Annotated in this window: 94 protein-coding genes (2 of these 94 cut by a window edge); 49 read left to right on the top strand and 45 right to left on the bottom strand. The window is 65.1% G+C overall.

Annotation, left to right across the window (positions count from 1 at the left end):
• The 3 genes from L1F31_RS17265 to L1F31_RS17255 form a co-directional block, all read right to left on the bottom strand.
• On the bottom strand, positions 1-1,714 hold the 5' portion of the coding sequence (locus L1F31_RS17265; RefSeq protein ID WP_265418454.1) for an alpha/beta fold hydrolase. Its footprint begins 1,100 nt before the window's first position; 1,714 of the gene's 2,814 nt are visible here — the first part of the coding sequence; it begins with the start codon at positions 1,712-1,714; its stop codon lies off the left edge, out of view.
• Positions 1,715-1,722: 8 nt separating this feature from the next.
• Entirely contained in the window at positions 1,723-2,751 is a 1,029-nt protein-coding gene (locus L1F31_RS17260) for a 3-oxoacyl-ACP synthase III (protein ID WP_265418453.1), read from the bottom strand.
• Between the two features lie 121 nt (positions 2,752-2,872).
• A complete protein-coding gene (locus tag L1F31_RS17255) occupies positions 2,873-3,898 on the bottom strand; it encodes a hypothetical protein (protein ID WP_265418452.1) in 1,026 nt (341 codons plus the stop codon).
• Positions 3,899-4,077: 179 nt separating this feature from the next.
• On the opposite strand from L1F31_RS17255, the gene L1F31_RS17250 reads away from it, so the two are divergent.
• Positions 4,078-4,881, top strand: coding sequence for a 3-oxoacyl-ACP reductase (locus L1F31_RS17250; RefSeq protein ID WP_265418451.1), 804 nt, complete (start codon positions 4,078-4,080; stop codon positions 4,879-4,881).
• 44 nt (positions 4,882-4,925) lie between these two features.
• On the opposite strand, the gene L1F31_RS17245 is transcribed toward L1F31_RS17250, so the two are convergent.
• From L1F31_RS17245 to L1F31_RS17235, 3 genes are all read right to left on the bottom strand, one after another.
• On the bottom strand, positions 4,926-5,498 hold the full coding sequence (locus L1F31_RS17245; RefSeq protein WP_265418450.1) for a dienelactone hydrolase family protein: 573 nt from the start codon (positions 5,496-5,498) through the stop codon (positions 4,926-4,928).
• A gap of 14 nt (positions 5,499-5,512) precedes the next feature.
• Entirely contained in the window at positions 5,513-7,096 is a 1,584-nt protein-coding gene (locus L1F31_RS17240) for an FMN-binding glutamate synthase family protein (RefSeq protein WP_265418449.1), read from the bottom strand.
• Between the two features lie 78 nt (positions 7,097-7,174).
• On the bottom strand, positions 7,175-7,642 hold the full coding sequence (locus tag L1F31_RS17235) for a TM2 domain-containing protein (RefSeq protein ID WP_265418448.1): 468 nt from the start codon (positions 7,640-7,642) through the stop codon (positions 7,175-7,177).
• A gap of 228 nt (positions 7,643-7,870) precedes the next feature.
• On the opposite strand from L1F31_RS17235, the gene L1F31_RS17230 reads away from it, so the two are divergent.
• Both L1F31_RS17230 and L1F31_RS17225 read left to right on the top strand, forming a co-directional pair.
• Complete coding sequence (locus tag L1F31_RS17230) at positions 7,871-9,103, top strand: MFS transporter (protein WP_265418447.1); 1,233 nt, start codon at positions 7,871-7,873, stop codon at positions 9,101-9,103.
• A 56-nt stretch (positions 9,104-9,159) separates the two neighbouring features.
• Positions 9,160-10,062, top strand: a complete 903-nt coding sequence (locus L1F31_RS17225) for an enoyl-CoA hydratase-related protein (protein ID WP_265418446.1) — start codon at positions 9,160-9,162, stop codon at positions 10,060-10,062.
• 124 nt (positions 10,063-10,186) lie between these two features.
• On the opposite strand, the gene L1F31_RS17220 is transcribed toward L1F31_RS17225, so the two are convergent.
• Complete coding sequence (locus L1F31_RS17220; RefSeq protein WP_265418445.1) at positions 10,187-10,888, bottom strand: NUDIX hydrolase; 702 nt, start codon at positions 10,886-10,888, stop codon at positions 10,187-10,189.
• A 248-nt stretch (positions 10,889-11,136) separates the two neighbouring features.
• Between L1F31_RS17220 and cls the strand changes: the two genes are divergently transcribed.
• A complete protein-coding gene (cls, locus tag L1F31_RS17215; RefSeq protein WP_265418444.1) occupies positions 11,137-12,633 on the top strand; it encodes a cardiolipin synthase in 1,497 nt (498 codons plus the stop codon).
• Positions 12,634-12,809: 176 nt separating this feature from the next.
• On the opposite strand, the gene L1F31_RS17210 is transcribed toward cls, so the two are convergent.
• Together L1F31_RS17210 and L1F31_RS17205 are read right to left on the bottom strand one after the other, a co-directional pair.
• Positions 12,810-13,217 (bottom strand): hypothetical protein, encoded by a 408-nt coding sequence (locus L1F31_RS17210; RefSeq protein ID WP_265418443.1) that lies wholly within the window; start codon positions 13,215-13,217, stop codon positions 12,810-12,812.
• 225 nt (positions 13,218-13,442) lie between these two features.
• Complete coding sequence (locus L1F31_RS17205; protein WP_429860933.1) at positions 13,443-14,480, bottom strand: agmatine deiminase family protein; 1,038 nt, start codon at positions 14,478-14,480, stop codon at positions 13,443-13,445.
• 287 nt (positions 14,481-14,767) lie between these two features.
• Here L1F31_RS17205 and L1F31_RS17200 point away from each other — a divergent pair, with 287 nt between their 5' ends.
• The 3 genes from L1F31_RS17200 to L1F31_RS17190 all read left to right on the top strand — a co-directional run bounded on the left by L1F31_RS17200 (position 14,768) and on the right by L1F31_RS17190 (position 18,361).
• Entirely contained in the window at positions 14,768-15,943 is a 1,176-nt protein-coding gene (locus L1F31_RS17200) for a CaiB/BaiF CoA transferase family protein (protein WP_265418441.1), read from the top strand.
• A gap of 308 nt (positions 15,944-16,251) precedes the next feature.
• A complete protein-coding gene (locus L1F31_RS17195) occupies positions 16,252-17,040 on the top strand; it encodes a DUF5819 family protein (protein WP_265418440.1) in 789 nt (262 codons plus the stop codon).
• Positions 17,030-18,361: an HTTM domain-containing protein gene (locus L1F31_RS17190; protein ID WP_265418439.1), complete on the top strand. Its 1,332-nt coding sequence runs from the start codon at positions 17,030-17,032 to the stop codon at positions 18,359-18,361. Before L1F31_RS17195 ends, L1F31_RS17190 begins: the two co-directional genes overlap by 11 nt.
• Before the next feature lie 252 nt (positions 18,362-18,613).
• On the opposite strand, the gene clpB is transcribed toward L1F31_RS17190, so the two are convergent.
• Both clpB and L1F31_RS17180 read right to left on the bottom strand, forming a co-directional pair.
• The gene (gene clpB, locus L1F31_RS17185; protein WP_265418438.1) at positions 18,614-21,220 is read right to left on the bottom strand and encodes an ATP-dependent chaperone ClpB; all 2,607 of its coding nucleotides are present in this window, start codon (positions 21,218-21,220) and stop codon (positions 18,614-18,616) included.
• Positions 21,221-21,457: 237 nt separating this feature from the next.
• A complete protein-coding gene (locus L1F31_RS17180; RefSeq protein WP_265418437.1) occupies positions 21,458-23,035 on the bottom strand; it encodes a Na+/H+ antiporter in 1,578 nt (525 codons plus the stop codon).
• A 115-nt stretch (positions 23,036-23,150) separates the two neighbouring features.
• On the opposite strand from L1F31_RS17180, the gene L1F31_RS17175 reads away from it, so the two are divergent.
• Together L1F31_RS17175 and L1F31_RS17170 are read left to right on the top strand one after the other, a co-directional pair.
• Entirely contained in the window at positions 23,151-23,930 is a 780-nt protein-coding gene (locus L1F31_RS17175; protein WP_265418436.1) for an enoyl-CoA hydratase, read from the top strand.
• Between the two features lie 55 nt (positions 23,931-23,985).
• Positions 23,986-24,918, top strand: coding sequence for an NAD-dependent epimerase/dehydratase family protein (locus tag L1F31_RS17170; protein WP_265418435.1), 933 nt, complete (start codon positions 23,986-23,988; stop codon positions 24,916-24,918).
• A 105-nt stretch (positions 24,919-25,023) separates the two neighbouring features.
• On the opposite strand, the gene L1F31_RS17165 is transcribed toward L1F31_RS17170, so the two are convergent.
• The 8 genes from L1F31_RS17165 to L1F31_RS17130 all read right to left on the bottom strand — a co-directional run bounded on the left by L1F31_RS17165 (position 25,024) and on the right by L1F31_RS17130 (position 34,378).
• Positions 25,024-25,860 carry an SDR family oxidoreductase gene (locus L1F31_RS17165; RefSeq protein WP_265418434.1) on the bottom strand — a complete coding sequence of 279 codons (837 nt, stop codon included), beginning with the start codon at positions 25,858-25,860 and terminating at the stop codon, positions 25,024-25,026.
• Positions 25,857-27,722: an FAD-binding dehydrogenase gene (locus L1F31_RS17160; RefSeq protein ID WP_265418433.1), complete on the bottom strand. Its 1,866-nt coding sequence runs from the start codon at positions 27,720-27,722 to the stop codon at positions 25,857-25,859. Before L1F31_RS17160 ends, L1F31_RS17165 begins: the two co-directional genes overlap by 4 nt.
• Positions 27,723-28,644: 922 nt before the next feature.
• Positions 28,645-29,250, bottom strand: a complete 606-nt coding sequence (locus L1F31_RS17155) for a hypothetical protein (RefSeq protein WP_265418432.1) — start codon at positions 29,248-29,250, stop codon at positions 28,645-28,647.
• A gap of 441 nt (positions 29,251-29,691) precedes the next feature.
• Positions 29,692-30,630: a prephenate dehydratase gene (gene pheA, locus L1F31_RS17150; RefSeq protein ID WP_265418431.1), complete on the bottom strand. Its 939-nt coding sequence runs from the start codon at positions 30,628-30,630 to the stop codon at positions 29,692-29,694.
• Positions 30,627-31,481, bottom strand: a complete 855-nt coding sequence (locus L1F31_RS17145) for a glycosyltransferase family 2 protein (protein ID WP_265418430.1) — start codon at positions 31,479-31,481, stop codon at positions 30,627-30,629. Before L1F31_RS17145 ends, pheA begins: the two co-directional genes overlap by 4 nt.
• 87 nt (positions 31,482-31,568) lie before the next feature.
• Entirely contained in the window at positions 31,569-32,447 is an 879-nt protein-coding gene (locus tag L1F31_RS17140) for a DUF5926 family protein (protein WP_265418429.1), read from the bottom strand.
• A 79-nt stretch (positions 32,448-32,526) separates the two neighbouring features.
• Positions 32,527-33,441: a GTP pyrophosphokinase gene (locus L1F31_RS17135; protein WP_265418428.1), complete on the bottom strand. Its 915-nt coding sequence runs from the start codon at positions 33,439-33,441 to the stop codon at positions 32,527-32,529.
• 142 nt (positions 33,442-33,583) lie between these two features.
• Entirely contained in the window at positions 33,584-34,378 is a 795-nt protein-coding gene (locus L1F31_RS17130) for an exodeoxyribonuclease III (RefSeq protein ID WP_265418427.1), read from the bottom strand.
• A 94-nt stretch (positions 34,379-34,472) separates the two neighbouring features.
• On the opposite strand from L1F31_RS17130, the gene L1F31_RS17125 reads away from it, so the two are divergent.
• Together L1F31_RS17125 and L1F31_RS17120 are read left to right on the top strand one after the other, a co-directional pair.
• Positions 34,473-35,297 carry a thioesterase family protein gene (locus L1F31_RS17125; protein ID WP_265418426.1) on the top strand — a complete coding sequence of 275 codons (825 nt, stop codon included), beginning with the start codon at positions 34,473-34,475 and terminating at the stop codon, positions 35,295-35,297.
• The gene (locus L1F31_RS17120; RefSeq protein ID WP_265418425.1) at positions 35,294-36,145 is read left to right on the top strand and encodes an SDR family NAD(P)-dependent oxidoreductase; all 852 of its coding nucleotides are present in this window, start codon (positions 35,294-35,296) and stop codon (positions 36,143-36,145) included. The genes L1F31_RS17125 and L1F31_RS17120 overlap by 4 nt, the downstream gene beginning before the upstream one ends.
• A 517-nt stretch (positions 36,146-36,662) precedes the next feature.
• On the opposite strand, the gene L1F31_RS17115 is transcribed toward L1F31_RS17120, so the two are convergent.
• From L1F31_RS17115 to L1F31_RS17095, 5 genes are read right to left on the bottom strand one after another with little or no spacing between them, the layout of a single operon-like run.
• A complete protein-coding gene (locus tag L1F31_RS17115) occupies positions 36,663-37,259 on the bottom strand; it encodes an alkaline shock response membrane anchor protein AmaP (RefSeq protein ID WP_265418424.1) in 597 nt (198 codons plus the stop codon).
• Positions 37,256-37,843 carry a DUF6286 domain-containing protein gene (locus L1F31_RS17110; RefSeq protein WP_265418423.1) on the bottom strand — a complete coding sequence of 196 codons (588 nt, stop codon included), beginning with the start codon at positions 37,841-37,843 and terminating at the stop codon, positions 37,256-37,258. Before L1F31_RS17110 ends, L1F31_RS17115 begins: the two co-directional genes overlap by 4 nt.
• Positions 37,840-38,286 carry an Asp23/Gls24 family envelope stress response protein gene (locus L1F31_RS17105; RefSeq protein ID WP_265418422.1) on the bottom strand — a complete coding sequence of 149 codons (447 nt, stop codon included), beginning with the start codon at positions 38,284-38,286 and terminating at the stop codon, positions 37,840-37,842. Before L1F31_RS17105 ends, L1F31_RS17110 begins: the two co-directional genes overlap by 4 nt.
• Before the next feature lie 4 nt (positions 38,287-38,290).
• The gene (locus tag L1F31_RS17100) at positions 38,291-38,473 is read right to left on the bottom strand and encodes a hypothetical protein (RefSeq protein WP_062862592.1); all 183 of its coding nucleotides are present in this window, start codon (positions 38,471-38,473) and stop codon (positions 38,291-38,293) included.
• A 36-nt stretch (positions 38,474-38,509) separates the two neighbouring features.
• Positions 38,510-38,974 carry an Asp23/Gls24 family envelope stress response protein gene (locus L1F31_RS17095; protein ID WP_265418421.1) on the bottom strand — a complete coding sequence of 155 codons (465 nt, stop codon included), beginning with the start codon at positions 38,972-38,974 and terminating at the stop codon, positions 38,510-38,512.
• A gap of 245 nt (positions 38,975-39,219) precedes the next feature.
• Between L1F31_RS17095 and L1F31_RS17090 the strand changes: the two genes are divergently transcribed.
• Genes L1F31_RS17090 through L1F31_RS17080 form a run of 3 tightly spaced genes read left to right on the top strand, consistent with a single transcriptional unit; the run spans position 39,220 to position 40,701 of the window.
• On the top strand, positions 39,220-39,783 hold the full coding sequence (locus L1F31_RS17090) for an RNA polymerase sigma factor (protein WP_265418420.1): 564 nt from the start codon (positions 39,220-39,222) through the stop codon (positions 39,781-39,783).
• Positions 39,780-40,313 (top strand): Asp23/Gls24 family envelope stress response protein, encoded by a 534-nt coding sequence (locus L1F31_RS17085; RefSeq protein ID WP_265418419.1) that lies wholly within the window; start codon positions 39,780-39,782, stop codon positions 40,311-40,313. The genes L1F31_RS17090 and L1F31_RS17085 overlap by 4 nt, the downstream gene beginning before the upstream one ends.
• The gene (locus tag L1F31_RS17080) at positions 40,306-40,701 is read left to right on the top strand and encodes a hypothetical protein (RefSeq protein ID WP_265418418.1); all 396 of its coding nucleotides are present in this window, start codon (positions 40,306-40,308) and stop codon (positions 40,699-40,701) included. Before L1F31_RS17085 ends, L1F31_RS17080 begins: the two co-directional genes overlap by 8 nt.
• Positions 40,702-40,869: 168 nt before the next feature.
• On the opposite strand, the gene L1F31_RS17075 is transcribed toward L1F31_RS17080, so the two are convergent.
• Positions 40,870-41,142 carry a GlsB/YeaQ/YmgE family stress response membrane protein gene (locus tag L1F31_RS17075; protein ID WP_265418417.1) on the bottom strand — a complete coding sequence of 91 codons (273 nt, stop codon included), beginning with the start codon at positions 41,140-41,142 and terminating at the stop codon, positions 40,870-40,872.
• Between the two features lie 311 nt (positions 41,143-41,453).
• On the opposite strand from L1F31_RS17075, the gene pyrE reads away from it, so the two are divergent.
• From pyrE to L1F31_RS17055, 4 genes are all read left to right on the top strand, one after another.
• On the top strand, positions 41,454-42,020 hold the full coding sequence (gene pyrE / locus L1F31_RS17070) for an orotate phosphoribosyltransferase (protein ID WP_265418416.1): 567 nt from the start codon (positions 41,454-41,456) through the stop codon (positions 42,018-42,020).
• Between the two features lie 182 nt (positions 42,021-42,202).
• A complete protein-coding gene (locus L1F31_RS17065) occupies positions 42,203-43,084 on the top strand; it encodes an ABC transporter ATP-binding protein (protein WP_265418415.1) in 882 nt (293 codons plus the stop codon).
• The gene (locus L1F31_RS17060) at positions 43,084-44,835 is read left to right on the top strand and encodes an ABC transporter permease (RefSeq protein ID WP_265418414.1); all 1,752 of its coding nucleotides are present in this window, start codon (positions 43,084-43,086) and stop codon (positions 44,833-44,835) included. The genes L1F31_RS17065 and L1F31_RS17060 overlap by 1 nt, the downstream gene beginning before the upstream one ends.
• Positions 44,832-45,461, top strand: a complete 630-nt coding sequence (locus L1F31_RS17055; protein ID WP_265418413.1) for a TrmH family RNA methyltransferase — start codon at positions 44,832-44,834, stop codon at positions 45,459-45,461. The genes L1F31_RS17060 and L1F31_RS17055 overlap by 4 nt, the downstream gene beginning before the upstream one ends.
• A 310-nt stretch (positions 45,462-45,771) precedes the next feature.
• Here L1F31_RS17055 and L1F31_RS17050 read toward each other — a convergent pair whose 3' ends face one another.
• Both L1F31_RS17050 and L1F31_RS17045 read right to left on the bottom strand, forming a co-directional pair.
• The gene (locus L1F31_RS17050) at positions 45,772-46,917 is read right to left on the bottom strand and encodes an acyl-CoA dehydrogenase family protein (protein WP_265418412.1); all 1,146 of its coding nucleotides are present in this window, start codon (positions 46,915-46,917) and stop codon (positions 45,772-45,774) included.
• A gap of 38 nt (positions 46,918-46,955) precedes the next feature.
• On the bottom strand, positions 46,956-48,149 hold the full coding sequence (locus L1F31_RS17045) for an acyl-CoA dehydrogenase family protein (protein ID WP_265418411.1): 1,194 nt from the start codon (positions 48,147-48,149) through the stop codon (positions 46,956-46,958).
• A gap of 787 nt (positions 48,150-48,936) precedes the next feature.
• On the opposite strand from L1F31_RS17045, the gene L1F31_RS17040 reads away from it, so the two are divergent.
• The 9 genes from L1F31_RS17040 (at position 48,937) to L1F31_RS17000 (ending at position 64,260) form a co-directional block, all read left to right on the top strand.
• Positions 48,937-51,555, top strand: coding sequence for an AAA family ATPase (locus tag L1F31_RS17040; RefSeq protein ID WP_265418410.1), 2,619 nt, complete (start codon positions 48,937-48,939; stop codon positions 51,553-51,555).
• Positions 51,552-54,233 (top strand): LuxR C-terminal-related transcriptional regulator, encoded by a 2,682-nt coding sequence (locus L1F31_RS18945; RefSeq protein WP_283255779.1) that lies wholly within the window; start codon positions 51,552-51,554, stop codon positions 54,231-54,233. The genes L1F31_RS17040 and L1F31_RS18945 overlap by 4 nt, the downstream gene beginning before the upstream one ends.
• Before the next feature lie 324 nt (positions 54,234-54,557).
• A complete protein-coding gene (locus tag L1F31_RS17030; RefSeq protein ID WP_265418409.1) occupies positions 54,558-55,640 on the top strand; it encodes an ATP-grasp domain-containing protein in 1,083 nt (360 codons plus the stop codon).
• A 64-nt stretch (positions 55,641-55,704) separates the two neighbouring features.
• On the top strand, positions 55,705-56,964 hold the full coding sequence (locus tag L1F31_RS17025; RefSeq protein WP_265418408.1) for a type III PLP-dependent enzyme domain-containing protein: 1,260 nt from the start codon (positions 55,705-55,707) through the stop codon (positions 56,962-56,964).
• 242 nt (positions 56,965-57,206) lie between these two features.
• Positions 57,207-59,891, top strand: coding sequence for a helix-turn-helix transcriptional regulator (locus tag L1F31_RS17020; protein ID WP_265418407.1), 2,685 nt, complete (start codon positions 57,207-57,209; stop codon positions 59,889-59,891).
• 213 nt (positions 59,892-60,104) lie between these two features.
• On the top strand, positions 60,105-61,220 hold the full coding sequence (locus tag L1F31_RS17015) for a sugar transferase (RefSeq protein WP_265418406.1): 1,116 nt from the start codon (positions 60,105-60,107) through the stop codon (positions 61,218-61,220).
• A complete protein-coding gene (locus L1F31_RS17010) occupies positions 61,217-61,840 on the top strand; it encodes an arsenate reductase/protein-tyrosine-phosphatase family protein (RefSeq protein WP_265418405.1) in 624 nt (207 codons plus the stop codon). The genes L1F31_RS17015 and L1F31_RS17010 overlap by 4 nt, the downstream gene beginning before the upstream one ends.
• A 153-nt stretch (positions 61,841-61,993) precedes the next feature.
• The gene (locus L1F31_RS17005; protein WP_265418404.1) at positions 61,994-63,613 is read left to right on the top strand and encodes a tyrosine-protein kinase domain-containing protein; all 1,620 of its coding nucleotides are present in this window, start codon (positions 61,994-61,996) and stop codon (positions 63,611-63,613) included.
• Positions 63,614-63,618: 5 nt separating this feature from the next.
• Positions 63,619-64,260: an arsenate reductase/protein-tyrosine-phosphatase family protein gene (locus L1F31_RS17000; protein WP_265418403.1), complete on the top strand. Its 642-nt coding sequence runs from the start codon at positions 63,619-63,621 to the stop codon at positions 64,258-64,260.
• Positions 64,261-64,370: 110 nt separating this feature from the next.
• Here the strand turns inward: L1F31_RS17000 and L1F31_RS16995 are convergent, their stop codons facing one another.
• Entirely contained in the window at positions 64,371-65,639 is a 1,269-nt protein-coding gene (locus L1F31_RS16995) for a lipopolysaccharide biosynthesis protein (RefSeq protein WP_265418402.1), read from the bottom strand.
• Positions 65,640-65,941: 302 nt separating this feature from the next.
• Here L1F31_RS16995 and L1F31_RS16990 point away from each other — a divergent pair, with 302 nt between their 5' ends.
• Positions 65,942-67,435: a tyrosine-protein kinase domain-containing protein gene (locus L1F31_RS16990; protein ID WP_265418401.1), complete on the top strand. Its 1,494-nt coding sequence runs from the start codon at positions 65,942-65,944 to the stop codon at positions 67,433-67,435.
• Complete coding sequence (locus L1F31_RS16985; protein ID WP_265418400.1) at positions 67,432-68,526, top strand: EpsG family protein; 1,095 nt, start codon at positions 67,432-67,434, stop codon at positions 68,524-68,526. The genes L1F31_RS16990 and L1F31_RS16985 overlap by 4 nt, the downstream gene beginning before the upstream one ends.
• Before the next feature lie 96 nt (positions 68,527-68,622).
• Here L1F31_RS16985 and L1F31_RS16980 read toward each other — a convergent pair whose 3' ends face one another.
• Complete coding sequence (locus L1F31_RS16980; protein WP_265418399.1) at positions 68,623-69,678, bottom strand: glycosyltransferase family 2 protein; 1,056 nt, start codon at positions 69,676-69,678, stop codon at positions 68,623-68,625.
• Complete coding sequence (locus L1F31_RS16975; RefSeq protein ID WP_265418398.1) at positions 69,668-70,738, bottom strand: glycosyltransferase; 1,071 nt, start codon at positions 70,736-70,738, stop codon at positions 69,668-69,670. The genes L1F31_RS16980 and L1F31_RS16975 overlap by 11 nt, the downstream gene beginning before the upstream one ends.
• Positions 70,739-71,070: 332 nt before the next feature.
• Between L1F31_RS16975 and L1F31_RS16970 the strand changes: the two genes are divergently transcribed.
• Genes L1F31_RS16970 through L1F31_RS16955 form a run of 4 tightly spaced genes read left to right on the top strand, consistent with a single transcriptional unit; the run spans position 71,071 to position 77,418 of the window.
• On the top strand, positions 71,071-73,041 hold the full coding sequence (locus tag L1F31_RS16970; RefSeq protein ID WP_265418397.1) for an SDR family NAD(P)-dependent oxidoreductase: 1,971 nt from the start codon (positions 71,071-71,073) through the stop codon (positions 73,039-73,041).
• Positions 73,041-74,171: an aminotransferase class I/II-fold pyridoxal phosphate-dependent enzyme gene (locus L1F31_RS16965; protein WP_265418396.1), complete on the top strand. Its 1,131-nt coding sequence runs from the start codon at positions 73,041-73,043 to the stop codon at positions 74,169-74,171. Before L1F31_RS16970 ends, L1F31_RS16965 begins: the two co-directional genes overlap by 1 nt.
• Positions 74,168-75,172 (top strand): LCP family protein, encoded by a 1,005-nt coding sequence (locus L1F31_RS16960; protein ID WP_265418395.1) that lies wholly within the window; start codon positions 74,168-74,170, stop codon positions 75,170-75,172. The genes L1F31_RS16965 and L1F31_RS16960 overlap by 4 nt, the downstream gene beginning before the upstream one ends.
• On the top strand, positions 75,169-77,418 hold the full coding sequence (locus L1F31_RS16955; RefSeq protein ID WP_265418394.1) for a helix-turn-helix transcriptional regulator: 2,250 nt from the start codon (positions 75,169-75,171) through the stop codon (positions 77,416-77,418). The genes L1F31_RS16960 and L1F31_RS16955 overlap by 4 nt, the downstream gene beginning before the upstream one ends.
• Positions 77,419-77,485: 67 nt before the next feature.
• Here the strand turns inward: L1F31_RS16955 and L1F31_RS16950 are convergent, their stop codons facing one another.
• The 4 genes from L1F31_RS16950 to L1F31_RS16935 form a co-directional block, all read right to left on the bottom strand.
• Positions 77,486-79,183, bottom strand: a complete 1,698-nt coding sequence (locus tag L1F31_RS16950) for an FAD/NAD(P)-binding protein (RefSeq protein WP_265418393.1) — start codon at positions 79,181-79,183, stop codon at positions 77,486-77,488.
• Between the two features lie 201 nt (positions 79,184-79,384).
• Entirely contained in the window at positions 79,385-81,133 is a 1,749-nt protein-coding gene (locus L1F31_RS16945; protein ID WP_265418392.1) for an ABC transporter permease, read from the bottom strand.
• 3 nt (positions 81,134-81,136) lie between these two features.
• Positions 81,137-82,072 carry an ABC transporter ATP-binding protein gene (locus L1F31_RS16940; RefSeq protein ID WP_265418391.1) on the bottom strand — a complete coding sequence of 312 codons (936 nt, stop codon included), beginning with the start codon at positions 82,070-82,072 and terminating at the stop codon, positions 81,137-81,139.
• A complete protein-coding gene (locus L1F31_RS16935; protein ID WP_265418390.1) occupies positions 82,069-82,713 on the bottom strand; it encodes a TetR/AcrR family transcriptional regulator in 645 nt (214 codons plus the stop codon). The genes L1F31_RS16940 and L1F31_RS16935 overlap by 4 nt, the downstream gene beginning before the upstream one ends.
• A 102-nt stretch (positions 82,714-82,815) precedes the next feature.
• Between L1F31_RS16935 and L1F31_RS16930 the strand changes: the two genes are divergently transcribed.
• Positions 82,816-83,163 carry an ArsR/SmtB family transcription factor gene (locus L1F31_RS16930; protein WP_265418389.1) on the top strand — a complete coding sequence of 116 codons (348 nt, stop codon included), beginning with the start codon at positions 82,816-82,818 and terminating at the stop codon, positions 83,161-83,163.
• A 25-nt stretch (positions 83,164-83,188) separates the two neighbouring features.
• The gene (locus tag L1F31_RS16925) at positions 83,189-83,677 is read left to right on the top strand and encodes an SRPBCC family protein (protein WP_265418388.1); all 489 of its coding nucleotides are present in this window, start codon (positions 83,189-83,191) and stop codon (positions 83,675-83,677) included.
• Between the two features lie 36 nt (positions 83,678-83,713).
• Here L1F31_RS16925 and L1F31_RS16920 read toward each other — a convergent pair whose 3' ends face one another.
• The gene (locus tag L1F31_RS16920; RefSeq protein WP_265418387.1) at positions 83,714-85,036 is read right to left on the bottom strand and encodes an MFS transporter; all 1,323 of its coding nucleotides are present in this window, start codon (positions 85,034-85,036) and stop codon (positions 83,714-83,716) included.
• Positions 85,037-85,232: 196 nt separating this feature from the next.
• On the opposite strand from L1F31_RS16920, the gene L1F31_RS16915 reads away from it, so the two are divergent.
• Both L1F31_RS16915 and fbaA read left to right on the top strand, forming a co-directional pair.
• Entirely contained in the window at positions 85,233-87,143 is a 1,911-nt protein-coding gene (locus tag L1F31_RS16915) for a BCCT family transporter (RefSeq protein ID WP_265418386.1), read from the top strand.
• Between the two features lie 268 nt (positions 87,144-87,411).
• The gene (fbaA, locus tag L1F31_RS16910) at positions 87,412-88,437 is read left to right on the top strand and encodes a class II fructose-bisphosphate aldolase (protein ID WP_265418385.1); all 1,026 of its coding nucleotides are present in this window, start codon (positions 87,412-87,414) and stop codon (positions 88,435-88,437) included.
• 294 nt (positions 88,438-88,731) lie between these two features.
• On the opposite strand, the gene L1F31_RS16905 is transcribed toward fbaA, so the two are convergent.
• Entirely contained in the window at positions 88,732-90,270 is a 1,539-nt protein-coding gene (locus L1F31_RS16905; RefSeq protein ID WP_265418384.1) for an alanine/glycine:cation symporter family protein, read from the bottom strand.
• Positions 90,271-90,646: 376 nt separating this feature from the next.
• Here L1F31_RS16905 and L1F31_RS16900 point away from each other — a divergent pair, with 376 nt between their 5' ends.
• From L1F31_RS16900 to L1F31_RS16885, 4 genes are all read left to right on the top strand, one after another.
• On the top strand, positions 90,647-92,281 hold the full coding sequence (locus L1F31_RS16900; RefSeq protein WP_265418383.1) for an ABC transporter substrate-binding protein: 1,635 nt from the start codon (positions 90,647-90,649) through the stop codon (positions 92,279-92,281).
• Between the two features lie 85 nt (positions 92,282-92,366).
• Positions 92,367-93,458, top strand: a complete 1,092-nt coding sequence (locus L1F31_RS16895; protein WP_265418382.1) for an ABC transporter permease — start codon at positions 92,367-92,369, stop codon at positions 93,456-93,458.
• Positions 93,458-94,525: an ABC transporter permease gene (locus tag L1F31_RS16890; protein ID WP_265418381.1), complete on the top strand. Its 1,068-nt coding sequence runs from the start codon at positions 93,458-93,460 to the stop codon at positions 94,523-94,525. The genes L1F31_RS16895 and L1F31_RS16890 overlap by 1 nt, the downstream gene beginning before the upstream one ends.
• A complete protein-coding gene (locus L1F31_RS16885; RefSeq protein WP_265418380.1) occupies positions 94,522-96,324 on the top strand; it encodes a dipeptide ABC transporter ATP-binding protein in 1,803 nt (600 codons plus the stop codon). Before L1F31_RS16890 ends, L1F31_RS16885 begins: the two co-directional genes overlap by 4 nt.
• Positions 96,325-96,393: 69 nt before the next feature.
• Here L1F31_RS16885 and L1F31_RS16880 read toward each other — a convergent pair whose 3' ends face one another.
• Positions 96,394-97,053: a TetR/AcrR family transcriptional regulator gene (locus L1F31_RS16880; protein WP_265418379.1), complete on the bottom strand. Its 660-nt coding sequence runs from the start codon at positions 97,051-97,053 to the stop codon at positions 96,394-96,396.
• A gap of 399 nt (positions 97,054-97,452) precedes the next feature.
• Between L1F31_RS16880 and L1F31_RS16875 the strand changes: the two genes are divergently transcribed.
• On the top strand, positions 97,453-98,031 hold the full coding sequence (locus L1F31_RS16875; RefSeq protein ID WP_265418378.1) for an NADPH-dependent FMN reductase: 579 nt from the start codon (positions 97,453-97,455) through the stop codon (positions 98,029-98,031).
• A gap of 280 nt (positions 98,032-98,311) precedes the next feature.
• Positions 98,312-99,073: an SDR family NAD(P)-dependent oxidoreductase gene (locus L1F31_RS16870; RefSeq protein ID WP_265418377.1), complete on the top strand. Its 762-nt coding sequence runs from the start codon at positions 98,312-98,314 to the stop codon at positions 99,071-99,073.
• A 127-nt stretch (positions 99,074-99,200) separates the two neighbouring features.
• On the opposite strand, the gene L1F31_RS16865 is transcribed toward L1F31_RS16870, so the two are convergent.
• Both L1F31_RS16865 and L1F31_RS16860 read right to left on the bottom strand, forming a co-directional pair.
• Positions 99,201-99,833 carry a response regulator gene (locus L1F31_RS16865; protein ID WP_265418376.1) on the bottom strand — a complete coding sequence of 211 codons (633 nt, stop codon included), beginning with the start codon at positions 99,831-99,833 and terminating at the stop codon, positions 99,201-99,203.
• Entirely contained in the window at positions 99,830-101,275 is a 1,446-nt protein-coding gene (locus L1F31_RS16860) for a sensor histidine kinase (protein ID WP_265418375.1), read from the bottom strand. Before L1F31_RS16860 ends, L1F31_RS16865 begins: the two co-directional genes overlap by 4 nt.
• Positions 101,276-101,516: 241 nt before the next feature.
• Between L1F31_RS16860 and L1F31_RS16855 the strand changes: the two genes are divergently transcribed.
• Positions 101,517-102,572 (top strand): CPBP family intramembrane glutamic endopeptidase, encoded by a 1,056-nt coding sequence (locus L1F31_RS16855; protein ID WP_265418374.1) that lies wholly within the window; start codon positions 101,517-101,519, stop codon positions 102,570-102,572.
• Complete coding sequence (locus L1F31_RS16850) at positions 102,572-102,973, top strand: hypothetical protein (RefSeq protein WP_265418373.1); 402 nt, start codon at positions 102,572-102,574, stop codon at positions 102,971-102,973. The genes L1F31_RS16855 and L1F31_RS16850 overlap by 1 nt, the downstream gene beginning before the upstream one ends.
• Positions 102,974-103,010: 37 nt before the next feature.
• On the opposite strand, the gene L1F31_RS16845 is transcribed toward L1F31_RS16850, so the two are convergent.
• The 3 genes from L1F31_RS16845 to L1F31_RS16835 form a co-directional block, all read right to left on the bottom strand.
• Positions 103,011-103,838 carry a hypothetical protein gene (locus tag L1F31_RS16845; protein WP_265418372.1) on the bottom strand — a complete coding sequence of 276 codons (828 nt, stop codon included), beginning with the start codon at positions 103,836-103,838 and terminating at the stop codon, positions 103,011-103,013.
• Positions 103,839-104,055: 217 nt separating this feature from the next.
• Positions 104,056-106,152: a sensor histidine kinase gene (locus L1F31_RS16840; RefSeq protein ID WP_265418371.1), complete on the bottom strand. Its 2,097-nt coding sequence runs from the start codon at positions 106,150-106,152 to the stop codon at positions 104,056-104,058.
• The gene (locus tag L1F31_RS16835; protein WP_265418370.1) at positions 106,149-107,105 is read right to left on the bottom strand and encodes a DMT family protein; all 957 of its coding nucleotides are present in this window, start codon (positions 107,103-107,105) and stop codon (positions 106,149-106,151) included. The genes L1F31_RS16840 and L1F31_RS16835 overlap by 4 nt, the downstream gene beginning before the upstream one ends.
• Before the next feature lie 168 nt (positions 107,106-107,273).
• Between L1F31_RS16835 and L1F31_RS16830 the strand changes: the two genes are divergently transcribed.
• Positions 107,274-108,005, top strand: coding sequence for a response regulator (locus L1F31_RS16830; protein WP_265418369.1), 732 nt, complete (start codon positions 107,274-107,276; stop codon positions 108,003-108,005).
• 215 nt (positions 108,006-108,220) lie between these two features.
• Positions 108,221-109,450, top strand: coding sequence for a UPF0158 family protein (locus L1F31_RS16825; protein ID WP_265418368.1), 1,230 nt, complete (start codon positions 108,221-108,223; stop codon positions 109,448-109,450).
• 125 nt (positions 109,451-109,575) lie between these two features.
• On the opposite strand, the gene L1F31_RS16820 is transcribed toward L1F31_RS16825, so the two are convergent.
• Positions 109,576-110,607, bottom strand: coding sequence for an NAD(P)H-dependent flavin oxidoreductase (locus tag L1F31_RS16820; protein WP_265418367.1), 1,032 nt, complete (start codon positions 110,605-110,607; stop codon positions 109,576-109,578).
• Between the two features lie 215 nt (positions 110,608-110,822).
• Between L1F31_RS16820 and L1F31_RS16815 the strand changes: the two genes are divergently transcribed.
• The gene (locus L1F31_RS16815; protein WP_265418366.1) at positions 110,823-112,550 is read left to right on the top strand and encodes an acyltransferase family protein; all 1,728 of its coding nucleotides are present in this window, start codon (positions 110,823-110,825) and stop codon (positions 112,548-112,550) included.
• Here L1F31_RS16815 and L1F31_RS16810 read toward each other — a convergent pair.
• A complete protein-coding gene (locus L1F31_RS16810; RefSeq protein ID WP_265418365.1) occupies positions 112,519-113,010 on the bottom strand; it encodes an SRPBCC domain-containing protein in 492 nt (163 codons plus the stop codon). The two genes, L1F31_RS16815 and L1F31_RS16810, sit on opposite strands and share 32 nt — an antisense overlap.
• A complete protein-coding gene (locus L1F31_RS16805) occupies positions 113,007-113,363 on the bottom strand; it encodes an ArsR/SmtB family transcription factor (protein ID WP_265418364.1) in 357 nt (118 codons plus the stop codon). The genes L1F31_RS16810 and L1F31_RS16805 overlap by 4 nt, the downstream gene beginning before the upstream one ends.
• Positions 113,364-113,875: 512 nt before the next feature.
• Between L1F31_RS16805 and L1F31_RS16800 the strand changes: the two genes are divergently transcribed.
• Positions 113,876-115,343, top strand: partial view of an ABC transporter substrate-binding protein gene (locus L1F31_RS16800; RefSeq protein ID WP_265418363.1) — the 5' portion only. The gene runs 233 nt beyond the window's last position; only the first 1,468 of its 1,701 coding nucleotides appear in the window; its start codon is at positions 113,876-113,878; its stop codon lies off the right edge, out of view.

Below are 115,343 nucleotides of genomic sequence, written 5' to 3'. Positions count from 1 at the left end.
GGTGCGTGTACCGCACGCCCTTGGCCGGTCCGGTCGATCCGGAGGTGAAGAGGATCGCGGCGTAGTCGCCGGGCGCCGGGGTCGGCAGCTCGGCGCGGTGCGCGGTCTTCGACAGTGCGGTCAGGCTCGTCTCGGTGTTGAACATGCGCGAGCGCACGGGGCCGAGCGGACTGACGGAGATCCGTCGGCCGGGCCAGCCGAAGGCCCGGGCCAGGGTGAGGCCGGGCAGTTCGCCGATGATCCACTGCGGATCCGCCGAGGTGACCGCCCGGGTCATCCCCTTCGGGCCGAGTCCGGCGTCTGCGACGACGGCGACCGCGCCGATCTTCAGGCACGCGTAGAGCGCGGCGGTGAGGTTGTTGCCGGGCGGAACGAGCATGGACACCCGGTCGCCGGGCTTCACACCGAGGTCGAGCAGCCCGTTCGCGATCGACGTCGTCACATGCCACAGGTGCCGCCACGTGATCTGCTGGGCCGGGTTCTGGGCGAAGTCCACCGAGGCGATCGTTTCGTCATCACGACGCGCATCGAGGATCGCGGTCACCGCGCGGACGGGCGCGGCATCCGCGTCGGAATCGGATGCCGAATCCTTCGCCGAGGCGGCCGTGCCCGAGGGCGCGGGTGTTCCCTTCGGTGTGGTCCCGTCGGCCGAGCCCGTCGTCGTGTCCGCGGACGTGCCGAACTGCGCATCCAGCCAATCGAGGACGAGACCTGCGACGTCGTGGTCTTCGCTGACGAGGTGAGAGGCGGTCTCGAAACGGTGCACATCGGCCTGCGGCAGGCGCTGCCGCAGATCCCGCAGATAGCGTTCGAGGAACACCGGGTCCTTCGGTCCCCAGACGAGCAGCGCGGGTTTGTCGAAGGCAGCGATGTCCGCACCGATGCGCTGCAGCTCGGGATCCGACGGGTGGTTCGCATCGACGGGGATGTCGGCGACGAAGTTGCCGATCGCCCACCGCTCCTGCGCGGACTGGTACGGGGCGTTGAACGCGGCCTTGGTCTCGGCATCGAGGTCGCCGAGGTTCAGCGTCACGCGCAGGAACCAGTCGGTGAGGACGGTGGCCGTCGGCAGCATCGGCCCGGCCAGGGTCGCACGCAGCGGCGCGGGCACCGGGGCGTCCTCGGGCTGGTGGACGGCCGTGTTGAGGCTGATCGCCGCGGACACGATATCGGTGTTGCGGGAAGCCCAGCCGAGTGAGAGCACGCCGCCCCAGTCATGGCCGATCGTCACGATCGGGTGGGACTCGGGGCCCTCGGAGCTCTCGGAACACGCGGAACGGTCAGCGGCAGCGGCACTGCCGGCCACCTCGGCGAACAGGGTCGTGACGACGGCATCGAAATCACTGATGCGGTCGGAGATCCGACGCACCTCGGCGGATTTCGGGGTGGGCATCGCCGCGTGGGCGAGGCGTTCGGAGAAGCCCATCTCCAACTGGTCGGGGGCGATGAGACGCCACACACGACCGCCGGAGCGGGCGGCCTCGACGGTGGCTCGGGCCAGCCGACGCCACAGGTACGACCAGGTCGGGTTGCCGTGAAGGGCGACGATCGTGCCTTCCGGTTCCACCCCGGCCGCGCGCAGGGCCGGCAGGGTGTCGAGCACGTGGAACGCATGCGTCCCATCGGAGGTCGGAGCCTCGACGATACGGGACCAGGCGGGGTCCCACTCGGGCAGCTGCGGGGGAGTCGTGGCCGGCCGTGCAGGATATTTCATGGAATCTTCTACCACTCGATCTCGGTCATTGCGGTGTTGAGGCCGGAGCCGACTCCCATGCAGAGGACGCGGTCGCCGGGTTTGAGCGAATCGGCCTCACGGGCAAGCGTGATGGGCAGAGATGCGGGGCCGACGTTGCCCAGTTCCTGGTAGGTCGTGGGGATCCGGTCGGGGTCGAGGTTCGCTGCCTTCGTGATCGAATTCGTGTGGACATCGGAGACCTGGTGCATGACGTAGCGGTCCATCTCCTTCCACTCCCACCCGGACTCGTGGGCTTCCTCCCACGCGGCGACGACGAGTTCCATCCCGCCGGCGAGCAGCCCCTTGGCGTCGGTGAACATGCCGTTGTGGTCACCGACGCACAGAGCGTGGTGCTGAGTCGCGGCACGGGTGATGCCGCCGAGGATGCGGTGGCCTTCCGGGTGTTTGTCGGCCGGTCCGAGGACGGCGGCCGCGGCACCCGAGCCCAGCGTCAGGGACGCGAATTCGTTGAGGTACTCCTCGCGGGTGATGTTGGGACGGTTGAGGCGGCGCAGCGTCGCCTCCTGCACGCGGGAGGCATCCTCGCCGGCGACGACGAGGGCGTATTCGATCTGGCCGGCGTCGATCATGTTCGCGGCCAGGGTCATGCCGTTGACGAAGCCGAGGCAGGCATTGGCGATGTCGAAGTTCATCGCCTGCGGACCCAGGCCGATGCCGGCATGGACGCCGACGGCCACAGACGGTTCGAGGTGTTCACGGGTGACCGAGGTGTTGACCATGAGTCCGATGGCGTCGGCCGGCACATCCGCCTCGACGAGGGCCTTCTTCCCGGCCTCGACCGCACCGGCGGCGAACTGGTGGGGTTCGTCCCAGTTGCGGCGCGCGTAGACACCGGCGACTCGCTGGAGCAGACCCTGAGGGAGTTTGAGGGAGGACAGGGTATCGGCGAGGCGCTCGTCGAATTCGTCGGAGGTCACTTCGTTCGGGGCCAGAGTCTCGGTCAGGCCGAGCAGGGCCACGTTCGAATGCCGAAATGTTGCGTTGCCGTTCGCCAATTGAGGTACTCATCCCTTTTCGGGTCGTTCGTCAGTATCGATCTGGGCCGCAGGGGCGCGCGTGACGCGTCACGACGGGTGAATTCCGGTCTATCCTACCGCCCGGTTTCTGAGATGATACTCAGCGCGTGAACCACGTGAAGCCGTCATAGAGCATTCCGGTGGCGGCGAGGACGGCGATGATCGCAAGAACGATCGAGGTCACAGTGTGTGAGACCTTCGAAGTCTGGAAGCGCACGGCACGCGAATACGACATGGGCCGATCGGTGACGAAATGGCCGAACTGAGCGAAGATCCGCCAGTCCATGACGTCGATGAGGGACTTCGCGGCCAGGGTGAAGACGATGATGCAGCCGATGCCCATGAACAGCAGGAAGACGAAGCCGAAGAAGCCGAAGTCCTTGAAGAAGGTGACCACGCGATCGCCGATGGCCACAGCGAAGGCGGAGAAGCCTTCGCTGAACGGCAGCGCGTCGAAGGAGTCGGTGATCGTGCCCAGGCTCATATTGTCGCGCTGGGTCTGCACAGATCCGATGTACATGAAGATCGAGGCGATGAGGGCGACGATGAGGTTGATGATCGAGATCGTCGCATTGTCCGGCCAGAAGTCCAGGTTCTTCAGCGTGTAGGTCGCCGACAGCGCCACGCAGATGATGGCGCCGGTGAGCGCACCGATGGTGGCCGGCAGCAGGAGGTTGTTGAAGAAGACGAAAGCGACGACGGCGATGAGCGCGGCACCGAGGATGTAGGTGAACACTGCGAAGGTGTCACCGTTCGAGGCGGTCGCGGCTCGTCGGTTCGCCTCGACCAACTGTCCCGAGTGCTGGATATTGGCTGCCAGCTCGGACTTCGTGGCTCGCGGCAGATCCGCGTCGCGGGAGTCGTCGTAGTCTGCGCCGTAGCCCTGCGCGTCATAGCCGTGTGAGCCGCTGGGCAGCACGCGGGTCGCATCGTCGTTGCCCAACGGGCGGGTCGGCTGGTTGTAGCCGGACTGGCCGTAGGGGTTCTGACCGTAGCCTTGGGCGCCCGGTCTGCCTGACTGGGTCCCGGGCTGCCAGCGTCCGAGCTTCGCACCGATGAGGTAGATGACGAAGACGACGAGGGCCGCGAGGACTCCGATGGAGATTCCGGCGCCGAGCTCGTTCATAAGGGTGACTTCCTGGGGATGGACAACGATGGTCTTCTTGTCAGTCTATGGACTCTTGCCGCTCCTGGCACGTTCTTGCGTCTGCGGATGGGTCGCAGGAGGTTCCTGGGTAGGGTGGGAGGAGGCACAGACCGCGAGGTCTGAGTTCGCCGCCCACCGACGTTCGAAGGAGATACGCGATGAGCAACGCCCAGGCTTTCACTTCCGAGGCACTGCCACTCGATGAGCAGGTAGTGCTCGTCACCGGAGCCGGGCGCGGCCTGGGTTCGGCGATCGCGAAGGCCTTCGCGATCGAGGGGGCGGCGCTGGTCATCAATTATCGGTACTCGGCGGAGGCTGCAGAAGAGCTCGCCGAGGCGGTCCGCGCTCGCGGTGGACGTGCCGTGGCCATCGCGGCCGATGTCACCGACTCCCGTGCCGTCGATGCGATGTTCAGATCCGCAGCCGCCGAGTTCGGGGCACCGGTGTCCACGGTGATCAACAATGCGCTGGCGGACTTCTCATTCAACGGCGACGAACGCCAACCGGCCGACGAGATCGACTATTCGGACTTCGCCGACCAGTTCCGCGGTTCCGTCGAAGGCGCGGTCAACACGGTCCAGGCCGCGATGTCCGGTTTCCGTGAGATCGGGTCCGGACGGGTCGTCAACATCGGGACGAACCTGTTCCAGGACCCTGTCGTGCCGTATCACGACTACACCGCGGGCAAGGCGGCCCTGCTGTCGCTGACCAGGACCTTCGCGAAGGACCTCGGTCCCGTCGGAGTGCGGGTGAACATGGTCTCCGGTGGTCTGCTGCGCACCACCGACGCATCTGCGGCGACACCTGAGGAAGTCTTCGACCAGATCGCGGCGGCCAGTGCGCTGCGGCGGGTGACCACCCCGGAGGAGTTCGCCTCGGCGGTGGTGTTCTTCGCCTCGCCGGCCTCCCGTGCGGTGACCGGTCAGAACCTCATCGTCGACAACGGCCTGGTCATGAACTGAGCGCCCATCCCGACCCCGTATCCGAGGCCGCCGAGCTCAGCCGCTCAGAAGCGGTCGAGGAAGGTCAGTGCCCGTTCGTAGAGCAGCTCGGCGTTGTCCTCCCGGTAGTCCGGGGACGTCGGATCAGCGAACAGGTGCGAATCACCGGGGTAGAGGAAGTACTCGGCCTGTGCGCCGGCTCGAGTCGCTGATTCGAGGAGGGTCTCGATCGTGCCGGGGCTGCGCCATTCGTCGTCGACCGCGAAGTGGGCCTGCACCGGCACTCCCGCCTGCCAGCGGGTCGGCTTCGGGAAGCCGCCGCCGTGGAAGAGCAGGGCACCGCACGCCCGAGGATCGTTCTTTCCCATCTGCTGGGCGAGTGCCGCTCCCAACGAGAATCCGCCGAAGACGATCTGGTCGTCTCCGAGTTCGGCACAGGCCTCTGTCACTCGATCCACGAGCGTGGTGAAGCCGACCTCCTGCGAGTGGGCCACACCCTCCTCGGCGGTGGTGAAGGTTCTGCCTGCGTAGACATCGGGAGTGTGGACGGTGTGCCCGGCGAGGACGAAGCGTTCGGCGATGGCATCCATGCCGGACGTGCGCCCCAGAGCGGAATGGAGTAGGACAAGGGCAGTCATCGGGATCCTCTCTCTCAGCGGCTGTGGCCGCGAGGGATGGTGAAGGTGTCGGCGCGGGCTGTCGCCCAGTCGTCGGCCCAGTCCTGGGGAGCACCATTGAGCAGTTCGCCCGGCTCCAGCCAGTCGTACAGGCGGGCGTAGGACCAGGACTCGGACCCCGAGACATTGCGGCGCAGCATGGTCGGCTCCAGCTCCTCCGGGCTGGCCGCACCCATCGATGCCATGAGACGCACCGCCTCGGCGACGACCCCATCGTGATAATTGCGCACGCGTTCGGCCTTGCTGGGCACATCGATGGCACGCGCTCGCCGCGGATTCTGTGTGGCCACGCCGACCGGGCATTTGCCGGTATGGCAGACCTGGGCCTGGATGCAGCCGACAGCCATCATCATCGCGCGCGCGGAGTTCGTGAAGTCCGCTCCCTGGATGAGGCGTTTGACGATGTCCGTGCCGGTGGCGATCTTGCCCGAGGCCCCGACCTTGATCTTCTTGCGCAGACCCGCACCGACGAGTGCGTTGTGCACGATCATCAGTCCCTGTGTCAGCGGCAGCCCCACATTGTCCTCGAACTCCAACGGTGCTGCACCGGTGCCGCCTTCGGAGCCGTCGACGATGATGAAGTCCGGCAGGATCTCGGTCTCGACCATGGCCTTGACGATCGAGAGGAACTCCGTGCGCGAACCGACGCAGAGCTTGAAGCCGGCAGGCTTCCCACCCGAGAGCGTGCGCATCTGCTGGACGAACTGCAGCAACTCGATCGGGTTCGAGAACACACTGTGCCCGGGCGGGCTGATGCAGGTCTGGCCGACGGGGATGCCGCGGATCTCGGCGATCTCCTCGGTGACCTTCGCACCGGGCAGCACACCGCCGATGCCCGGCTTCGCCCCCTGCGAGAGCTTGAGCGAGACCATCTTCACCTGCGGGTCCTGGGCCTTCTCGGCGAAGGTCTCGGGGTCGAACCTGCCGTCTTCGGTGCGTGCACCGAAGTACGCGGTGCCGAGCTCCCAGATGAGGTCGCCGCCGTGCTCGCGGTGGTACGGCGAGATCGACCCTTCGCCGGTGTCATGGGCGAACCCGCCCAGCGCCGCGCCCTTGTTCAGGGCGCGAATCGCGTTGTTGCTCAGCGAACCGAAGCTCATCGCCGAGACGTTGAGCAGTGAGATGTCATACGGCTGAGTGCATTCGCTGCCGCCGATGCGCACGCGCGGGGGACGCGGCGGGTTGGGGATCGGCATCGCCGAGTGCATGAGCGCTTCGTAGCCGGCCCGGTCGACGTCGTGTTCGGTGCCGAAGGCGTGCTCGGAGTGGGTGCCCTTGGAGCGTTCGTAGATCGTGGTGCGGGTGTCGCGGTTGAACGGGCGACCGTCCCAGTTGCGTTCGATGAAGTACTGCTGGATCTCCGGCCGGATCGACTCGAGCAGGAACCGAGCATGTCCGGCGATCGGATAGTTGCGCAGGATCGAATGCTTCTTCTGGGTGAGATCCCATGCAGCGAGTGCGCCGAGTCCGATCGCCGAGGCGGTCGCCGCCAGACCTGCGATCTGCTTGCCTGCCGATTCGCCGCTGACGATCCGGACAATGGGGAATTGCCGTTTCATTGTGCCTCCTTGAACTGACCTGGCTTCGAGCCTAGCCCCGGGAGACGCAGATTTCAGGAAAGGCAGACCTGAGACGTTTCAGAGCAGTCCGGTCAGCAGCGACCCGATGAGCGCATCCACCTGCAGCGAATAGGCGACGATGAGCGTCAGTCCGGTGCCGATCCACGCGATCTCCTTATCGCGTGCATAACCGCGCAGCGCAGACGAACCGTACCGAAGACCGCCGGCCAGGACCATGCCGAGATCGATGATCCACCAGATCCCCAACCCGCCGAGGCTGAGCGCCTTCATCGCGCCCGTCGAGTACCGGCCGGTGTAGAACCGATCCAGGCCGAGGAAGCCGAAGAGCAGGGACAGCAGCCAGGTGACGACGAACGACCGGTTGCCGGAAGCGTCCGGGGCCTCGTCGCATCCGAGCGGTGGCAGGGGAGACAGAGGAGTGACGGAGGACAGGGGGAGGGCAGATTCGCCAGGGGAGTGGAGTGCGGTGGATTCGTCGGCGCGCGCGGAGGAGGAGATCGCGGGTATCTCGGTGGTCGCGGTCATCGCTCAGGTCTCCCATCAACGGCGAAGGTATGGCTCCAGCCTAGGGAGGAGGGGGCCGCCTCGGCGATGGGGTTATCCTCCGAAGACCGCGCCGGAACAGCCCCGTGCAGCACATCGGACCGGGGCACGCCGGGCATGCCCGAGTGAAACTGGGCGTGTCCGGTCTCACGCGGTCCGTGGGGCGGAATCGTTTGGGGCCGCGGCCCCCGCAGGCATAGCGTTGGCTCCATGACCACTGGTGAGCCGAGCCCGACGAGCACTCGGCGAACCGTCACCGCAGTCTTCTTGGCCGGTGTCTCCGTGTTCCTCGTCCTCTACGAGACGCAGGGTCTGCTGCCGGCCATCCGCGGGGCCTACGGCATCGACGGACCGACCGCGAGCCTGACCGTTTCGGCGACGAACGTGGCCATGGCGGTCTTCCTCATCCCGTTCTCGATGCTCGCCCCGCGCATCGGCCACGCACGCCAGATCGGTGCCGGTGTGATCGTCGCGGCGATCCTCGCCCTCGTCCTGCCCTTCACCCCGACTCCAGAGCTGCTCATCGCCGTCCGCTTCCTCCAGGGGGTGGCGATCGCCTCGGTGCCGGCCACAGCCATGGCCTACCTCTCCCTGCGTCTGCCGCCCAAGGCGCTGCCCGGCGCGATCGGCGTCTACATCGCCGGCAATACGATCGGCGGACTGTGCTCGCGACTGCTGACCGGTCTGGCCTCCGATCTGCTCGGCTGGCACGGCGGACTCGCCTTCACCGCCGTGATCTCTCTGATCTTCGGCCTCATCGTCGTCTGGCTGCTGCGCCACGATCTCTTCAAGACCTCCCGCAGCCGAGCAGTCCATGACGCTGCACCGGACACCCCCGCCGATGCGGACGGAAGCCCGCGGCCGCCTCGGCGAGTGATTCCTCTGCGTGGGGGACTGTGGCGGATCTACCTCACAGGGTTCCTGTGCATGATCGTCTTCGGCGGATCGTTCACGATGCTCGGCACCCGCCTGCAGCAGGATCCGTGGAACCTCAGCGAGGGCGCGGTCGCCCTGTTCTTCCTCATCTACCTCGTCGGCACCGTCGTGACCACCTACTACGGTCGATTGGCCACGAAGTACTCACGCACCAGGCTGACGCTCATCGGGATGGTCGTCGCGCTCGCCGGCGCGGGGCTGACTCTCGTCGATTCGCTCGCGACCATCATCATCGGCATGTCGCTGCTCACCGCCGGCTTCTTCCTCGGCCATACCGGCGCGTCCGCGGCCGCCAGCGCGGCCCGCCCCGGAGTCGACTCGACGCGTTCGGCAGCCATCTACCTCACCGTCTACTACCTCGGCACGAGCCTCGGCGCATGGCTGTCGGCGGTGCTGTTCGTCGACTTCGCCTGGCCCGGCGTCGTGGCGATGTGCGCGACCTCCCTCATCGCGGTCTTGGTCTTGACGCTGACGGGAGCTCCGATAGGGTTCAAGAAACGTAACTGATCGATTGTTCAGGACCGTCGGGAAGCCCGCCGACCCTGCCGCCGAAAGGACCCCACATGCCCCCGACCACGCATTCGACCGTCGTCTGTTCGATCACCGACGGCGTCGCCCACGTCGAGATCGATCGGGCCGAGAAGCTCAATTCCCTCACCCGTGAGGTCTTCGAAGACCTCGTCGAGGCGGGGCTGGAGCTCAAGGACTCACCCGAGGCCAAGGCCGTCATCCTGTCCGGTCGGGGACGTGCGTTCAGCGCGGGCCTCGACTTCACCGAAATGTCACGCATCGCCGAGGCGGGAGCAGCGACCCGCTCGACCGCCGAGGAAGCGGCTGAGAAGTCCGCCGGAGCAGCCGCCGGCATCGAGGATGCCGGACCCGAAGATGCCGGATCCGTGGGCACCGTCGTCAACGTCGGTGAACGTCTCGGTTCCGCCCGGGCACTGGCGCAGAAGGCCGTGCACGTGTGGTCGCTCGTCGACGTCCCCGTCATCGCGGCGGTTCGCGGAGCGGCGCTCGGCGGCGGGCTGCAGATCGCCTTGGGCGCCGACATCCGCATCGCCGGACAGGATGCGAAGCTCTCGCTCATGGAACTCAATTGGGGCATCATCCCCGATATGTGCGGCACCCAGCTGCTGCCCAGGCTCGTCGGACCCGGGCAGGCGAAGAAGCTCATCGCCACCGCGGCGACGATCGGGCCCGAGGAAGCTCTGCGGATCGGTCTTGTCGAGGAGGTCGTCGAGGACCCGATCGCACGGGCCCAGGAACTGGCCGCGCAGATCGCCGGGCAGTCGCGTTCGGCGCTGGTGTGGGCGAAGTGCCTGGTCGACCTCTCCTATGACTCCGAGCTCAGCGTCGGCCTCGACGCCGAGCAGGAAGCGCTGGCACAGCTGTTGGGCACCGAGGAGCAGAAGCAGGTCGTGGCCGCCCGTCTGGCCGCGATGAAGGCCCGCGCGAAGGGCTGAGGTCGGGGCGGGCGGCCTGCGCGGTCGCACCCGGCCTCACCCGCGCGAAGGGCTGAGGTCGGGGCGGGGCCGGCGGGGGACGCACCGCTGCCGACTCCGGCCCCACCAACGCGAAGGGCTGAGCTCAGGAACCGCGGGTGGAGGGGAAGTCCGGGCGCACCGGATCGATGGTGCGTTCGGCCCCGAGCACCCCGGCGACCGAGGAGAAGGACGAGAGGTCACGCAGCAGCACGAACGTCGGACGCATGAGCTTGAGCGTGCCTGCGGCCTCATCGGCGAGGATGCCGTTGATCGAACGCCATTCGCTCGTGTGCGCCTCCGTCGTCTGATGATGGGCGGCGGCGAGCTCCGGGGCGGCGATGACGTAGAAGTAGGTGTCGAACCGTTTGGGTCGACCCAGCGGCGTCACCCAGTTCGCCCAGGGGACGAGCCCGGCCGGATCGAGCACCGCGCCGGTCTCCTCCTCCACCTCACGCACAGCGGTGGCCAGCAGGACGCGCCACCCTTCGGCCGCCTCGGCGATGGTCGAATCCGCCCACGCCGAGGTGTGCACTGTCGGATCGGCGACGGCGATCGTCGGGGCGGTCCTCTCATCGATCGGATCGACGCGGCCGCCGGGGAAGACGACGACGCCGGCGGCGAAGTCCATCGTCGACACCCGGTGCTGGATGAAGACCTCGAGACCGTCGGCACCGTCACGGAGCATGAGCACACTCACGGCGGGCCTGATAGGCACCGCCTCGGGGTCGGTAACGTCGGGTCCGCGACTGGCAGCATCGGCCGTATCCGAACGGTCGGAGCCCTCGGGGTTGATGTCTCGAATCACGGTCAGCACCTTCGCTCTCGCCTGAAGTCGTTCCTTCCCAGTATGCCCGCGCACCCCCGCCGAGGCGGAGCCGGGGTCGCGTACGAACGATAGCCGGGGTCGCATACGGATGATATCCGTGGTCAGAGGGCATGCGGCAACAGGAGCGAGAACCCCGGCAGGATACGATGGTGTGCAATGCGAAATCCTCCACCAGAGGTGCAAGACCCAACCGGTGACGAGCAGGGGCGGGACTGAACGGGCACACTATGAGCAGCTTCGGAATCTATCCGTTCATCAACATCGATTCGGCATGGCCGAATTGGGTGATCGTCACCCTCCTGCTGATCGATCTCATCATCCGCATCATCGCGCTCGGATGGATTCCGCACAACCGCAAACCCTCGGTCGCGCTCGGGTGGCTGCTCGCGATCTTCCTCATCCCCTATGTCGGCATCGCGGCGTTCCTGCTGCTGGGTTCGTCGAAGCTGCCGAAGCGGCGGCGGGACAAGCAGGCGAGGATCAACGACCTCATCCGCGATCAGATCAAGAATCGGGCGATCCTCGGGCAGAAGGACCATATGCCCGAACCGCTGAGCACCGCCGCGCAGCTCAACTTCGACCTCGGCGCCCTGCCGATGACCCACGGCAACTTCTTCGACCTCCATGTCGACAATCACGCCTGCATGGATGCGATGGCCGACGCCGTCGACCGGGCGAGCCGATTCGTGCACTTCGAGTTCTACATCGTCGCCATCGACGACACGACGAGGCGGCTGCTCGACTCGCTGCTGGCCGCGCACGAGCGCGGGGTGAACGTGCGCATCCTCATCGACCATGTCGGTTCACTGGGCTATCCGGGGTATTCGGAACTCGTCAAGAGACTCGATTCGTCGGGCGTCAGCTGGCGACGGGCGCTGCCGATCCGGCCGTGGCGGGGCGAGTATCAGCGCCCGGACCTGCGCAACCACCGCAAGATCCTCGTCGTCGACGGTGAGGTCGCGTTCACCGGTTCCCAGAACATCATCGACCGCTCCTACAACAAGGCGCGCAACCGGCGGAAGGGCTTCCAGTGGAAGGACCTCTCGCTCGAGTGTCGGGGCCCGGTCGTCGAAGAGCTCGATGCCGTGTTCATCACCGACTGGTATTCGGAGACCGACGAGATCGTCGACGAACCCGACAGCTTCGAACTCGACGTCCCCGAATCCGGCGGAATCCAAGCCCAGGTGGTGCCCTCGGGGCCGGGATTCGAAGACGAGAACAACCTGCGGCTGTTCAACCACCTCATCTACAACGCGAACCGCACCGTCGTCGTGTGCTCACCCTACTTCGTGCCCGACGAATCGCTGCTGCACGCGCTGACGACCGAAGCACGCTCGGGTGTCGATGTGCGCCTCTACGTCGGTGAGACGAGCGACCACTGGCTGACACACAAGGCGCAGCAGTCCTATTACGACGAACTCGTGCGCGCCGGGGTGCGGATCTTCATGTACCACGCGCCGACGGTGCTGCACTCGAAGTTCCTCATCATCGACGACGAGGTCTCGATCGTCGGCTCCTCGAACATGGACGAACGCTCCTTCGCCATGAACCTCGAGGTCACGATGTTCATCGTCAACAAGGAATTCACTTCTCGCATGTACGCGCTCGAAGCCGAACGCTACGCCCCGAACTCCGTCGAACTCGACGCAGAGGAATGGGAGAGTCGGTCCCTGCTGAAGAAGTATGTGGAGAACGTGGCCCGGCTGACGAGCTCACTGCTCTAGACGCAGGGCATGGGCGTCTGCGCGTCTGCACGCGCCGGGTCGAGGGGCGCACGCGCATCGAACACGCACAAGGGCGGTGGAACCATGTTCGGTTCCACCGCCCTTGTCGCCGGCGGCCAGACGGACCGGGCCGATCGCTGCCGTCCGTACCCGCAGGGCTGCTTCAGCAGAGTCGATCAGTCGTCGTCGGCGACTCCGGCAGGACCTTCGTCGTCGAGGTGACGCTCCGGGTCCGCGACGGAGTCCTGAGCCTTGGGTGAGGCGCTGTGCTTGGCCGTGGTCGGCCTCGCAGCGGTCTTGTTCTCCACGCTGACTCCGTCCTCGTCACCGTCGAATTCGGAGACCGGTGCGCCGGTGGCCGCCGCGGCATTGACCTTGTCCGCAGCGGTCTGCACGGCATCGGCGACCGCGGGAGACTTCTCGCGGATCGACTGGTTGGCCTTTTCGACGGTGTCCTGGACACGCGGATCGGTCCACAGATCCTGAGCCTGAGCCTTGAGCCGTTCGTAGCTCTGGCGTCCGGTGCGTGATCCGAGAATGAATCCGACTCCGAGCCCCGCCAGGAGAATCAATCTCTTCTTCATGTCATGCTCCTCTTCGCAACTTGCCGTCACTGTCTCCCGAACTGCTGTGAGACACAGCGACGGGCATCTCTGTGATCAGCGCACGGGCACTGTGTCCTGCGCCACCAGCTTATACCGGGAAGCGGCCGCTGGGGTACGGTTCAGCGCATGCCGTCACCTCGGATTCTCGACGGTCGACGGGGAATCTGTCCAACCACGGTCCGGACCCCACCGCCCGGAACCGGCTCAGCCGACGCTCGGCTGCTGCTGCGTGATGCAGTGGATCCCGCCGCCGCGGGCGTAGAGTTCGCGCGCATCGACCCCGACGACCTTCCGACCCGGGTAGACGCGCTCGAGGACGGCGGCCGCCTCGGCGTCCATCGGGTCATCGAAGGTGCAGGCGATGACCCCGCCGTTGGTGACCAGATGATTGACATAGGAGTAGTCGACCCACCCCTCGTCGTCGCGCAGCACCTCGGGGGCGGGAATGGGCACCACCTCGAAGGGCACACCATCAGCCGTGGTCTCGGCGGCGAACTGCGTCATCAGCTCGCGACTGAATTCGTAGTCCGGGTGCTCCGGATTGCGCTGATCGTGGACGAGGACGACCCCGGGGCTGGGCATCGCGGCGACGATGTCGACATGTCCCCGGGTGCCGAAGGTCTGGTTGTCCCGGTGCAGTCCGCGATCGAGCCAGATGACCTTCTTCGCCCCGATCGTGCGCGCGAATTCGGCCTCGACGTCGGCCTCGGTCAGGCCAGGATTGCGGCCGGGGTCGAGCTGCACGCTGCGGGTGGCGAGCACCGTGCCCTGCCCGTCGACGTGGAATCCGCCGCCTTCGTTGCGCAGCTGTGAGGACACGACCGGGGTCTCTGCGAGGTCCGCCACGAACCGTCCGATGTGCTCATCGTGGTCCCATTTCGCCCACTCCTGGCCGCCCCATCCGTTGAATACCCAGTCGACGGCATGCAGCCGGCCCTCGTCGTCGACGACGAAGCTCGGACCGATATCGCGCATCCATGCATCATCGAGTTCGGCTTCGACGATGCTGATCTCGTGCGTGATCCCCTCCCCGAGGTGGCGCCGGGCATGCTCGGTCTGTGCACTGGTCACGACCACCGTGACCGGGGTGAATTCGCTCGTGGCGCGGGCGACGGCGGCCCATGTGGAACGGGCGGCTTCGGCTTCGGTCGCCGTGTCGCCGAGCGCGTAGCCGGAGGATGGGAACGCCATCCAGACACGGTCCTGGGCGGAAGTCTCCGCCGGCATGTGCAAGGTCATCATCGGTCCCTTCGGAGGTGGAGATTGCCACGAGTCTAGCGAGAACAGACGGTTCGGGGGCGACGGAATCCGCACATTCGTCAGCCCACATCCGGCGCCGCCGTCGCTTGCCGGCCCACCTTCGGCACAGCGCGCGTCCGGCGCCGCCGTCGCCGGTCAGCTCACGTAGTCATCTGGGACAGTGAGCCCGCCGAAGAGTCCGTATAGTCTGGCGTGGAGCCAGACGTCTGGTCCGGAGCCGAACGACCGGCCCGGAGCCAGTGTTCGATCGTGTGCGAAGGAGGCAGGAAGTGGAAGACCAGGATCTGCAGGAGCTGCTCGGAAGGCGGGGGACGGGGCCCTTGGCCGGAACCGTCGTGGCCGACTTCTCCCGAGTCCTCGCCGGCCCCTATGCGACGATGATGCTCGCTGATCTCGGGGCCACTGTCATCAAGGTCGAGGGCAGGTCGGGCGACGATACGCGTCACTGGGCGCCGCCTCGGCGAGGTGACGATGCCACGTACTTCCTCACGGCGAATCGGAACAAGCACTCGGTCGTCCTCGATTTCAAGGATCCGCAGGACCTCGAGATCGCGCAGCGTCTGGCCGCGAAGTCCGACGTCCTCGTCGAGAATTTCAAGGCCGGGGGACTGGCGAAGTACGGACTCGACTACGACACGGTCAGAGCCGTCAACCCCGGCATCGTCTACGCCTCGGTGACCGGATTCGGGCGCGGCAACCCGCAGCCCGGCTACGACCTGCTCATCCAGGGATTGTCCGGGTTCATGTCGGTCACCGGATCGGAGGAGTCGGGCCCGGTCAAGGCCGGAGTCGCCGTCGTCGACGTCATCACCGGGCTGCACACGGCCGTAGGCGTGCTCGCCGCGCTCGCCCACCGCAAGGACACCGGAATCGGCCAGCTCGTGGAGACGAATCTCCTGTCCTCGGCGCTGTCGGGGCTGGCGAACCAGACCTCCGCGTACGTGGCAGGCGGGGTGGTGCCGCAGGCCATGGGCAATAAGCATCCGAGCCTCTACCCCTACCAGCCGATGCCCACGGCCGAGGGCCAGATCATCATCGCGTGCGGCAACGACAACCAGTTCGCCCGCCTCGCCGAGGTGCTCGGCCACCCCGAATGGGCCGCGGACGAGCGATTCGCGAACTTCGCCGACCGCAATGTCCACCGGGACGAACTCGAACCCGAGCTCATCGCCGCGCTGAGTGAGAAGACGAATCAGGAATGGTTCGACATCCTCACCGAGGCGGGCCTGCCCTGCGCCCCGATCAACTCGATCGCCCAAGGCGTGGACCTGGCATCATCGCTGGGACTCGAGCCCGTCGCCGAGGCGGGGGCCGGGGATCGCGTCATCCCCACCGTCCGCAACCCGATCCGATTGTCCGAGACCCCGGCCAGCTACGAACTGGCCCCTCCGACGCTCGGCGATTCCACCGACAAGGTCAAGGACTGGCTGCGCTCGGTGCCGTGATGCGGCCATGACCCGGTCGGTCCGGGCGGATGAAACAGCCGTGACCCGGTCGGCTCGAGTAGATGAGGCAGCCGTGACCTGGTCGGCTCGGGCGGGTGAGGCGGCCGTGGCCGGCAGCATGATCCGCCGGTGAGTCGATCCGTCGCGGTCACCGGCGCAGAGATGATCGGCGATCGGGGTAGTCATCGTCACAGCTGAAGTACTCTAGTGACTGTGCGCTGTCACCGAGGAAGTCACAAGGCGACCGACAAGGTCACGGCATCCTCGGTGATGGCAGTCGTATTCCCCAAGAGAATTCCGGAACCGAGATGGACAACAAGCCGACCGAGGCAGCGCCTCGGCGACGTTCGGCGGTGAAGCGGACCCTGATGGTGATCGCCATGGCGATCACGGGATTCCACCTCTTCGCCAGCTTCCTGTGGATCGCCCCTGCCTCGACGATGCGGGAAGTCATTCCCGGCAACCTGCTCACGAAGTACATGATCCCGATGTGGGGACAGTCCTGGAGCGTGTTCGCGCCGGAGCCGATCAACGGTGACTACTACTTCGACGTGCGTGCGGTGATCACGACCGACAGCGGTGAGGAGATCACCCAGTGGGTCCGAGCCACCGATGTCGAACTCGACCATTCGACCTACAAGCTGTTCCCACCGCGCTCGGCCGGTCTGGGTGTCGGGGTGGCCTCGGACATCAAGGGCTCCTGGGACGATCTGCCCGATGATCAGAAGGCGATCGTCAAACTCGACTACTTCAAAGGCGATGATTCGGTCGACCGGCTGACGACGAAGCTCAAGGAATACGACGACCCGGACAAGGCGATCCCGGCCTACCTCAAGAGCGAGCACACGGCCACGGCTTATGCGACGCAGGTGGCGAAGGCCATCTGGGGCGATGATGTGCAGCGCGTCCAGTACCAGGCGGCTCGTCAGAACGTCGTGCCCTTCGCCGACCGCAATGACAAGGGCGCCGAACGCCCGAACATCCAGCCGGTTCCCGTCGGGTGGCGTGCCCTCGTCGTCGAGGAGCATCAGTCCCAAGAGGAGTTCACGAAGTACTTCTGCTCCTCCGACGAAGTGAGGTGCGTCGGTGAACAGTGACGACACGCCCCCGAACGACGGGGCGAAGGACTCAGCGGTGGCGGACAAGGGCACAGCCGCCTCGGCGAAGGACACGGCCGGGAAGGACACGGCCGGGAAGGGCACAGCCGCCTCGGCGAAGGACGACAACGTCCGCGAAACGACGGACTCGGTTCCCGGTTCGGGACTCGTCCCGGTGACCACGCTGGTTCGCACCAAGCTCGCGAACGGCTGGAACTGGCTCGAGGAGATGCTCACAGGCCGTTATCACGCGACCTACGGGCTGGCGGTGACGCGGATCCTCATCGGGTTCACCGGACTCGGGCTCATCCTCACGAACTTCGCTGCGCGGCACTACACCTTCGGTGTGGGCTCGGCATGGAACGGCGAGATCGCCGAACCGAAGAGCGACTTCCCGAGCATCTGGCTCTTCTCACTCTTCCACCGTGCGGTGACGACCCCGCCGCTGTTCACGGCGATGATGATCGGGCTCGCGCTGCTGGCCGTCGTCATCATCCTCGGCTGGCGCACGCGGATCATCCTGCCGATCTACCTCATCCTCTGGGTGAGCTTCATCGAGCTCAACGACGGCGCCGGCGACCAGGGCGACAACGCCTACCGGATGTTCATGGTCGCGCTCCTCTTCGCGGATACGACCAGGCGGTGGTCGCTCGATGCCAGGCGTCGGGCACGCAATCCGGAGTTCCCGGAGTCCGACGGCGGACAATGGCGGTGGGCGCTCATCATGGCGAACAACCTCGCCATCGTCGTCCTCGCCTTCCAGGTATGCGCGATCTACATGTCCGGCGGCCTGTACAAGGCCGGCGGCAGCGCGTGGCAGCACGGATACGCCGTGTACAACCCGCTGCACACTCAGCAGTTCGGCACATGGCCGGTGCTCTCGGACCTGATGACGGCCTGGGGTCCGATGGTCGTGGCGATCTCATGGGGATCGATCCTCTTCCAGTGCGCCTTCCCGTTCATGCTCTTCAACCGCTACACCCGGATCGTCGCGCTGCTCGGCATCCTGTCCTTCCACCTGGGCATCGCGCTGCTCATGGGCCTGCCGTGGTTCTCGCTGACGATGATCGCCGTCGACGCGATCTTCATCCGCGACCGGTCGTTCGCGAAGCTCGGCGCGTACCTCAAGCACTGGTGGGCGTCGTCAGCACCGAGGTCAGTCGGCGGGTCCGGTGGGATCGCCGGTGGCTCGGCTGCGGGCGGGGGCTCCGGGAGTTCCGGGGCGGCAGGCACTTCGGGGAGTTCCAAAGCTAAGTCGGGTGGCTCCAGCGCGAAGGCCGGTGGCAAGGCCGGCAGCGGGAAGGCTTCCACTCGCGCCTGAACCCGCTCCGGCGGGGTCGAAGCCTCCGCATGAGTCGTCAGACAGCAAAGGGCACACTCTTTTCTGAAAAGCTCACCGAAAAACGTGAGCTTCTCAGAAAAGAGTGTCCCCTTAGGCGTCGTGCTGCAGGCTACCGACCGCGAGCCGCCAGATACTGCACGCTGCCGCCAGCTGCTACCGGCCGCTGCCGGCCGCGAGCCGGTAGCCGCGGGCTGCCAGCCACGGGCTGACGGCTACCGGCTGCGGGGAGGCTTACCGCTTCGGGCGCAGCTCCAGTCCCTTGGACTCGGGGTCCTCGGGCAGGTCGACGACCACGACGTCTCCGTCGACGATGTCACCGGCGAGCAGCGCGCGGGCGAGCTTGTCGCCGATCTCGCGCTGGACCAGCCTGCGCAGCGGCCTGGCACCGAATGCCGGGTCATAGCCTTCCAGAGCCAGCCAGTCCTCGGCACCCTGCGTGACCTCGAGCGAGATCCGCCGGTCCGACAGCCGCCTGGACATGTGCTCGATCTGCAGATCGACGATCGAGGCGAGCTCGTCCTGTCCGAGGGCATCGAAGAGCACGATGTCGTCGAGGCGGTTGAGGAACTCGGGCTTGAACGTCGCGTGCACGATGTCGAGCACCTTGCTGCGCTGCTCTTCGGTCGACAGGCTCTTGTCGACGAGGAACTGCGAACCGAGGTTCGAGGTCAGGATCAGGATGGTGTTCCTGAAGTCGACCGTACGTCCCTGACCGTCGGTGAGCCGACCGTCGTCGAGGACCTGCAGCAGGATGTCGAAGACCGACGGGTGTGCCTTCTCCACCTCATCGAGCAGGACCACGGAGTACGGGCGACGGCGGACCGCCTCGGTGAGCTGACCACCCTCGTCGTAGCCGACGTAGCCCGGAGGGGCACCGACGAGCCGGGACACAGTGTGCTTCTCACCGTATTCGCTCATATCGATCCTGATCAGGGCCTTCTCGTCGTCGAAGAGGAAGTCCGCGAGCGATTTCGCAAGCTCCGTCTTGCCGACACCGGTGGGGCCGAGGAACAGGAACGAACCGGTCGGACGGTCCGGGTCGGCGACACCGGCACGCGACCGACGGATGGCGTCGGAGACCGCGGCGACGGCGCTCTTCTGCCCGATGAGACGCTGCCCGAGGATGCCCTCCGCACCGAGCAGCTTCTCGACCTCGCCTTGGACGAGGCGTCCGGCGGGGATGCCCGTCCAGGACGAGACCACCTCGGCGATGTCATTGCTTGAGACCTTGTCCGAGACCATCGGATCCGAGGACTGACCGGCCTCGGCCTCCGCTTCGGCGGCTTCGGCCTCGGCGATCTCCTTCTGCACCGCGGGGATCTCCCCGTAGAGCAGACGGGACGCGGTCTCGAGGTCGGTGTCGCGCTGCGCCTTGTCGGCGGCCGACCGCAGCTCGTCGAGCTTCGTCTTCAGCTCACCGACACGGTTGAGGCCGGCCCTCTGGGACTCCCAGGTCGCTTCGAGCCCGCGCAGCTCCTCCTCCTTGTCCGCGAGATCGGCGCGCAGGGCACCGAGGCGCTCGACGGACGCGGAGTCGGTCTCCTTCGACAGTGCCATGTCCTCCATCTTCAGGCGGTCGACGGCACGGCGGAGCTCATCGATCTCGACCGGGGCCGAGTCGATCTCCATGCGCAGTCGGCTGGCCGCCTCGTCGACGAGGTCGATGGCCTTGTCCGGCAGCTGTCGGCCGGTGATGTACCGGTTGGACATCGTTGCCGCAGCGACCAGAGCCCCGTCGTTGATCGAGACCTTGTGGTGGGCTTCGTAGCGTTCCTTGAGGCCGCGGAGGATTGCGATCGTGTCCTCGACGCTGGGCTCACCGACGAACACCTGCTGGAACCGGCGCTCCAGGGCCGGGTCCTTCTCGATGTTCTCCCGGTACTCGTCCAGGGTCGTGGCGCCGATCATCCGCAGCTCACCGCGGGCGAGCATCGGCTTGAGCATATTGCCCGCGTCCATCGTCGAGTCGCCGCCGGCACCGGCACCGACGATCGTGTGGAGTTCGTCGATGAAGGTGATGATCTGCCCGTCGGCGTTCTTGATCTCCTCGAGCACGGCCTTGAGCCGCTCCTCGAACTCGCCGCGGTACTTCGCGCCGGCGACCATGGCTGAGAGGTCGAGGCTGATGAGCGTCTTGTCGCGCAGGGACTCGGGCACGTCGCCGGCGACGATCCGCTGGGCGAGGCCTTCGACGACGGCGGTCTTGCCGACGCCGGGCTCACCGATGAGGACCGGGTTGTTCTTCGTCCGGCGCGAGAGCACCTGGACGACGCGGCGAACTTCTTTGTCACGGCCGATGACCGGATCGAGTTTGCCCTCGCGTGCGGTGGCGGTGAGGTCGACGCCGAACTTCTCCAGCGACTGCATGGTCTCCTCGGGGTTCTCCGAGGTGACCTTCTTCCCGGCGCGCAGCTCGGGCAGCGCCGCGAGCAGCGCATCCCGGTTCGCACCATTTGAACGCAGCGCATCTCCAGCACCGTCCTGGCCGGCAGCCGCGGCCAGCAGCAGGTGCTCGGTGGAGACGAACTGGTCGCCGAGCGCAGTCATCTCCTCCTGCGCGAGGTTCATCATCTCCAGGCCGGCACGGGACAGTCCCGGCTGGCTCACCGAGGATCCGCTGACCGTGGGGAACCCGCCGATCACGGCCTCGATCGCCCGGAGCACGACGCGCGGGTCGGCGCCCACCTTCGTCAGCAGGGCCGAGGCCAGGGAATCGGGTTGGGCCAGCAGCGCGGCCACGAGGTGGGCCGGTTCGATCTGGTTGTTCTTCCGGGCGACGACGTCGTTGACCGCGGTCTGCAGGGCCTCCCGAGATTTGGTTGTCATCTGTGCGTCCATGCGCATCTCCTTCATGAAAATCTGTGCTGATTTCAGCTCTCGATCAGAACAACACCAACAAAGTTGAGTCTATTCCGCTCAACTTTGAAAATCGAGTACAAATCCGCCGAGGCGGCCCGCCATTCCGCGTGTGCGTTGGGCTCAACCACGGCCGCACTGAGCCCGCGCATCCTCCGCCGGCGGTGCCGGGTTCAGCCCGCGCCGGGCTCGGCCCGCGCGCCCTCAGCCCGCGCACGCTCAGTTCGCGAGCACGGACTGGAGGTCGAAGCGGCGCAGGACCTTGTCAGCGATCTCGGGATCGGTGCCGCGTTCGCGGCGGGCGGCGAGCACCTCGGCGCGGGCGGTCTGCATGGCCCTCTTCTGGACGGCGAGCATCTGCGCCCGGTGCTCCTTGAACGCGGTCACCTGTTCCTCGCTCGCCTGATCATCGGTGGTGCCGCTGAGCTGATCGTGCAGGGTCTTGAATCGGGCGCGCAGCGGTTCGATGACTTCGTCGGGCAGGGTGTCGTCGTTCTTGATCTCGCGCATCGCGGCCTTGTATGCGCGCAGGGCGATCGCCTTGGTCGCCTCGTGCTCCTTCTCCGCCTCGTCGTCGATGCCGAGGAGCCCGACGACGGTCGGGAAGCTCAGGCCGGCGAGGACGAGGGTGACGAGGAGAATCACAGCGGCCGCGACGATGACATAGGAGCGTCCGGGGAACGGCGTCCCGGCGCTCGTCGTCGCCGGGACCGACAGGGCCAGGGCGACGGTGGCCAGACCGCGCATTCCGCCCCAGGTCATAAGTGTGGCATCGCGGACGCTCAATGGTGCAGCATCCGGGTCCTCTTCGCTCCTCTTGCGTTCGATGACCGTTCCCAGCAGCAGCCAGACGAAGCGGACGGCGACGACTACGACGGCGATGAGGACACCGACGAGGATCGCCCGACCGAGGTCGGCGTGTTCGGATTCGACGATGAGGCGCAGATCGAGCCCGATGAGGCCGAAGGCGATGCCGGTGATGAGCATCTCGAGGACCTGCCACGTCGAATTCTGCGTCACCCGTTCGGCCGAATTTCCTTCGGTGTCGCGGCGGCGGACCTCCAGGGCTGCGACGACGACGGCGATGACTCCGCTGGCGTGGAGGTGTTCGGCGACGAGGTAGACGCCGAAGGGCAGGACGAGCATGAGGGAGGAGCGGGCGACCGTGTGGTCGATCTTCTCCATCACCCACCACGCCGCGAACGACAGCACCAGACCGACGGCGACCGCGACGACGGCGGAGACGAGGAAGGACACGGCGAGATCTGCGTAGTCCACCTCGGTGCCGGCCAGGACCGCGGCCATTGCGGTCTGGAAGATGACCAGGGAGGCGGCATCGTTGAACAGGCCTTCGCTCTGCAGGGTCGTCATGATGCGACGGGGGATCGACACGGTGCTGGCCACGGCTTCGACGGCGACGGGATCGGGCGGGGCGAGCATGGCGCCGAGCGCGATGGCCGCGGCGATCGTGATTCCGGGGATGAGGAAGACCGCGGAACCGGCGACGACGGCCACTGTCACCCCGACGAGCGCCACGGACATGCCGAGGATCGTGCGCCACCGGATCGCGAACAGCGCCCACGACGTCTTCTGCGCGGCGGCGAAGAGCAGGGGCGGCAGGAACAGCGGGAGGACGAGCTCGGGATCGATGGCCACCTCGGCGAAGGTGGGGATGAACGCGCCGGCGATGCCGATGAGGACCATGAGCGCCGGCCAGGGGAGCTTGAGCTTCTGTCCCAGTCCGACCACCACCGAGGTGGCAGCTCCGAATCCGATGATCATCAGCAAGGTGGTCATGGTGGTCCCTCTCGACGCCGCTGGACCCACACCGGCAAAACTCCACGACCTGCGGAGGGCGGATCAGCACGCCCGGATTCCGCACAGCGAGTCGGACCTTTGGCAGAATATGGATATGTCTGAGTCAATTGTATTCGCCGAGCCCGACGACGGAGTCGCGTCCGTGACGATCAACCAGCCGGCCACACGCAACGCTCTGTCACTGGCGGTGATGGAAGACCTCATCGACACCCTCGCCGAGGCGGGGCGACGCACCGATGTGCGCGTGCTCATCGTCCGCACCGCCGGTCATGTGTTCAGTTCCGGCCATGACCTGGGGGAGATCGGCGGGGCGGATCTGGAGACGCAGCAGGAGATCTTCGACGCGTGCTCCCGCCTCATGCAGCTCATCCAGACCATTCCGCAGCCGGTCATCGCGCAGGTGCAGGGAGTGGCGACGGCGGCAGGGTGTCAGCTCGTGGCCGCCTGCGATCTGGCGGTGGCCGCAGAGTCTGCGCGGTTTGCGACTCCGGGAGTGAAGATCGGCCTGTTCTGTTCGACGCCGATGGTGGCCCTGTCGCGTGCGGTGCCCGTGAAGCAGGCGATGCGGATGCTGCTCACCGGTGATTTCGTGACCGCTGCGGATGCGCTGCGCTTCGGTCTCGTCTCCGATGTCGTCGCCGACGATGAGTTGGAGGCGGCCGCAACAGAGCTGGCGCGGAAAGTCGCGTCCGCCTCGTCGGCTACAGTTGCCATAGGCAAAGCAGCGTTCTACGAACAGCGTGAGCTGCCTGTGGCCGACGCCTATGCGCGGATGTCGCAGGTGATGGCACATAATGCTGTGGCGACCGACGCGCAGGAGGGGATCGACGCCTTCCTGACGAAGCGGGAACCGCAGTGGCAGCATCGCGGGTGAGCCTCAGTGAGGCTCAGTGAGGCGCGGATGAGGCACGGATGAGAAAGGGACCATCGTGGCGGTGATAGTGACCGGAGCCAGCGGCTTCATCGGTGGTGCCATCGCGCGTGCGCTCGCGGATCGGGACGAGACGGTCTACGCCCTTTCCCGGACGGATCCGGAGATCCCCGGAGTGAACTTCCAACACTGGGATATCACCGAGGCGGCCCCGCAGGCTGTGCAGTCCCTGGCGGCGAAGGCCACGGCGGTCTTCCACTGTGCAGGCATCTCCTCGGTCAGCGCCGATGACGACGCTCTCTATGCCGTGAAGGTGACGGGCACCCGCAATGTCCTCGACGCCTTCCCGAAGGCCCGGATCGTCCACGTGTCCTCGACGACTGTGTACTCCTCGGCCGAACCGCACGCCGAACTGTGGGAGGAAGCCGGGCCGAAGGACCCCAGCGAGTTCACCGACGCCTACTCCCGCACCCATGCCTTGGCCGAGCAGCTCGTCTCCCGCATCCGACCGGATGCCGCGATCCTCAGACCCGCTGCCGTCTACGGACCGGGCGAGACGATGTTCATGCCGTTCCTGTCGAAGATCTCGAAGAAGGGTGTGCTGCGGCTGCCCGGCGGAGGTCGGCAGAAGCTGACGCTGACGCATGTCGACAATGTCGTGCGTGCCGCGCTCGCCTGCCTCGATGTGCCCTCGGCTGCGGGCCCGTTCAACATCGGCGACCCGACTCCCTACCGGCTCAAGGACGCCATCGTCACGCACTTCGGGCGGATGGGGTATGACCAGGTCGTCATCGAAGGTGTGGCGAAGGACAAGGCTCTGGTGACGGCGAAGCTCGGGCTCAAGGTCAAGGGCGTGTTCAAGCGCGGGGACCGGGCGAAGCTCTTCCTCGTCCAGTACCTGCAGTCCGACCGGACCTACAACCTCTCTCGTCAGCAGCGGGTGCTTGGGATTTCGACGACCCAGCACCTCATCCCCTCCCGGTTCCAGTAGCAGAGTCCCGGTTCCAGCAGGGACCTCCCAGTTCCAGCAGCGCTCAGCCCTGCGCTTCGCGGCTGCTGGGCTCGACGCTTCGGTCTTGCCTGACGGCCTTGCCGCTCACCGTTTGAGGCCGTGCTGGGCGGCGACGATCTTCGACATCAGCGACCGCGGCAGCGCTCGCTTGAGCAGGAACGGCAGGGGTGCCCTGCTGCCGACGGCGTAGAACTCTCGCGGACGCGGCGACACAATGGCGTCGATGATCGTGGCCGCGACCTTCTCGGCCGGGATGCCTCCTCGCTCATTGGCATCGAGATGCTCAAGCATCGTCGTGACATCGTCCGTATAGGGCGAACCGTCCTCGAGGTACTTCGTGCGGCGCAGTCCGATGCCGGTGGCGATCGATCCGGGCTCGACGACGCTGACCCACACCCCGAACGGCGAGAGTTCCTGCCTGGCCGCCGTGGCGAAAGTGCGCAGCGCGGCCTTTGCCGCCGAATAGGAGCTGCGGTGCGCCAACGGGAAGCTCGCGAGCATCGACCCGACCATGATGATGCGACCTGTCCGCCGCGCACGCATTCCGGGCAGCACGAGCTGGCTCAGCCGCACCGGACCGAAGACATTGGTGCGAAAGAGACGTTCGATGGCCTCGGCCGGCAGCTCTTCGAACGGCCCGGACTGACTCTCGCCGGCATTGTTGATGAGCACATCGATCTCGCCGAGCACGCCGAGACGCTCGAGGTCTTCGGCCAACCGGTCCGGCCCATCCGGTTCGGCGAGGTCGAGGGGCAGGTAGCTGACGCCGGGGACCCTATCCGTCGGAGACAGGCGATGAGGATCACGACTCGTCGTGAGCACGTGGCATCCCTTGGCCGCCAGGGCTTCGACGAGTGCTTTGCCGATGCCCGAGGTGCCTCCGGTGACGAGGACGGTGAGACCGTTGTGCGCGTCGTTCACTTCTTCCCTCGCGATTCGATTCCGGTCGTGCCGTTGCCGACTGGCCCGCGCGACCCGGTGGCCCCGACTGACCCGGCTGACCCGCCCGACCCGGTGGACCTTCCGCCGTTCGCCACCGCACGGCCGGCGCGCAGTCCGGAGAAGATGCATCCGCCGAGGAAGGTGCCTTCGAGTGCGTTGTACCCGTGCATGCCGCCACCGCCGAAGCCGGTGACCTCACCGGCGGCATAGAGCCCGGGAATCGGGATGCCGTCGTGAACTGTGCCAGTGGCACCCCCGCCACTGGCATCCTCAGCGCCGGTTCGCGTACCACCTGCTTCGGTGCCACCGACCGCTCCAATGTCGCACATGCCGATGACCTGCCCGTCGAGGTTCGTCTCCAATCCGCCGAGCGTCTTGCGCGAGAGCAGGCTCAGCCGCACCGCGATGAGGGGACCGTGTTCCGGATCGAGGATCTTGTGCGGTTTCACCGCGCGCACGATCTTGTCGCCGAGGTAGGCGCGGGCATTGTGGATCGCCTGCACCTGCGCGTCCTTCGAGAACGGATGGTCGGTCTGCCGGTCACGCTGTCGGATCTGTTCGACGAGGTGGTCATGGTCGATGACCGGTCCGCGGGAGCGTTCGTTCATCCCCGCCACGAGCTCCTCGGTCGTCTCCGCCACGACGAAATCGGGCCCGAAGTTCTTGAAGGCTTCGATCGGGGCCGGAGCATCCGAGGAGCGCACTCGGTCGAGCGTGATCCCGATGTCCTTCTCAGTAATGTCCGGGTTCTGCTCCGAACCTGACAGCGCGAACTCCTTGCGGATGATCGACTCGTTGAGAACGAACCACGAATAGTCGTATCCGGTCTCAAGGATCGTGCGCATCGTCCGATTGGTATCGAAGCCGGGATAGTTCGGCGCGGGGAACCGGTTGCCCTCGGCATCGAACCACAGCGACGACGGTCCCGGAATGATGCGGATCCCGTGGCCCGGCCAGATCGTATTCCAGTTCTCGATGCCTTCCGTGTACGCCCAGATCCGGTCCCGGTTGATCAGACTCGCCCCGGCATCCTCGGCGATCTGCAGCATCCGTCCGTCGACATGCGCGGGCACCCCGGCGAGCATCGTGTCCGGGAACTCGCCGAGGCGGTCGACCGGCCAGTACTTCTCCATGAGTTCGAAATTGTGCCCGATCCCGCCGGTGGTGACGATGACCGCGGGGGCACGCAGTTCGAAGTCCTCGATCTCGTCGCGATTCGACTCGACCCCGCGTGCAGTGTGGCTGGGGGCGAGCACTCGGCCGCGCACACCGACGACGGCACCGTCCTCGGTGATGAGTTCGTCGACACGGTGACGGAACCTGAAGTCGACGAGTCCGTCCGCCTCGGCGGCTTCGACGGGTTCGCGGAAGACACGGACCACCTCGGGGCCGGTGCCCCACGTGAGGTGGAACCGGGGGACGGAGTTACCGTGCTCGCCGGCCCCGGACCCGCCGCGTTCGGCCCACCCGACGATCGGTGTCAGACGCAGGCCCAGGTCACGCAGGTACTGCCGCTTCTCACCGGCCGCGAAATCGAGGTACGCCTCCGCCCACTTCCTGGGCCAATGATCCTCGTCCCGGTCGAATCCCGCCGAGGTGGCCCAGTCGCTTCGTGCGAGTTCGAGGGAATCGTGGACGCGCAGCCGGCGCTGTTCGGGGGAGTCGATGAGGAAGAGTCCGCCGAGGGACCAGAACGCCTGCCCGCCGAGGTTCGCGCGGTTCTCCTGGTCAAGGATGAGCACGCGCTTACCCGCCTGGGTGAGTTCGTGGGCGGCGACGAGTCCGGCGAGTCCGGCCCCGACGATGATCGCATCGGGGGATATGCGGCTGTCTGTGCTCATCGTCGACTCCTCTGTCGCATCCGTCGGCGGTTGAACCGACGTTAAGTGGGTCCAGATTGTCCGCAACGGGCCGGATTCTGACAATCTGGACCCACTTACCTACCAGTAGGCATCAGTATTGCAGACTCAGCGGCGAGTAGGGGCCTGATGCGCCGCGATGAGCGATATTCTGAGCCTCGCGACTTCCGGTCGCTGACGCACAGCGGCGTGTCGTCGGTCGGCAGAGATGTTCAGCCGTGGAGGGTCTTCTCCAGCCAATCGGCGGCTGCGGCGAAGGAACTGGTGTTTGCTACGAGCCCATCAGCACGGATGCGTATTTTGTTGGATTCGCACGGACAGAGGTTGACACAACCAATCCAGAGCTCGTTGGTTTTTGGACGTAATCTTCTCCCATCGGAAGCACAGTAATGCTCCTGAGTCCTTGTCTGCGTGCAACTGTCAATGCGTGTGTCAGTGCATGCTCTGGTTGCGTGGACTTCCCCTGCTCCCGTAAAGGCCAGGCCCAGCTGTCGAACGCGGCCAAATCTATACCGTCGTCACTCGCATCCATATGATTCCACTGCGGCATGCGCGGAACCGAGCCAGGTTGTTCAGCACCGTGCTCTGAATACCAGCGAATTCGGTCGTCCCACAGCTCAGACCACCAGTATTCCAACTCCAAAGTGGTGGCGGACTGCGGGCGGACAGTTTCGCCTACGTGCGGGGCAGGAGAAGGTGCTGGTACATCGGGCCTGACATCAACGCCCCAAGCGTGCCGAAGGTATAGAAGCCGCAGCAAGCCAGTTGGTTTCGAGTCGACTGTTAAGTTCTTTAGGGCACTTGATGTTGTTGCGGATTCGGGCATTATGACAATTCCAATCTTTCTATCTGCGAACTGATCGATCGGCGGTCCCACGGGCGGGACCGCCGATCGATCGACTCTTCACCATTTGTCAGAAGGGTTCATGTCCTTGCATACGACTCCGGTGGTGAGCACGACTTTCGAATTGTCATTGAGCTGTGCAAACCCAGACGACGAATCTCCAACTTTGACCTGCCGAGTCTCTGACCAGTCGGACTTCGCCGAGAAGCCTGAAAAGTCTTCGTCAAAGGTTCCACTTCCCACAGAGCCCGAGACCCCCCAGGTGCGGTGTGCAGGTATATCCAGAGTGATTGTGTAGCCAGTATCTATCTGGATCTTCTTCGACGATGGCGTACCTACGTAAAGACTGGACTTGCCGCATGTTCCGGAAACTGTGCTTTGCACGTCCAGGCCGCCGTCGGATGATTGCGTTTTCAGAGCCTTGGCTTCGTCTTTGGCTTCTCTTGTTACTGGAACTGAACTGAACGTTCCGTCTTCACCCTGTTCGATACGGTAACCATGTTCCCGGGCTACGTCTTTGTCGAATCCTGTGACTCGAAGTTCTTTGACTGTCTCCCGTGATTCGCCGGTTGCTTCCACGCCAAAGGCAGGTTGCGACATCTGTGATAGTGGGAGCATTAATGCGATGGTCGTTACAGCAGCCGTTGTGGCTCGTGTCAAGCTCAAGCCGCTCTCCTTTCGGAACTCTGCCGCCGGTGTGTTCATTCAACCGACGGAGGTCTTGGTAGAAATCAGTTGCCAGCAACAGTCACCACGCTAATTCACAAGCAGACTTGTGGTCAATGGTGTGTGGAAGTCGTCCTGACATGTGCGACAACATGCATCCGATACAGGCGATCGGTGCGTGAGCGAGCTGACTGGTTTTCGAGGTGATTCGGTATCAGGACTTCAGCTTTGGAAACTAGCCGCCGTCAGAGGTCTCTTAATCGAGCGACTCTTACCTCACGAAGTGTAGATTGTGCGCGTCTTTCGCAGGAACGTGATCCGTCGTGGTGACATCGAAGAGCAAAGCCTCCGAGGAACCGTGGCTCGCAGGCAGTCGTCATGTACTGCATCAGGGGTATTCCTGTGGTTGTGCCGCTGCAGACGATCAGCTGCCCAATCCGATCAGCCGTGGAGGGTGTGCTCCAACCAGTCGGCGGCTGCGGCGAAGGACTCATCCGTCGTCGTCGGGTCGACGGGCACCACGGCTCCGTCGGAACTCGGGTAGCTGCCGAGGAAGTGCAGTTTGAGCGCCGCCCGGTGAACTCCCTGCAGGGCTTCGGCCATCCGCGCCTCATGGATGTGCCCGAGCAGGTCGATCGAGAACTGGTAGAGGCCCAGCCCGTCACCGGTCGGACGGGATTCGATGCGGGACATATTCACGCCGCGGCTGGAGAACTGTTCGAGCAGTTCGAGCAGCGAACCAGCGCGGTCCGAGCGCAGGGCCGCGACGATCGTCGTCTTATCCGCCCCGGTCGGCGCGGGCAGAGGACCCGGGCGGGTGACGACGACGAATCTGGTGACGGCGTCTTTGCGGTCGCCGATGTCCTCGGCGACGACCTCGAGCCCGTAGCGCTGCGCGGCCAGCGCCGGGCAGACGGCGGCCATATGGTCGCCGGCGTCATTGGCCAGATCCCGGGCGGCCGCGGCAGTCGAGGAGGTCGGCAGGTAGACGGCTTCGGGGAAGTTCTCGTTCATGAACGCGCGCACCTGCGCCTCACCGTGCGGATGGGAGCCGAAGGTGGTGATCTCCTCCCGCGTCGTCCCCGGCTTCACGGCCAGGACGAAGCGGACGGGAACGACCACCTCAGCGATGATCTGCAGGCGGCCGTTCTCGGTCAGCGCATCGATCGTGGCGGGAACTCCGCCTTCGAGGGAATTCTCGATCGGCACGACCGCGGCATCGCAGTCACCCTCGAGCACCGCATCGAGCGCCGAGGGTGCATTGCGCATCGGATGCGTCGTGGCCTCAGCGCGCAGGTTCCGGGAGTCGAGGAAGCTGAACAGGGCCGCCTCGGTGAAGGTGGCCTCCGGACCGAGGTACGCGAAACGGTTGAGGCTCACTTGCCGGTCTCCTTGTGCTGGTCCGAGCTGTGCTGGTCGGAGGAATTCTGTGCGGACTCGGCAGGGCCGGACGGTGCCGCCGCGCCACCTGGCAGTGCCCCGCCATTCCGCTTCGCGCGGATGCGGCGGGCGAGGATCGCTCGGGCGACGTCGCGGTACTGGGCGGCGCGGTGCAGCTGCGCTTTCAGATCGCGGCCGGTGACCCGGTGGTGGAGGTCGCATTCGACCTCTTCCACGCGCAGTCCGGCGTTGACGACGTCGATGGTCATGGCCGCCTCGACACCCCATCCCGCAGCGAACGGCAGAGCCGCGTCGAAGGCCTCCCGCGAGAGGCAGCGCATGCCCGACAGCGGCTGGGTGGCCTCGAACCCGGAGAGCTCGGCGATGCCCTTCTTCGCCAGGCCCACGACGAAGCCGAAGCCCCCGCCCCTGCGCTTCTGCGCGGGCAGGATCGCGATCGTCATGTCCGCAGTTCCAGCGAGCACGGGCGCGGTCAGGGGAGCGGTGTTGATCGCCGAATCCTCGAGGTCGCCGTCGATGAACAGCAGCGCCCGATGCTTCGGTTCGACACCTGGATCGGCGTCGGAGATCTCACGGTTGCGCAGGGCGAACGCCCCGGTCATCATCGCCGCGGCCTTGCCCTTGTTCTTCGGGTGGGTGATCACCTCGGCACCGGCCCGGCGGGCCCGGGTGCCCGTGTCATCGGTCGATCCGTCGTCGACGACGAGGACGATGTCGACCCCGGGAATCTGCTTGGCCGCGGTCACGGTGGCACCGATGCGCTGGGATTCGTTCATCGCGGGGATGATGGCGGCGACCGCCTCGGGGGCGGGGTTCGGATGTGCGCTCATGCGGGTTCTCCTCATCCGACACCGGCGCCGAGGCGGGGCCGGGCACGGACGATTCCGTGCCCACCCCGCCCGGCTGGGTGGCGGATGTCAGTGGATGGTCAGCTGGCGGGACACGATGCCGGAGCGGACGCGGCGGGCCTCGGTGCTCATCGGTTCGGTCGTGTTCAGCGCTTCGTCCATGCGCTTGCCGAAGTCCGCGATGGGCTCTTCGACGTCGTCGACCTGGGTGCCGAACTCGAGCTCCCAGACGGGGATGATGATGCCGTGGGCGCGGAAGTAGCCGAGGAACGAGCCGATGCCGCCGAGGTCATTGGCGTTCTCGGCCTGGAGGCGGGCCATGGCGTCGACGATGCGATCCTCACCCTCGGGGCGGGCCCAGCGGACGTAGGTGCGGCCGGACATCTCGGTCCAGTAGGCGGAGTCGACGGAGGCGAGCTTCTCGGTCGGAGCGACCGAGTCGTTGGCCTGCTGGAGGGCGGCCCCGACGTCCGGGTCGGTCTCGGCCTCGGGCAGCGCCCAGTAGTCGAAGTTCTCGAGCACGCGGACGTCGAATGGGTGTGCGGTGTCGAGGATGTCCTGCAGACGCGGACCCTCACCGGGCTCGGTCGTCGCTTCGATCGAGGTGCCGGGTTCCGCCTCGACGGCGGCGAGGATGCCGCGGGCGACATCGCGGGAGGCGTCGGTCGAGGACACGGGCACCTGCATGCCGGCCAGGATCTCACCGTCATCGCGGCGCCACGCCTGCCAGGCAGCGGGCAGCAGTGAGGTGATCGTGACCTCATGGCCGCCGTGCTCCTCGGTGAGCTTCGCGGTCGCGGTGGCCGCGGGCACGATCTCACGCAGGCAGATGAGGTCGGCTTCGAACGGCAGGTCCGCGAACGGACGTGCGACGAACGCCGTGGCCTGCGCCCTGGCGAGGCGTTTGGCGATGAGTTCTTCCTTGGAGCGCTTCGACTTCTTTCCCATGGGACGCAAGTCTAGTCGGTAGAGCCTGCCTGTGCCGGGAGGGTCCGTCGAGGGGGCAGTCGACGGCGGTGGACGCTCCTCAGCCGTCCTGCGAGACCGGAATGAAGTAGCGGGTGTTCTTCGACTCATCCATCCGCACCTGCAGCTTGTCGCCGGGATGCGGGAACGCCGAACGCTCGGGATTGTCGGGAGTCAGCCCGAGCGTTTCGAGCCGGATGATGCCGTGCCGTCCCACCTCGTCGGCGGCGAGGACATACGAGTGATTGAGTTCGCGGATCGTGACCTCGATGGCCGGATCGCTCGGTTCGTCCACCTCGGCGAAGGCGCGTGGCGGGGCGGAATTGCCCAGACCCAGGTACGCGCCGACGTCATCGGCGATATAACCGGCCACGGAGTCGGCTTGGGCCATGAGCCCGGCGAGGATGACGGAGAGCCGTTCCTGCTGGGAATCGGACTTCAGCGCCTGCCCGGGTTTGAACAGGTGCTCCTCGGCGAGGACGCACCATGCGTCCTGCATGACCGTGCGCAGCTGCAGCTCGACGAGCACGGACGGCTCGGAGTCGAACGGGACTTCGACGATGAGGTGACGTCCGCGGTATCCGGAGGGCTTCGGGGTCGCGGAGTAGTCGCGCACCTCGGCGATGGAGAGGTTCGTGTCATCGCCCGGTTCGGTGAGCAGATTCCACAGGGCCGACTGTTCGCGTTCGGTGCGGCAGACGACCCGGGCGCCGACGACGTCGATGACCTGGTTCTCGACTTCGACGGATTCGTGGATCTCATCATTGGCGTCGGCGAGCTTACGGCGCAGCTTCTCACCTGTGCGCATCCGGTCCTTGATCCGACCGTCGACGATGCGCATGCGGTCCCCGGAGAGCAGGGAGGAGGCGGCGCGGACGGACTCGACCCAGTCGTTGACCGTCTCCAGGGCGGCCCTCCACGTGGACTCACGTCGATCGTAGGCCTCATCGACCAGTTCGCGGACAGTTGCTGACATCGTCGTCACCTTCCTAGCTCCTGATTCAACTTCACCAGAAGAGAGGGGAGATGTCTATGGCTGCGCCGCTGAAGTTGCGCCCCGGTGCCAAGGGGTGAGACGAAATCGGTGCTCGTCCGCGCGTCGGGACGGCCCCGGCGCGTCAGAGGTCGTAGTCGACGATGACCGGGGCGTGGTCGGACGCGCCCTTGCCCTTGCGCTCTTCGCGGTCGATCTCACCGGCGGCGGCAGTGGCCGCCAGCGACTGCGAGGCGAGCTGGAAGTCGATGCGCATGCCCTGCTTCTTCGGGAAGCGCAGCTTCTGGTAGTCCCAGAAGGTGTAGACGCCGGGCCCGGGTGTGAACTGGCGGGTGACTTCGGTCAGACCGGCGCCGAGGAGGTCGTCGAAGGCCTTGCGCTCGGCATCCGAGACGTGGGTGGCACCGTCGAATTCGGCCATGTCCCACACGTCCTCATCGAGCGGGGCGACGTTGAAGTCGCCGCAGAGGACGAGCTTCTTCTCCGGCTCCGCCGACAGCTGGGCGGCGATGTCGTCCGTCAGTGCCCGGTACCACTCGAGTTTGTAGCCGTAGTGCGGGTGGTCGAGTTCGCGACCGTTGGGCACATAGAGGGAGTAGACGCGCACACCATTGCAGGTGGCGGCGATAGCTCGGGCCTCGACGACGGGTTCGTCGGCTCCGAAAGCGGGGATGTTCGCGAAGCCGATCTCCGTGTCGGCCAGCCCGACGCGGGAGGCGATGGCCACGCCGTTCCACTGGTTGAGGCCATGGAAGCTCACTTCATAGCCGCGCTCGGTGAACAGCTCCTCAGGGAACTGGGCATCCTTGCACTTGAGCTCCTGGATGGCCAGGACATCGACATCCGAACGATCCAGCCAGGCCCCGATGCGATCGTGGCGGGCGCGGATCGAGTTCACATTCCACGTAGCGATTCTCACCCTCCCACCCTAAGCGGTCGGCCCCGGAGGGGAAAGCGCGCACGGGTCCCCACCCTGGGCGCAGTCGCCGGCGCCGAGTCGATAAACTGGTGCTATGCCTGATGCTCCCAATGATCACCTCGGCCACGACGGTGCCGCCTACCCGGACTCCTACTATGTGCGCCTGTCCGAGAACCGGCTCGTCTCGACCCTGCACAGCCAGGGCGCCTGGCAGCCGGGCGAGCAGCACCTCGCACCCGCCTCGGGGATGGTGCTGGCCGAGATCGAACGTCGCTTGCCGAGTGAGAAGATGATCTCGCGGGTGACCTTCGACATCCTCGGCGTCATCCACTCCGGTGAGTTCACCATCGACGTCAACGTCATCCGCCCCGGGCGCACCATCGAACTCGTCGAGGCTCAGATGCGCCACGGTGAGCGCACAAGCATCATCGCCCGCGCCTGGCGGCTGCTGGCCTCCGACACCGAGGCGATCGCCGGCGACGAATGGCAGAAGCTGCCGGACGCCTCCGAGATGCCCGACGTTCCGTTCACCCACCGCTGGGGCGGCGGCTACATCGCGTCCCTCGAGGGCAGGCAGGGCGCCGACGCCCACCCCGGCTACGCCCAGTCCTGGGTGCGCAGTCCCTATCCGCTCGTCGACGGTGAGACCGACCCGCCGACCGCGGCCTTCGTCAAGTACGTCGACACCGCTAACGGGCTGGCCGTGCGCGAGAACCCGAAGACGACCTTCTTCCCCAACGTCGACCTCTCCATCCACCTCACCAGGGAACCCGTTGCCGGGTGGGTCGGATTCGATACGGAGGTCTCCTTCGGCCCGACCGGGCTCGGGCAGACCACGAGTGTGATCAGCGATGAGCACGGGCCCATCGGCACCGCGGTGCAGTCGCTGACCGTGCGCCGAGGTCACGGCGCCGTATGACCTTCAGGGTCCCGCCGTTGCAGCGAAGCGGATCGTCACACAGCCGTGGCGAGGCCTCGCCGAGGCGGGACCGGGCACCCCGACCGCGTGCCCTCATCACCGGGGCGAGTTCCGGATTGGGCAGCGGCTATGCCCGAACCCTGGCCGCCGAAGGGTATGAGCTCGTGCTCGTCGCCCGCAGCGAACAGCGCCTGCGCGAACTGTCCGACCAGTTGGGTGCCGCTCACGGAATCACAGCAGAGGTGGTCAACGCCGACCTCTCGGACAGGGCTGGCATCGACGCGGTCGCCGAAGTCATCGAGTCTCAGACGGTCGATGTCCTCATCAACAATGCCGGCTACGGTCTGCGCGGTGCGCTGCTGGACACCGACATCGCGGACCTCAATGATCAGGATCTGGTGCTCACCGGCGCCGTGCGTGAGCTGTCGCTGCTCGCGGCCCGGAGGATGCGGGCCCGCGGTCGCGGCGGCATCCTCAACGTCTCGTCTCTGGCCGCGGTGACGACGATGGGCCAGTACGCTGCCTCGAAGGTCTCAACACTGGTGTTCACAGAGGCGCTCGCCGGGGAGCTGCGGGCGACGCCGGTGACGGTCACTGCAGTCCTGCCCGGGTTCATCCGTACAGAGTTCCATGACCGCCTCGGCGTGGAGCGTCCCGGTCCCGACCTGCTCTGGTTGAGCGTCGATCAGGTCGTTCGGGAGTCGCTGCGCGATGCCCGTGGGGGCAAGGTCGTCTCGGTGCCCGGCCGCGCGTATCGGCTGGCCGGTCTGGTGGCTCCGATGGTGCCCAGGCCGCTCATACGATGGGGGTCGAGCGGCTTCGCCTTCGCCCGCCGACGCGACCATTGAGTTGGTGCGGGCACGGACGCTGAAATACCGCCGGCGGAGGCGTCGACGCGACCATTGAATCGGTGCGGGTGCGTATGCACTTCAGCAGTTTCTGCAACCGCGAAATGACGGAGTTGAGGATTGAACTACACGGATCTGAGTCCGAAATCAGGACTAACTGAGCCTGTGACCAGGGGTTTTAATCTGCCGACTTCTATGCTATGAGATCGTGTCAGATCGCAGTCAGATCGTGAGATTCTTTACAAGCGACATGAAAGTGTGGTCAAATTATTGTGTTCGCCCGGTGGGGATCGGGTGGGCATAACGGACGTATGGGGATGCGTCCGGGTACTCGAGGGGAGTGCTGCGAGGACCCCGGGATGTCGCGAATACGCGCCCCGGGGTCTTTGTCATTCACAGAGCTTTTCACTCGCCGCTCACATAGGTCGCTATCGGACAACTCCGTCCAAACCTGGGTCGCCATCGGACACTTCTGCGGACGGAAAATGTCCGATGGCGACCTGTATTCGGCCAGCGGCTACTGCAGATTGACGGTGCGCTGTCGACGGGAGCGGGTGCGGGCGATGCCGACCTCGAGCGCCACTGCGCGCAGCGGGGCGTCCAGGGCCAGGGATGCGTTGCCGGTGACACGGTCGGCCGCCTCGGCGATGACAGCATCGATGTCCGCGCGTTCGTCGGCGTCGATATGGATGAGCAGCTCCGGGCTGCGGGCGGTTCCGCGCAGGATCACCTGCGCGTCGACGACGCCGTCGGTGGATTCGAGGTCCTCGGTGACCGCCTCGGCGATGACCTCCGCGTTCACGGTCGTCAGTCCTGTTCGGGCATCGGCCTGCATTCGGAAGGGCTTTGCGAAGTCCTTGCGCGGAACCTGCGCGGCCAGCCAGCGCAGACCGATGATGGCGAGGATGAGTGCCACGACGAGTGCGATCAGTGCCGAGAACGGCATCGCGAGCACCGTGGCGACCGAGCCGAGATCGCCGTCTGCGGTCAGGGTGGGCACGAATGAGGCGGCGAATCCGAAGCCGATGGCGAGCACTGCCAGGCCGAGCAGCAGAGCGATGAGGCCCGCGATGATGAGGCCAGTGCGGTTCGCGGCGGCGGCAGTGCGTCTCATGACTGGCTCCTTCGTGCTTGGACCTTGACCGTCGGCTTGCGGTCGAACGAGATCGAATCGAAGCGTTCGCGCACCGCGGCTTCGACCTCGGCGCGGATCGGTTCGTGGTCACGGACCGGGGTGGAGAACGTGACGATCGTCGACGCAGCGTTCGACGAGGCCTTGACTCCGCTGACGCCGTCGACGCCATCTGCCGCGGCGGCCGCGATGTGCGACAGCGCCGCAGTCGGCACGGCGACTTCGAGGTCGCCGATGTGTTCGGGCACCGGAGTGCTCACTGCCGTGGAGCGGCGGGCACCAGGGGCGATGCCGAGGATGAGCGCGATGAGCCCGAGGATCGCCAAGACCATCCCGGAGCCGATGACGACACCGGAGCTCCACTGCGTCGCCCCGAGCTGTCCGAGGCCGGAGCCGGAACCTGACGCGCCTGTGGTTCCGGTCAGCGCGGCGTCGACGGATCCTGCGGAGACGAAGGCGGCAACGCTCGCCCAGCCGAGGCCGACGGCGAGCAGCAGCAGGATGAGCGCGACGACCACGGCCGGGCCGATGCGCGATGGCCGCTTGCGCAGCAGACGGGTGCTCATTGCAGGCTCCTCTTTCCTCGATCGGATCCGCCGACAGACGATCGCAGCCACCGGACGTCGACATCGACCTGACGGACGGTGACACCGGTGAGACGTTCGATCTCTGTGCTCAGGGTGGTGCGCACCTGTTCGGTCGCCTCGGCGATGGGGGTGGGATAGCTCAGCCCCACCTCGACGGCGAGCGTGCAGCTGCGCCCGGACAGGGTGACGTCCACGGAAGGACGGGTCTCAAGGCTCGAACTCGCGCCGATGCCGAAGAGTCCCGAACTCGTGCCGCCGACGCCCGGCAGGTCCTTGAGGATCTGCCCGGCGGTGCGTTCGACGACCTTGTCCGCGATCGTCAGACCGCCTCGGCGAGGGGCCGCAGCGACACCGTTGCCCGAGGTGCTGCGACCGGCGGCGGAGGAAGTGGGAGTCGTGGTCCCGTCAGATTTCGACGGCACGGCCCTACCTCCGCGTGGTCGAGCGCGAGCTCAGCGCGGACAGATCGAGGCGCCCGTCGAGGACGAGGCCGACGACCAGGCCGAGACCGCCGCAGATCGCGACGACGAGGAAAGCGAGGAAACCGCCGAAGTAGGCGACGATTCCCAACGTCAGTCCGACGAGGAGTCCGATGAGTGTTTTCGACATGGCGTTCCTTCTGCGAAGGTGGTGCTGCGGATGGGGTCAGCTGAGTTCGGGGGAGTCCTTGGCGGACTCTTCCTCGTCGTCCTCAGGCAGGTGGACGTCTGTGACGTCGATGTTGACCTCGACGACCTGGAGTCCGGTGCCGTTCTCGACGGCGCGGATGACGTTGCGGCGGATCGCCTCGGCGACCTCGACGATGGCAGTGCCGTATTCGACGACGATGGTGAGGTCGATGGCGGTCTGCTTCTCACCCTTCTCCACGGACACACCGCCGGAGACGTTCGTCTGCGAGCCGGGGATGCGGTCGGTCAGGGTGTCGAAAGCGCGGCGTGCGGCATTGCCCAGTCCGTAGACGCCGGGAACCTCACGTGCGGCGATGCCGGTGAGCTTGGCGACGACGTTCTCGGCGATGGTGGTCGTGCCGAGATCGGTCACCAGCGGGCTGCGCACGGAATCCTCGGTCGAGGTGCGGGTGTTCGCTGCGTTCTGCTTGTTCTCTGACATTTCTTAAGATCCTTTCGGTCGGGTGGTGCCTTCGAAAGTTGCTGACATAGGTACAGACGCAGGTCGTGGGAAAACCTCACGCAGATTTCGCAAAGATTTCTGCGCGGAGCTTTTCCGAAATTGGAGCAGAGCTTCCCGAGATCCGATCGGAGGGCCCGCCGAATCTGTTCGGAGGGTCAGCCGAATCTGTTCGGAGGGCTCGCCGACCCATCGGATTCTGCTCGCACGTGCTTTACGATGAAGGTATGACCAGCGGAGACAGTCGCTTCGACCTCGTCACCCTGGTGGTGCGTGCCCGTGAAGGCGACATCGCGTCCTTCGAAGCACTCGTCGACGAATACGAGCGCAGGCTTCTGCGTTTCGCTTGGCGGACGCTCGGTGACCGACAGGATGCCGAAGACGTCGTGCAGGACACGCTCGTCCAGGCGTGGAAGTCCCTCAACGCCCTTGCCGAACCGGCAGCTTTCGGGACGTGGATCTACCGGATGGCGTCGAATCGCTGCACCGATGTGCTGCGGCGTCGTTCGGCCAGACCCTCCGATGCCTCGGACCCCGAGGACTTAGGGCATCATTCGGATGCCTCGGACTCGGTCGAACGCTCCGTCGAAGCACGCACCGCTCTTGAGCATTTCACCGAAATCCTCCAGACACTGTCATCGGAACAGCGTGTAACGTGGGTGCTCCATCAGATGGAGGGTCTCAGCTATTCCGAGGTCGCTGAGACCCTGGGAATCAGCGAAGGCAGTGTACGCGGCCGCATCCACCGCGCCCGAGTCGCCATCGCCGAGGGGATGGAAGGTTGGGTATGAGCGACGAGACCGTCGCGGCGCCAGCAGGGGAGACGGACACCCACCTGCGCGCCGTCATCGACGAATACATGGGGTCCTTCGAGCCCGCCGCCGAGGACTCGGCAGGTCTGCGCGAGCGGATCCTCCAGATCGTCCGCGAAGACGCGGTGCTCGCCCCCTCGACGAGGCTGCTGAGCGAACGCGGCAACCCCTTCCAGATCACGACTGCCACGGTGCGCGGAATCGTCCGCCATGCCGTCGACGCCGTGGACGGCATCCGCGCCCGCAGCGTCTCCGTGAGCCCCGCCGGTGACCCGGAGGGAAGTGCTGCCGACGTGGCACTGACCGTGACGATGCGGGCCGGAGTCGAATTCGTTCCCACCGCCGAGGAGGTCCGCCGCATCATCGCCCGTGACCTCAGTGCGGAGTTGGGGATCCCCGCGAACAGAATCGACATCACCGCCGACGACGTCTTCCTCGACGACGACGGTGACGGCGGTGACGGCGGCGGAGACGGTGAAGGCGTTGACAAGGAGGCCGCGGATGACTGAGCCGAAGACAGGTACGGGGCCGGGCGCAGGTACCGCATCGAGCGCAGGTGCGCCGGGATTCGACGGAACCCGGGTCTCGGACCGACTCACCAAGTCCGTCACCGGCGTCGACGGGGTCACCGGTCTGGCACCCGGGCTGCGCGACAGGGTCGCCACCGCTGCCGCACGCGTGATGCGCCGACCCGCCGACGATCCACCCACCGTCGACGTCGATCGCACGTCCGGCGGCTGGAATGTGCGCGTCGACGCGCACCTCGATGACAGCCGGTCGGTGTCCGAGATCGTCGATGAGCTCTACGCAGTCATCGCCGTCGACCTGCAGGCCGCTGTCGACGGGCCCGTCGGAGACATCGACATCGACGTGCGCATCGTCAGCCGCGGCCGCTGAGGTCCGGGTGCGGCCAGGTACCCTTGCGGCCGAATGGCGTTGCGGCACACAAAAAGGCGAATAGCCCAGTTTCTACCCTGAGCTATTCGCCTTTTTGTGTGCCGTTTCGGTTCCTGTGCCGTGTCGGCGGGTGCTGCTCGGGCAGAAGTACGCTCTGCCCGAGACGATTCAGGCGGCCGTCTTCTTCGACCGTCCGGTGATGAGGCCCCAGATGATGAGTACGATCAGCGAACCGCCGATGGCGCACAGCCACGACGACAGCGAGAAGAACGCATCCATCTGGACGCCGAAGATCATGCCGCCGAGCCAACCGCCCAGCATTGCTCCGATGACGCCGAGGATGAGGGTGGCGATGATGCCGCCGCCCTGCTTGCCGGGCAGAATTGCCTTAGCGATGGCTCCGGCGATGAGTCCGAGGATGAGATATGCGATGAAACCCATGTTGCTCACGTCCTTTCTGAGACACTTGACTGGCCGGATTGCACGGTGCTGTTGACACTGTACAACTTGCGTATGCCGAAAGTGCCAACCTGTGTTGATTCTTTATGACATCGGTACAGACGCAGCCCGGACCGAATCCTCACGCAGAATCTCAGATCGATTTTTCGCCGTGCCGCAGGCGTGCGCCCACGGCAGGACTGACCGATTGCTTTGCTGCTCACCGCAGGACCGGCCGATCCTCGACCCGCGGTCGCCGGTCGCTGGGATGGCCCTGAATGGCCGCCTGCAGCCTGCGCATTAGACTGGAGACCATGACCGACAGCGCAGACACTCGCCGACAACTGCTCGACCTCATCGACGAACTTGCCGTGGTGCGCGGCAAAGTGACCCTCTCCTCCGGCAGAGAGGCCGACTACTACCTCGACCTGCGTCGGGTCACCCTCGACCACCGTTCGGCTCCGCTCATCGGTGACGTGGTGCTCGATCTGCTCGACTCCCACGACCTGCTGGACAAGGTCGACGCCGTCGGCGGCCTGACCATGGGCGCCGATCCCGTCGGCACAGCAGTCATGCACCGCTCCGTGGTCCGCGGCACCCCGGTCGACTCCTTCGTCGTCCGCAAGGAGGCGAAGAAACACGGAATGTCGCGTCGGGTCGAAGGCCCCGACGTCAAAGGCAAGCGCGTCGTCGCCGTGGAAGACACCTCGACGACGGGCGGATCCGTGCTCACCGCGGTCGAAGCACTCAAGGAAGCCGGCGCCGAGGTGGTCGCCGTGGCCGTGGTCATGGACCGTGACACCGGCGCCAAGGAACGGGTCGAAGCCACCGGCATCCCGTACCTCACCGCGCTGACGACGAAGGATCTCGGACTCGACTGAGGGCCGCCTCGGCGAAGTGGGGCTTGCGCTCCTCGGCGCAGTTGCGGTCCACCGATCACGACCTGGGACTCGACTGGCAATTCAGTCGAAATCGAGGATGTGGTTTGAAACATGTCTCTCATTTCAACACGATAGATGAGAAACTCCCTTAGTATCGCCTGATGTAACAGTAAGGAAGACGCGTGCTCACACTGAAAGAGGTTTCCCTGCGCAAGGGAAAGCGGACGTATCTGGACGAGGTGAGTTTCACCGCGAAAGCGGGCCGGATCACCGCGATCGTAGGAACCCGATCGGCGGGCCGCACCGAACTGGTGCGCGTCATCATGGGGCTCATCGCCGCTGACGAGGGCACCGTCGAACTCGAGGACTTCGAACTCGACTTCGGTGACCGGCAGAACTTCGGCTACCTGCCCGCCGAACGCGGCGGCTACCCGAACATGCGTGTGATCGATCAGATCGTCTACCTCGCCCGCCTGCACGGGATCACCCTGGGCGCGGCCGAACGCAATGCGCTGACTCTGCTCTCGCACCTCGAACTCGCCGACCGCGGCTACGCGCCCCTGAAGAACCTCTCCGGTGCCGAGATCGCGCGCGTCGACATCGCCGCGACGCTGGCCGCCGACCCGGACGTCGTCGTCCTCGACGACGCCTTCGCCGGACTCGATGCGGCCTCGCTGCGACTGGTGATGTCGCTGCTGCGAGCACACGCCTCCTCGGGGGTGCCGGTCATTCTGGCCACCGACGACTGGGAGGCCGCACAGACCTTCGCCGATGACGTCATCGTGCTCAGCCAGGGCAAGGTCACTGCGTCCGGCAGCGTGGAGAAGCTGCTCGGCACCCCGCGCTACCGAGTGGAGACCAGCGACGCCGAGGCGGCCGAGTCCGCCTTGAGATCCCGGACCGGAATCAATGATGTGAGCACGCCCCGCGGCGGGAACTCCGTCGTGAGCTTCCGCGCCGATGACGCGAAGACCGCCGCCGCAGCTGTGGCAGGGCTGAGCAATGTGAAGAACTTCGAAAGTGTCCGCCCGACACTGGCCGAGCAGTACAAGGAGGCTCTGTAATGGCGCGCAAGGACAAAGGTGCGAACGACGAGTCCCCGGAACCGCTCGTGTCGAAGGGCACTGCCGGTGAAGGCATCGACGATCTCGGCATCCCCGCTGATGACGATATCGAGGTGACCGAGGACGACACCACCGAGGTGGACGCCGACGATTCCGCGGATGGCGACGCGAAGGGGGCGGCCGCCTCGGCGAAGGGCAAGGAATCCGTGAAGGGGAAGGTGCCGGCGGAGGATTCGGAGGAATCCGCATCGACGGCCGGACTCGACGATGTTCCCTTCGAACTCGCCGAGGACACCCCCGACCCCGATGAGCTGCCGGAGACCGGGCTGGTCTCCGAATTCGTCGACGTCGGCAACCGCCAGGCCGCCTGGCTGGTGTCGAACCGCGAATCCACTTCGGCGATGCGCAGTCCCTACTTCCTCGTCACCGCCGCTGTGATCATCCTCGGTGTGCTGGCCGCGATCATCAGCGGCATCGTCGCCGATGCGCAGAAGGAATCGGGCACCCCGACCATGGCGATGGTGGGAGTCGGCGAGCAGGCCCAGATGTACGAACAGCAGCTGGGCGTGAAGATCACCGACGCCAAGGACACGCAGGCGGCCGAGAAGCTCGTGCGTGAGGGCAAGGTCGATGCGGCGTTCATCCAGGACCCCTCCGGTCAGGCCCAGCCGACGATCATCGCCCTCGACGAGCAGCCCGAAGCGCTCTTGGAGAAGCTGGCCCCGAAGACCGAGGCGACGCTGCTGAAGACCCCGGCCGTCGAAGGCACGGTGGCCACGCCTCTGCTGTGGGGCATGGTCGCCTTCGCCCTCCTCGTCGTCGCGACCTTGGGCACCGCGCTGTATCAGAATCTGCGCCTGGAGAAGCGCAACCGGATCACCGAGATCATCGCGGCCACGATCCCGCCGCGCTCGGCCGCTTCGGGACGGATCACGGGGATGCTGTCCCTGGTCGTCGTGCACCTCATTGTTGCCGCTGTCGTCGTCGAGCTCGGCCTCTCGCTGTCGGGCAAGACCTCCCTGGCCTTCGCCATGCTGCCGGGATTGGGCTGGTTCGCGCTCACTCTGCTGCTGACCGCATGGTCGGTCTTTGCGCTCCTCGTCTGGGCTTCGACGGTCGTCGGGTCCAAGGCGCGCACGACGTTCGTGACGATCGTCGGCATCATCACCGTCGCCGGTTTCTTCGCCCCGGTCATCATCGGAGCCTCGGGCACGACCGCGAAGGTGCTGTCCTGGACTCCGTTCACCTCCCCGCTGGGCATCGCCGGACGTTCGTTCGCCGGTCAGACCGAATGGTGGGAGGGACTTGTCGCCGCCGCCATCGCGCTGGTGGTCGCAGTCATCCTCCACGCCTTGGCTTCCGGCGCCTATGTGCGCTCGGTGCTCGCCGGAGGCGGACGCGGCGGCAAGACCGTGAAGATGAGCAAGCGGGCGCAGAAGGTCGGCGCCGGATCGGTGTCCGCGAAGAAGGACGACGCGGATGACGCGGGTGCGGGTTCGGATTCGGACTCGGACGATGCGGTTGCCGATTCGGACGATGCAGACGATTCGTCTGCGGGCGACGCGAAGTCCGCGGCCGCCTCGGCGAAACCCACAGCCGCCTCGGCGAAGGGCTCTGCCGCGAAGAAGTCGGCGGCAGCCGAGAAGTCTTCTGCCGCGAAGAAGTCGACTGGCGCCAAGGATGAGAAATCGCCTGCCGCCAAGGATGAGAAGGACGCGACGTCGGCGGATGATTCCCGCGACGACAAGTGACTGAGAACGCTCAGCCGCAGGTGGGGGTCGGTCCGTGGACCGGCCCCTGGCCTGTGGGGGAGCATTTCGATCCCGAGCTGCTGCGCGAAGGCGACCGGCGCAATGTCGTCGACCGGTACCGGTACTGGAAGCACGACGCGATCGTGGCCGACCTCGATGCCACCCGGCACGACTTCCACGTCGGGGTCGAGAACTGGCAGCACGATCTCAACATCGGCTCCGTGGTCCGCACCGCGAACGCCTTCAACGCTGCGGCCGTGCACATCGTCGGCAAGCGCCGCTGGAACCGGCGGGGCGCGATGGTCACCGACAAATACCAGCACGTCATCCACCACCCGAGCGTCGACGACCTGCTCAGCTGGTGCGCCGAGAACGATGTGCCGCTGCTGGGCATCGACAACTTCCCGGATTCGGTTCCGCTGGAGACCTACGATCTTCCGCGGCGCTGTCTGCTCCTGTTCGGCCAGGAAGGGCCGGGCCTGAGCGAGGAAGCGCACCAGGCGAGCCGGGACGTGCTCTCCATCGCGCAGTACGGCTCGACCCGCTCGATGAACGCCGCTGCCGCCGCAGCGATCACCATGCACTCGTGGGTGCGCCGCCACGTCTTCGACCAGCCCGTGGGCTGACGTGGCTTGACCTTGCCTCGTCGGGAAACCGGTGGCACGCCGCGTGACGCGGCACGCGGTTTCGCACGACTGTGGCGATTGTCCGGTCGATCCACAGCGTTCTGGGTGCTCAGAACGACTCGGATCGACCGGAGAATCAACGCCAACCGTTGAATGCTGCCGACCGTCGAGCCGTTGAACACTTCCGACAACGCGGAGCGGATGCGAAAGCGCCGAGGCGGCACGATCGGAATCGTGCCGCCGCGGCGCTTCTGTGCTGCCGGCCCACATCGCTCAGGTTCGCAGTGGAACCCGAGCGGCGGACGTGGCCTCAGGCGAGGTCGGCGGCGTGGGGTTCGATGAGCCCGCCCAGTTCGGCGAGTTCCGCGGTGAGGGAGTCGGCATCGTCGAAGGTGCGGGTCATGACCGTCAGGCGCTTGGCGTAGTGACCGATGGGGTATTCCATGGTCATGCCGATGCCGCCGTGCATCTGGATCGACTCCTGGCTGATGTTGCGGGCAGCCTGGTCGACGATGATCTTCGCGGCGATGACATCGCGGTGGCGATCCTTCTCCGCGCCGGGGACCTCGGAGGTCACGGCCAGACGCGAGTACAGAGCCATGCTGCGTGCGTATTCGAGCTCCGCATAGAGGTCCGCTGCGCGATGCTGGAGCGCCTGGTTGGCACCGATGGGCGCGCCGAACTGCTCACGCGTCTTCAGGTATTCGGCGGTCATCGTCATGGAGGCCTCGAGCGCACCGACGGCCTCAGCCATGATCGCGGCATTGCCGAGGTCGATGACTTCGGACAGGACGGCGTTGGCATCGGCCGCGTCAAGACGCTGTGCAGCGACGTTGTCGAGCTTGAGGTTCGCGCTGCCGAGGCCATCGGCCTGACGCTGAGCGACCCGGGACAGGCCTTCGGCGTCGGCGGCGACGAGGTAGAGACCGAGCTCTCCGCTCTGCGTGGCGGTGACGATGAAGTGATCGGCGACGTCTCCGCCGAGGACACTGGTCTTCTCACCGGTGAGGGTGAAGCTGCCATCGGATTCGGAGGCCTGGGTCTGCGGGGCATCGACGGCGTAGCGCAGTCCCGGCTCGAGAGAGGCAAGAGCGAGGAAGATCTGGCCTTCGGCCGCACCGGGCAGGATGGCCTGCTTCTGCTCCTCGCTGCCGGCGAGCAGCACTGAGTTCGCACCGAGAACCGCAGTGGCGAGGAAAGGTTCGAGCACGAGGGATCGACCGAACGCCTCGGCGACCACGGCCACCTCGCTGAAGGTCATGCCGGCGCCGCCGTAGGACTCGGGAATGGCAAGCCCGAGCAGTCCCATTTCGGCGAAGTCCTGCCACTTCTCACGGGAGATGCCCTCGTCGCTGCGAAGGATCTCTTCGCGCTTGGCGGTGTCGTACTCGCTGCGCAGGTACTTGTTGAGAGTGCTGGCGAGTTCTTGCTGAATGTCGTTGAGTTCAAGATCCATTGTTGTCCTCTTTGAGAGATCGTGTGAGCGTCGGTGCCTCAGAGACCGAGCAGTGCCTTCGAGATGATTCCGCGCTGCACCTCGGACGAACCGCCGTAGATGGTGACCTTGCGGGTGTTGAAGTAGGAGGGCAGAGCGTCGACTGCCGCCGCCGGCAGATCGGACAGGCCCTGGCCCTGGACACGGTCGGAGACGAAGTCGAGCCCCTGCGGACCGAGCACATCGACGAGGAGCTCGGAGATGTCCTCCTGCAGCTGGGAGCCCTTGAGCTTGAGCACCGAGGAACGCGGGTCCGGCTTATCCGAACCGGCCGCCTGGGTCGAGAGGATCCGCAGCTGGGTCATCTCGAGTGCTGTGAGTTCGGCTTCGATGCGTGTGAGCTTCGCGGAGAACAGCGGATCGTCGAGGAGGGTTCCACGAGCCGTCTTCGTCACCGCGGCGTAGGCCTTGGCGCGGGCGAGGTTGACCTTCGAGCCGCCGATGCGGGCGATTCCGGTGCGCTCGTTGCCGAGCAGGAACTTCGCGTAGGTCCAGCCCTTGTTCTCTTCACCGACGAGGTTCTCGACGGGGACCTCGACATTGTCGAAGAAGACTTCGTTGACCTCGTGGCCGCCGTCGATGAGCTGAATCGGACGCACCGTCACGCCGGGGGTCTTCATGTCGATGAGCAGGAAGGAGATGCCGGCCTGCTTCTTCACGTTCGGGTCGGTGCGAACGAGGTTGAACATCCAGTCGCCGTACTGTCCGAGTGTGGTCCAGGTCTTCTGGCCGTTGACGATGTACTTGTCACCGTCGCGCACGGCAGAGGTCTTCAGTGAGGCGAGGTCGGAACCGGCATCGGGTTCGGAGAAGCCCTGTGACCACCAGATGTCGATGTTCGCGGTGGCAGGAAGGAACCGCTCCTTGAGCTCCTGCGATCCGAAGGTGGCGATGACCGGGCCGACCATGGAGACGTTGAACGGAAGCGGCTGTGGCACGCATGCCAGCTGCATCTCCTCGAGCCAGATGTGCCGCTGCACCGGGGTCCAGTCCTGACCGCCCCATTCGACGGGCCAGTTCGGCACTGCGTAACCGTGTTTGTTGAGGATCTGCTGCGAGGTGACCATGTCGTCCTTGCTCAGCTCCTGGCCGGTGGCGACCTTGAAACGGAGCTCCTCGGGGATCTCCGTGCGGTAGAACTGACGCATCTGCTGCGCGAAATCGCGCTCTTCTGCACTCAGCAGGGTGTCCATACGAGCTCCTTATAGATCGTTCAGTAACTTATTTCCAATGGTACGGTCCGGTCTGCGGCGCCACAAGTGGGTGTCGACTGCGGAAGGTGCGTCAGGCCGCTGTACTCCCGGTGAATAGGAACGGCCCTGTGTTTGGCGTCCACGGCGGGCGGACCGCTGCGCGCGGATGTGAGTGGCAATCTATGGCCGCTGCGGCTGAGCAATGGCAGTGTTTGTTCGCCGAATCGGTAATACACGTGAAGTATTGCAGTTTTGTTATACCAGGTCATTTATTATGTTACAGAGTCTTAACATTGCGTACTTGGGAGGGTGCAAACTCCTGCTGCGGATTTAGTATCAGAGAAACACGGCGGCTCTCGAGTCGGCTCGTGGTCAATTTTCGCAACTACAGGTGAAGCATGGAAAAGCGAATTCCCCCTAGGTCGCTCGAAATGCAGTCTTAGAGAGAAGTGGACGGGATGATTGCCCTATCCCCAATCAACCGTGCTGCTGGTGAGATGACCTGCACGGATCCCCTCGAATCCGATGTCGGAATGACTCCCCAGGAGCAGGCGACCCCTGCACATGATGACGCGTCCCGGCGAAGCATCTGCACGATCGCTGCCCCGGCGCGAGGCATTTCGCGTTTTTCCAGAATCGGCGTCCGCAGCGAGGCTGTGGTGGAGACCTCAGCGCTCGATCGTTTCGTGATCAGACGGTGCTTTACTGCGAAAGACGGATCGTGTAGCAGTGATGCCTCGGGCACCTCGTCCGCGGCGAATGAAATCGTGCGCTCAGGTGAGACGGCATGACCTCGTCTGTGGCATCGCATTCTTCAGTTGTCGGTTCGGCTGTCGCGCGGCAGGCCGAGATTGCTGATATCGTCGCCATCCTCGCTGATCCGAGCACCGATGGAGTGCTGATCATCGGAGCGACGGGAATGGGAAAGACCACCGTCCTCAACGCGGTAGCGACGAACTTCGAGCCCGAAGTCCCCGTATTCCGATTCCGCGGCTCGAATCTGATCGCCAATAGGAGCCTCGGAATCTTCGAAATCCTCCTCACCACCGAAGGTGAGGCGGCCGACGAGATTTCACTGGGAGCCGCATTCTCCATCGTGACGCGGGTCTTCGCGCGTTCCGCAGGCGCGCACACACCGGTCATCGTCGTCGACAACGCTGATCGGGTGGATGAACAGTCCCTGTCGATCATTTCGCAGCTGGCGGCGGAAGGACGCATCAGGGTCCTGGCGGCCGCCGAAACAGTCCGCCGACCGGTAGACCTCCTGGCAGACCTGTGGGGTTCCGGCAAGGTCGTTCGCGTCGATCTGGAGAGTCTCGACGACTCAGCTGTCGCAGCCTTTGCCCGGGAAGCCGGCCATGAGGTCGACGAACACGCAATCGCCGACCTCAGCATGAGATCGCGAGGCAACCCTCGCCTGCTCAGCAGGCTCTTCGCCGACCGTGAGTCGACTCCGCTGGCACGCCGAAGTGCTGAAGACCGAGTCCTGTGGAACATCCTTCCGGCTCAGCGCCGAATCCTCGAACTCATCGCCATGATCGGGGCGCTTCCGTACGATGCTCTGCACGCTATGTGCGAGGTCGATCTGCTTGACAACCTCGTCGAGAGAGGAATTGTGGCCATCGGCAGAGACAGGTGCTCCGAAGTGTCGCTGGTCGAACCTGCCTTGGCCCTGGTCGTGCAAGACAGCGTCCCCTCTTCACGTTCACTGGAGCTGCTCCGGGAGGTCCTCCCGGTGTTGGACACTCTGACGCTCCAGGGCGCAGCCCTGTTCGGGAAAGTCAGCTGGATGCTGGAATGGGGAATCCACGTCGATCCGCAGACGACCTTCCGTGCTGCATCATGGGCCAACGGGCGAGGGGACTTCTCCGGCGCAGTGGGATTGCTGAGAGGATCGCATTCGGATATTCCGGAGCTCCAGCTCGAACTGGCGCGCGCGGAGTACGGGCGAGGCGACAACGTCGAAGCCGAGGTCATCCTCGACCGACTCATCTCCTCCTCGAATGACGGAGACAGCTCTGACGAGTATCTCTCACGCCTCGCTTGCCTCGAGCTGCGAGTCACCGATCCCCGCGAACCCCAGAGTCTGCGGACCGAGTGGGTCCGAGATCGCCTTGTCGACGCCGTGCACATCGGGCGGCTGGACGTCACCAGAGCTCAGTTCGAAATGCGGGGAGGTCGGTTCGACGCGGCACGGATCATCTCTGAGCGCGTCTTCCGCGATTTCAGCTGCCTGCCTCGCCACCGGCAGCGTGCCTGCGCGATTCTCGGGAGTGTGTCGGTCATACGAGGGCAGATAGAGCGTGGGCTCACCTATCTGATCCAAGCCGAAGCAATGCTCAATCTTCCTGACACGACAAGCTTCGAAGTCGAGGATTCGACTCCTCAGATCTTCGCCGGGCACTACCTCGCCGGCTCCTGGGACAGAGCCAGAGCGGCCTTGAAGTACGCGTCACCGCGGATGGACCTCTCCACAGCTGCGGCTCTCGTCGATCTCTGGACCGGGCACATCACGCGCGCTCACCAGAGCCTGGACAGAACACCGCAGGGGCGGGCCGAGGCAGGTCAGGATCAGTCACTCAGGCTCGCCGCGCTGCATCTGGCCGAGGGATACCTGCAGATGCGTGAGGCGTCGACTTCGCGTGCACCGAAGACAATGCCGGGAAGACGAACCTCGAGTCGAGGCGAAAGTCGGAGGCTAGGCCCCCGATCGGCCGGCAGAGTCCCCGGACCGATGCACGGTGTGCCGAATTCCGAATTCAACTGGCTGCAGGATTTCACAACGGACCTTCTCGAACTCCAGTCGTCTGCTCTGACGAATCCGCAGAAGACGGCCGAGGAGCTCTACGCGCTCGGCGCAGAAGCCGATGAGCTCGGTGCGCACACACTCACCGTCTATGCCTGGCTGGAGGCGAGTCGGCACGGCAGCCAGTCGGCACAGGTGGATCTCACCCGAGCCGCCGGCAGCGTCGACGGAGATCTGGGTCGCTTGGCGGCAGTCGTCGCACGAGCCTATGGCGACGCGGAGGACACAGCACTGACCGACGCTGCAGAAGCGGCACTGAGCTTCGGCGCGGTAGTGATCTCCGCCGATCTCGCGCGCACCGCACGCGACAGAGCAGTCCAGAAAGGGGATGCGGCCGGCGTCAAACGTGCCCGCGCACTCTTGGACTCCAGTCTGCGCACGATCACCTTTGATGCCGGCGGCGCCGATCTCTCTGCGATGCTCACGGATATTGAGAAGAAACTGGTGCTCGGCGTAGCCGGAGGCTCCAGCAATGCAGAACTCGGTGCTCAGCTCCATCTGTCGGTCCGAACCGTGGAATGGCACCTCGGTCGGATCTATCGACGGCTGCACGTCAGCGATCGCCAGGAACTCAAGCAGATCGCATGGAGGCTGGCATGACCGCACGAGTGAAGCTGCACCGCCCGCCGCTTCTGGGCCGGGAAGGAGAGCTGCGAGCCATCGAGCAGTCGTTGACCGACGCGGCTGTGGTCGGCATTCTCATCAACGGCGATGCCGGAATGGGCAAATCCCGTTTGGCCAGGGAGATCCATCGGCGGCGAGGCGGGCAGGAGACGTGGCTGCGTGCCGATCGAGTGCTGAGCGCGACACCGTTCGGCGTCTTCGCGATGATCGTCGACCTCGACGACCCTGTCGGTGTGCCCAGGCGAGTGATCGAAGCGCTGACCGAAGGCGTGCAGACTCCGACGGTGTACGTCGACAACGCCCACTATCTCGATGCTCGGAGCCTGCGTCTTCTCACACAGCTCGCCTCCGACGGCACGATTCGCATCGTGGCGATGACGCGCCACTCTGCAATCAGGACCTCGTGGCCGTTCGCCGAACTCGTCGACGAACAGGCCATGGCCCAGATCACTCTCGGCCCATTGGCCGCGAAAGATCTGCGCAACGCGATCGAATACAGCTTCGGCGGGATAGCTTCCCAAGCCGTTCTGGACATCATCGATTTCCACTCCGGGCGCAATCCCGGAAAACTGTTCGAGCTCATCGGATACTGCAAGCGGAAGAATCGACTGCTGCTCCGCAACGGTGTCGTCATACTCGACGGCCTCGACACCGACTTCGATGCTCGGGCGCGCGACTTCGCCCGGATCGATCTGGAGGAACATTCGGAGGACGAGCGGACCGCACTCGAACTCGTGGTCATGGCCGGCGAGATCGAAATCGAACTTATGCTCTCGCTCGGGCTCGGCGCGGCAGCAGACAGGCTCGTCGATCTCGGCGACCTGCGAATCATCAGCGACACCGGTCGTGTCTACGTCGCGCGTGAGCACCACGCATCCGAGACGGTTCGTGCGAGCATCCCCATCGGTCGCAGTCGGAAGTGGTACGGCATCGTCGCCGACTATCCGGACAGTCCGAACGCACGATCGCAGATGCTCAGGACCGAATGGGCTTTGGGCTCCGGGATCGATCTCGAGGAACGACAGATCATCGATGCGGCCATGACTGCCATCGAAGCAGCTGAATGGCATCGTGCCCTGCGGATCTTGGGCGATATTCCCACCGACGACCTGAGCGCGGCGGAGCTCTTCGAACTTGCCTACCTCTACTGCAACGTCGGGCAGGTCGAACTCGGGCTCGACCTGCTCGCACACTGCCTGCACAAGGCGTGCTGTCCCGGATTGGTGCTCACAGCCGCCGTGGTCTGGGGCAACCGGCAGACCACGCATCGTTCAGTGGCTCTCGAGGCAACGGACTTCATCGCCGCCTTCGACAGAATCGCCGCCCTCGAAGAGAAGTGCTGCGCCGAGGGCACATGCTCCGCGCACTCCGCGGAGCACAGCCAGGCGGCGAGATGGTTCTCAGCCGACGGCCTCAGCGCCGAAGCGGCAAAGGGCATGTTCCACACGATTCGATCCGTCGTCGGCTCCGGCAGTCTCCGTGACATGGGATCATTCGATGTGCGTCCCGACGGAGATCTGCTGCGCAGCCATGCTCTCGACAGCTCTCTTCCCGATATGTACCGAATGGCAGCAGGATTGGTCTCCAGCTCATTCGAACTGGAGAGAGGTCGGCCCGGAAAAGCCGCTGAGATGATCACGCTCGTGAAGCGCGAACTCCGTTCATTGGGAATGGGCGACATGATCCTGAGAATGCTCGACGCCCGCACCCAGCTTGAGCACGGAGATCTCGCTGCGGCTCGGCGGTCACTGCAGGTGCCGCGAACGAACGACATCGCCCAGCTTGCGGCGCGGAGTGGAGCCGGTGACATCATGGAAGCAGAGATCCTGTTGCGTGAGGGGGAGATCGAAGCGTCGCTGCGGTTCGCCCGTGCAGGTGTCGAAGCACTGGACTACTGGAATCAGTCGACTGCCCTCGCGACTGCGCTGGGACTTGCCCAGTACGTGGCCACGCTCAACGGGGAATCGCAGATGGCAGAAGAGTTCGATGTCCGCTTTCTGCGCCTCGTCCGTTCGAGTTTCCAGATGGAATTCAGACGAGCATCCGTGTATGCGCTCATTTCCCGTCGTCTGCGCAATTCCGATTCGGAAGCCGAAAAAGAGCTCAACCAGATGCTCGAGGACGCTGAGAGGCAAGAGGTATTCGGCCTAGCGGCTCATATTCGCTACCTGCTCTTCCGTCACTTCGGGGAGGCCGATGCCGAAGCGATGTGTCGACTTGCAGTGTTGGGCGAGGGACAGGATTTCCGATTCCTCGGGGCTGTGGGTACTGCGCTGCGGGAGAGGGACGCAACGAGTCTGCTGAAGATCGCCGAGGAGAAACGCGCGTCGGCACCTGACGTTTCCGCACGATGCGTGCAGTTGGCGAAGGAACGTCTCAAACATCGCGGCAGCGTGCCGGCGACGGTTGTCTCCTCCGAGCTGCCGATCGAACTGACGGAACGGGAACGGGAGATCTGCGGGCTCCTGGTCAAGGGGCGGTCGAACGCCGAGATCGCCGAGCAGCTCGGAGCCGCCGTTCGCACGGTAGAAGGGCACGCCTATCGCCTCTACCGAAAATTGGGGATCACTCGCCGGCACCAAGTCGCCGAGGCATTCGCGCGGTTGAATATCGACATCACCGGTAGAGCAAAGCAGAAGACCGAGAGCCCGTGAGCCGCGGCCCGACTCACTGTCAGAGCGCGAGCTGGGCACCCTGCATTTCGACCAGCGGCCACTGGAGAACAGCGGCCGAAGAAGGCAGAGATGCCTTCGCACATTGCTTTCGGTAAACCGCAAAGATCCCGGTAACCGGCCGGTCGACGGTGACTGCAAAGCTATTGTGAAAAGACATCGGGAACTCCCACTTCGAATTCCGAATCCAGACGCAACGGTCTGATCGCTTCGGCAGAGAACCCCCTGGCATGCACAGCGAATTCGATCTGCGGACGAGTCCCCGATGAGTCATCGAGCCGGAATTGCGAGCGTCGGGAGAGATCATTGAGAGCTGAAAGTGCGCCGATCGTCATCGGTTCCGCGGGGCGGAGGCTCTATCTCATCGACTGGTTCCGCACTGCGCTGGAGAAGGTCGGCCTCAACAGTCGCATCATCATTGCAGAGAACGATCCCACCAGCGCGGCCGCATCCTATGGAGATGAGATGCGGTTGCTGCCGCCCTATACGGATCCGACCTACACCGAGGAGCTGCTGCGGCTCGTCGATGACTTCGAGCCGAAGCTCTTCCTGTCCGCGAACGACTATGAACTGATGCAGCTTCACGTCGACACGAATATCGCAGCGGGTCTGCGTGAGAGGGGAATCTTCGTCCCCGGAGTCTCACCCGCATGGCAGAAGGGCTGCGCAGACAAGCTCCACATGTCGCGCATGCTCGAAGACATCGGCGTAAGGACCCCGATGACAGTCACGGGAAGCGAACAGGACCGGCTTCTGGACACGGTCGGCTCATCCGGCGAGTTCGTGGTCAAACATCGATTCGGCTCTCGTTCCTCCGGACTGGCCGTGGTCACAGCGAATCGGCTGCAGGACGCCATCATCAGTTCCGCGAAGAGCGTCAGGCGCCGGGAAGGCAGCACTGACACCCTCGATGAGGTCATCGTTCAGCCATGCGCACCGGGAAGTGAGTACGGGGTGGACATCGTCTCGAGCCTCGTGGACGAAGGATCCCTGTCGGGGGTCTTCGCACGACGCAAGCTTCGGATGCGCGCCGGGGAGACTGACAAAGCCGTGACTGTCGATCCCGCGCCCTTCGCAGACGCTGCGGCGAAGATCGCTCACGCTGCGGAACTGTCTGGGCTCATCGACCTCGACATCTTCTTGGACGATGCGGGCGCGGCTTCGGTGATCGACATCAACCCCCGCTTCGGAGGCGGCTATCCATTCGTTCATCTTGCCGGGGCCGATGTTCCGCTCTACTACCTGAGCCAGATCTTCGGAATCGCAATCGATGCAAGTTGGCGACACTACGAGTACGGGGTCGTCGCCGCCAAATACCAGGAGACTCGTGTGACCGCCCATGGTCAGCAGAGTTCAGATATGACGAGGGACGCTGTCGAAGTCGCATAGGCGACAGGCTCCAGGGAGAGCCAGGAGACGGTGGACTTCGTGCGTGCAGTGAAGAAAGGCAGACATGAGTTCGTCAGAACCACAACCCATCACAGAAGGCCCACCGACCCCGGCATTCGTCATCGACGAGGAGGCTCTCGAAATTCTGGTGACCCGATTCCAGAAGGCGTTGGACCGGAATTGGCCGAACTCCGTCATGTCCTACTCCGTGAAGACCAATTCGCTCCCGTGGCTGCTGAGCTACATGAAGCAGAGAGGAATCTGGGCGGAAGTCGTCTCCGATTCCGAATACGGATTGGCGCGTGTCCTCGGGTTTCCACCGGAACGGATCGTGTACAACGGCCCGGTCAAGAGCCGTGCGCTCTTGCGGAGCGCGCTGCGAGAGGGCTCACTGACGAACCTGGATTCCAGCAGAGAGGTCAGGTGGGCGGCGGAACTGGCCCGGGAGAGGCCTGACCTGAACGTGCGGGTGGGGCTGCGTGTCAATTGGGATCTCGAAGGGCTGTGCCCTGGAGAGAGCACCGTGGGCGATGCGGCGAGTCGTTTCGGCTTCGATTTCGACAACGGCGATCTCAGTGCGAACATCGCCGAGCTGACCGCGGCGGGGGTGAAAGTCGTCGGTCTGCATATGCACCGCAATTCCCGGACGAGCAGCCCACAGGTATTTCAGGCATCCGCCGGAGTGGCTTCTGAGATCATCTCGACTCTCGGACTCGAGCTGGACTGGCTCGACATCGGCGGAGGGTTCTTCGGCAGTCTGAAAGACACCGAACTGTTCGACCAGTACATATCCGGCATCCGTTCGACTCTCAGCGATGTCGTCGACCCACAGCGGACTCGGCTGGTCATCGAGCCGGGAGGGTCGGTGATCGCCGCTCCGGTGGAACTCCACGCACAGGTGCTCGACGTCAAGGACATCGGTCGGCAGCGCTTCGTCATCACCGATACGAGCAGAGTCGATCTCGATCCGCTCTTCCGCAAGACCACTCCGTTCGACATCAGCGCCGAGTCGGCGGACCAGACTCATCCGGAGCAGGTGCTGGCAGGATTCACATGCATGGAGGATGATCGGCTGATGGTGCTCACTGACTACCCGACCCTGAGTGAAGGTGATCGCATCGTGTTCCGAAAGGTCGGGGCATACACCATGTCCTACGGGTCCGCGTTCATCGAATACCCTCCTGCCGTCTACCTCCGTCACGAAGACGGACTGCTCACACTCATCCGGCGTCGCTGCGACGTCGAGGACTACCTGCAGTGCAATGGCTGGTCGCATGGCCCGTCGACGTTCTCGGCCGGTTCAGCGACAACTGCTGCGAGCTGAAGACGCTCGTTCAGAGGCCTTCCGGAGCAGCCGCACCGCAGTTCATGCCGGCAGCCGAGCGTGACTGAGTACCTGCGCCAGTGCTGCCTCGATCGTGACTGAGTACTGACTCGAACATGTCCGGGCATGACCACCTGTCCGCAGCCCCGCCCACCGCACGATCATGAGGTCATGAACACCACAATGACTCTGCGTGCGCGGTCGCACGTCGACGAAGACCCATGTACGAAGCGGAGCTCACGATGACTATGCAGATCCGTCTTGCCGAGCTCGAGCAGATGCGCACCCTCTTGGAGCGACACAGTGCGGTCGCAGTCATCGGCCCTCCGGGGATGGGCGGCGAAGAGATGCTCGCCGCGTTGGAGGCCGAGGCCGAAGGGCCCGTCATCAGGGTTCCGATCGGGCAGGCCGAGGACGCGAGACCCTATTCCGGGTTGGAGATCATCTTCTCCGCACTGAGAGCATTGGAGCCGACGAGCTTCGGGTCTGTCCTCCTCGACAGCCGACTGAGGCAGGACTCCGGGGAGAACATGGCAGCAGCACTGACCATCGCCGACGAAGTCACTTCGCTGATCGCCGGCCTGGTCCTTGAACACCCGACCCTGGCGATCGTGCCCGATGCCGACGTCATGGATCGGCCGTCGCAACTGGTTCTGGGACATCTGCTGCGCCGTATTGCGGGAAGTCGGCTGAGATTCGCTGTCTCGACCGGAGAGCTCAATCCGAGCAGTCTGCTTGCCGGTATGCCGAGCATAGTACTCAAGCGAGTGAGCGAACGTCGGATGGCTGACCTGGCAGACAGGCTGACAGGGGGCCGGACTGCCGCAGGAGTCGCCGCGACGGCGGTGCGCACCGCTTCAGGACGCCCCGCCGCACTGTGCGGAATCATCGAGCGTCTGCCGCGGAACCAGTTGGAGGGGGACCAGGCTCTCGATCTGCCGCTGCGCGTCGAGTCGAATGCCGAGGACATGGTCAAGACCGCGGTGAACGGTCTCAGCGAAGGCGCGGAAGAGCTCTTGGACCTGATGTCACTGGCTCCGCTGTCTCCACGGCCCGTCGTTCTCGGAGCTTCACAAGACAGCTGGGAATGGTTCTCGGAGCTGGAGTCCCGCGGAGTCGTCGAGAGAGATGGGACATTCAGTCGCTGCTCGGAGGAGCTGATTCGAGCCATCAGATACGGACAGTCGACCGCCGATGCGCGGCTGAGCGGGCACACGCTGTTGGCGCAACGCTGCGAGGGACTCTATCCGGAATTGCATCACTGGCACCGGTCCTTCTTCGAAGCCACCGACGATACGCCGCTGACCCTGTTCGACGACGCTTGTCATCTGGTCCAGGAGGGAATGGTGTGGGCGGGCATCGAATTCGCGGAGCGAGCGCTCGCCTTGGGGCCGGACGCAGAAGGCACCTCGACCCTTTTGAATGACCTGGCCGAGGCCCTGCTGGACCGTGGACAGATCACCTTCGCCCTTCGCTACCTCGACCACGCCTCCCGCAGCGGCTCGGTCAAGGAGACGCTCCGAGCGCGGGCACTGCGGATCTGGGCCGAGTTCCTCACGCATCAGTCAGTTCCGCTTCGGCTGCGCAATCAGTGGAGCAGCAGCGAAATCGCAGAGGCGCCCATGGAGGTCGCCCAACTGCAGCTGGTCTTAGGTCTGTGCCATGCGCTGAGACGGGAAACGGCCGAGGCGCAGGAACTGCTGGAAACCGCGTGCAGCCTTGGCGCCCATTTCGATCGGCGGTCACGTGAGCTCTCCCGATTCCTCGGGATTCTGCTCGATTGCGGGCGTGGACTCGGCGAAAGTGCGATCGCGGCGTTCCAGAGGCTCGACGCCACAGGGGAGGTCGATCCCATCAGCCTGCTGCTGCTGTCCCGCGGACTCATGATGACCGAAGAATATGATTCTGCACTGGCCACCTTGGACTGCCTTGATGATGGTGGGGGCCGCGGTGAGGCTTGGGACATCCAGTCGCTGTGCGTCCGTGCCGAGATTGCAATCCGACGCGGTGATATCGGACTTGCGATCGCGCTCATCGACAAGTGCGCATCCGCCGGCGACAGCGAGCAGATGATCCGTCGTGACCGACTTCTGATTCTCCGGTGTTGGAGTCTTCTCGCGCAAGGACGTGCCAGCGATGCGGAGGTCGTTGAGTCCGAGCTCACCGCTCACGCGATGGCTTCACAGAACCGCAGTCTGCTAGCCGAGCTCAACGCGCTCCAGGGCAACTATCTCCTTCGGGTCGGACTCCCTGCGGAAGCGGTTCGGCACCTCCACCGCTGTGAGGAGCTCGCATCGAATGAACTCAACCCCAATATCATCCGGTATGAGCCGGACCTCATCGAAGCGCTGCTGGCAACAGGCCGTCGGGAGCACGCGGGAATGCTGGTTCAGGTCTTTCACGGAAAGGTCGAGCGGGCCCCGTCACGGTGGGCTGAACTGGCGTTGGAGCGGTCTCGCTTCCTGCTGCTTCCGGCCGAAGGCAGGCTGGAAGCCATGGGACGCCTGCTCGGGTCTTGGCGTCCTGAGGACTCCCAGTTCGAGAAGGGAGTGACGCTGTTGGTCATGGCCCGAAGGTTGGCTGAATCGGGGGCGGACGCGGCCGCCGCAGAACGATCGCGCCTGGCAGCGGGAATCTTCCGAGAGGTCGGCTCCGACCACCTCGCCGCAGCGGCGCGACTCGCGCCGGTGGATGCACCCGAACAACCTGCGCGCAGCAGCCTCCTGGACGTACTGACCCCGGATGAGCGAGAAGTGGTCGGACTGGTGCGCGAAGGGCTGAAGAATCGGGAGATCGCAGGCCAGATCTTCGTCTCCCTGCGCACCGTGGAGCTGCGACTGACCTCTGTGTACCGCAAGCTCGATGTCAGCTCACGCACCGAACTCATCGCCCGCCTGACCAGGGGTTCAGAGCTTCCTGCGGCATGAGTCCGACGACGACCACAACAGATAGGCGGCAACCCGCAGGTTCGCCGCATGCCGACGTTCGTGGCTGGCGCAGATGCCTAGCATGAGAGACAGATGAAGAGCGAAGGAGCGAGCAGCTATGCCGCCAACCGAAACGGACGGGTGCACCGAAGCCCATGTTCACTGGATCAGCACCGTCAGACAGAACGACCTATCAGCGGAGGCCGACGAACGATGACGAGATATCACTCCGCCAAGAGGATGCTCGATGTCATCGGTGCCCTCGTCGCCCTTATTGTTCTCTCACCGGTCTTCATCGTCGTCGCCGTCCTTGTGTTCGTCTTTCTGGGGTCGCCTATCTTCTTCACTCAGCAGAGAGTGACGAAGGGAGAGAAGGTCTTCCGGCTCTGGAAGTTTCGCACCATGCTCAATGCCGACCCCGCGCAGGGACTGGTCTCAGACGCCCAGAGGCTGACTCGGTTCGGCCGAATGCTGCGTTCAAGCAGTCTGGACGAACTTCCGAGCCTATGGAACATCCTGCGGGGCGAGATGAGCTTCATCGGTCCGCGGCCCCTGCCGACACGCTATCTTCCTCACTATTCTCCTCATCAGCGTCGGAGGCACCTGATCCGCGGGGGACTGAGCGGGCTGGCTCAAGTCAGCGGACGCAATCAAGTGCGCTGGGATGACCGGTTCGATCTCGATGTCCAATACGTCGATACGGCGAGTCTCGCTGTCGACCTGCGGATCATCCTCCGAACCATCAGAATCGTGCTGCGCGCCGACGGCATCAGTCAGGACGGCGAGGCGACCGCTGACAACTTCGGCGGAACGCTGAAGTCCGACCTTCTGGTGTTCGACGAAGAAGGGCGCACCGAGGATGTTCGAACGTGGTCGGTGCGAAGCACATCCGGCAACGGGGTCGGGCGCTGTGATATTTCGACTGCCGACGGTGACGCGGTGGTGATTCGATTCGATGCGCATCCGGACGCTGACAACGATGTGGTCGTCCGACGCGAGGTCGTCCGTCTCGCGACGAACCGTGCCCGGGCAACCGAAGCGACATTCGCGGTCTGGATCCTGCCGCCGGGAAGCGACGATCTGGCGATTCTCACAGAAGTCGGATTCGAAGGCTGTGACGATCCTTCCGACCTGTCAAGGTTCGGGCAGCGTACGCATCCCGAACAGGCGTTCGCGGTCTGCGCTCTTTGGCCGGAAACCGGACATCACATCGGATCGTCTCAGGTCACACCGCCCACGCACAGGCTCAACGGAATGCTGCGACGGACTCGGACATCTCAATCTTTCCGGTCATTGGAGACCGGCCCAGCCGTGGAGACGGCCTCATGACCCGTACGGAGTCGAACGGAGGCTGGGCGGTGATCCCCGCAGGCTTTCGGATCCTCGTGGTCGGATCCACTGATACCTGCCGTTCTCCACTGGCCGCACGCATTCTGCAGCGAGAACTCGATGACAGGGCCCCGGGAGAGTTCGCCGTCTCCAGTGCCGGCACGAAAGCTGTCATGGGACGCCCTGCGGTCGTCGAGGTGTTGGAATTGGCGGCACGACGCAACATCAGACTGCATGGTTTCGTCGCCAGTGAATTCGACGAAGCCGCTGCCCTCGAAACAGATCTCATCCTGGTCATGGATCGGGTGATCCGCAGAGAAGTCGTCAATCGTGTCCCACAGGCTCTGCGGTTCACGTTCACATTGCGGGAATTCGCCCGCATTCTCCCGACAATTCGTCCCGAGCGGCTGGCAGCCCCGGCCGGGAGGTGGCAGTCTTTGGCCGCGCTGGCTCCGCGTTATCGCACCGCTCCGAGAGGCGACGGCAGCGATGATGATGTCATCGATCCGCTGTTCCGGTCGCTGAGGACTTTTGAACGAATGGGTTCGCAGATCGACAAGGCTGTCTCGACGATCGGGCATTGGGAAGTGCAGGAGCACGTCTACGGAGGTCCTGGCTGAACTCCGACGGTCGGGCACGCTGCTGTCCGCCGCAGGTTCCTTGCGGGGCGCCGCAAGCTCGACCGTGACACCGGCCGTCCTCGAGCACGCGAAAGTAGAGTTGAAAACGATCACCAACGCCGCTGTCCGTCTTTCGACCCGATTGGAACCGAAATGAGTATCGTCGACTATGTGCGGATCCTGCGCAAGAACGCCGTTCTGCTGTTGGTGATGATTACAGTGGGCGGACTGTGCGCTGGAGCCGCGTTCCTCTTGCAGTCGCGTGAATACACGTCCCAGACCGAACTGTTCGTCTCGACGGTCGAAGCTGCGAATCCGGACCAGAAGCAGATCGCCTCCGCCTTCGTCCAAGAACGGCTGCGCACGTATGTCGACCTTGCGAACTCACGCAAAGTGCTCGAACCGGTCATCCGTGAGCTCAGCCTCGACTTCACTCCTGAGGAACTGGCCGACAAAGTCTCGGCTTCATCGGACCACGGGACCGTGCTGCTGACTGTCGACGCCACCGCCGCCTCGCCAGGCCAAGCAGCGCTGCTGTCCGAGTCCGTGGCGAACAATCTCACGAAGACTATCACCGACCTCGAATCCAGGCATGGCAAAGCCCAGTCGGGCATCAGGCTGGCGGTTGCCAATGACGCGATCGTACCGGTGTCCCCAGACGGACCTGCCTGGTGGCTGTACGTGACCATCGGCATGCTGCTCGGAGCCTCCCTCGGCATCGCCGGCGCATTGTTCCGGTCGGCTGTGGACTCGAAGATCCGCGAAATCTCCGGTATCCGAGAGATCACGAACGCGCCGATCCTCGGATCACTGCCGATGCACAGCGACTCCTCGTCCCGGACTGGAGTGCCGGCGCTTCGCCAGGACACACCATACGACGAGGCGATACGACGGCTGAGGACGAACCTGCGTTTCGTGCGGGTCGAGGACTCGAGCAACATCCTGGCTGTCACTTCGTCGATCCCATCAGAAGGAAAGACCTCTACCTGCATCGAACTTGCCGTATCTCTGGCTCAGTCCGGGCAGCGCGTTGCTCTCGTCGACGTCGATCTGCGTCAGCCGGCCGTTGCCGATCGACTCGGATTGGAGAACTCAGCCGGGCTGACGACGGCGTTGGTCGGGGCCGCCGACGTCCACGATCTGCTGCAACCCTGGGGTCAGGACGAACTCTATGTCCTCACCGCCGGAGACAGCGTCGCCAATCCTGTCGAACTCATCGAATCAAGGGCGATGGCCAAACTCATGGCAGTCTTGGGCAACGACTTCGACACTGTTCTCCTCGATTGCCCACCGGTGCTGCCGGTCACGGACGGTCTGCTTCTCGCGAAGTCCGCCGGACGGATCGTCCACGTCGTCGCAGTGAACCAAGCTTCCCGCAATGAACTCGACGAAGCTCTGCAGGATCTTTCCGTGGTCGACACGCCTCTCAGCCTCGTCGTCAACAAGGTTCCCCTCGGCCATGCCGACCTCAACGGATACACAGTGTCCTATACTTCAGCTCCGCAGGAACGAACGGCAGAGCCGCAGTTGGTGCCGTCCGGCGGCCGGTCGGGGCACGAGCATACGATTCTTGCGGAGCGAACAGCTTCAGGCAGCTGGATGTCGGATCAGCTCGGCTCGGAATCCACGGCTCATATTCCCCGGAGGTGGCCCGTAACCGAACCGGGGTCAGGACGGCAGCAAGACGCAACGGCCGACAAGCGCTCAGCGACGCTTGCGAGAAGACTCGGCAAACGAGCGAAGCGTCGGTTCGGGCCTGAGCATCGGAGCTGAGTGCCGTGAGGAACTCGACTGCGTTGAGTAGCGATCCGACCCGGAGATCGCTTGACCGGGGCCGCATTGAGTTCAGGATCCTCGTCATCTGCACCGGCAACCTGTTCCGTTCGCCACTGGCTGCCGGACTTCTCCAGCAGGGATTCGACGAGGTGGCCCCCGGCCGATTCCGAGTCGATAGTGCCGGAACGGCCGGAGTGGAGGGGGCGCCGGTGACACATGACGTCGAGTCTTTGGCTGCGGAATGGGGTTTCGACCTCAGCGAGTTCAGGGCACGGCGGCTGCAGAGCTCCGACATCATCCATGCCGATCTCGTCATCGGCATGGATCGGTGGCACCGAAGCCAAGCCGTGACCCTCGAGCCCAGCGCACTCAAACGGTCCTTCACGCTGCGTGAGTTCGCGAGAATCATCCGCCCCCTCGCGGCTGCGTACGGAGTCACCTCGAGGCGGCGCTGGACAGAATTGGTCGAGCGGGCTCAGCGATCACGCATGCCGCATGTCGACGGACCCGAGTGCGACGATGTCGTGGACCCCCATGACGACTGGTCGCGACTGAGCGAAACGATGATCGAACAGATGCTTCCGGGCGTGTTCGACATCGTCGACTGGGAGTTTCGCAGTACTGCGCAATCATCATCGAATTGAGGACCAACTCCGCCTGAGCCCGTCGGCTCCCTACCTCAGGAGTTGAATTCGAGCGATTGGTCGGCTCCACCCCGGTGCAGTGTGCTCGCGAAGTGAACAGCTTCCGGATTTCAGGCACCGAGCGGTGCACCGTCTGTGGACGGCTTGGTGTGAAACCTGTCGGGTCGAGGCTTCGAGCACAGGATCTCTCCGATCAGCCGGACCGCTGAACCGATGAGCACTGCGAGGCTGCCCGCGGCTACCGCCGGCATCCCGACCGCCCCGGCGACACCCCCGCCACACAGTACCGCGATGATTGCTGCGGCACCGACGAAGAAGGTCGCCCAATATCGGTTGAGGACCAGCAGGTTCGCCGAAGCCAGGTAGGTCGGGAGTGTGCAGATGGCTGCCAGGGAAAGATAGAGCACGGAGACTCGACTGAGCTCGAAGCCAGCACCATAGACCGCGGACAGCAGCCAAGGACCGATGAACACGGCGAGAACGACGAATGGGGCGAGGGCGAGCAGCCCGATCGTACACAGCCTCTTGACCCTTGTGCGCAGGAAAAGTGCGCCGTCGGACTCATAGACGGCGCGAAAGCGCGGCAACACAACTGTCTCGATCGAGGCACCCACCAGATTTGCGAAGACCACCAGATAGGCAGCCGAGGCATAGCGACCGACATCTTCCGGCGAACCGAACCAGGCCACGACTGCCAAGGGGACATAGGACAGCAGAGAATAGACTGCCTGCATCATCGACATCGGGATGCCCGCGGAGACGAGTGCCCTGATCTCGTTGCTGACCGTGGTCCGACACTTCACCTCGCTCGCCGTTTCAGGAGGGCGAGCAGAGGCGGTCCACATCGTGACCGCAGTTCCTCCGAACGAAACCGCTGCGGCTGCCCACAAGGCGGCGACCGGCGAACCGGTGGCAACGACGACTATGGTCACAGCAGCAACGCTGACAAGAGCCACGGTGATGAGAATGAGGCCGAAGGCGAAGAGACGTTCGGTCTTCTGCAACCGCGCGTAGAACAGGTCTCCGATCGAATCGCTGACCTTGATCAGCAGCAGAGGCCACGCGAGAGAACTGTCGATCTGATCCGGCCCCAATATGACCAGCCCGACGATGATGAGCACCGACAGCCCGACGGTCGACAATCGACAGCCGAGGTATATTCGCCAGCGAACCGTCCGCTGCAGTGTGACGAAGAGATTGCGCAATCCCAGCTGGGAGGCGATGAAGACGGGGGTCATCATCGCGATGAGGGTCGAATAGTGACCGACAGCGGTGGGTCCGCTCTGCTGGGCGAACAGCCAAACGATGTACCACTGCGCACCTGCGACGGCGATGTTTCCCACAGTGACGAGAAGGAAAGCCGAACGAGAGCTATTCACCTGCGGTATCCTCCTGCTTCCCGACGGTGCAAGACAGTGGTGTCCTCCGAATCGGCGGGTCCGAATTCCAGTATGGTGCCAGCCGGCTGTCGAGCAGCCCATCGTGCAGACTCTTTGCGGGAGTATGCATGACGAGTGCGGCATTCCGTGCAATCGGCGCGGAGAACCGTAGCGACTCTCGAATCCCGTTAACAACTGTTCTGTTCTCACTAGGCTGAGTGCGTGAGCACGACCCTGGACATCGAATATCGCTGCGATGTCGTCTCCTGCCGGTTCTCCGGCCCGATCGAAAATGACGTCTGATGAAAATCCCACAGCTCGTTCGCCTTCTCCGCCGTCACCTCATTATGCTCATCGTCATGCTGCTCGCCGGCGGAGCCGCCGGGTTCGGGGTCTATTCCCTTCTGCCGCCTTCCTACTCTGCGCGGACCGAACTGTTCGTGTCCGTGCCGACTTCGGGCGATCCGTACGAAATGCGCATGGCCTCCGACTTCATCAAGGAGAGGATCCAGACCTACGTGGGAATGGTCGGCACCGAATCCGTCCTCGAGCCGGTGATCACCGACCTCGACCTCAATACGACTCCGGGGGAGTTGGCCTCACAGGTAGAGGCGATCAGCGATCCGGAGACAGTGCTCATCACAGTCCAGGCCAGCGCCGGTGATGCTGATAGTGCCGCGCGACTGTCGACAGCGGTCTCCCGCAGTCTGACGGAGCGGATCAGCATGCTGGAGAATCCGGGGAAGACCGATTCATCGGCCATCGATCTCATAGAAGCGAACGAGGCTGTGTCGCCTCAGCGGCCTGACGGACTGCCGAGTTGGCTGTTCATTCCCATCGGTGCTCTGTTCGGCCTGGCGGCGGGAATCGCCATCGCGGTGATACGGGGAACTTACGACAACGTCGTACGAACGAAGACTGATCTGACGGCGGTCACCGCGGCACCTCTGTTGGCCGCTGTACCGGAAGATCGCGAAATCATCTACCGCTCGAACAGAGATGAGCCCGCGATCGGAGGAGTCCGCGGTGAATCCATTCTGCGGCTGCGCACGAACCTCCGCTTCGCGCATGTCGACGAAGACAGTACGGTGCTCCTGGTCGCGTCTTCACGGCCGGGTGAGGGCAAGACGACGATCGGGATCGACCTGGCGGTCGCCAGTGCCCGCGCCGGACAGAGCGTCGTCATCGTCGACGCCGATCTGCGTCGACCGTCCGTGGCGCCACGTCTGGGGCTTGAGGGCGCGGCAGGGCTGACGACCGCCTTGGTCAGCGGACTCGGTCTCGATGAGCTGCTGCAGACATGGGGCGACGACGATCTGCACGTATTGGCTGCTGGTGAGATTCCGCCCAATCCCACCGAGCTGCTCGAAACGCGAGCGATGGCCGAACTCGTGGCCGAACTTACAGGGAGATTCGACCTTGTCATCATTGACGGTCCACCGCTGCTGCCGGTGGCTGACGGTCTCGTCCTGTCCAAACTGGCCAGTCGGACGCTCCTCGTCGCCGCAGCCGGACAAGTCAAAGCGAGGACTGTCGCAGAGTCGGTGCGAGCACTCGATGAGTTGGAGGCTCCGATCGGGTTGGTGCTCAACCGAGTGCAGATGTCGAGTGCGGAAGTCGATCGGCACAGAACTTACGGAATTCGCGCCGTGGTACCGGATGAGCCGCAAGCGGCGGAATACTCGGATGATCGAGAACGATCGTCCGCCTCGGTGAGGGCATCCGGGGAGGAAGCAGTCGGTACTGAGACCAGGCCCATGCCGTTGGTTCCCGACGAGGGCTTCTCCCGATCATGATCGCGATCTGGTTCGCCCTGACGACGGTCTGGGTGCTCATGTTGGTTTTCAGCTGGAGAATCCCGAAGCTGAGGCATTGGAGCAACGCGGTTCTTCCGCTGGTGTCCCTCGTGCTCATCAACACGATCGTCGCGGCAGTGAGCAACTACGAGATCTCCGATAAGGCGATCTACTCGATGGAGTTTCAGATCCTCAGCTTCGCCCCCGCTGATGAGATCTTCTACACCTACACTGCCGAAGGGCGCGAGCCGGCGTTCCTCATCCTCAGCTGGCTCATCGGCCTGTTCACTCACGATCCGAAGGTCTATTTCTTCGTCGTCGCACTGCTGGGGTCGACCATCATGGCTGCGGCGCTGCTGTGGCTGCTGCGATCTGCGTGGCAGGTCACGCTGGTGTACTACATCACCTTCTGCTTCGGCTTCTTCACCGGCTATTCGAGCTACCTTCTGCGGCAGGGGCTGTCATTGGCGTTCATCATTCTCGGGCTCGTCGCGCTGTGCCGGCGTACGCGGCTGTGGAAGATGCTCGTGCTCTTGGCTATTGCGTCTCTGTTCCACTGGTCGGCCATTCCTGCGGCGCTGTTCATCCTCGGTGTCCGCCTCCTGCCGAAAGCACCGACTGCCTTCCTCATCGCAGTATGGGCGCTGTTCTCGCTGCTGTACCTGTCGGGGCTGAACGCGACCTTGCTGGCGCCGTTCGCATCGTCGTCCGAAGAACTCGAGACCTATACCGACCCGGCAAACGCCGATCTCTACACAGGTGGTACGAACCGATTGGACTTCTGGGTCCTCGGTTTCTGTGTCGTTGTATTCGGCTATGTCGTATTGCGCACGTTCGACAATCTGCCCGAGTGGTATGGCCAGCTGTTCCACGCCTTCGTCCTGCTCAACACGTACTATCTGGCTCTGGGGTTCGTCTACTACAGCGACAGAGTGGCGGCATATTCCTGGTCGATCGTTCCACTGGTCCTGGTAGTGCCGGCACTCTCCCTCACAGGGTGGAAGCAGGGGTGGAGCAGCGTGGCGCTCATGGCCGGCTTCCTTGGATGGAGCGAGTACATCGGCCTCATGGACAACGTGCTCAAGGCCTGAAGCACTCCAGGAGAGAGCGCGAGCCTCGGCCCGACCGGGACAAGCCTGGCGGCGTCGTGGCGCAGTTGCCGTGGCTGGGGCCGTCCGTGCCGTGGCTCAGGCCGACCGCACTGCGGCTCGTCTCCGGAGTCCCTGCGCAGCCAACAGCCATGTGAGGGCGAACAGCGAACGGTGGCCGACGAGGTTGTAGGCGGTCCCGAAGGTCTGCTGCACCGTTCCCAAACCGCCGACGCTCACATGCGGAGCCGAATCTCGGTACCCTCTGGCGGTCGACAGCTTCTTCCGCAGGGTGAAGGGGCACTCCAGATGATGGAGGTCCCTGGTCGAGGACACCGCGTTCTTGGCCCTGATGTAGCCAGCCGCGGCCCGCAGCCTGGCCGAACCCAATTCGGAGGCGAATTCCTGGAGCGCATCGTTGACGCCCATCAGCTCCTCGTGTTTGCCGGGGTGGAACTGTCGAGTCACCGATGCCGAGTTGTCCCGGCGGTAGTAGTACCCGAGCAGAGGCAGATGGACCGCGGAGACTGCCCCGCGAGCGACCGCGAGGTTGAACAGCAGATCCTCACCGAGGCTGATCCCGACGGGAAAACGCGCGCCGGACCGCATGAGGGTCCGACGGCGGTAGGCCTTGTTCCAGACGGTGTTGAGTGATTCGTCGGCGATCCGCGGGACCAGATAGTCGGGATCGAGCACTCGCCGGGGGCGGCTGCTCCGGACCCTCTCGCTCGCGCACATATGCCGGGGAACCAGCGCCCGATCGCGCGCCTCGGCGAGGTCGAGCGGATCGCCGGTGGTCTCGAACGTGACCACATCGACTCCTGAACAGTCGACACCGGCGACGGCGGTGAGCAGACAGGGGCTGAGCATCTCGTCATCGGCATCGACGAACATGACCCATTCGCCGCGAGCGATGTCGAGAGCGGCGTTGCGCGCCCTCGACGCCCCGCCGTGGTCGGCGAGAAGGCGCACCACGCGGTCGTCTGCCATGGCGAAACCCTCGATGATCGCCGGTGTGGAATCGGTGGAGCCGTCATCGACGACGATGAGTTCGAGTTCCTCATGGCACTGTCTGAGCACCGATCGCAGGCAGTCCGCGAGGTAGCGCTGTCCGTTGTAGACGGGGACGATGACCGAGATCAGCTCATTCGACATGATGTTGCCTCTCCGCCGCCGGTGAGTCAGCTCCGTTCCCGACGAGGGACGGCAGGAACCGAAGAATCCCATCGGCCGCATGCGAGTAGTCGAGGGCGCCGCGATCGAAGGACATCGGCTCCAACAGGCGACCTGACGTCCAATCAGCGCAGATCCGGGCGGCCAGCGCCTCGGTGTCGCCATCGGCGGTCAGACGTGCCAGCGGAATATCGCGCACCCCTTTGACATCGAAGGCATAGCTGGGACATCCCATCGCCAGGCTCTCCAGCATGACTCGGGGGAGTCCCTCCCATTGCGAGGTGTGCACCAAGGCATGGCTGCGCTCGAGAGCGGCCGCGGCATCGCCGGTCCCGTTCGCGGTGACGATTCCGGACAGGCCCCGGCTCTCGATCTCTGCGCGGATCTCGGGGCGGAACTCGCCGTCTCCGAGCATCTCCAGGCGGAAGGTCAGACCGGTGCTGTGCAGGTGAGCAGCGATGTCGAGGGCAAGGTGGGGGCGTTTCCGGTCGGAGAACTCCCCGATCCAGCAGAGCCGGAGAGGGCCTTCCGGCAACGGCCTCACCGGATAGTCGAGCAGATCGAGGCCGACTCCTGCCGACAGGTGCAGGTGCGGACGGCCGGCGAATCGGGCGGCGAACCAGCGCTGATCGTCGGAGTTCAACGAGATGATGCCGTCTGTGCGCGGCAGCAGAGCGCGTTCGATGAGCGGCCAGACCCGATCTCCGATCGAGCGAGTCTCATTCCAATGGAGACCGTGGCAGAAGTAGACGACCGGGGCAGTTCCGCCGGCCAGTCTCACCAGCGCCGAGGCGGTCGCCGAGTTGGTGACGATGACGTCGAGACTCTCACGCTCCGACCACCGACGCAGTCCGGACAGCGCTCTGAGCATGCGCAGATCGGGACGGCGGGAGAGCCCGGGGATCACCGTCGCCCGAGCCGCGTCCATCGGCGTTCCCGCTGCGAAGCTGACCTCATGGCCGTGCGAGCGCCATGACTCCGCGATCTCGATGAAGAAGGAGTCCAACATCCCACCTGTGCTGGCCAACAGTCCGATTCTCACTTTGTGCCCCATCCTTGAGTCTGCGCGCTGGTCGACATCCGCAGCGATCGACCTTCTCAGACTATGAGGCGCAAGCAGCGGATCGCCGTCGAGGCGGTGCGGAGTACGGACTCCCGCAGACGCGATGCGGTTCACCGTCACAACCCGACTGCAGGGGCGTCTGAACGGCTCTGAACTGCAGTGATGCCCCGACCATCTGCTCCCTTCGGCAACGCTCCGAGTGGCTGAGTATCGGGTACCAGTGATGACCCGAACGTGACAGAGTAATGACACGAAGCTGTCCGGAGCCAACCCCCTAGTGACCGAGATTTCGGTGGGGAACTCTGGGCTTCGTGAAAACTCTCAATGAACTCCCAGCGCCCCTGCCAGCTCCCGGCGAGCCTCAGCGCCGCCGGCTCTACTCCAGCTCAATCGGGCTCGCCTGCATGGACGCAGCGGCCCTCATCGTGTCGTGGTTCCTCGTCGTCTCTCTCTTCGGGCGGGTCTGGGGAGGTGAGTTCTTCCTGCTTCTGCCGATGCTGATCATCGGTCAGCTGGTTCTCGGCTACCTGCTCTCGCTGTACCGGAACCGCTACCAGCTCGGTTCCGATCACGAGCTGCGCAATCAGGGAATGGTCGCAGCCATCCTCTTCACCGGCACTTCTCTGGCGGGCATCGTGGCCGAATACCGCGAGGACATCCCCTGGCTGCTGCTGGCGCTCCTCTTCGCGCAGGCGCTCATGGTCTTCGGCCGACAGCTCATCCGGGTGCTCAGGCAGCTGCGCCTCATTCCGGTCTCCGGTGAGCCGGTCGTCATCGTCGGCGCCGGAGACCTCGGGGCCTCCCTCGTCACGCAGATGATGGCCGACCCGCTCAGCCCGTACCGGCCCGTCGCGATCGTCGATGACGACCCCCGAAAGCTCCGACAGCTCATCCACGGCGTTCCCGTCCGAGGGTCGACCTCCTCCATCGCCGAGGTGGTCGCCGCCTCCGACGCCGCCGGTGTGATCGTCGGCATCTCCGACGCTCCCGCACAGGTGTTCGCATCACTGGTGCAGCGTCTCGACTCGGAGCAGATCTGGGTCCGTGCCGTGCCCTCACCGCTGGACATGCTCTCTTCGGACGTCGGCATCTCCGACATCCGCGACCTCGACGTCACCGACCTCATCGGCAGACCGGCGGCCGAGCCGGAGAGCGAGCAGATCTCTCGGCTCGTCGAAGGACGCACCGTCCTCGTCACCGGTGCGGGCGGATCGATCGGCTCGGAACTGTGCCGGATCATCTCCCGGCACAACCCCAGTCGGCTGATCATGCTCGACCGCGACGAGTCCGAGCTGCACGCGCTGTGCATGAGCCTCGAGGGACGAGCTCTGATGGATTCTCCGGATCTCGTCCTCGCCGATATCCGCGACTTTCAGGCTCTCGACCGAGCCTTCGCCGAACTCAAACCGGACATCGTCGTCCACGCGGCCGCTCTCAAACATCTGCCGATGCTCGAGAGCTACCCCGCCGAAGGGTGGAAGACCAATGTGCACGGTTCTCTCAACGTGCTGCGAGCAGCGCAGAAACACGGTGTGGGACGCTTCGTCAACATCTCCACGGACAAGGCCGCGAATCCCAGCAGCGAGCTGGGACGGTCGAAGTTCGTCGCGGAGCGATTCACTGCACACTTCGCCGCGGCAACCGGTCTTCCCTACGTCTCGGTGCGGTTCGGAAACGTCCTCGGCTCTCGCGGATCGGTGCTCATCTCGTTCGCCGACCAGATTCGACGCGGCGGACCGCTGACCGTGACGCACCCCGATGTCACACGCTTCTTCATGACCATCCCCGAAGCATGCCTGCTGGTCCTGCGTGCCGCGGCTCTGGGCAGCAGCGGGCAGACTCAGGTGCTCGACATGGGCGAACCTGTGCGCATCGTCGATCTCGCGAAGCGGCTGATGGCGGTGACAGGACGAACCTGCCCGATCATCTACACAGGGCTGCGCGTCGGGGAGAAGCTGAATGAAGAGCTCTTCTCTCCGGAAGAGCTTGACCGCACCTCGACGAACGGAGTGTCGTGGACCGTCGACGTGCCTCCGCTGGATCCTGATTCGGTGCCTGAACCGGCAGCGTCGCTCGAGGACATCCGAAGCTGCTACCTCATCACGGTCGACGCTGCGGAAACACCGTCGGCGACTGCGACCGCGACTGCGACCGCCGGGCCGGCGGACGGTCCCGGCGTCGACGCATCGGCATCGACGGTCACGGACTCCGGGGAGCTGCCCGTCATCGACGTCGATCACGGCACTCAGGCCCTCGGGCTGAGCGCTCAGGGACGGGCGTGATGGAGATGCGGATTCCCCTCTGCCTGCCCTCCGTGGGCGTGCTGGAAGAACAGGCGATCGTCGCTGCACTGCGGTCGGGCTGGGTGGCCCCGGCCGGGCCCCAGCTCGACGAGTTCGAGTCGCGGCTGGCAGCTGTCACTGGCCGGAAGCATGCGGTGGCGGTGAGCTCCGGAACTGCGGCGCTGCACCTTGCGCTGCTCTCGCAGGGAATCGGAGCCGGCGACCGAGTGGCGGTTCCGACCCTCACTTTCGCCGCGACGGTCAACGCCGTGCACTATGTGGGCGCTGAACCGGTCTTCATCGACTGTGACGAGGCGGGACTGATGGACACATCTGTCCTCGAAGTGGCCTGCTCTGAGGCGCTGTCCTCGGAGCGACCGATCCGGGCGGTGCTGCCTGTCGACCTCTACGGCACTCCGGCCGACTATCAGCGGATCGTGCGCATCGCCGAAACATACGGCGCCGTCGTCGTCTCCGACGCTGCCGAGTCGTTGGGAGCCGGAACCTGCGAGGCCCCCGCCGGATCGTTCGGGGCCGTTGCAGCACTGTCCTTCAACGGCAACAAGATCATCACGACGTCGTCCGGCGGAGCGGTTCTGTGCTCAGACCTGGAGACCGCAGAACGGGTACGCTACCTCTCCACACAGGCGAGGCAGCCGGTGCTCCACTATGAGCACACCGAGGTGGGGTACAACTACCGCCTGTCCAACCTCCTCGCGGCTGTGGGCACCGCACAGCTCGACCGGCTCGACGCGATCGTTTCAAAGAAGCGCGAACACCACCAGGGATATGCTCGAGCGCTGGCTCACGTGGCCGGCCTGGACCTGCTCACTGCCGCTGACGGCAACTGCTGGATGAGTGTGCTCATCGTCGGCCCGGATTCGGGCACGGATGCGTGGACCCTGGGAGAGAGTCTGCTGCAGCGCGGAATCGAAACACGTCCGGTGTTCAAGCCGATGCATCTGCAGCCCGTCCACGCCGGCTGCGATCTGCGCTATATCACCGGACGCGCCGAAGCGCTGTATCGCACCGGTCTGGCGCTGCCCTCGAGCACAGATCTGACCACGGACGACAGGAACACGGTCGCGGCGGAGATCGCGGCCGCCATCGGAGAGGCGGTCACGGTATGAGGAAGCGGACTGCTGTCCTGTGCGCGGGGATCACAGTCGTCGCACTGCTCGTCTTCGGAGCCGGAGTCGGTGCCTACAACGGGTACCTGGCGATGGCCTGGGACAGAGGCGTGACGACGATCGACGATCCCGATCTGGTCGAGCAGCTGGCCTCACAGCCCGAAGCTCCGACATCCCGAAGCTCCTCACCCGTCGACATACTCCTCTTCGGCACAGTGGACCCGCAGACCGAGACGGGAGCTGCGGGTGCCGACGAGATCGATTCCGATCTCGTCATGCTCGCCCACATCCCCGCCGATCGCAGCGGAGTCCAGCTCGTCTCGATTCCGAATGACACCTCGGTGAGCGTGCCGGGAAGCGGTCGCGACACGATCGGAGCCGCAGTCTCTCTCGGCCTGCCGATGGGAGTGCGAGCCGTGTCGAATCTCCTCGGAACCGAAATCGACCATGTCGTGCTCATCGATCTGACCATGCTCGACACCATGGTGGACCTCCTCGGCGGAATCGAGGTCGAGTCGACGGCGGCGTTCGAGTCCGAGGGGCACGCCTTCACCTCGGGGCTGAACCTGCTCGACAGCTCCTCCGCTCTCGCCTTCTTCAGCGGACACGGTGCGTTCCCGGACGGGACGCTGCAGCGGATCCACAACCGCCAGGAATTCATTCGTGCCGCCGGTTCCCAACTGGTCTCGACGGGCCACCTGTCCGACCCCCTGAAACTGTCCGCGGCCGTCAGAGAGCTCAGCCCGTATCTGAGCGTGGATTCGGGATTCGACGCCAGCACGCTGGTGAAGTTCGGCTCGCAGCTGGGGGCGATCGGTGAGGACGATATCGACTTCATCACCCTGCCTGCTGCAGGCGACGACATCACAGGCGACGACTCCAGGGGCGGCGACCAAGGTCAGCTGCGCGCGGATGGATATGACCTGGAGGAGTTGAAACGATCGATCGCTGACGATTCCGTCGACGACTTCGCCGCCGAAGCGACGGTGCGACGCCGATGATCGACCAAGCCGCACGGCGACTGACCGCAGCCCAGCTGCAGGACCAGTTCGATCTCGCGGAGGACGAGGCTGCGGCGCTGCAGTCCGCCAGCGGCGGCTGGGTGTCGTTCGCCAGAGCGGCCGTCGATGCCGTCGAGTCCAGCGGCCGGGCGCTGAGTGAACTCGTGAGCTCCGCAGCTCTGGCGGATTTCGTCGTAGCGCACTCGGACGAGTTCTCACTGTCGCTCTCACCCGCGGATCAGCGTGCGCTCGGGGTGCTGTCGCTGCTCGAGGGATTCGACGACGATATGGCCGCGGTCGCTCTGGAAGTGGCCTTCGAGCAGTGGCCGGAGCATCTGCGGGCCGATGTTCCCACGGTGCTTCTGCGCCTGCAGATCTCCGGGGCTGTGACTTCCGGTGCTGCGGGCACTCCGTGGCACGTGCCCGTCCTCGTCGCGGCCTGGGCCCGCAGAGCGCTTGCCGAGAGCACGCCGAATGGCGAAAGCGCGACAGCGGAAAGCGCTCTTGCCGAGTCTCTCACCGCACAAGTGGAGCTGGTGGGGACTCCGGACTCTCTGCTGCTGGACAATGCGCTTGTCCTGGCGCGCAGGACACGCCGCTGGAGGCTGCTCGATCGGATATTCCTCACCTGCGGATATCCGCTCTTCTACCTCTTTCCCCGGTCCGGCATTGCGACATTCGCCCGTCTGCCGGCATCGGCGCTGCGCGCTGTTCCGGAACTCGAAGAGATCACGACGGTGGCGACCATGGTCCAAGAGACTCTGCTCAGCTTCGGTCCCGGGGAGGGCAGCCCAGACTCTGCCCGCATCTGCGTGGCTCGCCTCACCGCCCCAGGGGCATCACACACCAAATACGCGGTCCAGCCGGATCAAGGTGACTCGGAGGACGAGTCCCCACCCATCGAGGAGATCGGAACTTCCATGAGATTCCATACAGTGATGAACGAAATGGCACGACTCGGCGGCGCGGGCGAGCATCGCACCGCAGCCGAATCGGGTGCCTCCTGGATCGCCGGGGGAGTGGCTCGGCGCTCCCACCGAGTCGTCCGTCTGCAGGCATCGATCCACAGCGTGCTGGCCGAGGAACCCGGTCGTGCGTTGGCACTGCTGCGCTCGATCGAGGACGAGGTGAAGGCGGAGGCGGCGCCCGGCGACTTCCTGCCGCCGGCCGTCATCGCGTGGTCGGCATTGGCATCGTATCTCGCGGGAGACCAAGAGCGTGCCGATGCCGAACTCGCTGAATTCGCACTGTTCGACGACCCGCCGTTCGTGCAGGAGCAGACCTTCCGGCCGGCAGCCCTCGTCGTCCAGGCCTACCGCAGTCTCGACGCCCTGAACCTGGCGGACGTCGACGCCGTGGTGCGTCGGATGCGCGACTATCCGGACATGGGTGAGCTGTGGTACCACGTGCCGATCATCGAGCGAAAGCTCTTTCAGCTGACCGCGACCACGCGCTCTGCCCTGCTGAGGTCGGAAGAGTCCATCGAAGTGCATGCTCACCGGGCAGCAGCGACCGACAGACGGATCGAGTCGCTGGCCGCCTCACGCATCGGCATGCTCATCAGCCTCGGACAGCTGCACCGGGCAGAGACTCTGCTGGAGTCGATCACCGGACCCTACGGCATCGGGCAGGTGCTCCAGGCCCGCGGCGAACTGGCCGCAGGACGCAACGGCGCGGCTGTGAGGATCGCCGAGGCGCAGTACTACGAGAACCACATCTGCACTCGGGACAGAGCCGAGCTCACGGGCATCAAGGCTGCGGCGCTGCTGCGCCTCGGCGACAGGGAGGAGGCGCTGAACTCCTTCGCGGAACTGCTGGAGCTCTCGGTGCTTGTGGGTTCGCTGCTGCCGGTGGTGCAGATGCCCATCATCGAACGACGTGAGCTCCTCCGCGCCAGTGCGGACCGCCTGGTGTGGCAGAAGATCGCGCGGATCGCCTCACCGGTGAGCGGCGGCGACCTCAGCAGCGGGGGCGCGCCGGAATCCCTGATCACGCGGTTGGGCGAGCTCGGTGCGGCCGTGGTCGGTGTCGTGGACTTCCCGACGCTCGGCCACCGCGAGATGGTGCTGCTCGAAAGTCTCGAACGCGGAGCCAGCGTTGCGGACATCGCCCGCGACCTCATGTTGGTTCAGGGCACGGTCAAGAACAATCTCTCGTCCCTCTACCGCAAGCTCGGAGTCAACAGCAGGGACGCGGCGGTCGCGCGAGCCCGCAGTCTCGGCTACCTTGATGCCGGCGGTGCGTAGCCGAGGCACCGACTGCCGCCTGGGCGCTTCCCGACCGCTTCTCGACTGCCGACTGGTTGCTGCCCGGTCACCGTGTGGGGATCCGCATACGCGTCTCCACTGTCTGTCGATCGAGCAGGCCGGCGACGAGCTTGTCGGCGACCTGGCCGGCCAGAGAGAGGATTCTGATCACGCTCTCGATGTGCCAGTACGCGGCGCGACCCTGAGTGTGGCCGGCGATGAGCGGCCCGAGGACGAAGATCCCCGAGGCGGCCCGGAACGACGAGTCCAGGACGAGACCGGTCCGTGACGCGGAGGCACGGGCGAGACCGGAACCGAGCATCTGTCTCAGCAGCGCGGATCGGGTGTCGGACACCCGTTCGAACCCTGTTCCATTGACGACGACCGCATAGTCTCGGCCCGGGGAGTTCGCCGAGGAACCTGCCGCTCGAGTCGAGCCCGTCGGCAGATCCACCGTGACGTGCACCCGGTCCGCAGCGATCCGCGCATCGCGGAAGCGCCCGGTGACGAAATCGATGGTGCCGTCATCGATGCCCTCGATGAGGAGGTCGAGAGAGTCGCCGCCTGCGCGGCGCAGCACGTCGTTGATGATCAGACCATGCTCGGTGGCCATCGAGTACCGCTCGTAGTCGTCCATGTAGGCGAGAGAAGAGCCGACTGCGCCGATGAGCACGGCGATCGTCGAATTGACGTTGCCCTTGCGGATCGCGGCCTTGAGCTCCTCTGTGACCGTGCGGCTGAGGTCCTGTGCGCGCAGCGGAACACCCTCCTCGGCGGAGGCGAACAGCCGGTCGAGGTGCGGCGTCGATGCGGTCTCTCCCGGACGATCATGATGCCAGTAGTGCGGTCGTCCGCGGGAACACAGAATGTGCAATCGAGCGGCAGTGGCCCGCCGGAGACGGTGGGAGGCGAGGATGAACTCCAGGGCATCGGCGTTGCCGCCGACGAGGAGGATGTCGCGCTGATCCTCCGGCAGGGACTCGAGCCGCGCCCAGGTCCGCTCGATCACATGCTCGAGGCTCGGTTCGTGGAGGTCGCCGATGATGCCCGAGTCCAGGTCGTCCCCGTCGGACACCGCGCGCAGCCCACCGTCGGACACGGCGCTGCGTTCGCCGCCGTACACGGTGAGCTCCTTGACCGGAGGCGATCCGATGGCCAGGAGCAGGGAGTAAGCGTGCAGCTCGAATCCGGTCCCGCCGTCGCCGCTGCGCTCACGCAGGCGGACCCCGCCCTCGGCAGGGTGCGTGATCTCGTCGATGTCTCCGTGGACGAAGTCGACCGAGGCGACATCGCGGGCCCTCGCGACGGCGTCGGTGACGAGCTCGGCAAGATGCTGACCATAGAGACGCCGGGGAAGGTAGAGGCCCTCCCAACGGCTGTGCCGGATGTCCTGCTCGTGGCGGAGGATCCAGTCGATTTCGACAGCTTCGGCGAGAGGGGACGCGGGAGCATCGCCGGTCGCGGCCCACCGCAGCATGTCCTCTCGCCGATCCTCCAGCCAGTCGATGAAATCGCTGCGCTCGCGATCGGGGAGAAAATGCTCGAGGTCCGAGATCAGCAGCGATGAACGTCCTGAGCGGTGCCCGTAGGGCAGACCCGAGTGGAACTGCCGGTCACGCTCGATGACAGTGATGCGCACGGGCGCGAGCAGTGACGTCTGTTTGTCGCACAGTCGTGTGAGGACCTCCAGGAGACCGTGGGATCCGGACGCACCGGAGCCGAGGATCGCAATGTCTGTCTCGTACGGGACAGCGCTGCTCATCATGGGACGCCTCCTCTGCGGGGTGCGGTCGGCAGAGTCCATGCGACTGGGCACATGCCGGGGGACTTCATGCGACGGGGGAGAAGCCGTCGACGACGGCCCGAGCACTTTTCAGCGTAGTTCTTCGCGGAGTCATTCCGGGTGACGAACCCATTTCGATTCTCCGCTCGGATCGTGACTTCACCCCACGCTCACGGCACCTCCTCACGCCGTCGCGAGGTCCCTTCTCCTGAACCCGATCATCCCCACCGCGATGAGAACCGCAGTGATCCCCACGAACCACAGCACCGCCTCGGCGGACAGATCCTGCGCCGGGTATTGGCCGATATGGGTGAACAGCGACAGGTCGAGCACGGCGTCGTCGAGTTTGAGCAGCTGGCCGAAGAGCGCGAGCACCGCCGAGGCGGCGAAGACGACCCAGCTCAGGCTCATCAGCCGTGGGGCGAAGCCGTAGAGCAGGTACGCAAAGCCGAGCAGAGCCCACAGGGCGGGCGCCTGCGCGAGATGCCCGAGGACCGTCGGCCACAGCAGGGACCAGTCGTCCATCGACACCGCCGCACCGAGACCCTCGCCGAACCCGGCCACGGCCATGAGCCAGGACGCACCGAACAGCGTCACCACAGCCCATGAGGCCAACCAGCCGGTGCGGGACACTGCGGTCGCGAGCACGGGTTCCGTGTGGAACGCGGTCTCCTCGGTCCGCAGCCCGCCCGCGGCGATGATCGCATAGGCGGCGACGATGATCGCGAAGTAGAGCGCCATGTATCCGAGGTAGCCGTCGACGATGCCCGCACGACCGCCCATGATCGCAATGATCTCCGGCGGCATCGCGGCCGCATCGGCGTCCATCGCTCCGGTGAATGAGCCGAACACCGCGCCCATGACGAGCATGCTCACCGACCACCACGCGAGGTTCGTCGACTGAAGCCGGAGCGCCAACCGCAGCGGAGTCGACAGTCCGCGCCGCGCATGCGCTCGCCCGAGGCGTTCGGCGACGATGCCCGCACCGAGGTCGCGCCGCGACTGCAGGAGCAGGGCAGCGACGACGAGGACCGCGAACAGTCCGGCCGAGTACAGCAGCGGCCACCACCGATCGAGCGTGAACGCCGCAGTCTGCTGCGACCACCCCAGGGGAGAGAGCCACGACAGCCAAGCGAGACCGCCCCCGGAGACGTCGGACATATCGCCGATCCCGCGGAGGACGAAGCTGAGCCCGAGCACCGCACCGGCCATCGACGAGGCGGCCCTGGCGAAGGCGCTCAGCTGCACCGTCACCGCGGTGATCGCGGCGAAGACGCAGCCCACGACGCCGACGCTGACCGCGAACAGGAGGGTCGACGTCAGCGGATCGGGTTCGGCCTGTGAGAACTGGAATGCTGCGGCCATACCGGCGCTGAGCAGGACGTTCATGATGACGGTGAGGAGCAGGGCCGCGATGAGCTGGGTGTGCCGCCCGGTCACCCCGGCGCGGATGAGCTCGGCCCGGCCCGTCTCCACCTCGGCCCGGGTGTGCCGGGAGACCGTGAGGATCGACATCAGGGCCGCCCCGATCATGAGGAAGACCCCGTACTTGCCGACGACGAACCGCGGCACCGTCATCGCATCGTCGCCGAACTCCGGCCCCGTGATGAGCACCATGACCGGGTTCTTCGCGAACACCGCCATCGCCTGCAGCGATTCCGCGTCCATGACCACGGCGATCGCATTCGCGAAGTACGCGGTGAGCGCGGCCAGCGACAGCACCCAGATCGGCAGCCACAGGCGGTCCCGCCGCAGCATGAACCTCAGCAGATGGCCGAGCCCAGTGAGGCTCCCCGCGCCGAGGCGGCCGCCCCGTTCGCGTTCATGTGCACCGTGGTGGCGCCCGGATCGCGGCGCCGCGGCGGCACCGCCGCGGACGGAGCCGCTGTCGGGACGATCCCCGTCCTCTGTGTGCGCAGCCAGCAGATTCATCGCTCACTCCTCCTTGCCGTAGTGGCGCAGCAGCAGCTGTTCGAGGGTCGGCGGGGTGGCCGTGAGCGACTCGACGTCATGCTCACCGAGCGCCCGCATGATACGTGGCAGCTGTGCCGTATCGGCGCTGAAGTGCAGCCGCGAACCCTCGCGCACGAGATCGTGGACCCCGGACATCTCGGACAGGGCGGGAACATCGTGTTCGAGCCCGACCGTGATCGTCGTCCGCGACAGGTGCCGCAGTTCGGTCAGGGTCCCGGTTTCGACGATGCGACCGGAGCGGATGATCGACACGCGATCGGCCAGGGCTTCGACCTGAGCGAGGATATGGCTCGAGAGCAGCACCGTGCGTCCGGCTTCCTTCGCCTCTCTGATGCAGTCCTGGAACACCGCCTCCATGAGCGGATCGAGCCCGGCGGTCGGTTCGTCGAGGAGGAGCAGCTCGACGTCGGAGGCCAGTGCGGAGATGAGTGCGACCTTCTGCCGATTGCCCTTCGAATACGTTCGTCCCTTCTTCCTGGGATCGAGGTCGAACGCGTCGATGAGCTCATCGCGCCGGCGGGCGTCGACCCCGCCGCGCAGCCGGGCGAACAGATCGATCGCCTCACCACCGGTCAGGCCCGGCCACAGCTCCACATCTCCGGGGACGTAGGCCAGGCGCCGGTGCAGGGCCACCGCCTTCGACCATGGATCCTCGCCGAGGAGGCGCACCGTCCCGGCGTCATGGCGGAGGATGCCGAGCAGGATCCGGATCGTCGTCGATTTGCCGGCGCCGTTGGGGCCGAGGAAACCGTGGACCTCGCCGCGGCCGACTTCGAGGTCGAGGCCGTCGAGGGCGCGGACACGGCCGTAGGACTTCACGACCTCATGCAGTGAGATCGCCGCCGAGGCGGCCCTGCCGGAGTCGTCGGAGCGGCGGGTGCGGGTCAGGGTGCTCATGGTTCGTCTTCTCCTGGTGCGGAATCGTCGGGGATCGTCTCGAGAACACCGTGCTGGTAGAGATCGAGCAGGTGCGGGGCGAGTCGAGTCATCGTTGCGGTGGTGTCCGCGGTGCCGAGGTTGGCCTGCAGCCGCTGGTCGAGCAGAGACGGGGCCAGGGCCATGACCGCGATCGTCGCGGCCTGGCCACGGGTGTCCTCGCTCTGCCGGAAGGCGTATCCGGCGAAGCCCTCGGTGATGTAGGACTCGACGAGGTTGACGTAATGGTCGAAATAGCGCTGACCGTGATCGCTGGGATCGAGCAGGGACTTGATGAGGTAGTCCAGGGCGGTGGTCATCTTCGGGTCGTCGAACATCATCTGCACGGCCATGGCCGCATAGCCGGCGTTCTTCGCCTTCGAATCCGTGATCGCCTCGAACACGTGGTCATCGCATGCGCTGCGCAGGCCTTCTTTGGAGCCGAAATGGTGGATGACCAGTCCGGGGGACACCTCTGCTGCGGCGGCGACTGCCCGGATCGTCGTCTTCGTGAAGCCGTGGCGGGCGAATTCCGCGACGGCCGCGGAGAGGATCCTCTCCGCGGTCTCCGGCGAGGAGTTGGGGGAGCGGCGCGAGGAGAAATCAGATGATGTTGAACGCATGTTTAATATTAAACATGTGTTCAATGACGGAAGTCAATGGATGGTTTTGAAAATCTGCCTCATGCTCTAGACGTACAACCATATGGTTGTATGATTGAGCGCATGAAAGCACTTCTCGACGATGAGGTCGATGCGCTGTTCCAGGCATTGGCCGACCGGACCCGGCGTGACATTGTGCGGCGGGTCGCAGGAGAAGGGCTTTCGGTGTCCGATCTGGCCGCCGACTACGACATGAGCTTCGCCGCGGTGCAGAAGCATGTCGCCGTTCTCGAACGTGTGGGACTGGTGACGAAGCGCCGAGTCGGCCGACGGCAGATCGCCCACGCAGAGGTGGGTCCGCTCCGCACCATCACGAGCATGCTCACCGAACTCGAAGACCACTGGGTCGAACGAGTCCAGAGAATCGACGACCTTCTCGCCGGGGACGAGCCGGCCGGGTCGCGAGACTGACCATCACACGCTTTGAGGAGCAGCCATGCCGGTCACCGACACAACACAGAACGAAGAGACACTGACGCTGACGATCGTCGCCGAATTCGCGGCACCACCCCAGCGGGTGTGGGACATCTACGCCGATCCACGCCAGCTCGAACAGATCTGGGGCCCTCCGACCTACCCGGCCACAGTCGTCGACCATTCACTCGAACCCGGCGGCAGAGTCACGTACTTCATGACGAGCCCGGAAGGGGAGAAGTTCCGCGGACTGTGGGAAGTGACCGCGGTCGATCGTCTCAAGCGACTGGAGTTCCGCGACTACTTCGCCGATGAGGACTTCGCCATCGTCGAATCGATGCCCGGCAGCAGGTGCATCTACACCTTCGAGGAGACCGAGACTGGAACCCGGGCCACCTACGAATCGGTCTTCGACTCGGTCGAAGGGCTGCGCACCGTCCTGGAGATGGGCGTCGTCGAAGGCACGACCGGAGCCATCAACCAGATCGACGATCTGCTCGCCCAGCAGTGAGCCGGTGCGGCCAGCGTCCGGCCTCTCCGCAATGGTTCAGCTCTCGACGCGGGCCTGCATGGAATGCGCCGGGGCGTCGGGGCGGACGGGGATGATGAGGATGAGTCCGATGGCGAGGACGATGAGGATGCCCAGCGTCCCCGCACGCTCGAAGCCGAAGACCTGGATCGCCAGGGCGAACATCGCCGGGCCCAGGAAGCTGACTGCACGACCGGTCGTGGCGTAGAGCCCGAAGTTCTCCCCGGCCGATTCCGGTGGAGTGATGCGGGCGAGGAACGACCGACTCGACGCCTGGACCGGACCGACGCAGAAGCTGAGGATGAGGGCACAGGCCCAGAACACTGCCGCCTCGGCGCTGAAGAGGATCGGCAGGCCGCCGAGGATGATGACGATGAGCCCGGCGATGATCACCGGCTTCGGTCCGAGCCGATCATCGAACCAGCCGGCGATCATCGCCCCGGCACCGGCGGCGACGTTGGCGGCAACGCCGAGGATGATGATCTGCGAGGGGGAGAAGCCGTAGCTGCCGGCGGCGAGCACCCCGGCGAAGGAGAAGATCGCGGCCAGGCCGTCGCGGAAGACCGCCGAGGCGATGAAGAACCGCAGCGTCTGATGCTCAGTCGACCACATCCGAATCAGCCGGCGCACGAGCGCTGCGTAATCGGCGAAGAACGCCCTGATCGGATGCCCACCCGAAGTGCCTTTGACCTTCGCGCCGGGAGCGGAGACGAGGGCGGGCACGGCGAAGATCGCGAACCACACCGCCGAGAGCACAGCGACGATGCGGAACCGCAGCCCGTCGGCGTCGCTGGCGCCGAGGAAGCCGACCTCGGGCTGGATGACGAGGACGAGGAGGATGACAAGGAGGACCAGCCCGCCGACGTAGCCCATGCCCCATCCGAAACCGGAGACCTTGCCGACGTTGTCGGGATTCGTGATCCGGACCATGATGCCGTTGTAGGACACCTCGGCGAATTCGAAGAACACGCTGCCCACGGCCAGGAGCAGCAGACCCAGCCACAGATACTCGGGGGAGTCGCGGACGAAGAAGAGCCCGAACATCGTGAGCACGACGATGCCCGTGTGCACGCCCAGCCACAGGCGATGCCTGCCCCCGGCATCGGCGCGAGTGCCTGCGGCGGGGGCGACGACGGCGATGACGAACCCGGCCGCGGCCATCGACCACCCCAACGCGGAGGACCCGGCCTCCTCGGTGGCGGCCACGGACTTCGTCAGATACGGGGCGAAGACGAAGGTGATGATCACAGCGTTGAATGACGCCGAACCCCAATCCCACAGCGCCCAGCTGACGATGCGCAGACGATTGCCCGAACCAGGTGAAGCCAAGGACGTTGCCATGAGGCCACTGTACTGAATCTCCTGGTTCGCGAACCGGTTTCGCGCGGGGCGAACTACGGATGTGACCAGGAAGATCGGCAGTGATGGTGAGAGGCCAAGCTGAAAGTTGCCTTGAAGGTGTCTGGGGAATGGGGCAGAGTGTGCCCCGTGATCAGACTTTCGTGCATGTGACCAGGCGTGCGATCAGGAGGGAATCATGAGCGATCCCGAAACCACTCAGGCTTCGGGCAACGGGCTCGGACCCGGTCCCGATGAACAGCTGCTCTTCGGCGAACCCGAGCCGGTAGAGCTGCACCTGCCCGAGAAACTCCATATCGGTGAGTCCGATACTGACGATGCGATCACGAAGAAGCTCAAGCGGCAGGGAGTGCGCGTCGGCAGAGGCATGATCGCGCCCCGCGTCTTCTGGCCGGCGCTGATCATCATCGTCGGCATCGTCGTGTTCTCCGTGGCTCTGCCCGAGGGCACGGGCAACGTCATCTCGAGCATCCAGAACTGGATCGTCACCCAGCTCGGCTGGTACTACATGCTCGTCGTCGGCCTCTTCGTCGCCTTCGCCATCGTCGTCGGCTTCTCGAAGTTCGGCAAGATCAAACTCGGCAAGGACGACGACGAACCCGAATTCGGCGTCCTGTCCTGGTTCGCCATGCTCTTCGCCGCCGGCATGGGCATCGGACTCGTCTTCTACGGTGTGGCCGAACCGCTCACCTACGCGACCACGGGGCCGAAGCCCGGCTGGGCCGGCGGCCAGGTCGAGAACGCGCAGATGGGCATGGCCCAGACGTTCGTCCACTGGGGCCTGCACCCCTGGGCGCTCTACGCGGTGCTCGGCATGGCGCTGGCCTATGCCATCCACCGTCGCGGCCGCCCGCTGTCGATCCGCTGGGCGCTCGAGCCCCTGCTCGGCAACAAGGTCAAGGGCTGGGCCGGTGACGTCATCGACATCATCGCGATCTTCGGCACCGTCTTCGGCATCGCCACCTCTCTCGGCCTCGGCGTGCAGCAGATCTCGGCGGGGCTGAAGCACATCGGCGTCGTCGGCGACTACGACAACACCTTCCTCATCATCCTCATCGTCGTCATCACCTTCCTCGCCACCGCCTCGGTGGTCTCAGGTGTGGGTGCCGGCATCAAGTGGCTGTCGAACATCAACCTCACGATGGCCGGCGTCCTGCTCGTCACGGTCCTCGTGCTCGGGCCGACGCTGTTCCTGTTCCAGAACTTCGTCGAATCGCTCGGTCTGTGGCTGGCGAACGTGCTCAACCTGACCTTCGACATCGGTGCCTACTCCGGTGAGGACGGTGCCGAATGGAACTCGACGTGGACCCTGTTCTACTGGGGCTGGTGGATCTCCTGGGCCCCCTTCGTCGGTGTCTTCATCGCCCGCATCTCCCGCGGTCGCACGGTCCGCGAGTTCATCGCCGGCGTCCTGCTGGTGCCCTCCATCGTCGGCTTCTTCTGGTTCTCCGTGCTCGGCGGAACCGGCATCCACAAGCAGCTCTTCGGCTCCGGCGATCTCGTCGACCCGGACGAGGGAGTGGTCGCCGAGCGAGTCCTCTTCGACGTCCTCGGCTCCCTGCCGCTGGGCTCGATCCTCTCGATCCTCGGGATCATCCTCGTCGCGATCTTTTTCATCACGTCCTCGGACTCGGGATCGCTCGTCGTCGACATGCTCGCCTCGGGCGGACACCCGAACCCGCCGATCTGGTCGCGTGTGCTGTGGGCGCTGCTCGAGGGTGCGATCGCCATCGCGCTGCTCATGGCCGGCGGATTGGAGGCACTGCAGGCGGGCTCGCTGATGACCGCGCTGCCGTTCTCCATCGTGCTGCTGCTCATCTGTGTGTCCACGCTCAAGGCCTTCGGCAAGGAGGCCAAGCGCAATGCCGTGATCGAACGGGCGCAGAGGTTCCGTCAGGTCGGCGAGCACCTGGCCGATGACTTCGACGAGTACCTCGGCGAGAAGGTCGATGAGCGCATCGACTACCGGCTGACGCGGTCGCAGGGACTCTTCGCCAAGCAGCGGTCGAAGGCAGCCGCCCGAGACGAGAAGCGCGGCGTCCGCGAAGTGCCGACCCGGGACAGGGGAACACCGAACCCGGAGTCCTGACCCTCACCGAGGAGGTCGTGCCCAGCGGGGAGCTGCGCCCTCGGCGTCAGGCTGGGCCACTCACCGAGCCGGTTCGCCCCGTGCGAATCCACTCGAGGCGCGAAACCGCTCGACCATCCGGTCGGGCGGTTTCGTCGGTCACGGACCATGTCAGGGGTGGGCCGCCTCGGCGAGGGGATGTCGCTGGTCGAACCTCGTGTCACGCGCGGGACGGAACGAGTAGGCTGGTGGCAGCAGAAACGGCCGACCCCACGACCAAGGAGCATGTATGCCCATCGCCAGTCCCGAAGTGTATGCAGAGATGATCGACCGCGCGAAGACCCAGGGCTTCGCCTACCCCGCGATCAACTGCACCTCCTCGCAGACGATCAACGCGGCCATCCGCGGCTTCGCCGAGGCCGGATCCGACGGCATCGTCCAGATCTCCACCGGCGGTGCCGAGTACATGTCGGGCCCGACGATCAAGGACCGCGTGCGCGGTGCGATCGCCTTCTCCGTCTTCGCCGCCGAGGTGGCCAAGAGCTACGACGTCAACATCGCCCTGCACACCGACCACGCCCCGAAGAAGGAAGTCGAGGAGTGGGTCAAGCCCCTGCTCGCGGCCTCGACCGAGCGCGTGAAGAACGGCGGACAGCCCTACTTCCAGTCGCACATGTGGGACGGTTCCGCCGTTCCCCTCGATGAGAACCTCGTCCTCGCCGAGGAGCTGCTCGAGCTCTCGGCGGCCGCGCACTCGATCCTCGAGATCGAGGTCGGCGTCGTCGGCGGCGAAGAGGACGGCGTCGAGAACGAGATCAACGACAAGCTCTACACCACGGTCGAGGACGGGCTGGCCACCGCCAGAGCGCTCGGCACCGGTGAGAAGGGCCGCTACCTCACCGCTCTGACCTTCGGAAACGTCCACGGTGTGTACAAGCCGGGCAATGTCAGGCTGCGTCCCGAACTCCTCGGGGAGATCCAGGAGAAAGTCGGTTCCGAGGTCGGCAAGGACAAGCCCTTCGACCTCGTCTTCCACGGCGGTTCGGGTTCGAGTGCCGAGGAGATCGCCGAGGCGGTCCGCCACGGAGTCGTGAAGATGAACATCGACACCGACACCCAGTACGCCTTCACCCGCCCGATCGTCGAGCACATGCTGCGCAACTACGACGGCGTGCTCAAGATCGACGGCGAGGTCGGGAACAAGAAGCTCTACGACCCGCGCTCCTACGGCAAGGCCGCAGAGGAGAACATGGCCGCACGCGTCGTCGAAGCGTGTGAGAACCTCGGCTCGGCAGGCACCAGCCTGAAGAAGTGAGGCACGTTCTCGCAGGTGCGTGAAGCGGCCGCCGCCCGGTTTCGGGCGACGGCCGCTTCTCTGTGCCGCCTGCGGCAGGGCTCGAAAGATGGTCGCTATCGGATACTTCTTGGCAAAGAGTGGTCGCAATCGGATACTTTCAGCCTCGGAAAATATCCGATAGCGACCTATTCTGCGGTGGTGCAGCCGGTGCAGCCGGTGCAGCCGGTGCGGCCGGTGCGGTGGTGCGGGGTGTGAATGGCACGAGGCCCGGGACGCCATTGTCCCGGACCTCGTGTCGTCGCTGGTGCACCCTCAGCCTTCGGGCACCGCCTCGCCGGCCTTGAGCCGCGCCACCCGCTGATCCCAGAAGTCGGCATTGCGCACGCCGATCTTCTCGGGCTCGAACACCGGGTCCAGACCGAGCTTGGTCTGGCGCTCGAAGTCGCGCAGGAGCTTGAACGCCGGCTGCTGCAGGATGAGGATGCCGATGATGTTCAGCCAGGCCATGAGGCCCACGCCGATGTCACCGAGCGCCCAGGCGCTGCCTGCTGTCGACATCGCACCCACGGCGACGGCGATGAGGATGAGCAGCTGCAGCACGCGCTTGCCGATGGCCAGCACGAAGGTGTTCTTGACCTTGCCCAGCAGGTACACGAGGTTCGTCTCAGCCATGTAGTAGTAGGCGACGATCGTGGTCAGTGCGAAGAGGAAGATCGAGATCGCGATGAAGCTGGCGCCGAAGCCGTGGATCATCGAGTCGAGTCCCGCCTGCGGCCACTTCTCGCCCGGGGTGGCGGCGATCTCTTCGACCATCTGCCCGCGGCCGGTGCCGATGATCGTCGTGCCGTCGTCTCCGAAGACCTTGTACATGCCGGTCGAGAGGATCATGAACGCGGTCGCCGAGCACACGAAGAGAGTGTCGATGTAGACCGATCCGGCCTGCACGAGGCCCTGCTTCGACGGGTGCGAGACCTCGGCAGCCGATGCCGCGTGCGGTCCGGTTCCCTGTCCGGCCTCATTCGAGTAGATGCCGCGCTGGACGCCCCACTGCACGGCCATGCCGATGATGCCGCCGAAGGCCGCTTCCGGCCCGGCGTCGATGCCGAAGGCAGAGGTGAACATCAGCTGGAAGACCGGAACGATCTGGTCAGCGTTGATGACGGTCACGGCGATGGCCGCAACGATGTAGATGACGGCCATGAACGGCACCGCCAGCGAGGCGAAGTGCGCGATGCGCTTGATGCCGCCGACGACGATGAAGCCCATGATGATGACGAGCGCGATCGCGGTGCCCCAGGTGGGAACGCTCCAGGCGTTCTCGACGGCTCCGGAGATCGCATTGGACTGGATGCCCGGCAGCATGAAGGACATGGCGATCACGGTCACTGCAGCGAAGACCATGCCGTAGACCTTGAACAGGCCGCGCGCCTTGGTGTGGCGGTAGGCCTTCTCGAGGTAGAAGGCGGGACCGCCGCGGTACTCACCCGTGCGGGGGTCCTGCTCCTTGAAGACCTGGCCGAGCGTCGATTCGACATAGGACGTCGAGGCGCCCAGCAGCGCGGAGATCCACATCCACACGACGGCGCCGGGTCCGCCGAAGCCGATGGCCGTGGCGACACCGGCGATGTTGCCGACGCCGACGCGTCCGGCCAGGGAGATGGCCAGAGCCTGGAACGACGAGACTCCCTCATTGGAGCTCTTGCCCTTGAACATCTGCGTGAAGATCGCGGGAATCTGACGGATCTGCACCGCGCGGGAGCGGATGGTGAAGTAGACACCGGCGCCGAGGCACAGGTAGACGAGGGCGGACGACCACACCACCCCGTTGAGCCAATCGATGAAAGCGGACACGCTTCTCCATTCGTTTCTCCGAGCCGGGATCACCGACGCGGCGTTGCTGCGGGAATGTCTGTGCCAGAGAGCTGATGGCGGTGTGGGCGATCAGCTTTTCCGAGAGTTTCTCGGCAGTTCTCTGTGATGCACCTCATAAGTCAAACCGATTGTCTCCGGTGACGCAAATCGCATTCGCTCGGGTGGCCGACCAACCCGGCAAGGGAGGTTTCGCTGTGCCGGGAAGGGCCGCCTCGGCGAAGTGTTGCGATGTCGTTGCGAACTGAGTCACATCATGTGCGGCAGTTCACTATTTGGGACGCGAACCGTATGATGTGGTGCGGATCTCTTCGAGCAAAGACGACACGAAGAGCTAACTTGTAACGACAGGAACACCATGAAACGACGAACCGGTGCAAAGGCTGTGGCCATCGCCGCAGCCGGAGCTCTGCTCCTCTCCGCCTGCTCGACCTCGACGACCGGAGGCGACAGCGGGGACGACAAGGGCGGCATGCTCACAGTCGGAACCACGGACAAGGTCGTGGCGCTCGACCCGGCTGCTGCGTACGACAACGGAAGCTCGCTCGTCGAACAGCAGATCTATCCGTACATCCTCGCCTACAAGCCGGGCACGGCCGAGCTCAACCCCTCGATCGCCGAATCCGCTGACTTCACCGAACCGACGAAGTACGAAGTCAAGCTCAAGGACGGGCTCAAGTACGCCAACGGCAACGAACTGACCTCCTCGGACGTGAAGTTCTCCTTCGACCGGCAGCTGAAGATCCAGGACCCCAACGGTCCCTCCTCGCTGCTGGGCGGTCTGAAGTCCGTGGAGACCCCGGACGAGACGACCGTCGTCTTCAACCTCAAGCGCAAGAACGACCAGACCTGGCCGGGAGTCCTGGCCAGCGCCGCCGGCCCCATCGTCGACGAAGACGTGTTCTCGGCCGACAAGGTCACGGAGAATCAGGAGATCGTCGACGGCAAGGCCTTCGCCGGTCCCTACACGATCGACGGCTTCAAGTTCAACGAACTCATCACCTACAAGTCCAACCCGGACTACCAAGGCTTCATCGAACCGGCGAAGACTGAGACCGTGCAGATGAAGTACTACTCGGACGCGAACAACATGAAGCTCGACGTCCAGGAGGGCACCATCGACGTGGCCTGGCGTTCGCTGTCGGCCACCGACATCGACGACCTCGGCAAGAACGAGGACCTCAAGGTCCACAAGGGCCCCGGTGGCGAGATCCGCTACATCGTGTTCAACTACGACACGATGCCCTTCGGTGCGAAGACCGACAACGCCGATGAGAAGAAGGCGCTCGCGGTCCGACAGGCCATGGCCGACTCCGTCGACCGTCAGGCCATCGCCACTCAGGTGTACAAGGACACCTTCACACCGCTGTACTCGCATGTCCCCGAGGGACTGCCCGGCTCCGACGATCCGCTGAAGGCCGAATACGGCGACGGCAAGGGCGGAGCCGATGTCGACAAGGCGAAGAAGGCGCTCAAGGACGCGGGAGTCAAGACCCCGGTCGAGCTCAACCTGCAGTACAACCCCGACCACTACGGACCGTCCTCGGGTGATGAGTATGCGCTCGTGAAGGATCAGCTGGACAAGACCGGGCTGTTCAAGGTCAACCTGCAGTCGACCGAGTGGGTGCAGTACTCGAAGGACCGCACCGACGACGTCTACCCGATGTACCAGCTGGGCTGGTTCCCGGACTACTCGGATGCCGACAACTACCTCGTGCCGTTCTTCTACGACACCGATGAGACCCCGTCGTTCCTCGCCAACCACTACCGTGACGAGGCGATGAACAAGGAGCTCAACGCTCAGTCCTCGATCGCCGATGAGGGCAAGCGCGAGGAGGCGCTGAAGAAGATCCAGGGTCAGCTCGCCGAAGAGCTGCCGACCCTGCCTCTGCTGCAGGGCAACCAGATCGCCGTGTCCGGCAAGGACGTCAAGGGCGTCGACGACACGCTTGACCCCGCGTTCCAGTTCCGTCTGGCACTGCTGAGCAAGTGATCACCACACGAGGTGCAGGTGAGCCGGTCAGGCCGCCTGCACCTCGTGGCGCGTTCGCGCACCGAAACACACCCATAAGGAACACATGTCTGCTGCCATCAGCGAACCAGGGGCGGAGGCCGCCGAGACTTCGGTCGCGGTCAAGAAGCCCTCGGGAGGCGGTCTGGGACGCTACGTCCTCGTCCGCTTCCTCCTCATCATTCCCACCATCTTCATTCTCACCACTCTGGTGTTCTTCCTCATGCGCATCACCGGTGACCCGATCACCGCAGCGCTGGGCGGACGCCTGACGAAGGCCCAGCTGGCAGAGCGCGTCCACGCCGCCGGCTATGACCGTCCCATCCTCGTCCAGTACTTCGAATACCTGGGCAATCTGCTCAAGGGCGACTTCGGCACCGCGGTCTCCGACGGACAGCCGGTCTCGTCGATCCTGCTCAACTACGGAGCGGCGACCGTCGAGCTCGTCTTCTATGCGCTCATCGTCGCGTTCATCCTCGGCATCCCGCTGGGCATGCTCGCCGCCTACCACCGGGACAAAGCCCCGGACGCCGCGTTGCGCGTGCTCGCGATCCTCGGCTATGCGACTCCGGTGTTCTTCGCCGGCATGATCCTCAAACTCATCTTCGGAGTGTTCCTGCCCATCCTGCCGGTCGCCGGCCGCGGCACCACCGAAACCGAATACATCATGTCCGGAGTCGTCGGACCCACCCGGTTCTACCTCATCGATGCGATCCGGATCGGCAACTTCGAAGTCCTCGGTGATGTGCTCGCCCATGCTGTGCTGCCGGCGATCGCGCTCGGCGTGCTCACCGCCGGAGTCTTCCTCCGGCTCGTGCGCACGAACCTCATCGGCACGCTCGAACAGCAGTACATCGACTCCGGCCGATCCCGCGGGATCTCCGAATACCGGCTGGTCACCAAGCATGCGTACCGTCCGGCGCTGATCCCGATCATCACCGTCATGGGCATGCAGATCGCGCTCATGCTCGCCGGCGCAGTGCTCACGGAGACGACATTCGAATGGAAGGGACTCGGCTTCAAGCTCGCCGAATACCTCACCGCCCGCGACTTCGTGGCCGTGCAGGGAATCGTCGTGTTCCTCGCAATCATCGTCGCGCTCACGAACTTCCTCGTCGACGTCATCGCCGCGTTCATCGACCCGAGAGTGAGGTACTGATGACCACTCCCAACAATCCCAATCCGGAATCCGCAGAGATGACAGAACCCAATGACACCTTCGCCGGGGCGGCCCCCGGTTCCGGTGTCCCCGCCATCGCGTTCGATGACCGGGCAAAGAAGTCCTGGTTCTCCCGCTTGCCGATCATCTCCCACTTGAGACAGTCGGTCGGACTGCAGCGCGGCATGCTCATCACCGGGCTCGTGCTGTGCGGAATCGTGCTCATCTGCGCGATCTTCGCCCCGCTCATCGCCCCCTACGGGTTCAACCAGCTGGGCACCTCCGAAGGCAACTTCGGCTCGAAGCTGCCGCCCGGGGGCACCCACATCTGGGGCACGACCGTCGGCGGCTACGATGTCTTCTCCCGTGTCGTCTGGGGCGCCCAGACCGCAGTGGCCGTCATCGTCGTGGCCGTGGTCATGTCGATCTTCGCCGGTGTCATCCTCGGCCTCGTCTCCGGGTACATCGGCGGCTGGCTCGACCGCATCCTCGTCGTCATCGCCGATGCCGTCTACGCCTTCCCGACCCTGCTGCTGGCTCTGGTCATGTCGATCGCGATCTCCGGCGGCCAGTCGAGCGCGTGGGGCGGCATCGCCGCGGCCGCATTCTCGATCACCGTGGTCTTCATTCCGCAGTACTTCCGTGTCGTGCGCGCCGAGACCCTGCGGCTGAAGGCCGAACCGTTCGTCGAATCGGCGATCGTCCTCGGTGCCTCGAAGACGCGGATCATCTCCAAGCACATCTTCCGCAATGCCACGCGGACGCTGCCGCTCATCTTCACACTCAACTCCTCCGAGGCGATTCTGACCTTGGCGGGGCTCGGGTTCCTGGGCTTCGGCATCGAACCCACCTCGGCGTCGGAATGGGGCTACGACCTCAACAAGGCGCTGCCGGACGTCACATCCGGCGTGTGGTGGACCTCGGTGTTCCCGGGGCTGGCGATCGTGCTCACGGTGCTGGGCATCACCCTGGTCGGTGAGTCGATGAACGACCTCAACGACCCGCGCCTGCGCGTGCGGCGGAAAGCGAAGACGAAGAAGGTCACGACTGCGGAGGTCAAGGCATGAGCAAGAAGACACAGGCGAAGGCTGCCTCCGCGACGGGCAGCATCCTCGACGTCGACGGACTCGATGTCACCTTCTCCACCGACGGGGGCGAGGTCCACGCGGTCAAAGACGTGTCGCTGTCCGTCTCACCGGGTGAGGTGCTGGCGATCGTCGGCGAATCCGGGTCCGGCAAGACCGTGACCGCCCGGTCCATCCTCGGTCTGCTGCCGGAGACGGCCCAGCGATCAGGCGCCATCGTCATCTCGGGTGCGAACGTGCTCAGCGTCTCCGCCGAAGAGCTGCGGGCGATGCGCGGACGCGATGTGGCGATGGTCTTCCAGGAGCCCTCGACCGCACTCAACCCCGTGTACACGGTCGGCTGGCAGATCGCCGAGGGCCTGCGCGCCCACGACAGGAAGGCGAGCAAGGCCGATCTCAAGGCCCGGGTCGTCGCAGCGATGCGGCAGGTCGGGATTCCCGATGCGGAGAACCGGTTCGACTACTATCCGCACCAGTTCTCGGGCGGGCAGAAGCAGCGCATCGTCATCGCCATGGCACTCGCCCTGGGCGCGAAGCTCATCGTCGCCGACGAACCGACCACGGCCCTCGACGTCACCGTGCAGGCCGAGATCCTCGACCTGCTGCGGGAGCTGCGAGATGAGACCGGCACCTCGATCGTGCTCATCACGCACAATATGGGAGTCGTCGCCGATCTCGCCGACCGGGTGGCTGTGATGTTCCGCGGCGACCTCGTCGAGGTCTCAACCGTCGAGCAGCTCTTCAGCGACCCGCAGGAGCAGTACACCCGCGAGCTGCTGGCCGCCGTGCCGCGGATCGGCTCGACTGTCGCCGGCAGTCGGAAGGCAGCCGCCGCCGAGGCGGGGGCTCGGTCGGGGACGACCGCGGGGGAGACTCCGGCGGGGACCACCTCGGCGGGGGACGCTCAGGCCGGCACCGCCTCGGCGGGGGAGCGGGACGTGCGGGAGTCGTCGATCGTGACCGCGCGCGACCTCGACATCGTCTACCCGGGCGGCTTGGGCCGATCGGATTTCCACGCGGTGAAGAAGGTCAGCTTCGACATCAAGGCGGGCGAGGTCTACGGTCTCGTCGGCGAATCGGGGTCGGGCAAGACCACGATCGGTCGTGCGATCGCGGGCCTGACCAGGGCCAGCGGCGGCAGCCTGCAGGTGCTCGGCCATGAGATGGTCGGGTTCAGGGAACGGGAGTTCACGAAGATCCGGCGCCGGATCGGGTTCGTGTTCCAGGACCCGGCGGCCTCGTTCAACCCGCACCTGACGATCGGGGAATGCATCGCCGAACCCTTTGCGATCCACCGCCGGGAGATGAGCGCCGGCGACCGGTCGAAGCGGGTTCTCGAACTGCTCGATTCGGTGCAGCTGCCGACGGCCTATGCGGCCAGGTACCCGCACGAGCTCTCGGGCGGGCAGCGGCAGCGGGCCTCCCTGGCGCGCGGGCTGGCACTCGATCCGGAGCTGGTCATCGCCGATGAGCCGACCTCGGCGCTCGACGTGTCCGTCCAGGCGAAGGTGCTCGAGCTCTTCGTCGAGCTGCAGAACCGCTTCGACTTCGCGGCCCTGTTCATCAGCCACGATCTCGCCGTCGTCGATATGCTCTCCGATCGCATCGGGGTGCTCTTCCACGGTGAGCTGCTCGAAGAGGGCACGGGCGAGCAGGTGCTCGGGGCGCCGCGTGAGGACTATACGAAACGCCTCATCGCGTCTCTGCCGGTGCCGGATCCGGCCGAGCAGGCAAAGCGGCGTGAACTCGCCCGCTCCCTGCGCACCCCAACCCCCTCCTGAACTACTACCTGACGGGCCCCCAACACCCTGGCGCCAGGGTGTTGGGGGCCCGTCAGGTAGTAAGAGGGGTTATTTGTTGTCGGCGATGAAGTCGAGCATTCCGTCCTGATTGACCGGCAGGGCCAGCAGACGGTCGAGTTCCTCACGGGAGGGGTCGATGCCGAGGATCCGCAGCGAGTACTGAGTGAAGTCGCGCTCGATCATGTCCGGCGTGAGATCGCCCGTGGGGCGGTACCACAGCGAGAGCGAGTTGCAGATCGAGTGGATCGCACGGGTGGCCAATGCAGCGCTGTCGACCGTGAAGTCACCGGATTCGATCCCGGCGCTGACGATGTCGCCCACGATCTCGCGGGCCTCACGCTGGAGTTCCTTGACCTTCACGGCATTGTCGCCGATGAGGCTCTCGGTGTCGCGGATCAGCACAGTGGAGACCGAAACGTTCTCGATGCGGTAGCGGGCAAGATAGCGCACGGCCACGGCGAGCTGATCGACAGGGGCATCGTCGACCTCGGCGATGACCGCGCGAACGTGTTCGATGTACCACGAGTACGCGGTGTGGACGAGCTCGTAGAGCGCTTCCTGCTTCGACGGGAAGTAGTAGTAGAGTGCGGAGAGGCTCAGCCCCGCCGTCTGGGCGATGTCGCGGATGGATGCGCCGTCGAATCCCTTGTCCGCGAAAGTGTCCCGGGCCGAGCGGAGAATATTGTTGCGGCCGTTGGTTGAGCGCACGGTGACCGGTCTCCTTTGGCTTGATGTCGTCGGGGCCGACCTTGGTGTCATCGGGCCGACATTTCTATCGAACAGTCTTTCACTTGCCACACGACCTTACACGACGGATTCGGCTCTCGGGCCCGATTCCGCAGGCGACTTGCCCCGGTAATCCGAGGAAAATGTCCTGGTCGTGCGCGGGAACCGTCCCGTTCGTCCGACGAGGGTCATCGCCGAGGCGGTCGCGAGCAACACGACGATGCGCGGCTTTCGTGTGATCAGGGTCACTCTCCCGCTCGGAATGATTGATGGTTCAATTATGTTGGGAATTGAGGAATGCACAGCAGATCTGTGCCGCGGACCCCGCCCGGCGGTGCCGCATCCACCCGCGTGAGACCGACAGTCGAATTGAGGACACACATGCTCAACATTGCCATCATCCCCGGTACTTCCCGCCCGCAGGCGCTCAACCCGCAGATCGTGAGCTGGGTCGAGTCGCAGCTGGCCGCCAATGATGATGTCCGCGCCGAGGTCGTCGACTTCGGTGCTTTCGATCTGCCGCTGCTCGACGAGGTCATCCCCGCCGGCGCGAAGATGTACGCCAACGACCACACGAAGGCCTGGGGCGCGAAGCTCGAAGAGTTCGACGCCTTCATCTTCGTCACCCCTGAGTACAACCACTCGATCTCCGGTTCGCTGAAGAATGCCCTGGACTTCGTCGCCACCGAGTTCAACCACAAGGTCGCCGGCATCGTGAACTACGGCGCCGACAAGGGCGTACGCGCTGCAGAGCACCTGCGCCACATCCTCGCGAACTACAAGCTCGCCGTCGTCCGCGATCAGGCGTCGTTCTCGATCTTCGCCGATGTCGCCGACGGCACCTTCACCCCGACCGAGGTCTCGGCCGCCCCGTTCGCCTCGATGGTCGACGACATCGTCGCCTGGGGCGAGGCCCTGAAGTCCGTGCGCGAAGCCGGCGCCGAGGAGCAGGCCGCCTGAGCGCATTGAAGCTCGCATGAGGTGACCCCACAGTGGGGCGCACTGACGAATGTGAGAATGGGCCCGCCGGGCACGTGACCGGCGGGCCCTTTCGCTTACCGCAGGCACGGGCTCCTCGTCCGCTCGTTCAACGACGCGTCGGGTTTTCATGCTTGCCTCGCATCGATAATCGGATTGGTCGTTGAGCGAGGGGCAGTCGCGCGAGGAAGGTGACCGGTGCCACAGGCCTGCGCTAGAGTCTCATTGACCAATCGTTCACTCAGCGATGCGAAGGACACCCATGGATCTGCAGAACACCGTCGCCCTCGTCACCGGCGGAGCCTCCGGGCTCGGCCGTGCCACCACCGAACGGCTCCTTGCCGCAGGCGCCCAAGTCGTCATGGTCGACCTCAACGCCGAGGTGGGTGAACAGGTCGCCGCCGAACTCGGCGACGCCGCCCACTTCGTCTCCGCCGATGTCACGAACGAAGAGCAGGTCCAGGCCGCAGTCGACACCGCCACCGGCCTCGGCGCCCTGCGCGTCGTCGTCAACTGCGCCGGTGTCGCAACGCCGGGCAAGCTCGTATCGAAGAAGGGCCCGCTGCCCCTCGACGCGTTCCAGAAGGTGCTGGGCATCAACATCGTCGGCACCGTCAACGTCTGCCGCCTCGCCGCGGCCGCGATGCAGCAGCAGGAGGCCGACGGCGAAGAGCGCGGAGTCATCGTCAACACCGCCTCGGTCGCAGCCTTCGACGGACAGATCGGCCAGATCGCGTATTCGGCATCGAAGGGCGCCGTGGCCGCGGTGACCCTGCCGATGGCCCGCGAGCTCGCCGCCTCCCTCATCCGCGTCGTCACGATCGCCCCCGGCATCTTCGAGACGCCGATGATGGCCGGCCTGCCCGCCGAGGCGCAGGAATCCCTCGGCAAGTCCGTGCCCCACCCTGCCCGCCTGGGCAAGCCGGCCGAATACGCTCAGCTCGTCGAATCGATCGTGGCCAACCCGATGATCAACGGTGAGACGATCCGCCTCGATGGCGCCATCCGCATGGCCCCGAAATGATCGTCTGACACCCTCACCGAGGATGCCCTCCCCGAGGATCGCCTGACCGACAGAGCCGCCCGTTCGCATCCCAGCGGACGGGCGGTCGTCCGTTTCCGACGGGCGGCTCAGTCGCGCAGTGCCAGGCTCACCGGCTCTCGTTGACCAGCAGCGCCAGCTGCACCCGTGAGGTGACCTCGAGTTTGTCGAAGATGCGTGCAAGATGGGTCTTCACGGTCGCCGTCGAGACGAACAGCGACCTGGCCACCTGCGCGTTCGTCATTCCCTGCGCGACCGCCTCGGCGATCTCCCGCTCCCGCGTCGACAGGGACGCGAGCGGATCCGCACCCGACGCCGAGGTGGCCGGGCGGGACGTGAGCAAGGTGGCCAATGCCGTGGCCGACAGGGTCCGGGTGCCGTCGGCCGCCGCACGCACAGCATTGATGAGCTCTTCCGGCGGTGTGTCCTTGAGGATGTACCCGGCAGCTCCGGACTGCAGGGCGCGGTGGATGAAATCATCGGTGCCGAAGGCCGTGAGCATGAGCACCTGCGGGTGGTCCGGGTCGGACAGCAGCGTCTGCGCGGCCTCGAGTCCGTCGACGCGGGGCATGCGGATGTCCATGAGGACGAGATCGGGGCTCAGCCGACGGGCGAAGTCGATGGCCTCGGAACCGTCGGCCGCCTCGGCGATGACCTCGATATCATCCGCTGCACCGAGGAGGAGCTTGAGTCCCGACCGCATGAGCGATTCGTCGTCGGCGATGATGACTCGGATCGTCACGATCTCTCCTCCTGTTCGCCGGTTGGTGAAGTCCCGCCCGCACCTGCTGCGTCAGCACCCGGCGCATTGGCACCAGCCTCGTCGGCAGGTTCGGGTGCGGCGAACACGGCCGGATCGACGGGGATGCGGGCGCGGAGGGTGAATTCCGGTGACGTCGTCACTGTGAGGTCTCCGCCCATGGCCTCCATTCTCTCCCGAAGTCCGAGCAGTCCTAGTCCGGACCCAGTGACGAGCTGCTGTGCTCCGGCGCGGAAGGCCGGGGCCAGGCCCGTGTGCGGATTGCTTGCTGTGAGCACGAGGTGACCGTCGGCCTCATCGAAGCCGACCTTGATCGTCACCTTCTGGCCGGGGGCGTGTTTGACGGCGTTCGTGATCGCCTCCTGGACGAACCTGTAGATCGTCGTCTGCTCGAGCGCACCGCACCGCCGCAGCACCGCAGCGTCGACGGGGTCGAGGTAGCGCAGCTCGGCAGTGTCCCCGCGGCCGGCGACGAGGCGGTCGATATCGGGGTCGATGACCGTTCCCTGATCGTCGCTGCGCAGCATGGTGAGCACCTCACGGAGTTCGATGCCGGAACGGCGGGCGGCATCGGCGATGAGGCGCGCGCTGTCGCGCACCTCGTCGGGGTCGAGGTCCTTGCGCACGGACAGGGCGCCGGAGTACATGGCGATGACGGACAGGTGGTGGGACAGCGAATCGTGCATGTCGCGGGCGATGCCGCGGCGCACCTCGGCGATGGCACGATCCTGGCGGGAGCGTTCCCGAAGCAGGTTCTGGGCGGCGGAGTCGATGAAGCCCTGTTCGCGGGCGCCGCGGATGACGCCGATGATGACGATGACGGCGTAGAGCGTCCCGCCGACGACGAACAAGGGAAGGTCGAAGGCACCGGCCGCTCGCGGGGTGAGGACGAAGGTCGCTGAGAAGCCGGCCAATGTGGCGGCGAGACCGACGAAGTCGAGGGCCCAGCTGCGGCGGGCCGACAGCGAGACGAGCATGAAGGACGCAGCCACGGCACCGAGGACGCTGACCGTGCCGAGCAGGATCCCGATGAGTCCGACGGTGACGGGAATCCAGCCGCCGGAGCGGCGTTGGAGTGATTCGACGGACCCGTCGGCGGCGAGGAATTCCTCACCCCCGTGACCGGTGACGGTGAGGAACTCGCGCAGCTTCTCTGCGGCGAGGACCTTCGGGCGCAGCTGCTTGCGCGGAACCCGTCGCCCATCGAAGAACAGGACGATGGGCAGGCAGACGAAGGCGACGAGACCGAAGACGATATGGACGAGGAACTCGAAGAAGAGCGCGTCATCGCGGGCCTCTGCGCTGTCAACGTCCGGCCATTCGATGCCGACGACGATGAACAGCAGGAGCACACCGATGACGACAGCGATGCCTGTCCAGAGCAGGGCATGCGCGAGGGGGCGGCGGGCGGGGCGTGGTGTCACTCTTCGACCCTACCGGTGCGAGGGCCGGGAGGCTGTCGTCCGAAAGGATGAAAACTGTTCGCCCATGTGGTCGACGAGGCCCGGTCGGACACGTCCTGACGTGCACATTCACCCGATCGGATGACATGAATCATGCCCTTGGCCGATGGTCGGCGGGCCCAGAATTCGACAGGGTGGAGACATGGGAAATCAACCGCACACACTTCACCAGCATCCGACTCCGCCCTTTACGGAACCGCCCATGCCCGCTTCCGGCCGGCCGCCTCGGCGGAATCATCAGCCGCCTCGGCGCTATCACCGCCAGTTCGCCGCGCAGCCGGGCAACCGGTGGTTCAAACCGCTCCTCGTCGCCGCCCTGACCGCGGTGTTCTACCTCATCGCGCTCATCGCCCAGTTCGCGGGATTCTTCGTCTGGGCCCTGATCGCGATCGGCGCCGATGGCGACTTCGACACCTGGGTCGATACGCTCGTCGACTTCAACACGGTCACCGGGGTCCTCTTCGGACTCATCAGCGTCATCCTCATGTGGCCGGCCGCCGAGCTCGCCACCTACTGCATCTACCGCCGCTGGTTCTCCTCGATGATCTCACTTGGCCGCGGCATGCGGTGGCGCCGACTCGGTCGGTATCTGTTGTTCGGCACGGCCGTGTGGGTGGTCTGCGCGATCGTCATGGTCCTCTTCTCCGATGGGGCGATGAGCGATCTGACCTCGGGAATCGTGTGGAACCAGCACGTGCTCGCGATGCTCATCGCCTTCGTCCTCCTCGTCCCATTCCAGGCGACTGCCGAGGAGATCGTCTTCCGCGGCCTGGCCATGAACGTCATCGGCGCCTGGCTGCGCCACCCTGCGTGGGCAGTGCTCATCCCTGTGCCGTTCTTCGTCTTCGGCCACATCTACGACCTGCCCGGACTCATCGACGTCGGCATCTTCGCCGTCATCGTCGGAACGCTGACGGTCATCACGGGCGGACTCGAGGCCGGGATCGCGTTCCACATCGTCAACAACCTCTTCGCCTTTGCCCTCGGAGTGCTCGCCGGAGCCGATCTCAACGCGACGAGCTCGCCGACGGCCGAGGTCGTCATGTCGATCGCTGCGCCGATCGTCTTCGCCGTCATCGTCGTCTTCGACCACCGTCGCCGAGGTGGGGCATCGTCTCGCATGGACGAACTTTCCCTTCACCGAGGCGGCCCGGCCGACAGTGAACCCTCACGTCCCCGCGGGGACGGGTCCGTTTATGCGGGAGCCGGCGCGCACAGTGAGGTCAGTGCCGACACCGAGGGGAGAACGAGCTTCTGATGAGCTACTACAGCGAACTCGCGCAGAACCTGCGCCGGCGCGGATGCGAAGAGGACCAGGTCCTCGCTGTCCTCCACGAGGTCAGGGACACGACGGAGACGGCAGGCACGACGCCCGAGGCGAAGTTCGGCACGCCCGAAGAGCAGGCCGCGAAGTTCAGTGGAAAGCGCGCACGGTCCGGGGGACAGACGACGCTCAACGTGTTCGGATTCCTCGGCGTCTGCTGTGTGGTTGTCTATGCGATCTGGCCGGGCGTGTTCGACTTCACGAATCCTGTGCTGAGGAACTTCGGCGGCATGATCGCACTGCTCATCCTGCTCATCATCGGCGCTTTCGTCGCAGGGTTCATCGACACCCGGGTGCCGAAGGAGTTCGGCGACTCTCGCGTGGACGACGGCTGACCGCCGACCCGAGTGCGACCGGCGGCCGGCGAACAGTTCAGTGTCGTGGAGGCTCGGACTGCGACACGGTCGCGGAGGCGTCCGGCGGCGTCGGGTCCACGGCCAGAAGTCGATCGACGAGCTCATCGGCCGTGATGCCCTCGGCTTGAGCCGCGGCTTCGAGGCGGGCGAGGGTCGATGGCGAGAGCGTTGAGGGAGGGAGCGTCGAACCGGCTCGCTCCGGCGCAGAGGGCGCAGCGCTCGCGACCGCCGGCTTCGTCCCGGCCTTGAGCAGCAGCGAAGTCAGCGGCACCACGACGACTCCGAGTGCCGCGAGGATCCACACGATGCCGTTGAGCCGGTTCAGCCATTCGAGTTCCCACGTCGATTCCACCCAGATCGTGACGAGGACCAGGCAGGTGCCTAGCGCGAGCAGTCCGAGAGTGATCGGCAATCCGATCCGCACCACCCATGACCTGGGCACCAGCAGCAGAATGAGCGAACTCACCGAGGCGACAGCGGTGAGGAGCGCAACCGAGGACAGCACTTGGAAGAGGATCTCCTCGAGCTCAAGGCTGTCCGGATTCATATAGGGGTCGCCCCAGATGAACCACAGACTCAACGCCATTGTGACGACGGCGAGTGCGATCGTGGTGATCCCGAACCACTTGGCCCGGCGGCCGATGAGCGTGGCCCCGCAGAACGCTGCGACACTGATGGCCCCGGTCAGGGCCGTTGTCCAGATGACGTTAAAGGTCGCATCGGATTCGATGTCGCCGAGCAGGACGATGATCCCACCGACGGCCGCCAAACTGAACGCCACCACGATGACGATGGCGATCGTGCGGCGCAGAACCCGAACTGCCCGAGCCGGCTCATGAACCACAGATGCTGCGCGTCCCGCTGGGCCGTCAGACCGACCGGAGACCTCCGGCGTCGGCGAGAGCGAAGACTGGGAAGAGGACGGAGATGGCTGTGACATGGGGAACAGTCCTTCCGGCAGGGAAGCAGGTGGGGACGTTCAGTATGACATCGAAGCGGCGACCCCACCCCGACCCGCTGGAGCCAACCCCGACCCGCTGGAGCCTGGTGCGGCACGGACCTCACTCCATCGGCAGCGACGCCCTGACCTCGAAACCTCGGCGCTCCGTCGGACCCACCTGCAGGTTCCCGCCCAAGGCCTCGACGCGATCGCGCATCCCCTTGAGCCCGAATCCCCCGCCGAGGTGGTGCTGCCCACCCGCAGGCGCCTCGCCGTCGGGTTCCCCGTTGAGGACGGTGATCTCGAGCCGGGTCCCGATGACCGTGACGGTGACCGCCACCGGGGCACCGGGCGCATGCCGCAGCGCATTCGACAGGCTCTCCTGCACAACCCGGAAGGCCGTGAGACTCGTCGTCGGCGGCAGGTCGAGGGAACCGTCGGGTAAGTCGAGCTCGACGACGGCACCGGAACCGCGAGTGACGTCGACGAGTGCTGGAATGTCCTCGACAGTCGGCTGGGGAGCCAGGTCGGCATCCCGTCCACCGCGGAGGATCGCAAGCAGTCCGCGCATCTCGGTCAGTGCCTGTCTGGCCGATGAGGCCATCGAATCGAATTCGCCGAGGCTGCGCTCATCGAGTCCGGGCAGACGATACTTTGCCGTCGTGGCCTGCACGCTGATGACCGACATGCTGTGGGCGACGACATCATGGAGTTCCTGAGCGATCCGGTTGCGCTCCTCGAGCTCCTGCCGTTTCGCCAGCTCCGCGGCGCTGAGCTCACGTTCGGTCTCGAGCTGCCGGCGGCCTTGGATGAGGAGGTTGCCGATGACGCCGATGATCCCGATGCCGGCGGCGATGGCCGCAGTGGCGATGACATTCGACATGGCCCCGGGCAACCCGCCGGCATGCGGCAGGAGAAGGGCGAGAACGCCGATGACCGCACTTGCCGACCACAGCGCCACGAGGTGGATCCAGCGGTGACGCAGACCGATGATGAGGTGGAGGAACACCAGCGCCAGCAGCGAGGTGACGGTGAACGGTCGCACTTCCCCCGAGATGTCCACGGTGAGCAGTATGCTCACGATCTGAGCTGCGAGGCCGAGGCCGATCGCCGGGATCGGCCACCGCACGGCAAGGACGAGGGCGGCGCTCTGAGCCAGCGCAATGAGCATTGCGAAGACCGTCGGAACGTCGTAGAGAACCGTCGTCACCGGCCACGAGATGGCCACGAGCACGGCTCCGACGAACACGGAGATCAGCCAGAACCACCCCTCACCGCCGGCGATCACCCGGAACCTCGACGGATTCGGTGACGTTTCGGGAGTCGCTGACGGCACGGCGGGCGCACCGGACGACTGGGCCTGCGTCTTCGCTGCCGAAACCGCGGCGGTCGGAGCGTTCCGACGATCGCCCGGGTTCTGCGCAGCACCTGCTCCCTCGAAATCGTGGGACAGGGCAGCACGGATCGAAACGATCTCGAGCAGTGCCATGGCATGGAGGATGAAGGGGAAAGTGAGAAGCAGGATGATCCCGACGATGAACTGGAAGGTCGCCTCGGCGGAGAACCCGAGATCCGTGACCGGGGAGTTCGTCACCCAGGCGACAACCCAGTCGACGGTGTTTCCGCCTCCATCCGGGACGAACGCGCCCCAGAAGAAGTGCGTGATCCCGCCCAGCCCGCCGAAGAACCACGCGGCAACCACGGAGAACGTGAGGATCCGGATCGGCAGGGCGAACACGGCTTCGAAGAGCAGGTCCAACCACGCACGGGCATCGGACAGCGGAGCCAACCACCAGCGGAGGCCACTTCTGCGGGGACGATGCTCCGCCTCGGTGATGGGAGCACCCCAGGCGCGGGCACGAGCCCGGGAGAGGTTGCCGAATGCACGGGCGACGGTGAGAGTCAGCGGCAGGAGGAGCAGACCGACCCAGACGATGACCGTGGCGATCGAGACGGAGAACAGGGTGATGAGCACCGGGAACGCGATGAGGGAGATGAGCAGGCTCGGCGCGACCAGAACGGCATCCCGGCCGAGGTTGTGCCACAACCGGCCCCACCAGGACCGTTCCCGGGCCCAAGGGGTCCGCGGTGGCGGACCGTCGGGCTGGCTGAACGGCTGTGGCTCTGCTGGGCGGGGCACCTCTTCAGCGTACGGGGTTCCGGACCGGGGCGCACCGGTCGAAGAGACGGGAGCTGCGGGTGTGGGGGAGTGGTTCATGACTGGGTTCCTTGGTGGAGTGTGCGGAGGGTGGGTGCGGCAGCAGCGGTGGCGGTGGCCGCCGGTGTGGTGGCAGTGTCGGCAGCGCCTGCGGCAGGCGCACCAGGCAGGGCGGATGTCCGGGCACTGAGCACCTTCGGGTGGAAGCGGGAGAGCATCCACACCCCGCCGACGCCGATTCCGGCCGAGGCGAGCAGTCCGAGGGTGGCCAGGGGTGTCAGGCCCGTGTACTCACCGAAGAAGCCGGCGCCGATGATGACGGCGACGATCGGATCGATGACCGTGAGCCCGGCGAGCACGGTCTCGGCCGGGCCGCAGGCATACGCGGTCTGGACGAGCCAGAATCCCGCCGCCGAGGCCAATCCCACAGCAGTCAGCAGCAGCCACCACCGCAGGCCCAGCGCGTCGAGCCCGGGCAGTCCGGCGACGACGACCGATCGGGCGAGGACGTGGGTGGCCGCAGCGACCGTGCCGAAGACGATCCCGGTCATGACGACACGCGGAATGTGACCGGCCGAGCTGATGGAGAACAGCCCGGCGAAGAGGCTGAGTGCGACGAGCACGGCGAGCAGCCACGTCACGGACTGCTCGGTGGCGACGATATCGTGGGCGAATCTCGCCGAGGTGGTCACGAAGGAGAACACCCCGAACAGGGTGACCGCGATGCTGATGAGCAGGGGAGCGCCGAGGCGCAGCCCGAAGAAGCGTCGACCGATGAGGACCGCGAAGACGAGGGACACCGCGCCGATCGGTTGGACGATGGAGACCGGGCCGAGACCCAGGGCGATGACATTGAGCACCGTGACCAGCCCCATGAGGCCCAGCCCGGTCAGCCACGTGGCCCGGCGGCGCAGACCGGGAGCCATGGCGGCGACGGCATGCTGTTGGAAGTGGGTTCCCAGGGCCAGGCAGAACGCTGCTGCGGTGGCGAGGACGACGGCGGAGATGATCATGGCTCGAACCTTAAGGAGCCAGTGTGCGCGCACACATCATACGCAGGAGTGAAATGAGCTCCGCTGGTGTCCCCCGAAAGGATGAAATTCGCCCGAACTGCGGTGTCCGGACCGGATTCTCGCGGTTTTCGCGGGTTCTTCGTCGCGGGCCTCCGGTAGGTTGGGACCATGCCGGGAATTGAGGATGCGAAGGACGGGGACGGGGGAGCCGCCTCGGCGAGTGTGCCCCCACCGTCGGCGACGACGATCCGGGTGGCGATCGTCGACGATCAGGCGATGGTCCGGCAGGGTTTCGGGGCGCTGTTGGACGCGCAGACGGACATGCAGGTCGTCGGCAGCGCCGATGACGGATCGGCCGTCATCGACCTCGTCCGCCGCACGGATCCCGAGGTCATCCTCATGGACATCCGGATGCCGAACCTCAACGGCCTCGACGCCACCCGCGCGATCTTCAACATGCCCGGGGTCCACCCGCGCGTCATCATGCTCACGACCTTCGACGCCGACGAATACGTGTTCTCAGCCCTGCGTGCCGGGGCCAGCGGGTTCCTCCTCAAGGACGCCACCGCCGAAGATCTCATCACCGCCGTGCGCGTCGTCGCCGGCGGGGAGTCGCTGCTCGCGCCCTCGGTGACCAGGCGGCTCATCGCCGAATACGTCGCCGGACCCACCGTGGCCAAGGACACCGCGGTGCTCGGGCAGCTGACCGACCGTGAGATCGACGTGATGACCTTGGTCGCGAAAGGCCATGCCAACGCCGAGGTGGCCGAACAGCTCTACCTCGCCGAGCAGACAGTGAAGACCCACGTCTCCCGGATCCTTGCGAAGCTGGGGCTGCGCGACCGCACCCAGATCGTCGTCGCCGCCTACGAGTCCGGGCTGGTTGTCGCGGGGAGCTGAGGGTCCCAGTCGACGCTCCGCAGGCGGATTCCGGTTGCTCTCCGCAGGGCGGCTCAGGTGGTCAAAATGGTCACGCATTCTTGCCGGGAGCGTGACTATTTCGACCACTGAGGCGACTGCGGAGCGGTTGACCAGGCGGTTGGTCAGGGACTGAGGCTGACAGCGTCAGCATGGAGAGCTCGCGTCCGTTGGGGAGTGTCGCGCATACTGGTGGGATGGCGAAGACATGGCTGTCCATCGATGTCGAACTGCTCAGCGGACGAGGCAACACACTGTGGCCGCGTCCGGGCCGGTCCTTCTTGGTCGGGCCCTCACACACATTCGCCGATCTTGCCGGCGCCATCAACACGGCCTTCGCCCGTTGGGATCTCGCGCACCTCTCGGTCTTCACCCTGGCCGACGGGCGAACAATCACAGATGAGGAGAGCGCCGAGGAATTCGCCGCCTCGGAGTTCGGGCCGCTCCAGGAGACACTCGACTTCACGCGGGTGAAGGTGACGCGCACAGTGAAGCCCGGCGACGAATTCAGATTCACCTTCGACCTCGGCGACGACTGGACCCACAAGTGCGTGGTGGCGGCAAGCAAGGTCGATCCCGTCGCGATGTTCGGGGAAACACCTCGTCGCCTCGTCGCCCATTGGGGCTGGGGTGCGATGCCCGATCAATACGGCCGCCGGTGGCCCAACGATGACGGGACGGAAGCGACTCCACCCGAACCGAAGACCGTCGAGCCGATGGCGGGCAGGTTCTGGCCCGACGATGCTGAGCGTCCGTTCGTCGACGCCAGAGACCTTCGGGCCGCCACCGCAGCGAGAGACGTCGACCGCCTTGTCGCAGCGCTGCTCGGCAGACAGATCGACGAGGCGCTCCAACTGTCGGGCGCGGGCCTGTCCATGGCGCTCGACAGAGACCGGGACAAGGTGGAGACGATGGCGCTGTCTGTCGTGAATCGACTGACCTTCCGCGGTTTCCCCGGTGACAGCGAACTCTCCGCCGCGCTGCTGGCCAAGCTGCGGAACGAACCGGCTCCCGGTCGCGACCTGGATGTCGATATCGAAATGCTCTCCATGGTTCACGAAGGGTCGTTCGATGAGTCGGACGGAGGCTATATCGACCTTGAGACCGGCGATGTCATCGACGCCATGGTGGTGGACTACGGCGATGCGGACATCGACGTCAGCGAGGACCCGGACCGGTGGGCGAGGTTCGACCGAGCCGAAACCAGGGATGCCTGGAAAGACATGGAGGCCTTCGTCTCAGGACTGCGCGATCCGGAGATCCGCGATCGCGGACTGATGGCGATCGAAGGCACCGGAGCCTTTCGACGCTTCCGGCGATTCACCGACGACCACGACCTCGGCGACCGGTGGATGCAGTTCTCCGACGACCGGAAATACGGACGCGCACGGCTGATCCTCGCCGAGAACGGGATCAGAGTCGTGTGAGGGGCAGGACTTCGCCGCTTAGGTGGTCGAAATGGTCACGTCGGCCGCGGGCAGCACGTGACCATTTCGACCACCTAGGGTCATGCGCGACGGGGGCCGCGGCCCTGAACAGGACCGCGACCGCGTCAGTCCCGGGCGAAGCCGGCGCCGAGGTCCTTGACGATCGTCTCGGCTGAGCCTTCGCGCGCTCCCCGGTAGCCGGTTCCGGCCCAGAGATGCAGACCGTGTGGATCATCGGCCTTCTTCGCTGCGGCCCGGAACTCCTTCGTCAGGTGGTGCACCGCCGGATAGGCGTCGACGGCCACCGGATCGAAGCGGCGCACGAAGTCATTGACCAGAGCCCGCGCCGGCCGACCGGTGAATGCGCGTGTCAGCTGGGTTTCGGAGAACTCCTCGGAGGCCAGAGCGGCACGGTACGTGGCCGAGGTGCCCGCCTCATCGGAGCGCAGCAGCAGCGTGCCGACGACGACGGCGCTCGCCCCGGCGTCGATGAGCTCGGCGACCATGGCCTCACCATCGACTCCGCCTCCCGCTGCCACGGGCAGGTCCACCTCGGCGAGGATGTCGCGGACGAGATCGACGGTGGCACGGTCATCGATCGTCCGCGTCGGATCGGCGGTGCCCGAATGCCCGCCGGCGCGCGGGCCCTGGACGATGAGCCCGTCGACTCCGCGTTCGGCGGCCACGCGGGCCTCCGGCACCGAGGTGACGGTGGCGATGATCTGACTGCCGACGGCATGGAGACGATCGACCGCCTCGGCGGTGGGCAGGTTGAAGGTCATCGAGACCACGGGCACCGGATGGTCGATGAGCCAATCGAGTTTGGCGTCGAAATGGTCATCGTCGTCGACAGGTTCGGGGTTGAGCGTGACTCCGCGTTCGGCAGCTGCCGGTTCGAGTGCGGTGACGAAGTCGGCGAAGGCCTCGTGGTCGATGGGGGCAGGGTTCGGGGCGAAGAGATTGACTCCGAAGACGTCGGTGGTCTCCCGCATCCGCTCGACCAGCGAGGCCAGGGCCTCGGCCGTGAGGTACCCGCCGGCGACGAAGGGGAAACCGCCGGCCCGGGCGACCGCCTCGGTGAGTTCCGGCGTCGTCGTCCCACCGGCCATGGGAGCGCCGATGATCGGCAGGGTGGTCTTCTCGAAGGCGATCGTCACGGGTGTCTCTCCTTGAAGTCGGGTGTGCTCATCGCCATTCTCACACGAGCGGCGGGAGTATCCGTTCTTCAACGTCAGGCATCCCTCCCAGGTATCGGTCGGCGGAGTCGAGTTCGGCTCTGCAGTGTGATGCGGCGGACCGAACATGGTTCCTAACTTCGGAGGCATCGCAATTCGACACCTCGAAAATTCGACGCCTCAACAAGGGAACCGACATGACTGTCACACTCACCGATTCGCTGCCACCCGATGATCACCGCGAAAGGGTCGAGCCCCGTCGTATCTCGGCTGGGCCCCGCCACCGCGAACAGGCCCAGCCCCGCCGGACCTCGGCCAAGCCCACTCACCCCGCGGCCAAGCCCCGTCGAGACCCTGCCCTCGATCTCGTTCGCTTCGGCTGCCTCGTCGTCGTGGTCGTCCTCCACTCGATGATGAGCGCCGCGGTGCTCGGCCCCGATGGCACAGTGGTGCCGACCGTTGCGCTCTCGGACACCGCGGGATTCGCCGCCGCATCCTGGCTCTTCCAGATCATGCCCCTGTTCTTCATCATCGGCGGCTGCGCAGGCATCATCGGCTGGCGCCGCACCCGCGCACAGGGAGGCACATGGGCCGATCACCTGCGCGCTCGCCTGCGCCGACTCATCGTCCCAGTCACCGTGCTCATCGCCCTCGCCGGTCTCGGACTGTCCGTGGCAGGCGAGCTCGGCGTCCCCTCCGCCCTGCTCACCGAAGCCAGCCATCGCATCGGCCAGCCGCTGTGGTTCCTCGCCGTCTATATCGGCCTCACCGCCCTCGTGCCCGTGGCCGTGCATTTCCATGAAACCGCGCCGAGGCGATCCCTGGCCCTCCTCGCCGGTGCCGTCATCGTCGTCGACGGCTTGATTGCGGTCACGGGCGTCTCCGGGCTCGGCTACCTGAACTTCCTGTTCGTGTGGCCGTTGGTCCAGCAGCTCGGGTTCTTCTACGCGGATGCGCTGTCCCGCCCCGTGCGCAGGCCCCTTGTCTGGTCTGTGCTGGTGGCCGCGTTGCTGACCCTGATCGGGCTCGTCGCCGCAGGGGTCTACAGCCCGAACATGCTCGTCAATCTCAATCCGCCCACCGGAGCCCTCGTGCTGCTCGGGGTGGTGCAGATGTGCGCGATGCGGCTCATCCATGCCCGACTGAATCGGATGCTGACCGAAGCGTCCGATACCGCCACCGAGGCGGCGCCTGAGCCTCGTGCTCTCCGTGCGCAGATCTGGCGCCGAGTCATCGATTGGGGCAATCAGTATGGGATGCAGGTCTATCTCTGGCACATGAGTGTGGTCATCGTCCTCATCGGCGGCCTCGGCGCCCTGGCGCAGGTAGTGTCCGGGATGTCCGGGCTGAGCGAATACGTTCTGCCTGAGATCGGTTCAGGATGGTGGTGGGCATCGAGACTGCCGTGGTTGCTCGTCGTCATGGGGATCTCGGCGCTGGTCGCCGTGCTCACGGAGCGGATCCCGTTCCCCTCCGAACGACGGTTGGCATCGGTGGGTCGGAGGATCGGCGGACTCTTCCGCGAGATGAGAGGAAACGCAGGAGCTATAGGTGCCGACGAGGGGGCTGGCGACGCAGGTGCCGACGACCGGACTGGCGATGCAGGCTCCGGAGACCGGACGGGCCCGTCTCCTCAGCTCAGAGCCGTCGCAGCTGTCGGTGCCGCGACCGCCGGCGTCGCCATCGCGCTCCTCATCGGCATCGCACCACTGATCTGGACGGTGCTCGCCTCGACACTGCTGCTGGGTTCGCTCATCATCGCAGCCGCGCTCGATTCGGGGGCTGTCACCGATTCGGGAGCCACAACCAGCCCGGGAGCCACAACCGACGCGGGTGCCACCACCGCCTCAAGCGGCGAACCTGCCCCAGGAGCTGAGTTCATTCCAGCAGAGCTCATTCCACTGCGGCGGCCAGCTGGTCGGTGACAGTTCCCCACCCGTCGAAGAAGCCGAGCTCCTCGTGCCGGGCACGCTGTTCGGGGCTGCCGTGCCGGACGACGGCCTGGTAGTCGGTGCCCTCGGGATGGTCGCCGAGGATGATCTCCGTGGTCATGGCCACGGGATCCGGCAGAGCCGGGTGCCACGAGCTGCTCACCCCATTCGTGAACACGAGTCGGCTGCCCTCCTCGATGACGAGAAACACTGCGTCGACATGCGGGTGCCACTCGGTCCCGTCTTCGCTCATCCGGGTGACGAAGGCGCCGCCGGGAGCGAGTTCGAGGGCGTCGACACGCAGTTTCAGCGGTGCCGGAATCCACCATTGCGCGAGTTGGTCCGGTGTCGTCCAGGCATTCCAGAGCGCCTGCTTCGGCGCGCGGATGACGCGCTGGATAGTGAGGTCGAGCTCTGGGTCAAGGTGGCGGGTGCGTGAGACATGTGCGGTCATGATTCCTCTTTCGGATGGGCTGGTTGGGCAGAGCCAGTGGTGACGAACCGTTCGAGACGATCCGTGCTGTCTTCCCAGATGCGACGCTGCTCTTCCAGCCAGGAGGACAGCAGTCCCAAACGGTCATGGTTGAGCACGCAGGTGCGCACCCGTCCGGATTTCTCGGTTCTGATCAGGCCGCACGACTCCAGACTGCGTACGTGCTTCATGAATGAGGGAAGCGAGATCGACAGCGGTCGAGCGAGCTCCCCGACACTGGCCGGACCGGCGCCGAGGCGAGCGATCACGCTGCGCCGGGTGGGATCCGCCAGGGCCGAGAACATCGCGTCGAGCTCATCCGAATACTTAACCATGCGGCTAAGTATTACACCGCGAGGCAATCCGAAGGAAGAGCTGAACTGAAATTTATGACGAAGCGTGACGGGAAATTCAACGAATTATTGTTGAGCAATATGGAATACTGATACTGTGGGGATCGTCAACAAGGCACGGCATCACTTCAACAGAGGGTACGATGATCGCTTTTAAGAATTCGCAGACCTGGGCATTGTCCGCACGGTTCGAAGCTCTTGATTGTCGCATGCCCATGCCGATGTTTCGCCTCGTCAGCGCCTGATCTGCCCGCATTCTTCACTGCGAGGCAGTGTCTCCGAGCGAGCTGCAGAAGCCTCACCGCCCCACCTGCGGTCACCTTTCGCGTTCCCGCGGATTTCAGATCTGTCGGAAAATCACGTCTGATCTCCCAAATAATGTGTTGAGCAATCACTGTTGAGTGACCAGCTGTGTTCGTCTCGGCTCGCTCGCATCTCTGCCTCCGCACGCACCTGTGACTCCACATCCACCTCTGACACCACTCAGGACACCCATGCCCACTTTCAGCTCTCCCACCGATTCGAACCGATCGTCCGCCACCGCATCCTCGGGCGCCACCGCATCCTCGGGCGTCGTCGGCACCGAACCGATCCGCTCTCAGGGGCGCCGCACCCGCTTCGCTCTGGCCGCACTCACGGCCGGCTCCCTCCTGCTCGCAGGCTGCTCCGGCTCGGCGCAGGCCGACGGTGAGGACGCCGCACCGCAGAACGGCGGAACACTGAAGATCGCCTACGACGTCGACCCGACCTGCCTCGACGGTCAGCAGCAGGGCACGAACGTCACCCTCAACGTCACCCGCCAGATCACCGACTCGCTCACCGACCAGGACCCCGAGACCCAGGAGATCAAGCCGTGGCTCGCCGAGAGCTGGGAGGTCTCCGATGATGCGAAGACCTTCACCTTCCACCTCCGTGACGGGGTGAAGTTCCAGGACGGAACTGACTTCACCTCCGCCTCGGTGAAGGAGAACTTCGAAGCGATCCAGGATCTCGGCGCGAAGGCATCCCTGGGGCAGACCTACCTCGACGGGCTGACGACGATCAAGACTCCCGACAAGCAGACCGTCACCTTCACCTTCGACAAGTCCAACGCCCAGTTCCTGCAGGCGACGTCGACGATGTCGCTGGGCTTCTACTCCTCGGACACGCTCGCGAAGTCCGCCGAGGAGCGCTGCACCGGAGACATCATCGGCACGGGCCCGTTCGAAGTGAAGTCCTTCGAGCACAACAAGTCGATCAAGCTCGCCCGGTTCGACGACTACGACTGGCCGTCCTCGATTGCGAAGCACGAGGGGCCGGCCCACCTCGACGGGATCGACTTCTCCATCGTCCCCGAAGCCTCGGTGCGCAACGGCTCGCTGCTCTCGGGGCAGGTCGACGTCGACTTCTCCGTCCAATCCCAGGACGAGAAGACGCTCGAAGCACAGGGCCTGGGCATCGCGTCCCGCCCGAACCCAGGCGTCGTCTACAACCTCGTACCCAAGCTCACCGGGAAGATCGCCAAGGACAGATCGGTGCGCCAGGCACTCGTCAAAGGCATCGATCGCAAGCAGCTGCAGAGCGTGATCTCGGAACATCAGGCTCCGGCCACCTCGGTGCTCGCGAAGTCGACCCCGCAGTACGAAGACCTCTCCGACCTCCTGGCCTACGATCCCGACGGTGCGAAGAAGCTGCTCGAGAACGACGGGTGGAAGGTCGGCGACGACGGCATCCGGATCAAGGACGGCACTCCGCTGAGCGTGACCCTGACCTACTGGCAGGACGCTCCGTTCCTCGAACTCGTCCAGCAGCAGCTGCGGGAGATCGGCTTCGACCTCAAGCTCGAAAAGAAGACCACCGCCGAGGTGACCGCCCAGCAGGCCGAGAGCAAGGAGGAGCTGACCTTCGGCAACCTCACCCGTGCCGACGGCGATGTGCTCCGCAACTACTTCGGCGTCGATGAGCAGAATGGCAACGCGAGGA

It is taken from the genome of Brevibacterium spongiae (genome assembly GCF_026168515.1).
Taxonomy (GTDB): domain Bacteria; phylum Actinomycetota; class Actinomycetes; order Actinomycetales; family Brevibacteriaceae; genus Brevibacterium; species Brevibacterium spongiae.
Note: the sequence above shows the minus strand (reverse complement) of the source record. Positions and strands in the feature narration are given on the sequence as shown.

Bases quoted from the DNA above. Each gene is read 5' to 3' on its own strand.
- L1F31_RS17050 (WP_265418412.1), bottom strand. From the start codon at position 46,917: ATGGATCTTGAACTCAACGACATTCAGCAAGAACTCGCCAGCACTCTC.
- L1F31_RS17135 (WP_265418428.1), bottom strand. From the start codon at position 33,441: ATGTCAGCAACTGTCCGCGAACTGGTCGATGAGGCCTACGATCGACGT.
- L1F31_RS17005 (WP_265418404.1), top strand. From the start codon at position 61,994: ATGAGTATCGTCGACTATGTGCGGATCCTGCGCAAGAACGCCGTTCTG.
- L1F31_RS16825 (WP_265418368.1), top strand. From the start codon at position 108,221: ATGGCGAAGACATGGCTGTCCATCGATGTCGAACTGCTCAGCGGACGA.
- L1F31_RS16815 (WP_265418366.1), top strand. From the start codon at position 110,823: ATGACTGTCACACTCACCGATTCGCTGCCACCCGATGATCACCGCGAA.
- L1F31_RS16980 (WP_265418399.1), bottom strand. From the start codon at position 69,678: ATGTCGAATGAGCTGATCTCGGTCATCGTCCCCGTCTACAACGGACAG.
- L1F31_RS16805 (WP_265418364.1), bottom strand. From the start codon at position 113,363: ATGGTTAAGTATTCGGATGAGCTCGACGCGATGTTCTCGGCCCTGGCG.
- L1F31_RS17015 (WP_265418406.1), top strand. From the start codon at position 60,105: ATGACGAGATATCACTCCGCCAAGAGGATGCTCGATGTCATCGGTGCC.
- L1F31_RS17235 (WP_265418448.1), bottom strand. From the start codon at position 7,642: ATGACCGCGACCACCGAGATACCCGCGATCTCCTCCTCCGCGCGCGCC.
- L1F31_RS16930 (WP_265418389.1), top strand. From the start codon at position 82,816: ATGAAAGCACTTCTCGACGATGAGGTCGATGCGCTGTTCCAGGCATTG.
- L1F31_RS16830 (WP_265418369.1), top strand. From the start codon at position 107,274: ATGCCGGGAATTGAGGATGCGAAGGACGGGGACGGGGGAGCCGCCTCG.
- L1F31_RS16855 (WP_265418374.1), top strand. From the start codon at position 101,517: ATGCCCGCTTCCGGCCGGCCGCCTCGGCGGAATCATCAGCCGCCTCGG.
- L1F31_RS16850 (WP_265418373.1), top strand. From the start codon at position 102,572: ATGAGCTACTACAGCGAACTCGCGCAGAACCTGCGCCGGCGCGGATGC.
- L1F31_RS16935 (WP_265418390.1), bottom strand. From the start codon at position 82,713: ATGCGTTCAACATCATCTGATTTCTCCTCGCGCCGCTCCCCCAACTCC.
- L1F31_RS16915 (WP_265418386.1), top strand. From the start codon at position 85,233: ATGAGCGATCCCGAAACCACTCAGGCTTCGGGCAACGGGCTCGGACCC.
- L1F31_RS16990 (WP_265418401.1), top strand. From the start codon at position 65,942: ATGAAAATCCCACAGCTCGTTCGCCTTCTCCGCCGTCACCTCATTATG.
- L1F31_RS17075 (WP_265418417.1), bottom strand. From the start codon at position 41,142: ATGGGTTTCATCGCATATCTCATCCTCGGACTCATCGCCGGAGCCATC.
- L1F31_RS17125 (WP_265418426.1), top strand. From the start codon at position 34,473: ATGCCTGATGCTCCCAATGATCACCTCGGCCACGACGGTGCCGCCTAC.
- L1F31_RS17225 (WP_265418446.1), top strand. From the start codon at position 9,160: ATGCCCCCGACCACGCATTCGACCGTCGTCTGTTCGATCACCGACGGC.
- L1F31_RS17160 (WP_265418433.1), bottom strand. From the start codon at position 27,722: ATGAGCACAGACAGCCGCATATCCCCCGATGCGATCATCGTCGGGGCC.
- L1F31_RS16950 (WP_265418393.1), bottom strand. From the start codon at position 79,183: ATGATGAGCAGCGCTGTCCCGTACGAGACAGACATTGCGATCCTCGGC.
- L1F31_RS17095 (WP_265418421.1), bottom strand. From the start codon at position 38,974: ATGTCAGAGAACAAGCAGAACGCAGCGAACACCCGCACCTCGACCGAG.
- L1F31_RS16890 (WP_265418381.1), top strand. From the start codon at position 93,458: ATGACCACTCCCAACAATCCCAATCCGGAATCCGCAGAGATGACAGAA.
- L1F31_RS17040 (WP_265418410.1), top strand. From the start codon at position 48,937: ATGACCTCGTCTGTGGCATCGCATTCTTCAGTTGTCGGTTCGGCTGTC.
- L1F31_RS16960 (WP_265418395.1), top strand. From the start codon at position 74,168: ATGAGGAAGCGGACTGCTGTCCTGTGCGCGGGGATCACAGTCGTCGCA.
- L1F31_RS17045 (WP_265418411.1), bottom strand. From the start codon at position 48,149: ATGGACACCCTGCTGAGTGCAGAAGAGCGCGATTTCGCGCAGCAGATG.
- L1F31_RS16955 (WP_265418394.1), top strand. From the start codon at position 75,169: ATGATCGACCAAGCCGCACGGCGACTGACCGCAGCCCAGCTGCAGGAC.
- L1F31_RS16965 (WP_265418396.1), top strand. From the start codon at position 73,041: ATGGAGATGCGGATTCCCCTCTGCCTGCCCTCCGTGGGCGTGCTGGAA.
- L1F31_RS17250 (WP_265418451.1), top strand. From the start codon at position 4,078: ATGAGCAACGCCCAGGCTTTCACTTCCGAGGCACTGCCACTCGATGAG.
- L1F31_RS17175 (WP_265418436.1), top strand. From the start codon at position 23,151: ATGTCTGAGTCAATTGTATTCGCCGAGCCCGACGACGGAGTCGCGTCC.
- L1F31_RS16870 (WP_265418377.1), top strand. From the start codon at position 98,312: ATGGATCTGCAGAACACCGTCGCCCTCGTCACCGGCGGAGCCTCCGGG.
- L1F31_RS17205 (WP_429860933.1), bottom strand. From the start codon at position 14,480: ATGATGACCTTGCACATGCCGGCGGAGACTTCCGCCCAGGACCGTGTC.
- L1F31_RS17245 (WP_265418450.1), bottom strand. From the start codon at position 5,498: ATGACTGCCCTTGTCCTACTCCATTCCGCTCTGGGGCGCACGTCCGGC.
- L1F31_RS17120 (WP_265418425.1), top strand. From the start codon at position 35,294: ATGACCTTCAGGGTCCCGCCGTTGCAGCGAAGCGGATCGTCACACAGC.
- L1F31_RS16885 (WP_265418380.1), top strand. From the start codon at position 94,522: ATGAGCAAGAAGACACAGGCGAAGGCTGCCTCCGCGACGGGCAGCATC.
- L1F31_RS17240 (WP_265418449.1), bottom strand. From the start codon at position 7,096: ATGAAACGGCAATTCCCCATTGTCCGGATCGTCAGCGGCGAATCGGCA.
- L1F31_RS17090 (WP_265418420.1), top strand. From the start codon at position 39,220: ATGACCAGCGGAGACAGTCGCTTCGACCTCGTCACCCTGGTGGTGCGT.
- L1F31_RS16875 (WP_265418378.1), top strand. From the start codon at position 97,453: ATGCTCAACATTGCCATCATCCCCGGTACTTCCCGCCCGCAGGCGCTC.
- pyrE (WP_265418416.1), top strand. From the start codon at position 41,454: ATGACCGACAGCGCAGACACTCGCCGACAACTGCTCGACCTCATCGAC.
- L1F31_RS16985 (WP_265418400.1), top strand. From the start codon at position 67,432: ATGATCGCGATCTGGTTCGCCCTGACGACGGTCTGGGTGCTCATGTTG.
- L1F31_RS17100 (WP_062862592.1), bottom strand. From the start codon at position 38,473: ATGTCGAAAACACTCATCGGACTCCTCGTCGGACTGACGTTGGGAATC.
- L1F31_RS17115 (WP_265418424.1), bottom strand. From the start codon at position 37,259: ATGAGACGCACTGCCGCCGCCGCGAACCGCACTGGCCTCATCATCGCG.
- L1F31_RS16840 (WP_265418371.1), bottom strand. From the start codon at position 106,152: ATGAACCACTCCCCCACACCCGCAGCTCCCGTCTCTTCGACCGGTGCG.
- L1F31_RS18945 (WP_283255779.1), top strand. From the start codon at position 51,552: ATGACCGCACGAGTGAAGCTGCACCGCCCGCCGCTTCTGGGCCGGGAA.
- L1F31_RS17020 (WP_265418407.1), top strand. From the start codon at position 57,207: ATGACTATGCAGATCCGTCTTGCCGAGCTCGAGCAGATGCGCACCCTC.
- L1F31_RS16925 (WP_265418388.1), top strand. From the start codon at position 83,189: ATGCCGGTCACCGACACAACACAGAACGAAGAGACACTGACGCTGACG.
- L1F31_RS17025 (WP_265418408.1), top strand. From the start codon at position 55,705: ATGAGTTCGTCAGAACCACAACCCATCACAGAAGGCCCACCGACCCCG.
- L1F31_RS16945 (WP_265418392.1), bottom strand. From the start codon at position 81,133: ATGAATCTGCTGGCTGCGCACACAGAGGACGGGGATCGTCCCGACAGC.
- L1F31_RS17140 (WP_265418429.1), bottom strand. From the start codon at position 32,447: ATGGGAAAGAAGTCGAAGCGCTCCAAGGAAGAACTCATCGCCAAACGC.
- L1F31_RS16900 (WP_265418383.1), top strand. From the start codon at position 90,647: ATGAAACGACGAACCGGTGCAAAGGCTGTGGCCATCGCCGCAGCCGGA.
- L1F31_RS17255 (WP_265418452.1), bottom strand. From the start codon at position 3,898: ATGAACGAGCTCGGCGCCGGAATCTCCATCGGAGTCCTCGCGGCCCTC.
- clpB (WP_265418438.1), bottom strand. From the start codon at position 21,220: ATGGACGCACAGATGACAACCAAATCTCGGGAGGCCCTGCAGACCGCG.
- L1F31_RS17180 (WP_265418437.1), bottom strand. From the start codon at position 23,035: ATGACCACCTTGCTGATGATCATCGGATTCGGAGCTGCCACCTCGGTG.
- L1F31_RS17210 (WP_265418443.1), bottom strand. From the start codon at position 13,217: ATGAAGAAGAGATTGATTCTCCTGGCGGGGCTCGGAGTCGGATTCATT.
- L1F31_RS17110 (WP_265418423.1), bottom strand. From the start codon at position 37,843: ATGAGCACCCGTCTGCTGCGCAAGCGGCCATCGCGCATCGGCCCGGCC.
- L1F31_RS17010 (WP_265418405.1), top strand. From the start codon at position 61,217: ATGACCCGTACGGAGTCGAACGGAGGCTGGGCGGTGATCCCCGCAGGC.
- L1F31_RS17230 (WP_265418447.1), top strand. From the start codon at position 7,871: ATGACCACTGGTGAGCCGAGCCCGACGAGCACTCGGCGAACCGTCACC.
- L1F31_RS17145 (WP_265418430.1), bottom strand. From the start codon at position 31,481: ATGAGCGCACATCCGAACCCCGCCCCCGAGGCGGTCGCCGCCATCATC.
- L1F31_RS16940 (WP_265418391.1), bottom strand. From the start codon at position 82,072: ATGAGCACCCTGACCCGCACCCGCCGCTCCGACGACTCCGGCAGGGCC.
- L1F31_RS17080 (WP_265418418.1), top strand. From the start codon at position 40,306: ATGACTGAGCCGAAGACAGGTACGGGGCCGGGCGCAGGTACCGCATCG.
- L1F31_RS17085 (WP_265418419.1), top strand. From the start codon at position 39,780: ATGAGCGACGAGACCGTCGCGGCGCCAGCAGGGGAGACGGACACCCAC.
- L1F31_RS17195 (WP_265418440.1), top strand. From the start codon at position 16,252: ATGGACAACAAGCCGACCGAGGCAGCGCCTCGGCGACGTTCGGCGGTG.
- L1F31_RS17060 (WP_265418414.1), top strand. From the start codon at position 43,084: ATGGCGCGCAAGGACAAAGGTGCGAACGACGAGTCCCCGGAACCGCTC.
- L1F31_RS16895 (WP_265418382.1), top strand. From the start codon at position 92,367: ATGTCTGCTGCCATCAGCGAACCAGGGGCGGAGGCCGCCGAGACTTCG.
- L1F31_RS16835 (WP_265418370.1), bottom strand. From the start codon at position 107,105: ATGATCATCTCCGCCGTCGTCCTCGCCACCGCAGCAGCGTTCTGCCTG.
- cls (WP_265418444.1), top strand. From the start codon at position 11,137: ATGAGCAGCTTCGGAATCTATCCGTTCATCAACATCGATTCGGCATGG.
- fbaA (WP_265418385.1), top strand. From the start codon at position 87,412: ATGCCCATCGCCAGTCCCGAAGTGTATGCAGAGATGATCGACCGCGCG.
- L1F31_RS16920 (WP_265418387.1), bottom strand. From the start codon at position 85,036: ATGGCAACGTCCTTGGCTTCACCTGGTTCGGGCAATCGTCTGCGCATC.
- L1F31_RS16810 (WP_265418365.1), bottom strand. From the start codon at position 113,010: ATGACCGCACATGTCTCACGCACCCGCCACCTTGACCCAGAGCTCGAC.